Source organism: Serratia sp. BNK-17 (assembly GCF_048684935.1).
Lineage (GTDB): Bacteria > Pseudomonadota > Gammaproteobacteria > Enterobacterales > Enterobacteriaceae > Serratia > Serratia nematodiphila.
Map to the genome: position 1 here is coordinate 3630218 of NZ_JBLQTR010000001.1, position 115343 is coordinate 3745560.

Sequence of the window (115343 nt, forward strand, 5' to 3'; positions counted from 1 at the left end):
GAATACGGGGAGAGCCCCGCGTCGAAATGGATGATCAAGAGGACAGTGCGCTGTCCTTCCCGCTTATTCTGCGAACCAGCAGTACGACGGCGACGGACAATGCCGCGGCGATCGCCTTGGCGCTAAATTGGCCGGCGCTCTCCAAATGATAGGGGGCAAAAAAGCCGACGCCGGCGGTGCCCAGAATCAGCAGCGCGGCGAGCGCCGCAAAACAGGGTAGCTCTATCGCCAGCGCCAGCCTGCCGGGCGCCGCCGCCCCCAGGTAACCCGTCAAAAAACCGGGTAAAATCAGGAACCCGATCAGCTCCGCGGGCACGTTCACCGCAGACATCACCTGCTGGTTGTACTTCAGGATCGCCAGCATCAGTGCGACAAAGACCAGCAACCGGACGGACAATGCCGCCGTTCTGCCCGTCGGTAAGACTGTCTTGCAAATGGCGGCGATCAATACGCCGCCAACCAAGATGCCTAAGAAGGTAAACAGGATTTGTCCCCAGAGGCTGTCCTGCGTCGCAAAGGCAATAAATGCGCCCATCGTGGCACTTCCTTATGCAAGGTGATTTAGCGAATTGATGGACGATACGCCGTTTTCACAACGTTGAAATCGGATCACGTTGATTGAAAAGGTTCTTTTCGCTCAAAGTCGGGATAACTCTTCGATCACCGCTTTTTTGGGGTTCTTGGGGTCGTACTTTATCGCGGTGAAATGACCCGGCTGATAACGCGGCAGATCAACGACGCTGATCGGACCTTTCGCTACGGCCGTATGGTTTTTTCCGTCTTGGGCGATGTACTTGACTTCAACTTCGCAGACCGGCCGATTCCCGTCCCACAGGTTGGTCTGGCGAATGCTGACGATCTGCCCGGAGGCGGAAACTCCGTTCTCCATCACGCTGAGAGAAGAACCGATGTGTTTGAAATAGCCCCAGATATCGACCGTGATGAATTTGAAAAAGCCCACCAGGCTGAGAATAGGGGCCAATAAAATCAAACCGATTACGGTGAAGATATTTTTGGCTTTGGACATGGGCATCCCTACTTATAAAAAGATCGCCAGCGCCTTGCTGCTCAATCGCAAAGAACCGTTGGTTATTAAGGCCCCAAGCTGCGTGAACGTCATGGGATCGTTGCTTAGCTTGAAGTTGGTTTTGCTGATCGAAAGCGGGTTATGGGAAACATCGAACATCGTGTGCTTGACGCTTAGCCCCGTTAAGGCAAGGTTGGCGCCTATCGCGGTCCACTTATAGCCGTGGCAGTTGTCTTTCCAGGTGGGCGCCGAAATAGACACGCCGTCCTCGCTGGTAATGTTGATGGTTTTTGCCGTGATGGTCAGCGAACCGCTAATGGTTGTTTGCTGATCGTTTTTGTAGGTTTCTTTGACATTCCCTGTGATGTCGGTGGTCTGGCCGCCGGCCTCCACCGTCAGCGTTTGACCGCCTGCGGTGACGGTAGTGGTTTGCCCGCCGGCGGTGATGGTGGTGTGCTGCCCGCCGGAGGTGATATTGACCGTCTGCCCTTGCTTGATGGTGCTGGTTTGTTGCCCCTCGGTAATGTCGAGGGTCTGGTTGCCTTTCACCGTGACATGCTGGGTTTGCGTAATGTTTTGCGTCTGCGCGCCGTCGAGCTTGAAGGACTGATTGCCGGTGATGTCGATTTTATCGCCGCCGTCGATAATCGTCAGGTCGCGGCCGCCTTTGATGTTCACCGTCTGGTGAGCGTTCAGGTTGGCGGTTTCCAGCCCATTGACCGTTGTGGTGCGCTTCGCTTTGTACAGGAACGTGGCGTCGCCGGTGACGGTGTCGTCCTGCTGGCGACCGATGGTGGTGGTGCGACTGCCGTCAATATTGACGTTCTTGTCGTTCTCCACCGTCATGTTCATGTTGCGTTCGGCGTGCATGTCGAAAGATTCGTTGCCGGGCGAGTCTTCCAGGAACAGGAAGCTGGCGTTGTCGACGCCGCCGCCTTTGCTGCGGCTCATAAAGCCCATTTTGGTGGCGTCGCCGGGCAGATCCCACGGTGGCATGCTGTCTTCGTTGTAAACGCGGCCGGTGATGATGGGGCGATCCGGATCGCCGTTGATAAAGTCGACCACCACTTCCTCACCGACGCGCGGGATCTGGATCCCGCCGTATTTCCAGCCGGCCCAGGCGCTGGAGACGCGCACCCAACAGGAGCTGGTTTCGTTGCCGCTGCCGTGGCGATCCCAACGGAATTTGAGTTTCACCCGGCCATATTTATCGGTCCAGATGCTTTCGCCTTCCGGGCCCACCACTTCGGCAGTTTGCGGGCCATGGGTTTTCGGCCAGGGCGTGGTGCGCGCCGGGCGCCAATTGATATCCGCCGGAACGACCTGAAATTCGGTTCGCTGTTCGCCGACGTCGTTATCGTTGCTGGCGTAGCTATTTTCCTGCATGAAGTAATGTGCGCTGACCACCAGGTAGGTGCGGTTGTCTTCCATACGCGGCGCCTGGGTCAGTTGAAAACGATAGCCGGGCGCAATGCCCTGCGAATTGCCTTCGCCGCTCATCTGCTCATGCTGCGCTTCGAACTCCTGTTGGCGAACCTTGACGTAAAACTGGCCATGGGCGTGATCGGTATAACGGCCGGGCCAGTCGAACACCTCGGCTTTGTCCTGCGCGAATGAGGCGGGATTTTGCCGGGCCTCCAGCAACCGCGCGCGCGGCTTGCGAAAATCATAGTCATCCAGGCTATACAGGCTGGGCGTGATGGCGTCAGAAACGCTCCAGCTGTTGATGCTGTCTTTGTTTTCCACCAGGCCGCCTTCCGCGAGCTGATAGGGAATGCTGGCGTAGCCGGCGAGTTCCTGATGGGCCGCCGGCGCGTCAGCCAGCACCAGCGTATGGCCGTCTTGCTGGTGCGTGAAATAGTAATAGATGCCTTCGTGTTCCATCAGACGGCTGATGAAATCGAAATCGCTCTCCTGGTACTGCACGCAGTACCCCCAGATGCGGTAGTCGTAACTCAGGCGGTTATCGATTTTCACCTGATACTGCCCCAGCACCTGAGTCAGGATGTCGGGAACGGTTTGTTCCTGGTAGATGCGAAAATCGCGGTTTTGCGTCAGATACCACAGCGTGGGGCGCAGCACGGCGCGGTAGATATAGTAACGGTTGCCGCCGGCTTCTCGTCCGGAGAGGGTCATGCGCGTGATATTGCCGTTGAGATAACGCGGCGCCAACGGATTGCCCCGCAGTTCCAGCGTGATTTTTTGTCCCAACAGCGCTTTCAGATCGAGCCGATTGTCGGGGCTGAGCAGCTCGACGTCGAATTCGAACAGGCCGGCCAGTTTTTCCTCACCGGAAAGGCTTCTGAACAACAGCTGATGGGCGGGCAAAGGCGTGTGCGCAATGATAAGACGATCCATACTATTCCCCGGTTTAGACATAGCTACCGCACGAGAATTGACGCGCGATCCCGATGGCGTATCTGTCACGAATGGAGACAGGAACTGACGAAAGATTTAACAAAGTTTACACAAAGGCACGATTTGTGCAGTCTACAATAGAGCACTGCATTTGCAAAATAGCCTTGTGGATCAATGCTCAATTCGTTAACTCGCTCACGATCTTGTTTTTTATTATTTAAAACATATAGATGCGCATAGATCATTTTTTATCTCAAATTATTGGGGAATTGGTAATACCAAAAATTAAATGTGTAACACATAAGCCAACGTGCTTATAAAACAACTCTTTTTTTACGTAAAAAAAGTCACTGACTGTTTTTTATCCTTACCATTTGCCAGTTAAAGATGATCAAATATATAAATTTGGCGAATGTTAATTCGGATGATTCCTATTTGGTGGGCGTTCCAGGGCCCACCGACGGGCCTGGGAACATGCGTTTGAACGGTTGAAAATGCAGCGAATGTCGCCGTTAGCGTGGAGAGAAGGCGAAGGAGAGTTGACCGATAAGCTCGCAGAGCCAGATTAAAGCCGGGTCGCGTTGCACCTGCCGGCCGGCGATCAGCTCAATGGGGAAAGGCGCGATGGCCAACTCGTCAGGCAGCGGGAGAATGCGTACGCGTTGCGGATCGGAAAAATGCCGGGCCGCGCTGGCGGCCAGCGTGGCGATCAGATCGCTGTCGGCGACCACCGCCGGCAGAGCGGCAATGTGTGAAAAGGTCACGGCAACGCGCCGTTGACCGCCAATTTCCGCCAGACGCCGGTCGACCAACCCTCTGGCAGAACCGTCGTCTGCCGGTGCGTACAGCCCATGCGGCAGGCTGAGGTAGCGCGCCAGATCCCAGCGGCCATCCGCCAACTGTGGGTGTGAACGGCTGGCGATACACACCAGATGTTCTTCAAACAACGTGCGCACATAGTGGCTTTCCGCACCGGAAAGGTGCCCTCCCAGCGCGATATCCACCTCGCCGCGATCCAGTTGCCGGTAAATATTGTGGCGATCCAGGCGCGAAACGCGAATATCGATGCCGGGTGCGGTCTGACGTAATCGACTGATGATGGCGGGCAGCAGCAAGATATCGGCATAGTCGCCGGCCGCCAGCGTAAAACGCCGCTGCCCGGCGGTGGCCGGGTCGAAACGGGCAGGGGGCGCCAACGCCAGATGGATCTGTTCAAGCACCCGCTGTATTTGCGGCATCAACTGGTGGGCGCGCGGCGTGGGGGCCATGCCGCCGCCGCTGCGAACAAACAGCGGATCGTTCAGAAGAATGCGCAGCCGCGCCAATGCATTGCTGACGGAAGGTTGCGCGCGGTTAAGACGCCGGCCTGCGGCGGTGACGTTGCGCGTCTGATACAACGCCTCAAACACCACCAGCAAGTTGAGATCGACGCTGGATAAATTCATTTTATGAATACTCTATATAAAGATAATCCATTTCCAGAATCATACTGCGTTCTTTAGGCTGGAAGTACACGAATTAAGCCTTCAATCAGGGGAAATGATGAACAAAGTTTTGATCACCGGCATTGAGCCGTTCGAGGGTGATGCGGTGAATCCTTCCTGGCAGATTGCGCAGGCGTTGGCCGGTGAACATATTGCCGGCGCGGAGATTGTGGTGCTCGAGCTACCTTGCGTATTGGGCGTAGCCAATCAGCGGTTGATCGCGGCGATTGAGGCATTGCAGCCGCTGGCGGTGATTTGTCTGGGGCTGGCCGGCGGCCGGGCCGAGATATCCCTGGAACGGGTAGCCATCAATCTGATCGATGCCCGCATTCCCGACAATGCCGGTAAACAGCCGATTGACGTGCCGGTGGTTGCCGGCGGGCCAGTGGGCTATTTCAGTACGCTGCCCGTCAAGGCGGCGGTGCAGCAACTGCGCCGGCAGGGGATCCCCGCGGCGGTCTCTTATACGGCAGGCACCTACAACTGCAACCACATTTTTTATGGTCTGCGTCACTATCTGGAGACGCAGCATTCGCGGGCCAGGGGCGGGTTCGTGCATATTCCGTACAGCCATGAACTGGCGGCAGCGCACCCGGGCAAGCCGAGCATGGCACTGGCGACGATGGTGGAAGCGGTGCGCACTGTCGTTCAGGTGACGCTGACGGTAGAGGAAGATGTGCGATTCGGCGACGGCGCCGTACATTAAAAGCAGAGCGCGGCGTACCACGCCCTGCTACGGGTTATTCGTCGGCGACGCGGATCACCAGTTTGCCGAAGTTTTTGCCCTGCAGCAGGCCGATAAACGCCTGCGGCGCCTGCTCCAGCCCGTCGACGATGTCTTCACGGAACTTGATTTTCCCCTGTTCGACCCAACTGCTCATTTGTTGCAAGAACTCGTCAAAGCGTGAGCCGTAGTCGTCGAAGATGATAAAGCCCTGCATACGGATGCGTTTGCGCAGGATCAGCCCCTCCAGCAGCGGCAAACGGTCCGGCCCCGCAGGTAACCCGGTGGCATTGTAATGGGCGATGATGCCGCATACCGGAATACGCGCTTTGGTGTTCAACAGCGGCAGTACGGCGTCGAACACCGCCCCGCCGACATTCTCGTAATAGATGTCGATACCCTGTGGGCAAGCGGCGGCCAGCCGTTCGGCAAAGTCTGGGGCGCGGTGATCGATACAGGCGTCGAAACCCAACTCTTCCACCACATAGCGGCATTTTTCCGCACCGCCGGCGACGCCGACGACGCGGCAGCCTTTCAGTTTGCCGATTTGGCCGACCACCGAACCAACCGCACCGCTGGCGGCGGCCACCACCAGCGTTTCACCCGCCTGCGGTTGGCCGATGTCGAGCAGCCCCATGTATGCGGTAAATCCCGGCATGCCGAGCACGCCAAGCAGGCGAGAAGGGTGCGGCAAATGCGGGCCGAGGTTGCGCAGGCCGCTGCCGTCGGACAGCGCATATTCCTGCCAGCCGTCATACCCCAACACCCAATCGCCGACGCTGAAATCGGGATGCTGTGAGGCCGCCACGCGCGATACCGTACCGCCCACCATCACCTGACCGATCTCCACCGGCGGCGCATAGGAGGGGGCATCGCTCATGCGTCCGCGCATATAAGGATCCAACGACAGATATACGGTGCGCAGCAGCAGTTGGCCGGCGCCGGGTTGCGGTGCGGGGACGGTATCGAGACGGAAGTTCGCCGCTGTCGGTTCGCCGTTCGGACGCGAGGCCAGCAGGAAGCGGCGGTTCTGTTGAGAAGGGGACATCGAAAGCTCCTTTGTGGTGCGGCAAACAAGGTCCGTTAAGCCTAGTGCAGGAGCGCTGAGGCGACGTGACCGAATGTGCTTAGCTCAGAGCGGAACGATCAACACGTCGATATGACTGATATTGATAAAGCGGGCGGCGGAACAGGAGACTTTGTTCATCATGCTGTCTCGGTGATTGCCGCAGAGCAGCAGGTCAAACGGCTGACGGCGGCTGGCGAATGCCAGGCTGTCACCCAGCTCGCCATGCACGATCAGCGTATCGGCGATAGGGTAGCCGGCGCGTTGGCGCAGTTCCTCCATAAACAGCCGGGTTTCCTCTTCCATCAGCGAGCGCAAATCGCCCAGCATCGGTCCGGCGAAATTATTGTACATTTCCGGATTGGCGAGGGTGCTCAACAGGGTGATGCTGCCGCCGTAGGGGCGAACGATGGAGACGGCCTTTTCCACCAGGCGGTGGCTGTCAGGGGCAACGGCGACGGTAACCAGAACGTTTTGATACCCCATATCCGACTCCTTGTTGTATCCATCGTGTTTCAGGCTGCTGCATCGGCGGCCTTGGTGGAAGTACTGCGTCGGATAAAGGGTAGAACCTGGTGAGCCTAATAAATGTGTTTCATATCACGCGCGGCAATAAAAGCTGAATGTGCCCCGGTTATATAGCAATAAAAGATAAAACCGTTGCCGCACGTAATTTCACTGAATTAAAGCACCTGTGCCCACAGCGTTTTCGGCACCTTGCCCAGGTCGAACAATTTACCGGCAACCAGCTCGGCGCGACGGTGGTCGGCGGCACGGTACATATTGCTCATTTCCGTATCGTTTTCAATGGAGTAGTTCAGTTTGTCGTACACCTTCTCCAGGCTGTCCAAAGAGGAGCATTTACGAAATGTCAGCAGATATTCGAGCGTATCGATCATGATTAAAATATAGCCTGTTAATAGTTAAAGCCGGGTGAATAACACATAGCGACTCACGGCGACGCCGTCGAGGCAGCGATGTACGACCTGACAAAAATCATTTCAATTAGATAAATTGCACTGGGTAATGATGTCGCACCGCCCGTAGCGGCGCTTTGGTAAATCATAATATGCCAGTGCGCCGTCAGCAATCTCAGCCTGCTGATTAATGGAGAAATAGGGAAAGTCTCAGGGCGGTTGACGGCCGACGCGTCGTCGTTCGTGCTGTGGGCAAGCACGCGTTGTCGTGCCGCGCCTCATTCTGCGGTGATTTTTTCACTCGGCCGTGGCATCGGGCGGTGTTTGTCGCCACCGCTTGCGTTGAAACGCCGTTTTTCTCGATGGCGAAATATGAAGAGTAAAACAAAACTGCGTTTTATTTTATGACAACGCCGTGATGAAAACACAAGCCATGTAAATACTCTCTGGGGATGAGGAGGAATTATCACGACGACAGAAAAGAAATAAAAAGCATTAAAGTTTTATGAGGCGCTGCCGATATATCGTTTTGGGGATATTTAACGTAAAAAAAGCATTCTTGCATCGTGCTAATACGGAAACACATCGTTACGTCTGTTAGCTTGTTCACTACGCCCGTGAATCATTGATAAGCCATAATCACCTGATGTTGAAAATTAGAACAGCCTCAGGCTAGGGGTTTAAGTCAAATCCGATAGCTAATAACCTTATAGTTTACATTGGTTATTCTTCGACTTGGATATTTCTTAGTAACTCAAATGGTTATTTATACTGAGTTTATTGCCTATATGCAGATTTTTGTTCTGTTATTTTGGTTTGGTGATGCTTTTGTTCGAATTGATCTAAAAAAGATAATTTTTTGGCGGATAAACATTGTTTTTAAGACGTTTTTTTACCTATGGTTGTTTTATGAACAAAATGGTGGTCAATAAGTGAGCGTATTTGGGCGTATCTGGTTTAATTATTTTTTATTTTTGTGATTCATGTCACATTGTATTTAAAATTGCCTCTCACTTACATTGTGTGTGCTAATGGTTCGGGGGTAGAGTTGCGCTGCTTTAGGAATAATCTTATTAAATTTGTAAAAATAGTTTCATGGTGACTAAACACTATCGAAGCAAAATGCTGTACATCCATACACGTTGGTTTACGCTCGTAGCAAATACCGAACAGTGGTCGAATTTAGCGATTGTTGAACATTTCAGCAGCCGTTTTTGAGAGATTAATTTGCCAACTTTGGGAAACAACCCAAGTCACGGGCGATAAAATTTATCACCCAGCGTATGTTTTTAAACATAGTCTGTCGGGATGGGGAATATGGGTACGTCTGAATTACTTAAGCATATTTATGACATCAATCTGTCATATTTACTTTTAGCACAGCGTTTGATCAACGATGAAAAAGCGTCCGCGATGTTCCGCCTGGGTATTGATGAAACCATGGCCGATGCGCTGGCGCAGCTGACTTTGCCGCAAATGGTTAAACTGGCCGAGACCAACCAGCTGGTTTGCCACTTCCGCTTTAACGAAAGCCAGACCATCGAACGCCTGACCAAAGAGTCGCGCGTCGACGATCTGCAACAAATCCATACCGGCATTTTGCTATCAAGCCATTTACTGCAAGAGCTATCGAGTAAAGACGCTAGCCCGACGAAGAAAAGAGCCTGATGATGGTTGAGAAAAGTATCGTTCAAGAAGCCAAGGACATTCAGCTCGCCATGGAGCTGATTTCGCTGGGAGCCCGATTGCAGATGCTGGAGAGTGAAACCCAGCTTAGCCGCGGGCGCTTGATTAAACTTTACAAGGAGTTACGCGGCAGCCCGCCGCCAAAAGGAATGTTACCGTTCTCAACCGACTGGTTTATGACCTGGGAACAAAATATTCACTCGTCGATGTTTTACAACGCCTACCGGTTTCTGATGAAAAGCGGGCAGTGCAGCGGCGTGGAGGCGGTGATTAAAGCCTATCGCCTCTATCTCGAGCAGTGTCCGCAGCAGGCTGGCGAGGCGCCGTTGCTGGCGCTGACCCGTGCCTGGACGCTGGTGCGCTTCGTCGATAGCGGCATGTTGCAGCTTTCCGCCTGCAGCTGCTGCGGCGGCGCATTTATCACCCACGCGCACCAGCCGCTGAATGGTTTCATCTGCAGTTTATGCCAACCCCCATCCCGCGCCGTAAAAAGACGTAAACTTTCGCCGCAACTGGCCGATATTATTCCTCAACTGCTGGACGAGCAGGTCAAACGCGCCATCTGAGCCGCCACGTTGCCGGCTCTCGGCAATGAATACCGACGTGTGATACGCAGGGGCGGCATGCCGCCCCCAGACATGCAGCCTGGTCTGTCGCGCCAGGGCGCGTTTGCCCCACCTTCCATCCACATTGTTAATTTAAGGAATGCGTGTGCTAGTTATTTTGGGTTATCTCGTGGTATTGGGTGCGGTGTTTGGCGGCTACCTGATCGTGGGCGGTCATCTCGGGGCGTTGTATCAGCCGGCGGAATTTCTGATTATCGGCGGGGCGGGCGTCGGCGCCTTTATCGTCGGCAACAACGGCAAAGCGATCAAAGCCACGCTGCGCGCGCTGCCGCGGCTGATGCGCCGTTCCAAATACAACAAAGATCTGTATATGGATCTGATGGCGTTGCTGTTCCGTCTGCTGGCCAAATCGCGCCAGCAGGGCATGCTGTCGCTCGAGTTCGATATCGATAATCCACAAGAAAGTGACATTTTCTCTAATTATCCGCGCATCCTTGCCGATAACACTCTGGTGGAGTTCATTACCGACTATTTACGGCTGATGGTGAGCGGCAATATGAATGCGTTCGAGATCGAAGCGCTGATGGACGAAGAGATCGAAACCTACGAGCAGGAAAGCGAAGTGCCCGCCGGCAGTCTGGCGATGGTGGGCGACTCCTTGCCGGCGTTCGGCATCGTCGCGGCGGTGATGGGGGTGGTGCACGCCCTGGCTTCGGCTGACCGTCCGGCCGCTGAACTGGGCGCGCTGATCGCCAACGCCATGGTCGGTACTTTCCTCGGCATTTTGTTGGCCTACGGTTTCATCTCGCCGCTGGCGACGTTGCTGCGCCAGAAGAGCGCCGAAAACGTCAAGATGATGCAGTGCATCAAGGTCACGCTGTTGTCGAGCCTGAACGGTTACGCGCCGCAGATCGCAGTCGAGTTTGGCCGCAAAACGCTGTATACCACCGAACGTCCTTCTTTCGTTGAGCTGGAAGAACACGTGCGCCGCGTGAAAGCGCCGGCGCAGCAGGCGACGGAAGAAGAAGAAGCATGAAACAGAATCATCCGGTCGTTCTGGTCAGAAAGCGCAAGTCGCATCATGCCGCCCATCACGGCGGCTCCTGGAAGATCGCTTATGCCGACTTTATGACGGCGATGATGGCGTTCTTCCTGGTGATGTGGCTGCTGGCGATCGCCAGCCCGCAGGAACTGACGCAAATCGCCGAATATTTCCGTACGCCGCTCAAGGTTGCCCTGACCAGCGGCGACAAGAGCAGCGCCGAAAGCAGCCCCATTCCTGGCGGCGGCGACGATCCCACGCAGCAGCATGGCCTGGTGAAAAAACAGGTCGATTCGCCGGACGCGCGCGCCGAAGAGCTGCGCCTGAACAAGCTGCGCGAAAAGCTGGATGAGTTGATTGAGTCCGATCCGCGCCTGAAGGCGCTGCGTCCGCATCTGTTGATCAACATGATGGACGAAGGGCTGCGCATCCAGATTATCGATAGCCAAAACCGGCCGATGTTCAAAACCGGCAGCGCGCAGGTCGAGAGCTACATGCGCGATATTCTGCGGGCGATAGCGCCGATCCTTAACGACCTGCCGAACAAAATCAGCCTGTCCGGCCACACCGATGACATCCCTTACGCCACCGGCGAGCGCGGCTACAGCAACTGGGAACTGTCGGCCGATCGCGCCAACGCCTCCCGGCGCGAGCTGATCGCCGGCGGCCTGGCGGAAGGCAAGGTGCTGCGGGTGGTGGGGATGGCGGCCACCATGAGCCTGAAACAGCATGGCGCCGATGACGCGATTAACCGTCGCATCACCGTGTTGGTGCTGAACAAGCAAACGCAAGAGGGCATTGAGCACGAAAATGCCGAAAGCAACGCGATGGATATCGCCCAGCCGGACAGCCTGAAGCAGCTGGCGCCGTCGGCGACCGCACCGGCCAGCCAAACGCCGGAACCCTCGGCGACGGCCCCGGAACCGGTGGCGACAACGCCAGGCGCTCTACCGCAGGCATCCCCGGCGATAGCACCGGCCGATCAGGCGCCGGTACAACCGGCGTCCGCACCCGCACCGACTAACCGCGACTCACAGCCAGAGGTGACCCCGTGAGCATGGACATTAGCGATTTTTATCAGACCTTCTTTGATGAGGCAGACGAGTTGCTGGCCGACATGGAGCAACACCTGCTGGAGCTGGATCCGCTGGCCCCCGATATCGAGCCGTTGAACGCCATCTTCCGCGCGGCGCATTCGATCAAGGGCGGCGCGGCGACCTTTGGTTTTTCGGTGCTGCAGGAAACCACCCACCTGCTGGAGAACCTGCTGGACGGTGCAAGACGCCAGGAAATGAGCCTGAGCACCGAGATTATCAACCTGTTTCTGGAAACCAAAGACATTATGCAGGAGCAACTGGACGCCTATAAAACCTCGCAACAGCCTGACGCTGAAAGCTTTGAATACATTTGTCAGGCGCTGCGCCAGCTGGCGTTGGAAGCGCAACAGCAGCAAGAGGCGCCTGCGGCTCAACCGGCCGTTCAGCAGCCTGTCGTTAAGCCATCGGCCGCGCCGGCGGCGATCGAGGGCGGCATGCGCATCAGCCTGAACGGGCTGAAAGCCAGTGAAATCCCCTTGATGTTGGAAGAGCTGGGCAACCTCGGCGAGGTTAAAGATCCGCATCAGACGGAACACAGTCTGGACGTGACGTTGCTCACCTCCGCCAGTGAAGACGACATCAGCGCCGTGTTGTGCTTCGTGCTGGAACCGGAACAAATCAGCTTCTCGACGCCGACCCAGAGCGAACCGGTCATCGCAGAAGCGAGCTTACCGGAAGTGGCCGCCTTACCGGAGCCTGCGCCGGTCGCGAACGCCGCGCCGCCTGCCGCGAAACCGGCCGAAGCGCCAAAAGCGCGCGCCAAGGCGAGCGAATCCACCAGCATCCGCGTGGCGGTGGAAAAGGTGGATCAGCTGATTAACCTGGTGGGCGAGCTGGTGATCACCCAATCGATGCTGGCGCAACGCTCCGGCACGCTCGATCCGGTGAACCACGGCGATCTGCTGAACAGCATGAGCCAGCTGGAGCGTAACGCGCGCGATCTGCAGGAATCGGTGATGTCGATCCGCATGATGCCGATGGAATACGTCTTCAGCCGCTACCCGCGGCTGGTGCGCGATCTGGCCGGCAAGCTGAATAAACAGGTGGAGCTGACGCTGCAGGGCAGCTCGACCGAACTGGACAAGAGCCTGATCGAACGCATTATCGATCCGTTGACGCACCTGGTGCGCAACAGCCTCGATCACGGTATCGAAGAGCCGGCTACCCGTATCGCCGCCGGCAAGTCGGCGGTGGGCAATCTGGTGCTGTCGGCCGAACACCAGGGCGGCAACATTTGTATTGAAGTCATCGACGACGGCGCCGGGCTGAACCGCGAAAAAATTCTCGCCAAGGCGGTTTCGCAAGGGCTGGCGGTCAGCGACAGCATGAGCGACGAAGAGGTCGGCATGCTGATCTTTGCGCCGGGCTTCTCCACCGCCGAGCAGGTGACCGACGTTTCCGGCCGCGGCGTCGGCATGGACGTGGTGAAACGGAATATTCAGGAGATGGGCGGCCACGTCGAGATCCGTTCGCAGGCAGGTAAAGGCACCACCATCCGCATCCTGTTGCCGCTGACGCTGGCGATCCTCGACGGCATGTCGGTCAAGGTGAACGACGAAGTCTTTATCCTGCCGCTGAACGCGGTGATGGAATCGCTGCAGCCGCAGGCGGAAGATCTGCATCCGCTGGCCGGCGGCGAACGCGTGCTGCAGGTGCGCGGCGAATACCTGCCGCTGGTGGAGCTGTATCGGGTATTCGAAGTGGACGGCGCCAAAACCGACGCCACGCAGGGCATCGTCGTTATCCTGCAAAGCGCCGGCCGCCGCTATGCGTTGCTGGTAGATCAGCTGATTGGCCAGCATCAGGTGGTGGTGAAGAATCTGGAAAGCAACTACCGCAAAGTGCCGGGCATCTCCGCCGCGACCATTCTGGGCGACGGCAGCGTGGCCTTGATCGTCGATGTCTCGGCGTTGCAAACCTTGAACCGTGAAAAGCGTCTGACGGACGCCGCCGCATAATAATGAGTTTATTGATTTAAAAGGTGAATGATATGGCAGGATTGGCAGCCGTCAGCAAATTGGCTGGCGAAACGGTAGGGCAAGAGTTTCTGATTTTTACCCTGGGCAACGAGGAGTACGGCATCGACATCCTCAAGGTGCAGGAAATTCGCGGCTACGATCAGGTGACCCGCATCGCCAACACCCCGGCGTTCATCAAGGGCGTCACCAACCTGCGCGGCGTGATTGTTCCCATCATCGATCTGCGGGTGAAATTTTCGCAGCAGAGCGTTTCCTACGATGAAAACACCGTGGTGATCGTGTTGAACTTTGGTCAGCGCGTGGTGGGCATCGTGGTCGACGGCGTCTCCGACGTGCTGTCGCTCACCGCCGATCAGATCCGTCCGGCGCCGGAGTTCGCGGTGACGCTGGCGACCGAATATCTCACCGGCCTCGGTTCGCTGGGCGAGCGCATGCTGATCCTGGTGGATATCGAAAAGCTGCTGAGCAGCGAAGAGATGTCGCTGGTCGACAGCGTGGCGAAAAGCGTCTGATTTCAGACTCAAGGGGCGGGGCGCCGCCCCCTTTAACCTTCACTTTCCCTGATCTGTCACGATGGCTTCAGCCGCGCCCGGAACCCCCACTAAAAATAGTTACTTTCCCGCATAAAGTTTTGCCGCACGGCGCCGATAACTCTCACATTCAACGTCATCAGAGCCTGTCTGCGCGGGCTTCAACAAGGGAAATCATGTTAAATCGTATGAAGGTGGTCACCAGCCTGTTGCTGGTGTTGGTGCTGTTTGGCGCCTTGCAGTTGATTTCGGGCGGACTCTTTTTCTCCTCGCTGAAAAGCGATAAGGAAAACTTTACCGTCCTGCAAACGATCCGCCAGCAGCAGCTGCAGCTGAGTGAAAGCCGCGTTGACCTGCTGCAGGCGCGCAACTCCCTGAACCGCGCCGGTATTCGCTACATGATGGATACCAACAAGATCGGCAGCGGCGCCACCATTGATGAACTGCTGGCCAAGGCGAAGGAAGAGCTGGGTGAAGCGGAAAGACACTACGCCGCGTACGAGAAAATTCCTCAGGACCCGCGCCAGGATCCTCAGTCGGCGGAACGCCTCAAGCAGCAGTACGATGTGCTGTACGGCGCGCTCTCCGAGCTGATCCAACTGCTGGGCGAAGGCAAAATCAACGCCTTCTTCGATCAGCCTACGCAGAGTTACCAGGACAACTTTGAGCAGAGCTACAACGTTTATCTGGAGCAAAACGGCAAGCTTTACCAAATCGCGGTCGACGGCAGCAACAGCTCCTACAACTCGGCCATTTGGACGCTGGTAGTGGTGCTGGTAGTGGTGCTGGCGGTGATCGTACTGGTCTGGACCGGTATCCATCACATCCTGGTGCGCCCGCTGAACCGCATGATCGACCACATCAAACAGATCGCCGCCGGCGACCTGACTCAGCAGATCGTCGTCAACAGCCGCAACGAAATGGGCGTGCTGGCGGCCAGCCTGAAACACATGCAAAGCGAACTGATCGAAACCGTCAGCGGCGTGCGCCAGGGTGCGGACGCCATCTACAGCGGCGCGTCTGAAATCGCCGCGGGCAACAACGATCTCTCCTCCCGCACCGAGCAGCAGGCCGCTTCGCTGGAAGAGACCGCCGCCAGCATGGAGCAATTGACCGCGACGGTGAAACAGAACGCCGAAAACGCCCGTCAGGCTTCACAGCTGGCGCTGAGCGCCTCCGAAACCGCGCAGAAAGGCGGCAAGGTGGTGGCCAACGTGGTGCAGACCATGCACGACATCGCCGGCAGTTCGCAGAAGATCGCCGATATTACCGGCGTGATCGACGGTATCGCCTTCCAGACCAACATCCTGGCGTTGAACGCCGCAGTGGAAGCGGCGCGCGCCGGCGAACAGGGCCGCGGCTTCGCGGTGGTGGCCGGTGAAGTGCGCAACCTGGCGCAGCGCAGCGCGCAGGCGGCGAAAGAGATCAAAGGCCTGATCGAAGACTCGGTCAGCCGCGTCGATATGGGCTCCGTGCTGGTGGAAAGCGCCGGGGAAACCATGGGTGACATCGTCAACGCCGTCACCCGCGTGACCGACATCATGGGCGAAATCGCCTCGGCTTCCGACGAGCAGAGTCGCGGTATCGATCAGGTTGGCCAGGCGGTAGCGGAAATGGACCGCGTGACCCAGCAGAACGCCTCGTTGGTGGAAGAATCCGCCTCGGCGGCGGCGGCGCTGGAAGAACAGGCCAGCATGCTGACCCAGTCGGTAGCGGTATTCCGCCTGAGGTCGGAAGGCCAGGAAGAGTTTAAAGCGCCTGTCACCAGCAAGGCGACGGTAACACCGGTAATCAATCATAAGAAAATGAACGCCAGCGATCTGCAGGATAACTGGGAAACGTTCTGACCGGTATCGGGCCTCTCTCGCAGAGGCCCTTTTCCCTACGTAGGCCGGTCGCCGGCCGGCTGCAAGGAGGTTCACAGTGTTTAACCGAATCCGTATCTCTACCAGCTTGTTCCTGTTGTTGATGACCTTCTGCGTTCTGCAGTTGGCCAGCAGCGGCCTGTCGTATTCCGCGTTTCGCTCCGATAACCACAACCTCGACATCATCACCCTCGGCAGCCAGCAGCGCGATTCGCTCAGCCTGAGCTGGGTGTCGCTGTTGCAGGCGCGCAATACGCTGAACCGCGCCGGCACCCGCGCGGCGCTGAAACTGCCGCAGGAGCAGGTGAACGAATTGATGAGCAGCGCCCGCAGTTCGCTGCAGAAGGCCGATCTCTATTTCAATCAGTTTATGGCGGTTGAACGCAGCAGTGAACAGCAGAACCAGCAGACGGCCACCACCAAGGCCAGCTACGAGCGGCTGCGCGGCGCGCTGCGTGAACTGATCGGTTTCCTGGAAAAGGGCGAGCTGCAGGCGTTTATGGATCAGCCGACGCAGAAAACCCAGGACCTGTTTGAGGCTGACTTCGTGCAGTACCTGCAGTTGGTCAACGGTGACATTAGCGAGGCTCGAGACGCCAACCAATTCTCCTTCACGCTGGCGGGCCTGATGCTGGCGGGGGCGGTCTTGATGCTGATCGTGGTGACCGGCAGCGCCATGTGGTGGTTGCGCACCATGTTGGTACAGCCGCTGAACCAAATCCGCAGCCACTTTGAACGCATCGCCGCCGGCGATTTGGCGACGCCGATTCAGGTGTATGGCCGCAATGAAATCAGCATGTTGTTCGCCAGCCTGCAACGCACGCAGCAGTCACTGATTGGCACCGTCGGCGCGGTGCGCGACGGTGCGGAGTCGATTCTGATCGGCCTGCAGGAGATAGCCGAAGGCAATAACGATCTCTCTTCCCGTACCGAGCAGCAGGCCGCTTCGCTGGAAGAAACCGCCGCCAGCATGGAACAGCTGACCGCGACGGTGAAACAGAACGCCGACAATGCGCGGCAGGCCTCTCAGCTGGCGCGCGACGCTTCGGCCACTGCGGCCAAGGGCGGCGAACTGGCCGGGGACGTGGTCACCACCATGCACGATATCGCCAACAGCTCGCAGAAAATCGGCGCCATCACCAGCGTGATCGACGGCATCGCCTTCCAGACCAACATTCTGGCGCTCAATGCGGCGGTGGAAGCGGCGCGCGCCGGTGAACAGGGGCGCGGTTTCGCCGTGGTCGCCGGCGAAGTGCGCAACCTGGCGAGCCGCAGCGCGCAGGCGGCGAAAGAGATCAAGCTGCTGATCGACGAATCGGTCAGCCGCGTCAAACACGGCTCGGTGCTGGTGGAAAATTCCGGCGCCACCATGCAGGACATCGTGCGTTCGGTGACGCGCGTCACCGACATCATGGGTGAGATCGCGTCGGCTTCGGATGAACAGAGCCGCGGCATCGAGCAGGTGACGCAGGCGGTGACCCAGATGGACCAGGTTACCCAGCAGAACGCCGCGCTGGTGGAAGAGTCCGCTTCTGCCGCCACCGCGCTGGAAGAGCAGGCCATTACCCTGGCCGACGCGGTCGCGGTATTCCGTCTGGCGGACGATAACTTCGTCGCGCCAGGTAACAGCAACAACGCAGTTTCACCCGTGGTAAAGGAAGCCCAAGATTGTCAAACCGCATAAGCAGCACGTTTTACTCCGGTGAGGCGGCATGAAACAGGCGCCGTCAACTTCTAACCGGGATACTGCGTCGATGTTGACGCAAATGGTGCAGCGCCTGCCGCTGTCGGACGTGCATTTTCGCCGTATCAGCCAGTTGATTTATCAACGCGCCGGCATCGTGCTGGCGGAGCATAAGCGCGAGATGGTTTACAACCGCCTGGTGCGCCGGTTGCGGCTGCTGGGATTGCACGATTTCGGCGATTATCTGGCGCTGCTGGAAAGCGATCCGAACAGCGCGGAGTGGCAGGCGTTCATCAACGCGCTGACCACCAACCTGACGGCATTTTTCCGCGAGGCGCATCACTTCCCGATCCTGGCGGAGCATGCGCGCTCGCGGCCGAACGGCTACAGCGTCTGGAGCACCGCGGCCTCGACCGGCGAAGAGCCGTATTCGATCGCCATCACGCTGAGCGATGCCCTGGGGCAGCGTGCCGGCAGTTGCCAGGTCTGGGCCAGCGACATCGATACGCAGGTGCTGGAAAAAGCGGAGGCGGGCGTTTACCGCCAGGAAGATCTGCGCACCCTGACGCCGACCCAAATGCAGCGCTATTTTCTGCGCGGCACCGGTCCGCATCAGGGGCTGGTGCGCGTGCGGCCGGAGTTGGCGGCGCGAGTGAACTTTCAGCCGCTGAATCTGCTGGCGCCGGAGTGGGCGCTGCCGGGGCAATTCGACGCCATTTTTTGCCGCAACGTCATGATCTATTTCGATAAGGCGACGCAGGAGCGCATCCTGCGCCGCTTCGTTCCCTTGCTTAAGCCGGGGGGGCTGATGTTCGCCGGCCACTCCGAGAATTTCAGCCAGATCAGCCGGGATTTCTACTTGCGTGGGCAGACCGTGTATGGGCTGACCAAGGAGAGGTAATGAGTAAAATCAGAGTGTTATGCGTAGACGATTCGGCACTGATGCGCCAGCTGATGACGGAAATCGTGAACGGCCATCCCGACATGGAAATGGTGGCGACCGCGCCGGATCCGCTGGTGGCGCGCGATCTGATCAAAAAATTTAATCCTCAGGTGCTGACGCTGGACGTCGAGATGCCGCGCATGGACGGGCTGGATTTCCTCGAGAAGCTGATGCGCCTGCGGCCGATGCCGGTGGTGATGGTCTCTTCGCTGACCGGCAAAGGCTCGGAAATCACGCTGCGCGCGCTGGAACTGGGCGCGGTGGATTTCGTCACCAAACCGCAACTCGGCATTCGCGAGGGCATGTTGGCCTACAGCGAGCTGATTGCCGAGAAGATCCGCACCGCGGCCAGAGCGCGCCTGCCTCAGCGCTCCAGCAGCCCGGCGCCGGCGATCCTCAGCCATGCGCCGCTGCTGAGCAGTGAAAAACTGATTGCCATCGGCGCCTCCACCGGCGGCACGGAAGCGATCCGCCAGGTGCTGCAGCCGCTGCCGGCTACCAGCCCGGCGCTGCTGATCACCCAGCACATGCCGCCGGGTTTCACCCGTTCGTTCGCCGAGCGGCTGAACAAGCTGTGCCAGATCACGGTGAAAGAAGCGGAGGACGGCGAGCGCGTGCTGCCGGGCCACGCTTACATCGCCCCGGGGGACCGCCATCTGGAGCTGACGCGCAGCGGCGCCAACTATCAGGTGAAGCTGCATGACGGCCCGGCGGTCAACCGCCATCGCCCCTCGGTCGACGTGCTGTTCCGCTCGGTGGCGCAATACGCCGGCCGCAATGCGGTGGGGGTGATCCTCACCGGCATGGGCAACGACGGTGCGGCGGGGATGCTGGAGATGCACCGCGCCGGGGCCTATACCCTGGCGCAGAACGAGGCGAGCTGCGTGGTGTTCGGCATGCCGCGCGAGGCGATCGCCAGCGGCGGCGTCAGCGAAGTGGTCGAGCTGGACAGGATGAGCCAGCGCATGCTGGCGCAGATCGCCGGCGGCCAGGCATTGCGCATTTGATTTCAGTCCGCAGGGTCTTCCCGGCGGCGATATGACCCAGGTTCGCCGTGCGGCGGCCTGCGGTTTTGCATCATTAAACGGTTAACTATTTCAGGAGTAACAATGGCAGACAAGAACCTCAGATTTCTGGTTGTGGACGATTTTTCCACCATGCGCCGCATCGTCAGAAATTTGCTCAAAGAGCTGGGCTTCAACAACGTCGAAGAAGCTGAAGACGGCGCGGATGCGCTGAACAAGCTGCGCGCCGGCGGTTTCGACTTCGTGGTGTCCGACTGGAACATGCCGAACATGGACGGGCTTGAGCTGTTGCAAACCATCCGCGCCGACAGCGCGCTGGCCGCGATGCCGGTACTGATGGTGACCGCGGAAGCCAAGAAAGAAAATATCATCGCGGCGGCGCAGGCCGGCGCCAGCGGTTATGTAGTAAAACCATTTACGGCGGCGACGCTGGAAGAAAAGCTCAACAAGATTTTTGAAAAATTGGGCATGTAAGGAGAGGGCGATGAGAGACATTCCAATGCCTGCCAGCGATGCAGCGACCGCGGGAGAGATCATCTCCCGCATCGGCCAACTGACCCGAATGCTGCGCGACAGCATGCGCGAACTGGGGCTCGATCAGGCGATCGCCCAGGCGGCAGAGGCGATCCCGGATGCGCGCGACCGTCTTGACTATGTCGTAACCATGACGGCGCAGGCGGCGGAACGGGCGTTGAACTGCGTGGAGGCGGCGCAACCGCGCCAGGCGGAGCTGGAATCCGGCGCCAACGCGTTGAAAGGGCGCTGGGACGAGTGGTTCGCCAATCCCATCGAACTGGACGACGCGCGTTCTCTGGTCAACGACACGCGCCAGTATCTGGATCAGGTGCCGGGCCATACGGCCTTCACCAACGCCCAGCTGCTGGAGATCATGATGGCGCAGGACTTCCAGGATCTGACCGGTCAGGTGATCAAGCGCATGATGGACGTGGTGCAGGAGATCGAAAAGCAGCTGCTGATGGTGCTGATGGAAAACATGCCGGAGCAGCCGGTGAAGGAAAAACGGTCGAACGACAGCCTGCTGAACGGCCCGCAGCTCGACCAGAACGGCGTCGGCGTGATCGCCAATCAGGCGCAGGTCGACGATCTGCTCGACAGCCTCGGTTTCTGAGGCCTTTCGGGGCGCGCGACGGCGCGCCCCGAAAGTTGCGCAGCGTCGCGCAAAGATTGGTGTATATAGCGTTGCTATATACACTGTGGCGATTATAATTTGTACTCCAGTTAAAGGAGGTCGCCATGACGTTAGGTTCTGTCTTTACCAATAATCGGACGCAGGCCGTGCGCTTGCCTGCAGAGGTGCGTTTCCCCGATACCGTTTCTAAAGTGACCGTCCGCGTAGTGGGCAAAGAGCGCATTCTTGCGCCGGTGGAGAATACCTGGGACAGTTTCTTCTGTGCGGAAAATGAGGTGAGCGATGACTTCCTCGATGAACGTGCCGGGCAACACCAGCGCGAGCGGGAAGAACTTTGATGTTCAGCCATATGCTGGACACCAACATTGTTATCTATGTCATCAAGCGCCGGCCGCTGGAAATGCTGGAGGCGTTCAATCGCTATGCGGGCAAAATGGTCATTTCGTCGGTCACCTATGGCGAATTGGTTCACGGAGTGGAGAAAAGCGCGCGTCCGGCGGTTAACGCCAGAGTGGTTGAGGATTTTGTCTCCCGATTGGACATTCTCGATTACGGCGCCAAAGCGGCTTCGCACTACGGCAACATTCGGGCTGCGCTGGAACGTCAGGGAACGCCTATTGGCGTAAACGATCTGCATATCGCCGGGCATGCGCGCAGCGAAGGATTGATTCTGGTGACCAATAACCGACGCGAATTTGAGCGCGTTGATGGCTTACGGCTGGAAAATTGGCTGTAACGTCTCCCCCTTGATTGCCTCATCCCCTAAATAACCCGCCTTTTTCCCCGTTGTTCCCCCAATGACATCGCCAATTTTTTGGCATGCTGACCGCCATTCTTTACCCTCCCGACACAGGAACGGCGTTTCGTGGCTGAAGACAGCGATCTGGAAAAAAGCGAGGCCCCCACGCCCCACAGGCTGGAAAAGGCGCGTGAAGACGGCCAGATCCCGCGCTCGCGCGAGCTGACCTCGGTACTGATGCTGCTCTCGGGCCTGGCGATTATCCTGATGTCCGGCAGCAACATGGCGCAACAGCTGGCGGCGATGCTCACGCAAGGTCTGAACTTCGATCACGGCATGGTCAGCAACGATAAACAGATGCTGCGCCAATTGGGCATGTTGCTGCGCCAGGCGGTGCTGGCGCTGCTGCCGATCATGGCGGGGCTGGTGCTGGTGGCGCTCGCCGCGCCGATGTTGCTGGGGGGCATTTTGTTCAGCGGCAAGTCGATCAAGTTCGATTTGAAGCGGCTGAACCCGCTATCCGGGTTGAAGCGCATCTTTTCCAGCCAGGTGCTGGCCGAGCTGCTGAAAGGGATCCTGAAAGCGACGCTGGTCGGTTGGGTGACTGGCCTCTATCTGTGGCACAACTGGGCGGCGATGCTGCATCTGATGACCCAGCAGCCGCTCGATGCGCTGGGCAACGCGCTGCAGATGATTCTGTTCTGCGGTTTTCTGGTGGTGCTGGGGTTGACGCCGATGGTGGCGTTCGACGTGTTTTATCAGCTGTGGAGTCACTTCAAGAAGCTGAAGATGACCAAGCAGGATATTCGCGACGAGTTCAAAGACCAGGAAGGGGACCCGCACGTCAAGGGACGCATTCGTCAGCAGCAGCGGGCGATCGCCCGGCGCCGCATGATGGCCGACGTGCCCAAGGCGGACGTGATCGTCACCAACCCGACGCACTACGCCGTCGCATTGCAGTACAACGACAAAAAAATGAGTGCGCCGAAAGTGCTGGCCAAAGGGGCTGGCGAAATCGCCTTGCGCATTCGCGAACTTGGCGCGGAACACCGCATCCCGATGCTGGAGGCGCCGCCGCTGGCGCGCGCGCTGTATCGGCACAGCGAGATCGGCCAGCATATTCCGGCCACCCTGTATGCCGCGGTCGCCGAGGTGCTGGCCTGGGTGTACCAGCTGCGCCGCTGGCGGCGTGAGGGCGGCCTGATCCCGAAAAAACCTGAACGTTTACCGGTGCCGGAAGCACTGGATTTTGCAAAAGAGAGTGACTCTGATGGCTAATTTGGCCTCCCTGCTTCGTTTGCCGGGCAATTTTAAAGATACGCAGTGGCAGGTGCTGGCCGGCCCGGTGCTGATCCTGCTGATCCTGTCGATGATGGTGTTGCCGTTGCCGGCGTTTATCCTCGACCTGCTGTTTACCTTCAACATCGCGCTGTCGATCATGGTGCTGCTGGTGGCGATGTTCACCCAGCGCACGCTCGAATTCGCCGCCTTCCCGACCATCCTGCTGTTCTCCACATTGCTGCGTTTATCGCTCAACGTCGCGTCGACGCGCATCATCTTGCTGGAAGGGCACACCGGCTCCGCCGCCGCCGGCCGCGTGGTGGAAGCCTTCGGCCACTTCCTGGTGGGGGGCAACTTCGCCATCGGCATCGTGGTGTTCATCATCCTGGTGCTGATTAACTTCATGGTGATCACCAAGGGGGCGGGGCGTATCGCCGAAGTGGGCGCGCGCTTCGTGCTGGACGGCATGCCGGGTAAACAGATGGCGATCGACGCCGATCTGAACGCCGGCCTGATCGGTGAAGACGAAGCGAAGAAACGCCGCGCCGAAGTGACCCAGGAGGCCGACTTTTACGGCTCGATGGACGGCGCCAGTAAATTCGTGCGCGGCGACGCCATCGCCGGCCTGATGATCATGGTGCTGAACGTAGTCGGCGGCCTGTTGGTCGGCGTGGTGCAACATGGCATGGAGCTGGGGGCGGCGGCGGAAAGCTATACGCTGCTGACCATCGGTGACGGCCTGGTGGCGCAGATCCCGGCGTTGGTGATCTCCACCGCCGCCGGCGTCATCGTCACCCGCGTTGCGACCGATCAGGACGTCGGCGAGCAGATGGTGGGCCAGCTGTTCAACAATCCGCGCGTGATGCTGCTGAGCGCCGGGGTGCTGGGGCTGTTGGGCCTGGTGCCGGGCATGCCGAACCTGGTGTTCCTGCTGTTTACCGCCGCTTTGCTGGGCCTGGCCTGGTGGCTGCGCGGCCGTGAACAACAGGCGCCGAAAACGGTGGAAGATCCGGTGATGCCGGAGAATCCGCAGGCCGCCGAAGCCAGCTGGGCCGACGTGCAGTTGGAAGATCCGCTGGGGATGGAGGTGGGCTACCGGCTGATTCCGATGGTCGATTTTCAGCAGAACGGCGAACTGCTGGGCCGTATCCGCGGTATCCGCAAGAAATTCGCCCAGGACATGGGCTATCTGCCGCCGGTGGTGCACATTCGCGACAACCTGGAACTGCCGCCCGCCAGCTACCGCATCCTGATGAAAGGCGTCGAGATCGGCAGCGGTGAAGCGCAGCCGGGCCGCTGGCTGGCGATCAACCCCGGCAATGCCGTAGGCGATCTGGCGGGTGATAAAACCGTCGATCCGGCCTTTGGGCTGGAAGCGGTGTGGATCGACAGCGCCTTGCGCGAACAGGCGCAGATCCAGGGCTATACCGTGGTGGAAGCCAGCACCGTGGTGGCGACGCACCTCAATCACCTGATTGGCCAGTTCGCCAGCGAGCTGTTCGGCCGCCAGGAGACCCAACAGCTGTTGGATCGCGTGTCGCAGGAGATGCCGAAGCTGACCGAAGACTTCGTGCCGGGCGTGGTGTCGCTGACGACGCTGCACAAGGTGCTGCAAAATCTGCTGGCCGAGCGCGTGTCCATTCGCGATATGCGCACCATCGTCGAAACGCTGGCGGAACATGCCCCGGCGCAGAGCGATCCTTATGAATTGACCACCGTGGTGCGAGTGGCGCTGGGCAGGGCGATCACGCAGCAGTGGTTCCCGGGCAACGGCGAGATTCAGGTTATCGGCTTGGATACCCAGTTGGAGCGTCTGTTGCTGCAGGCGTTGCAGGGCGGCGGCGGTCTGGAGCCGGGGCTGGCCGATCGTCTGTTGGATCAGGCGCGCCAGGCGTTGCAGCGGCAAGAAATGCTCAGCGCGCCGCCGGTGCTGCTGGTCAACCATGCGCTGCGGGCCTTGCTGGCGCGCTTCCTGCGCCGCAGTCTGCCGCAGATCGTGGTGCTGTCCAACCTGGAGATCAACGACGATCGCCAGATTCGCATGACCTCGACCATCGGAGCGGCCTGATGAAACGCTGTCTGTTCGTATTTTGTTTGCTGGCTCCGCTCGCCGCCGGCGCGGTGTCCGGCTCCTGGGTGGCTGAAGGGGCGGGGGTCACGCTGGAACAGGGCGGGATGCGCGATGAATCCGCCGCTTTGCGGCCGCCGAACGCGCTGCCGGATGCCCATGCGCGCATCACCAGCGTCAGCTGGCGCTACCGTTTGCTGGGGCCGGAGCCAGTGGGGCTGCAGGCCCAGCTCTGCACGGTAAACCGCTGCATTCCACTGGGCGGCGGCAGCGGCAGCAGCAACGGTCTGCAGGGCGAACCGGCCAATGCGGAATTGCGCTTTGTCTATTACGTGCAGTCGCAAGGCGGGCTGAATCCGCCGCTGCGGGTGATTGGCAATCAGGTGATCGTCAATTATCAGTAACATCAGGCCAGAATTTGCAGGCCGTTGCGTTCCACCAGCGTCAGCAGTTTCATCGCGGCGGAGTTCGGTTGCGCTTCGCCGCGCTCCCATTTTTGCACCGCTTTTTTGCTGACGTTGAGATACAGCGCAAACACCGGCTGACTGACGTTTTCCCGTTCGCGCAGCGCGCGGATCTCGGCCGGCCCGAACTGTTTCACCGGCCGCAGGCACAGCATGTCGAAGGTGCGCATGGTCACGTCATCGACGAAACCGGCGCGATGCAGGCCCTGAACTTCCTGGTGGATCTCGGCAAGAATTTTACTCATCGCTTAGCCTCCGTAATTCCTTGTTGTTGACCAGCTGGTAGAGTCTGAATGGCGAATAATCCAGATACAGCGCAGCCAGATGTTTCAATCCCTGTAACTCATCCGCACTGATGTTTTCTCTCTCACTTTTGGCAAAGCCGCGCATAAAAAACAGGCGGTCTTCATCGCGAAAAACGATCAGTACCCGATAGCCGCCACGTTTGCCCGCACCAGCCCGAGCGATGCGCTTTTTGTATACGCAACCGCCAAGATTGGCATCGTACAGCTGATGTTGCATCTCTCGCGCCGCTTTCACTATCGTGGCGTCGCTAATGCGCTCGCGTGCGGCAAAACCCTGAAAGGTTTTGGTGAGATAAATGTCGGCCATTCGCTCTCCCTGCGAATCTATACCCGTTAAGGGTATATTTCAAGTGGTTTAAAAATAACCACAGGGTGACAAGCGGCCAAAGGGAAAGAAACAGCCAAATTCACGCCATGCGCAGCCTGACGCAAAGCCTTAAGTGAATTCAAAGAGTGATAGGGAGAAAATGCGACGGGATGCGCAGAAGCCGGTTAACGCATGCCCGGTGATAGGCTCACCGGGCAAATGAGTCAGGTCAGACGCCGATTTTTCTGCCGAGCAGGCTGCCGGCGTGCGACTGGCCGTCCGGGCCATACAGCGATTTGTTGTTTTTGCTGAGGATGGCCAGCGCCTGAGCGTTATGGTCGATCTGCTGATTGAGCAGCAGACCGTTATGCTGATTCTTTTCGCGCAGCGTTTGGCTCAGCAATTGAACGCGCTGCCAACGATCGGCCAGGGGCGCTTGGCTGGCATAGGGGGCGCGTTGCCCGCAGGTTTTTTCCTGCCCCAGGCGCTGTTGCTCGAGATAAGCGACCGTCGCCAGCAGTTGGCTTTTGGCATCGGTGACGCGCTGCAAGGCCACGCCCGGCAACTGGCCGGAGCACAGCAAGTCGTGCTCTTCCTCCAGCACGCCATTGAGCGCCTGCAGCGTCTCCAACAGTTTATCCAGCAGTTGTGCCAGCTTTTCCATAGTAATGACTTATCCTTTACCGCTACTCGCCGCGCGCTGTCAGTCGCGTCCGGCGATCCATTGAACATCGCTCTGCGCGTCTTGCAGCAGCGCATCGGCGATTTTGCCGGCGTCCATCTTCAGTTCACCGTTGCGGATCGCCTGTTTGATGGCCTCGACCCGACCCATATCGATATCCTGGGTGCCCGGCTGCATAAGGCGCGCCTGCGCCTCGCTCAGTTTGACCTGCGTGCCGCTGACGGCGGTTTCTGCCACGGCGGCCTTACGCGGTTGGAGCGGGTTGTCGGCCGGGGTTTCACGCGGTTGCACAGTGGAAACCGGCTGTAACCGCTGGGTGCGATCGATACTCATGGTCCATCTCCGTTTACGCCGTCGCCGCTTGCGGGCGACGACGCTGCAATGAAAGTGTTGCGGCCCTGGTGGCCAATAAAATGCTGCTTGCTTTGTCTTATCGGCAAGGTTGGCGGAACCTTTACTTTTTTATAACGTAATGCGGATCGCGCCGTCGTCCCCGACCACGCCGCTGACGATCTGCCCGGAGGCCATGCGTACCCGCACGCTGTCTTCGGCGGCGGCGTTGTTCATCGCCTTACCCGCACCGCTGATGCTGAATCCTTCGCCCTGTGCGTTGACCTGCACCGGTTGCCCAGCCTTGATAATCCAGGCGCGGCGCAGCATGGCGAGGGTCAGCGGCTGACCGGGGCTGATGTTGCGCAGGCTGACGGCGCCTAACGCTTTGCCCGCTTCGGTCAGCGCGCGCGGCGGCAGGGTATCGAGCCGGCCCTGTTTCAACGTCAGATCCGCCGCCGTCAACCGGCTGCCGGCGCTGATGCCGCGCGCCGAAACGAGATAGCGGCCGAACACCTGCACCTGCGTCTGGATAAAACGCCGCTCCTGGCCACAGCGCGCCGAAATGCTGACGTTGCCGCCGATCCGCGCGTTGGGCGACAGCGACAGCTGCGGCAGTTCGCAAGCGGGCCATTGGTTCGGCGGCGTGCGCACCCGCACTTTTACCTGTACCGGTTCGCCGCTGAACTTGCCTTGGATGAAGCTTTCGATTTGCGTCGCCAGATCGTCGGCGCGCGCGTTCAGACTGCACAGCAGGCCGATAAGCAGCAGCATTTTACCTTTCATCGTCATCTTCTCAAGCTTCATCGGGATACGCGTAAGTGTACCCGCAGCGCGCGCAGGCTAAGCAGATAAATAGCGCCCCATTTTGCGTTTATTCCCGCGATAGGGTGGCGCAGGGGGCGTTTATGCTGTCGACTCCAAATTCTAACCTCGCGGAGGGAGCATGCTCGACAAACTGGACGCGGCTCTGCGCTTTGGCCAAGAAGCGCTGAACTTGCGCGCCCAGCGGCAGGAAATTCTGGCCGCCAACATCGCCAACGCAGACACGCCGGGTTATCAGGCGCGGGATATCGATTTCGCCAGCCAATTGAACAAGGTGCTGGAACAAGGGCGCGTCAACGGCAACGGCATGGCGCTGAACCTGACGGCGGCGCGCCACATCCCGGCGCAGACCCTGCAGCCGCCACAGCTTGATCTGCTGTTCCGGGTGCCGGACCAGCCGTCGATGGACGGCAACACGGTGGACATGGATCGCGAACGCACCAACTTTGCCGATAACAGCCTGAAATATCAGACCGACCTGACGCTGCTCAACGGGCAGATCAAAGGGATGATGTCCGTGCTGCAACAAGGATAAGGCGCATGTCTTTACTGAATATTTTTGATATCTCCGGCTCGGCGTTATCGGCGCAATCCCAGCGCATGAACGTCAGCGCCAGCAACATGGCCAACGCCGACAGCGTGACCGGCCCGGACGGTGAACCTTACCGCGCCAAGCAGGTGGTGTTCCAGGTCGCGGCGGCGCCAGGGCAGCCGACCGGCGGCGTGCGCGTCGCCCAGGTGGTGGACGATCCGGCGCCCGAGCGCCTGGTGTATCAGCCGGGCAACCCGCTGGCGGACGCCAAGGGGTATGTGCGCATGCCGAACGTCGACGTGGTGGGGGAAATGGTCAACACCATCTCCGCTTCCCGCAGCTACCAGGCCAACGTCGAGGTGCTCAACACCACCAAGTCGATGATGATGAAAACCCTGACGCTGGGTCAGTAACCGGAGATTTCCATGGCTATCGCCGCAACCACCAACGAGTCGTTGGACAACACCGTCATCGGTAACAACAGCAAGACCACCAACAGCCAGGATCTGCACAACAGCTTCCTGACGCTGCTGGTCGCGCAGTTGAAAAACCAGGATCCGACCAACCCGATGCAGAACAACGAGCTGACGTCGCAGCTGGCGCAGATCAACACCGTTCAGGGCATCGAAAAACTCAACACCACGCTGGGGTCGATCTCCGGCCAGATCAACAGCAACCAGTCGCTGCAGGCCACTGCGCTGATCGGTCACGGCGTGATGGTGCCGGGCAACAATATTCTGGTCGGCAGCAAGGACGGCAAGGTCAGCACCACGCCGTTCGGCGTGGAACTGGAGCGCGCAGCCGATCAGGTGACCGCCACCATTACCAACGCCAGCGGGCAGGTGGTGCGCACCATTGAAATTGGCGGCCTGACCGCCGGCGTGCACGCCTTCACCTGGGATGGATCGCTGGATGATGGCACCACCGCGCCCGACGGCGCCTACAAAGTGGCCGTCAACGCCAAAGGCAACGGCGAGCAACTGGTGGCGCGCAGCCTGCATTTCGGCCTGGTGAACGGCGTGATCCGCGACGGCAACGGCGCCAAGCTGGATCTCGGCCTGGCGGGCAACGCCACCCTGGAAGACGTGCGACAGATCTTATAACCCTAAGCATCAGGCTCAATCGGACGATAGCCTGACCACTATTCGGAGAATAATATGGCCTTTTCTCAGGCAGTCAGCGGCTTGAACGCGGCAGCAACCAACCTGGACGTGATCGGTAACAACATCGCCAACTCCGCGACCGCGGGCTTCAAATCCGGCAGCGTCTCCTTTGCCGACATGTTCGCCGGTTCGCAGGTCGGGCTGGGCGTCAAAGTGTCCGGCATCACCCAGAACTTCAAGGGCGGCACCACCACCGGCACCAGCCGCGCGCTGGATGTGGCCATCAACGGCAACGGTTTTTTCCGCATGCAGGATAAAGACGGCGGCATCTTCTATACCCGCAACGGCCAGTTCAAGCTTGACGAGAACCGCAACCTGACCAACATGCAGGGCCTGCAGCTGACCGGCTATCCGGCGGCCGGTTCCCCGCCGACCATCCAGCAGGGCGCCAACCCGGTGCCGCTGAGCATTCCTGAAGGCATGATGAACGCCAAGGCGTCCACCTCCGGCGAGATGGTGACTAACCTGAAGTCCACCCATAAAGTGCCGGAGAACAAGACGTTCGATCCGACCAAGCAGGACAGCTACAACTACGTCAACACCATCACCGCCTACGACTCGCTGGGTAACGCGCACAACATCAATGCTTACTTTGTGAAGACCGAAGACAACAAGTGGCAGGTCTACACCCAGGACGGCAGCGCCGCGCCGGTTGACGCCGGCACCATGGAGTTCAGCACCAGCGGCAACCTGGTGAAAACCACCAGCACCAACGGCGCGCCGGGCGAGTTCAGCATGGTGATCCCGATGACCGCCAAAGACGGCGCGCCGGCGCAAAACTTCACCCTGAGCTTCGCCGGCAGCATGCAGCAGAACGTGGGCAGCGACTCGGTGAGCAAAGTGGCGCAGGACGGCTATGCCGCCGGTGAATACACCAACTTCCAAATCAACAACGACGGCACCGTCGTTGGGATCTACTCCAACCAGCAGACCCAGGTGCTGGGCCAGATCGTCATGGCCAACTTCTCCAACCCGGAAGGGCTGGCGTCGCAGGGTGATAACGTTTGGCAGGAAACCGGCGCGTCCGGCCAGCCGCGCGTCGGTCTGTCGGGCGGCGGCGGCTTCGGCAAGCTGACCAGCGGCGCGCTGGAATCTTCCAACGTCGATCTGAGCCAGGAGCTGGTGAACATGATCGTCGCACAGCGTAACTACCAGTCCAACGCCCAGACCATCAAGACGCAGGACTCCATCCTGCAGACGCTGGTTAGCCTGCGCTAATAGGATCGAGTTATGGATCACGCGATTTATACCGCGATGGGCGCGGCGCGCCAAACGCTGGAGCAGCAGTCCATTACCGCCAACAACCTGGCCAACGCGTCGACGCCGGGCTTTCGCGCCCAGCTCGCCGCGTTGCGCGCGGTGCCGGTCGACGGTCCGAGCCTGGCGACCCGCACCTTGGTGACTGCCTCGACGCCGGGCGCCGACATGAGCCAGGGCGCGCTGAACTACACGGCGCGCCCGCTGGACGTGGCGCTGCAGCAGGATGGTTTTTTGGCGGTGAGCCTGCCGGGCGGCGGTGAAGCTTACACCCGCAACGGCAACATTCAGATCTCCTCCACCGGGCAGTTGACGGTGCAGGGGATGCCGCTGATGGGCGACGGCGGGCCGATCGAGGTGCCGCCGTCGGCGGAGATCACCATCGCGGCCGACGGCACCATTTCGGCGCTGAACGCCGGCGATCCGCCGAACACCATCGCGCAGATTGGCCGCCTGAAGCTGGTGAAAGCCGACGCGCGCGAAGTGATGCGCGGTGACGACGGGCTGTTCCGCCTGACGCCGGAAACCCAACAGCTGCGCGGCAATCAGTTGCAAAACGATCCGCAGGTGCGGGTGATGCCCGGGGTGCTGGAAGGCAGCAACGTCAAGCCGATGGAGACCATGGTCGACATGATCGCCAACGCCCGCCGTTTTGAAATGCAAATGAAGGTCATCCACAGCGTGGATGAAAACGAACAGCGTGCCAACTCACTGCTCTCAGTGAGCTAAGCAGCAAGGAAATAACCGATGATTCCATCCTTATGGATTGCCAAAACCGGTCTGGACGCGCAGCAGACCAACATGGACGTGATCGCCAACAACCTGGCGAACGTCAGCACCAACGGCTTCAAGCGCCAGCGTGCGGTATTTGAAGATCTGCTGTACCAGACCATGCGTCAGCCGGGCGCGCAGTCCTCCGAGCAGACTACGCTGCCTTCCGGTCTGCAGATCGGCACCGGCGTGCGTCCGGTGGCGACCGAGCGCCTGCACAGCCAGGGCAACCTGTCGCAGACCAACAACAGCAAAGACGTCGCCATCAAGGGGCAGGGTTTCTTCCAGGTGATGCTGCCGGACGGCACCCAGGCCTACACCCGCGACGGGTCGTTCCAGATCGATCAGAACGGCCAGCTGGTCACCTCCAGCGGTTTCCAGGTGCAGCCGGCGATCACCATTCCGGCGAACGCGCTGTCCATCACCGTCGGCCGCGACGGTATCGTCAGCGTTACCCAGCAAGGGCAGACCGCCGCTCAGCAGGTGGGCCAACTGACGCTGACGACCTTTGTCAACGACAGCGGTCTGGAGAGAGTGGGCGAGAATCTGTATCAGGAAACCGAAAGCTCGGGCGCGCCGAACGAGAGCACGCCGGGGCTGAACGGCGCCGGTCTGCTGTATCAGGGCTACGTGGAGACCTCCAACGTCAACGTGGCGGAGGAGCTGGTCAACATGATCCAGACTCAGCGCGCTTATGAGATCAACAGCAAAGCGGTATCGACCTCCGATCAGATGCTGCAAAAGCTGACGCAACTGTAATCTGTCCTTGACGGGCCCGGCATGTCGCGCCCGTCATTCTCTTTCGTGAAACAAAGGCGATACCCGTGGTAACCACATATTCGATGGCAATCCTGCCGCGGCAGGGACAACGCTGGCTGGCGGGAATGGTGATGCTGACGCTGAGCGGCTGCGCTTATATTCCGCATAAACCGCTGGTGGACGGCGCGACCACGGCGCAGCCCGCGCCGGCCAGCGCGCCGATGCCGAACGGCTCGATCTTCCAGACGGTGCAGCCGATGAACTACGGCTATCAGCCGCTGTTCGAAGACCGCCGTCCGCGCAACGTCGGCGACACCCTGACCATCGTGCTGCAGGAAAACGTCAGCGCCAGCAAGAGCTCCTCCGCCAACGCCAGCCGCAACGGCGCCAGCAAGTTCGGCGTCGCCACCTCGCCGCGTTACCTCGACGGCCTGTTGGGCAATGCGCGCGCCGATATGGACATTTCCGGCGACAGCACCTTCGGCGGCAAGGGCGGCGCCAACGCCAACAACACCTTCAACGGCACCATTACGGTGACGGTCAACCAGGTACTGGCCAACGGCAACCTGCACGTGGTGGGGGAAAAGCAGATCGCCATCAACCAGGGCACCGAATTCATCCGCTTCTCCGGCGTCGTCAACCCGCGCACCATCAGCGGCAACAACTCGGTGACCTCGACGCAGGTGGCGGACGCGCGTATCGAATACGTCGGCAATGGCTATATCAACGAAGCGCAGACCATGGGCTGGCTGCAGCGCTTCTTCTTAAATGTTTCACCGTTCTAAGGATTGACTGATGCTGAAAAAATGGTTTATCGCGCTGTTCGTCGGGCTGGTGTGCTTGCCGGCGGCGGCGGAGCGCATCCGCGATCTGGTGACGGTGCAGGGCGTGCGAGACAACGCCCTGATCGGCTACGGCCTGGTGGTGGGGTTGGACGGCTCCGGCGACCAGACCATGCAGACGCCGTTCACCACCCAAAGCCTGAGCAATATGCTGTCGCAGCTGGGCATCACCGTGCCGCCGGGCACCAACATGCAGCTGAAAAACGTGGCGGCGGTGATGGTGACCGCCAAACTGCCGCCGTTCTCGCGCGCCGGGCAGAATATCGACGTGGTGGTTTCTTCGATGGGCAACGCCAAGAGCCTGCGTGGCGGCACCCTGCTGATGACGCCGCTCAAAGGCGTGGATAACCAGGTTTATGCGCTGGCGCAGGGCAACGTGCTGGTGGGCGGCGCGGGCGCGGCGGCCGGCGGCAGCAGCGTGCAGGTCAACCAGTTGGCGGGCGGGCGCATCAGCAACGGCGCCACCATCGAACGCGAGTTGCCGACCACCTTCGGCAGCGGCGGGGTGCTCAACCTGCAGCTGAACGACGAGGATTTCACGCTGGCGCAGCAGATCAGCGACGCCATCAACCGCCAACGCGGCGGCGGCACCGCGACGCCGCTCGACGCCCGCACCATTCAGGTGCTGGTGCCGCAGGGCAACAGCTCTCAGGTGCGCTTCCTGGCGGAGATTCAAAACATCACCGTCAACGTCGGCGCGATGGACGCCAAGGTGATCATCAACTCGCGCACCGGGTCGGTGGTGATGAACCGCGATGTGATCCTCGACTCTTGCGCCGTCGCCCAGGGCAACCTGTCGGTGGTGGTCGATCGGCAGAACACCGTCAGCCAGCCAACGACCCCGTTCGGCGGCGGCCAGACGGTGGTGACGCCAAACACCCAGATCTCGGTGCAACAGCAGGGCGGATCGCTGCAGAAGGTGAACGCCAGCGCCAACCTGAACAATGTGATCCGCGCGCTGAATGCGCTGGGTGCCACGCCGATCGATCTGATGTCGATCCTGCAGGCGATGCAGAGCGCCGGCTGCCTGCGCGCCAAGCTGGAAATCATCTGATGGCCGGCGATCTGATGGCGATGTCGGGCGCGGCCTATGACGCCCAGGCGCTGAACGGCCTGAAGCGCGACGCGGCGGCCGACCCGCAGGGCAACCTCAAGCAGGTGGCCCAGCAGGTAGAAGGCATGTTCGTGCAGATGATGCTGAAAAGCATGCGTTCCGCCTTGCCGCAGGACGGGGTATTGAGCAGCGATCAAACGCGGCTCTATACCTCGATGTATGACCAGCAAATCGCCCAGCAGATGTCGCAAAAAGGGCTGGGGCTGGCCGACATGATGGTCAAGCAGATGAGCAACGCCAACGCGGTGCCGAGCGAAACGGCGGGCCTGTCGCCGATGGCGCTGGACAACGAGGTGCTGCAAACGCTGCCGAACCAGGCGCTGGAGCAGATGGTGCGCCGGGCGATGCCGAAAGCCCCGCCGGCCGCCGCGCCGCTGTCGCTCAACAACGGCAACTTCGTCGCGCGCCTGTCGATACCGGCGAAGGTCGCCAGCCAGCAGAGCGGCATTCCGCATCAGCTGATCGTCGCGCAGGCGGCGCTGGAGTCCGGCTGGGGGCTGCGCGAGATCCCGACCTCAGACGGCACGCCGAGCTACAACCTGTTCGGCATCAAGGCCGGCGGCAGCTGGAACGGGCCGGTGACGGAGATCACCACCACCGAGTTCGAACAGGGCGCGGCGAAGAAGGTGAAGGCGAAGTTCCGCGTCTACGGCTCGTACGTCGAAGCGATCGCCGATTACGTCAAACTGCTGACCAACAACCCGCGCTACGCCGACGTGGCCGCCGCGCGCAGCCCGGAACAGGCGGCGCATGCGCTGCAGCGCGCCGGCTATGCCACCGATCCCCAGTACGCCAGCAAGTTGGTCAGCGTGATTCAGCAGATGAAGAACGCCGGGGAGCAGGCGGTGAAAGCTTACACCCACGATCTGAAAGATTTGTTCTAAATCCCCGTCATTCTTGACGCCGCAGCGGCGCCAATGAGTTAGGGGATCGGCGGCAATGGAGGCTGGCTGGATGCTGACCGCATTGCCGCTTTTTTTCCTCAAGTTCTTCTCATTTTTGCCGATAACCGAAACAGGCTGAGCGAACAGGCTCAGCAGCTCAATTAAGAACCCTGTGGGCCACCGGCGCCGCAGCATAAGGAATTCCGATGTCCAATAGCTTAATCAATACCGCGATGAGCGGGCTGAATGCGGCTCAGGTGGCGCTCAGTACCGTCAGCAACAACATCTCCAACTACAACGTGGCGGGCTACAACCGCCAGACCGCGATCCTGGCGCAGAACGGCGGCATGGCCACCATGAGCGGCTTTATCGGCAACGGCGTGACCGTCACCAGCGTCAACCGCGAGTACAACCAGTTCATCACCAACCAGCTGCGCGGCGCACAAAGCGCGTTCGGGGCGCAAAACGCCTATTACGAGAAGATTTCGCAGATCGACAACCTGTTGGCGAGCAAGACCAACCCGCTGTCGACCAACATGCAGGACTTCTTCACCAACCTGCAGAACCTGGTGAGCAACGCCGGTGACGACGCCGCGCGCCAGACGGTGCTGGGCAAGGCCAACGGCCTGGTGAACCAGTTCAACAACACCGATAAATTCCTGCGCGACATGGATAACGGCGTTAATCAACAGATCAGCGATACGGCGCAGCAGATCAACAGCTACGGCCAACAGATCGCCAAACTGAACGACGAGATCACCCGCCTGCGCGGCAGCGCCGGCGGCGAGCCGAATGCGTTGCTGGATCAGCGCGATCAGCTGGTCACCGAATTGAACCAGCTGGTGGGCGTACAGGTCACGCAACAGGACGGCGACGCCTATACCGTCTCCTTCGCCAACGGCTTGACCCTGGTGCAGGGCAGCAACACCTATCAGGTGGAAGCCGTGCCTTCCAGCAGCGATCCTTCCCGTCTGACCATCGGCTATAACCGCGGCAACGGCGCCAGCGAAGTGCCGGAAGGCCAGATCACCAGCGGCACGCTGAGCGGCGTGCTGAAATTCCGCAGCGAAACGCTGGACGGCGTGCGCAATCAGCTGGGCCAGTTGGCGCTGGCGATGGCGGACAGCTTTAACCAACAGCATCGCGCCGGCTTCGATCTGAACGGCGACGCGGGCGGCGACTTCTTCAGCTTCAGCGGCGGCCGGGTGGTGGATAACACCCGCAACACCGGCGACGCGTCGCTGTCAGTCTCTTACACCGATACCGGCAAGGTGAAGGCCAACGATTATCGCGTCGAGTTCGACGGCAGCAACTGGCAGGTCAGCCGCCTGCCGGACAACGTAAAAGTCAACGCGACGCCGGGCACCAGCGCCGACGGCAAGCCGACGCTGAACTTCGACGGGTTGGAAGTGAGCATCGACGGCAATGCGCAGGCCAAAGACAGCTTCACCGTGAAGCCGGTCAGCGACGTGGCGGGCAATCTGAAAGTGGCCATCACCGATTCGTCCAAGATCGCCGCCGCCGGTAAAGACGACAGCGGCCGCGGCGATAACGAAAACGCCAAGAAGCTGCTGGATCTGCAAACCAAAAACCTGGTGGACGGCAAGGCGACCCTGAGCGGCGCTTACGCCGGCATCGTCAGCGGCGTCGGCAACCAGACCGCTGCCGCCAAGGCCATCGCCACCTCGCAGGCCAAGATCGTCACGCAGCTGGGCGCGCAACAGCAGTCGATGTCCGGCGTCAACCTTGACGAAGAGTATGGCGAGCTGCTGCGTTTCCAGCAGTACTACATGGCCAACGCGCAGGTGATTCAGACCGCCAGCTCGCTGTTCGACGCGCTGCTGAATATTCGTTGATTTCATTGTTAATCGGCGCCGATAACGGCGCCGGTCGCTCAGAGTAAGGAACCCACAGCATGCGCATGAGCACCAGCATGATGTACCAACAGAACATGAACGGCATCACGGGCAACCAGTCGCTGTTCATGAAGGCGGCCGAGCAGCTTTCCTCGGGCAAGCGGGTGATCAACCCGTCCGACGATCCGCTGGCGGCGTCGCGCGCGGTGATGTTGTCGCAATCGCAGGCGGAAAACAGCCAGTACACGCTGGCGCGCACCTTCGCTCGTCAGAACGTGTCGATGGAAGAAACGGTCTTGGCCGGAGCGACCTCCACCATCGCGGACATGAAGGCGCTGATCGTCAACGCCGGCGGCACCGAAAGCGATAACGACCGCCAGTCGCTGGCCACCCAGCTGCAGGGGCTGAAAGATCAGCTGCTGAACCAGGCCAACAGCACCGACGGCAACGGCCGCTATATGTTCGGCGGATACGTGAACGACAAGGCGCCGTTTGTCGACAACGGCGGCACCGTCAGCTATCAGGGGGGCGACAAGACGGTAGAGCAGAAAGTGGACGCCAACCGCACCATGACCATCGGCCATACCGGCAACGCGGTGTTCATGTCGTTGACCAGCAACCCGAAGCCAGAGCCGGACGGCAGCGCGCCGGTCAGCAACATTTTCGAGAGCATCGACATCGCGTTGAATGCGCTGAAAATCCCGCTGCAGGGCGCCGACGAGGCCACCAAGCAGCAGGTGAACGATGCGCTGGCGAAAGCCAACCGCGGCCTGGACAACTCCTACAACAACGTGCTGAGCGTGCGCGCCGAGCTGGGCAGCCAGCTGCAGGAGATGGATCAACTGGACAGCATCGGCAAAGAGCGTGACATGACCAACCAGATCCAGATGAGCGCGCTGACGGATGCCGACCTGGCCGAGTCTATCTCGTCTTATTTCATGCAGCAGGCGGCGCTGCAGGCGTCGTATAAAACCTTTAGCGATATGCAGGGCATGTCGTTGTTCCAGATGAATCGTTAAGAGCAATACCCCGTTGCCTGACCGCGACGGGTTTCCCTTTAGTGCGCTTAGAAAATGCCCTCTCCGCCCCGCGGGGAGGGAGGCTTCTTGAAACCGGGCGCACTCGTTTGGCGCGTCGTTCGTTCTCCCACTACTGACTGAGCGACGCGCCTTTTTTTGTCTGCGTGTTCCCATTCACCTTAAGCCTTAGCGGAAAGGCACGCCGCGATCCCTATCGCCGCCGTTATTGCCGTCGCCGGCACCGCCCATCCGTTGCATTTCTTCTCTGGTCAGTTCTCTCAGCATAGGTCGATCTCCTGTTAACGCGACTTGGCGTTATTTTTAGGGACGTTGTTTTCGATTTGAGGCTTGCGGCTCTCATTGAACAGCCACCGTATTGGCGTATAGAGGCACTCGGCCAACTTCAATGAGCCAAATAAAGTAAACGGGATGATGACGAAACTATCGACGCCAGGCGGAAGAACAAATAATCCCCAGGAAAAACCCAGCGTATTTAAAATAGTGCTCATGATCAAAAGGGCGATGCTGCTGATGAATAAATCACTCAGCTGGAATTTTATCTTCATGTTTACACCGATTATATTTGGGTGAGGATTGCAGCGTGCTGTCTGTAAGGTTGCTTCCAATATAACGCTGGGGGGATAAGGTGGGAAATCTATTTTTCTTGTCAGTGAATAAATAAGAGATGTGAGTAAAGCAAATTATTAATGCATTACCTTTAAATTTAGCGTGGCAGCGAGGGCGACGTGCTGCATTATTTCATTCCTGACAATGAAATGCACAGGATGTCGACATGGCTTGCCGACGGGTGATCAATGCCGGTTACGGCAGGAGCCGGGTTGCCGTTCCGGTGCAGCGTCGAATGGCGCAGCAGAGGCCGGATACGGGCGCAACCCGGAATGTTTTGCTAAAAACCGTACGGGATTATTTCTTTTTCTTCACCACTTTCCATTTTTCACCGGCGGCCGTTTCGCTGATGGCAACTTTAAATTTGTTGCTTTTCCAGTGGGCCATGCCGAATAACCGGCGTGCTTTGCGGTTGCTTTTCGCTTTAATCATGATCTCGCTCCTGTAGTTAGCAAAGGTCGATGCTGCGCCCTGCAGCCGGCAGGCTGCCAGACGCATTTATTCAGGGTGTAAGTTATCTACCACGCATTTAACCCTGCGTGGCTGCGTTATTTTGTTTTTCTCTAACCAATAAGTTTGTATTATCGCCGCGGGTGACTGACGGGGTGCGGGCGATATTTTTTCTACCGGGTCTATTTTAAGTCGGGGTTTTATTTATTCAAGCCGCCGGAGACATTTGAACCGTAATCCGGATAAAAGCCGTTTCTCAGGCTTTTGTCCCAAGAAAGCGTTTTTATTGCCATTTTGTCTCAGGCGGAAGAGGGGGAAAGGAAGGGGCCGCACAGGGGCTCAGAAGGTCATGCCGCCGATCACCGCCGCCAGTCGATCGAACACTTCGCCGAACAGATGTTCGCAGAACGGCGCCAGCATCGGCATCATCATGCCCAGCGTCATGATGCCGAAGGTCATGGTGACCGGGAAGCCGATCACGAACACCGACAGCTGCGGCGTCATGCGGTTGAGCAGGCCGAGCGCCATGTTGAGCGTCAACAGCAGGCAGATCAGCGGCAGCGCCAACATCATGCCGTTGATGAAGATCAGCGAGCCGACCTGGGTTAACACCAGGAAACCGTTGCCGTTCAGCGGCTGCGTTTGGACAGGCAGGGTATGGAAGCTGTCAGCCAGCAGCGAAATCAGCCACAGATGGCCGTCGAAGCTGAGGAACAGCAACATCGCCAGCAGGTTAAGCAGGCGCGCCAGCACCGGCATGTTCGGGCCGCCGCTGGGATCGAAGAAGGTGGCGAACGACAGGCCCATCTGCATGCCGATCACTTCGCCCGCCAGGCGCACCGCCGCGAAGGCGAACTGCATGGTCAACCCCAGCGCCACGCCGATCAGTATTTGCTGAATCGCCAGCCACAGGCCGGCGGCGGAGAAGATGGGAATATTGCTGGCGGGCAGCGTCGGCGCGATCAGGATGACGATCAGCCCGCCAAGGCCGATTTTGACCTTTTTGCTGATTTGCTTTTCGCTGAATATCGGCGCGGTGCTGATCAGCGCCAGAATGCGCAGCAGCGGCCAAAAATAGTGGCTGAGCCAGACGGTGAGCTGGGCGCTGTCGAAAGTGAGCACGGTCAGCCGATCAGGGTAGGCAGGTTGCTGAACAGGGTGCGCATGTAGTCCAGCAACAGGTTCAGCATCCAGGGGCCGGCGATGATGATGGTGGCCACTACCGCCAGAATTTTGGGGATGAACGACAGCGTCATTTCGTTGATCTGGGTGGCGGCCTGCAGCAGGCTGACCACCAGGCCGCTGATGAGCGCCGCCAGCAGCAGCGGGGCGGCCAGCGCCAGCGCCACTTTCATCGCCTCGGTGCCGAGCGCCATAACCGATTCAGGTGTCATCTCGCTTTCTCCGGTCAGGGGTTACGAATAGAAGCTCTGCGCCAGCGAGCCAAGCAGCAGCTGCCAGCCATCGACCAGCACGAACAGCATCAGCTTGAACGGCAGCGAGATGGTGGCGGGCGGCACCATCATCATCCCCAGCGCCATCAGCACGCTGGCGACCACCAGGTCGATGATCAGGAACGGAATGAACACCGTAAAGCCGATCTGGAAGGCGGTTTTCAGTTCGCTGGTGACGTAGGCGGGCAGCAGGATGCGCATCGGCACCGCTTCCGGGCCGGCCAGCGGCGGCTGATTGGCCAGTCTGGCGTACAGCGCGAGATCGGTTTCGCGCGTTTGGCGCAGCATGAACTCGCGCAGCGGCTGCGCGCCTTTATCCAGCGCGACCTCCAGCCCGATTTTGTCCTGGCTGAACGGCAGGTAGGCGTCCTGATAGACCTTGTCGAACACCGGCGACATGATGAAGAAGGTCAGGAACAGCGCCAGCCCCAGCATCACCTGGTTCGGCGGCGCCGACGGCGTGCCCAGCGCATTGCGCAGCAGCCCGAGCACGATGATGATGCGGGTGAAGCTGGTCATCATCAGCAGCATGGCCGGCAGGAAGGTCAGCGAGGTCAACAGCACCAGCGTCTGCACCGGCAGCGACCAGCTTTGGCCGCCGTTGGCCAGCGGCTGGCTGATCAGCCCCGGCAGTTGTGCAAAAGCCGCCGGGCTGATCAGCAGCAGGGCGGCAGGGAGCCAAACCGCCGGGCGGCGGACGAGGGTATGAAGAGTCGAGGTCATGCCGATTTTTCCGGGCGTTTCAGTACTTTTTGCATCAGTTGGCGGAAGTCCGCCGGTGTCGCCGCGTTGGTCTCGCCCTCGTCTTTCGGCGGGGCGGGCAGGGTGTGCAGCGGGGTGATCTGCTGGGCGGTGACGCCCAAGACCAGCAAGGTGTCGTCGATTTCCACCACCACCACGCGTTCGCGCTGCCCGACCTGGCAGCTGGCGCGCAGGTTGAGCAGTTTGTTGTTGCGCGCCTGCGGGGCGAACCCCAGCCGACGGAACAGCCAACCGGCCAGCAGGATCAGCAGCAGAATGCCGCCGAGCGCGCTGCTGACCTGCATCAACACCGAACCGGCCGGCAGGGCCGGCGCGGCGGGTTGTTGGGTGCTTTGCACGGTAACGGGCGCGGCGGCGGTCATCAGCGGCTCAGTCGACGCATGCGTTCGGACGGGGTGATGATGTCGGTGATGCGCACGCCGAACTTGTCGGCCACCACCACCACTTCACCTTGTGCGATCAGGTAACCGTTGATCAGGATATCCAGCGGTTCGCCGGCCAGGCCGTCCAGCGCCACCACCGAGCCTTGCGACAGGCGCAGCAGCTCTTTGATGGTCATCTTGGTGCGCCCCAGTTCCACGGTCAGCTTGACCGGAATATCCAGGATCAGGTCGATATCCTGCAGGCTGCCGAGCGCATCCTGAGCTTCCAGCGACTTGAACACCCCTTCGGTGCTCGCGCCGGATTTCTCTGAAGACTGCTGCTCGTTAAACGCATCAGCCCACAGATCGTCCACGGATTCCTTTCCTTCGCCAGACGGTTGCTTAGGATCACTCATTGGGCTGTTCCTCACTCAGAGCATTCAAAATAGGGTTAATCAAATGTTCAACACGCAGGGCGTATTGCCCGTTTAACGTGCCGTATTGGCTGGTCAGAACCGGTACGCCGTCCACATGGGCGATCAGGCGTTCCGGCTTGTCTATCGGTAATACATCGCCCGGTTGCAGCTTCAGGACTTTTGACAGCCGCATCGGGATATCGACGAAGTTGGCGGTAAGCGTAAGTTCGGAGTGCTGCACCTGCTTCACCAGCGTTTCGCGCCAGTGGCTGTCTTCCTGCCGCGAATTTTCCAGCGGCGGGTTGGTCAACAGCTCGCGCAGCGGTTCGATCATCGCGAACGGAATGCAGATGTTGAACTCGCCGGTCAGCGCGCCGATCTCCACCTGGAACGGCGTGGTGACCACGATGTCGTTCGGCGAGGTGGTGATGTTGGTGAACTTCACCTGCATTTCGGCGCGCACGTACTCTACGTCGATCTTGTAGATGGCGCTCCAGGCGTCGCCGTAGGCGTCCAGCGCCAGGCGCAGCATGCGCTTGATCACCCGCTGTTCGGTCGGGGTGAACTCGCGGCCTTCGACCTTGGTCGGGAAGCGTCCGTCGCCGCCGAACAGGTTATCGACGGCGATGAACACCAGGCTCGGCGCGAACACGAACAGGGCGGTGCCGCGCAGCGGATTCAGATGCACCAGGTTCAGGTTGGTCGGCACCGGCAGGTTGCGGGCGAACTCGTGATACGGCTGGATTTTGATAGGGCCGACGGTAATGTCCGGGCTGCGGCGCAGCAGGCTGAACAACCCCATGCGGAACTGCCGGGCAAAACGTTCGTTGATGATTTCCAGCGCGTGCAGGCGCTCGCGCACCACGCGGCGCTGGGTGTTCGGATCGTAAGGCTTGACCTCGCTCTCTTTGCCGACCACCGCCTCGGGTTCATCACCCGCGCTGTCGCCGTTGAGCAAGGCGTCGATCTCTGCCTGTGAAAGAATGCTATCGCCCATAGTGATTACCGCAGTATGAAGGCGGTGAACAGCACGTCGCTGACCACCTGCTTCGGTTGTCCCTTAACCAGCGGCGGGCTGAGCACGTCCTTAATCTGCGCCACCAACTGTTGCTTCCCTTGTTCATTGGCCAGCTGGCTCGCTTCCTGACGGGAGAGCAGCATCAGCAGACGGCTGCGCACTTCCGGCAGAAAATCGTTCAGCTGGCGGCGGGTACTTTCGTCCGGCAGACGCAGCGTGAGGCCGATGTACAGCACGCGATCCGGGTTGTTGTCCGGCGTCACCAGGTTGACGGTAAAGGTGTCGAGCGGCATGAACACCGGCGCGGCCGGCGGTTGCTGTTTGGCTGCGGCCGGTTCGGCGCCGTTTTTATGCTGTTGCAGCAGCCACCAGCTGTAGCCCGCGGCGCCACAGGCGACGACGCTGATCAACACCAGCAGGATGACCAGAAGGGGGCGTTTCGGTGCTGCCGGAAGGGAGTTCTGAGACATAGCGAAATCTAATTCCTGTTGTTCCACCCGCGGCCGGCGAGGCGGCGGGCATAGCGCGCGGCAAAGCCGCACGCATGACATGTAAAGGTATTATCGCGTCTATTGTGGCGTGCAATAGCCTGAATAGACGCGCAAATGGGTGCCAGCTTGGGCGTTTGCGGCGACTTAGGCGAAAATATCGACGCCGTTGACCGCGCTGGCCATACGCTGCAGCGTCGCCGGTGCGCTGACGCCCTCGGCGGCTGCGCCGTCAGCGCCATGATGTTCAGCATAGCTGGAACGGCCCTGGCCGTTGGAAGCCTGCTGTTGCGCCTGCTGCCAGTGCGGGGTGGACTCGCCGCCCACGCTGCTCTGCCCCAGGTTGATACCGCTCTCCGCCAGCGCGTGCCGCAGCTGCGGCATCGCCGCTTCCACCGCCGCACGCACCTGACCGTGCGCGGAGGCGATGTGCAGCTGCGCCTGCTGGTCGTCCAGTTTCAGCGTGATCTGCAAGGCGCCCAGTTCCTGCGGGTGCAGGCGCAGCTCGGCGCTCTGCTGGCCGTTGCGGTGGAACATCAGCACCTGTTGGTTCAACGCCTGCTGCCATTCCGGGCTGCCCAGCTGCGCGTTGAGCTGCGGAGCCGGCGGTGCAGTCACCAGCGCGCTGGCCGGAGCGGCCGTTTGCGTCGGGCTGGCGGCGGCCAGGGCGACAGCGTGATTGAGCGTCGGTTGCTGCTGCGCATCGTTCGCCGGCAGCGGCTGTGCGGCGTTTGCGCGTTCACCGCTGGTCGGCTGCGGGAGCGCCGCGGCAGCGTTGTCGCCATCGGTAGCCGGCGCTTTCGCGCCCGTCACCGCCGGGGCGGAGGCCGCCGACGAGCGCGCGGCGGTGTTATCACCGGCCGCCGCGATGTTCAGCAGGCCGTTGCCGGGCTGCAGCGCAGTGGCCTCGTCAGCGTTTTCCATCGGCAGCGACCGTTGGCCTTCGGCCGGTTGCGCCTGAGCGACGATCGCGGCCGGCAGCATGGCGTACAGCGCCTGCAGCGTCGCGGCATCCAGCTCTTTGGCGGCGACGATCGGCGGCTGCGCCGGTTTATCGCCGGCGGCGGGCGCATCGCCTTCAACGGCTTCAGAAGAAGGCGCGTCGACTGAGGCTGACAGGTTCGGCAACAGGCCGCCGCGCTCGCCGAAGGTGGCCAGCAGCTGATTGAGCTGGTTGCGGCTCAGGGCCGGGGCGCGCTCCTCGTCCGCGCTCAGCGTGGCCGGCTGAGGTTTGCCATCGGCGGCGGGCGCGAAACGCGCGCCGAGCAGCTGGGCAAAAGCGGACGACAGCTGGCTTTCGTCCAGCGCCGAGGTCAGTTCGGTCAGACCGCCGGCGTCGCCGGGTAAGGCCAGGCCGGGCAGGGCGTTCAGATTCATGGGTTGATATTCCTTTGTGCGCTGCGTTGAGCGAATTCATCCATCAATTTTTGATCCCGTTTGTTCTCCTGCTGCTGCTCCGCGTTCATTGCGCGGGTATGCAGGGTTTCGAAAGCGTTCAGCCGCTGTTGTTTGTCTTGCCATTGCTTCACCGCGTGATCCACTTTCTGCCCCCACTGCAGCAGCTGCTGGCGGTGCTGGTCGATGGCCTGCTCCAGCGTGCCGATAAACTGCTGGTAGTTTTGCCAGCGTGAGCTGTCCATGCCGTCGCAGAGCGTATGATTCAGCTTCTGGCGGTATTCGTCCTGATAGTTGAGCAGCATCGACAGCTGTTGCTCCGCCGCTTGCTGCGCCTGCCGCACCTGACCCAGCTGTTGCGCGGCTTGCTCCACCGCATCCTGCGCCAGATCGCGCAGGGTAATCAGGGGGGATTGTGATTTCATCGCTGTGCGCCTCTGGTGACGTTAAACAATCAACTGCTGCAGCTGTTGACAGGCTTCATCATAGCCGCTGCGTTCGAAGATACCCTGCTGCAGGTAGGCTTCCATCTGCGGGTACAGCGTCATCGCTTTGTCCAGCAATGGATCGCTGCCCGCCGCGTAGGCGCCGACGCTGATCAGATCGCGGTTGCGCTGATAGCTGGCCAGCATCTGTTTGAAGGTGCGAACCCGGCGGTAATGCTCTTCGTCGATCAGCGACGTCATGGCGCGGCTGATTGACGCTTCGATGTCGATCGCCGGGTAGTGGCCGGCCTCCGCCAGCCGCCGCGACAGCACCACGTGGCCATCGAGGATGGCGCGCGCCGAGTCGGCGATCGGATCTTGCTGATCGTCCCCCTCGGTCAACACGGTGTAGAAAGCGGTGATGGAGCCGCCGCCGCTGATGCCGTTGCCCGCGCGTTCCACCAGCGCAGGCAGCTTGGCGAAGACCGAAGGCGGATAGCCTTTGGTCGCCGGCGGCTCGCCGATGGCCAGGGCGATCTCACGCTGCGCCATGGCGTAGCGGGTAAGGGAGTCCATGATCAGCAACACATGCTGCCCGCGGTCGCGGAAATCTTCGGCGATGCGGGTGGCGTAAGCCGCCCCCTGCATGCGCAGCAGCGGCGACACGTCCGCCGGTGCTGCGATCACTACCGAGCGCGCGCGGCCTTCGGCACCGAGAATGTTCTCGATAAAGTCTTTGACCTCGCGGCCTCGTTCGCCGATCAGGCCAACGACGATCACATCCGCCTGGGTATAACGGGCCATCATGCCGAGCAACACGCTCTTACCGACGCCGGAGCCGGCGAACAGGCCCATGCGTTGGCCGCGACCGACGGTCAGCAGGCCGTTGATGGTGCGCACCCCCACGTCCAGCACCTGCTCGATCGGCGTGCGCTGCAAGGGATTGAACGGCGCGGTGATCAGCGGCGCGCGGTAACCGGTTTCCGGCGAAGGCAGGCCGTCGAGCGGTTTGGCGCTGCCGTCCAGCACGCGCCCCAGCAGGGCCGGGCCGAGCGGCAGCTGTTTGCCGGCGCTTTGGCCTTCCGGCGCGATACGGGCGTAAACCCGCGCGCCCGGCACGATGCCTTCCACTTCTTCCAGCGGCATCAGGAATAGCCGCTGGCCGTTGAAGCCGACCACTTCGCTTTCCACTTCCTGCACTTCACCGGCGTCGTGCCGTTCGATGAGACAGGTCGCGCCGAGCGGCAGCTGCAGGCCGGTGGCCTCCAGCACCAGCCCGGTGGCGCGGGTCAGGCGACCGTAGCGGCGCACCGTCGGCGCGCGGGCGATGCGCTTTTCCAGCGTATCCAGAGAGCTCAGCCAGCGGCCGAGACGCGCAGTCATCAGACTTCTCCCGGTGCCGCCAGGCGGCACAGTTCATGCCAGCGCGTCGCCAGGCTGGCGTCGAGATCGCCTTCCTCGGCGCTGACCTTGCAGCCGCCCGGGTGCAGCTCGCCGTCCGCCAGCAGGCGCCAGCCGTGCAGGCTGAGGGTGACCCCCAGCTGCTGCTCGACGCGCGGGTAGTCGTCCGGGTGGACCCGCAGCTGCGGCTTGCCGTTGAACATCGGTTCCTGCTGGATCAGCTGTTGGATCTGCGCGAGCAGGGCGGTGCCGTCGCACACCGGCGGCTGGCCCAGCACCTGTTTGGCGGCGGTCAACGCCAACTGCATCAACCGTGACGCGATCACGCTGTCGAGCGCGTCCAGCGTGTGCTGGAATTCGGTAACCAACTGCTGCCAGTGGGCGGTCAGCGGCTGTTGCTGCTGCTGCGCTTCCAGCAGCCCTTGCTGACGGCCTTCTTCCAGACCGGACTGAAAACCGGCCTCATAGCCTTTCTGCTGGCCGTCGGCATAGCCCAGTTGCTGGCCCTGTTGCTCCGCCTGCAGGCGCAGCGTCGCCAGCTGCTGCTGTAATTCGGCCTGCGCGTCCGGCGACGGATCGTCAAGTTCGAGATCCGGCAATGGCGGCAGGTCGAGAACCGGTTTCTGTTCGCCCAAATCGTTGAGCGACCAGGGCTGCCAGGGCAGGGTGTTAATGCGATCAGACATAGGTGTCCTCGCCGCCGCCGATGATCATTTCGCCGGTTTCCGCCAGGCGTCTTACCACCAGCAGGATGGCTTTCTGCTCGTTCTCCACCTGCGACATGCGCACCGGCCCACGGTTGGCCAGGTCGTCGCGCAGGATGTCGGCGGCGCGTTGTGACATGTTCTTGAGGAACTTCTCGCGCAGCGGCTGTTCGGCGCCTTTCAACGCGATCAGCAGCGACTCGCCTTCCACTTCCTGCAGCAGGCGTTGGATGCTGCGATCGTCGACTTCCACCAGGTTTTCGAACAGGAACATCTCGTCGATGATCTTCTGCGCCAGCTCGCCGTCGTATTCGCGCATCGCGTCGATGACCGCTTCTTCCTGCTGGGTTTTCATCAGGTTGATGATCTCGGCGGCGGTGCGCACCCCGCCCATTTTGCTGCGCTTGAGGTTCTGGCCGTCGAGCAGGTTGTTCAGCACTTCGGTCAGTTCCGCCAACGCCGCCGGCTGCACGCCGCCGAAGGTGGCGATACGCAGCATCACGTCGTTGCGCAGGCGTTCGTCGAACAGGGCCAGGATGTCCGCCGCCTGGCCGCGTTTGAGGTGCACCAGAATGGTGGCGATGATCTGCGGGTGTTCGTCGCGGATCAGATCGGCGGCGCTCTGCGGCTCCATAAAGTTGAGCGTTTCCATGCCGGTGGTGGTCTCGCGCGATTCGAGAATGTCTTCCAACAGGCTGGCGGCGCGCTCTTCGCCCAGCGCCTTGACCAGCACCGAGCGCAGGTAGTCGCTGGCGTTGACGCTCAGCGCCGCATATTGCTCGGCGTCGTCTTCAAACTCGGTCAGTATCTCGCCGAGCTGTTTGTGTGAAACCTGGCTCATGCCGGCCATGGTGCCGCTCAGCAGCTGTACTTCGCGCGAGGAGAGGTGTTTGAACACCTCCGCCGCGCGATCTTCACCCAGCGTCATCAGCAAGATGGCGCTTTTGTCGGTTCCGGTCAGGCTCATATCTCGTTACTCATCCATTGGCGGATTACCAGAGCGACCACGCGCGGGTCTTTGTCAGCCAGATCGCGGATCCGCTGGCTCTGGACTTCTGCGCTGACGCGCTGCTGCGATTTGCGACGCTGCGCCAGCTCCTCGTTGCTCGGTTTATTGCTGTCGGCCGCTTTGGCGGCAGGGGCGTTGGCGGCGGCGAGGGCGGCCTGTTGCGCCGCCTGGCGCTGTTGCAGCTGCGGCCGCACCAGTTTGCGCCACAGCAGCCAGGCCACCAGCAGCACCAGCAGATAGCGGCCCGCGTCGATCAGGCGATCGATGAACGACTGGCTTTGCCAGAACGGCAATTCACCGCCGGTCACCTGGCTGTCGGTAAACGGCGTGTTGACCACGTTCAGGGTATCGCCGCGGCTGCTGGAGTAGCCCATCGCTTCACGCACCAGCGCTTCGATCTGCGCCAGCTGTTCTTTGCTCATCGGCTGCGGTTTGCCGTCTTTATCCGCGCCGAGGTAGTTGACCACCACGGCGACCGACAGACGCTGCACGGTGCCGGCTTTTTGCTGGGTATGACGGATGGTGCGATCGAGCTCGTAGTTGGTGGTCGCGTCGCGACGGGTATTTTGCGGCACGCCGCTGGCCGCCGCGCTGCGGGGGGTCGCGGCGTTTTGCGTGGTGGCGTTGGCGTTATTGCCCGCCGCCGGCTTGGCGGTTTCAATCGGCGCGGTGGCCGGCGCGCTCGGTTGGTTGGACAGCGCGCCCGGCACGCCACCCACCTGCGGCCCGCCGATCTGCTCGCTCAGGCTGGTTTGCTGGGAGCGGATAGCGGCTTTGTCCGGCTGCTGGTTCGGCTGGTACTGTTCATCGGTTTGCTCGCGCGTGGCGAAGTCGATCTGCGCCGTGACCTGCGCACGCACGTTGGCGCTGCCGACCACCGGGGCGAGGATCGCTTCGATGCGGCGCTGGAAGCCGTTTTCCACTTCGTTGGCGTATTTCAGCTGCGAGGCGTTGAGATCGCGCCCGGTGCCGTCGGACTGAGTCAGCAGGCGGCCGGCCTGATCGACCACGGTCACGTTGCCCGGCGGCAGACCGGCAACGCTGCTCGACACCATATAAACGATGGCGTTTATCTGGCCGTCGTCCAGCGCACGGCCGGGTTGCAGGGTGAGCGTTACCGAGGCGGAAGGGGATTTCTGTTCGCGCACGAACAGCGAAGGTTTAGGCAGCGCCAGGTGAACGCGGGCGTTTTGCACCGGCCCCAGCGATTCGATGGTGCGCGACAGCTCGCCCTCGAGGGCGCGCTGATAGTTAATCTGCTCGCTGAACTGGCTGATGCCGAATTTTTCCTGATCCAGCAGTTCGAAGCCGACGGCGCCGCCTTTCGGCAGCCCTTGCTGCGCCAGGCGCAGACGGGTTTCATGCACCTTTTCCGCCGGGATCAGCAGCGCCGCGCCATTCTCGGCAAAGCGGTAAGGGATATTCATCTGCGTCAGTTGGGTGACGATGGCGCCGCCGTCGCGGTCGTTCAGATTGCTGTACAGCACGCGGTAGTCGGGGCTTTTCACCCACAACAGCAGCGCGACGACGATCGCGATCGCGGCGGAAGCGGCGACCAGCAACGGAATTTTCGGGTTGGCGCGCAGACGGTTCCAGATGGCCTGCAGGCCGTTGTCGCGGCTTTCGCCGGCGGTTATCGAAGCACTCATTTTAGGTCTCGTCCTTCAATGGCGCTCACGATCCCGTACGGGCCGCTGAGCAGCTCCCTGCCAGGCTGATGAACGGTATGGTTAGCGTTGTGTGACAAAACAGACTCCCTGATACACATATCTTCTAAATAGCGGCGCTCCCATTTCTGGGCAGGCCATTATTCGCCTTATCAGACAATTCCGATTGCCCGATAAGCCGGGTTTTTTGCAGTTAATTAACCGCTTTAGGTCCGAAAACGCTGTGCTAGGGTGTGCATCATTGGAGAAGTGCAGGGTGAAAACGTCACCCGGCGAGACGAGAGGATTGAGGACCAGATGGCGATTCAGGGCATTGAAGGGGTACTGCAGCAGATGCAGACCATGGCGGTTCAGGCCGGCAAGATGGGGCAGAATGCGGCGCCGCAGGGCGTCAGCTTCGCCAGCGAACTGACCGCGGCGCTCGGCAAGATCAGCGAGACCCAGCAAACGGCGCGCAAACAGGCGCAGGACTTCGAGCTGGGCGCGCCAGGCATCAGCCTGAACGATGTGATGGTCGATCTGCAGAAATCGTCGGTCTCTTTGCAACTGGGCGTGCAGGTGCGCAACAAGCTGGTGGCGGCCTACCAGGACATCATGAATATGCCGGTGTGATGAACGTGCCGACTATTTTTCGGTGAAATTTGGCTCGGCGCTGTTACCTTAGAGTGACGGCCAGTCCGACAATGCTGAAGCCGCAGCGCCAACCGAGGAAAAAAAACCAGCTATCGAAATAGCTGGCTGAAGGTGCGATAAAACATTTATGTCATGTAGGAGCGTCGACAGCCGCTCGAGGTGGCGTCAACGCGATTATCATATTTGTTATATTATAACAAATCAATGCTGTCGTGCGTTTGCTTCAGCCCGCCAATTCTGCGATCCGCCGGTGGGCGTTCGCCAGCCCCTGATCGCGGCCGTGCGGTTTCATATCCAGCCCTTCGGCATAGATAAATTGCACGTCGCCGATCCCCATCAGCCCCAGCACCGAACGCAGGTAGGGCGTTACGGCATCGGTCGGATGCCCGGCGTGCATGCCGCCGCGTGAACTGAATACCAGCGCATTGACGCCTTCCACCAACCCCACCGGGTAGGTGGCGGTATAGTTGAAGGTCATCCGGGCGCGGGCTACCAGATCGAACCAGTTTTTCAGCTGGGTCGGGACGTTGAGGTTGTACATCGGCGCGCCGAGCAGCAGAAGATCGCTCTCTTTCAGTTCGGCAATCAGCCGGTCGGAGAGCGCCACCGCCGCTTTGGCGCGTGGGCTGATGTTTTCCGCGCCGCGCAGCGCACCGAACAGCTCGCCGTCCAATACCGGCAGATCCAACGCCGTCAGATCGTGTTCGACGATCCGATCTTCGTGTCCTTTCGCCTTACGCGCCGCCAGATAGCGGTCAATCAGGTTATTGGTCTGCGAGTCATTTCCCATAATGCTGGATTTGAGTACCAGTATTTTTTTCATGCTGTTGTCCTCTGACGGTCATCTGTGGTTTTCACCGGGGATTCGGAATGACAGCAGGTTATCATTGCTTGAGGTTCACCAGTGGTGATAGGTTTTCACTAAATTGATTCCAATTTGGAAGCGTTAAGATGAAAAGCGATCTGAGTGCGCTGCCGGCCTTTGTTGCCGTAGCGGAAGGCGGCAGTTTCGCCGCCGCCGCAGAGAAACTGCATCTGACGCGCTCTGCGGTCAGCAAAATCGTGTCGCGTCTCGAGGCTCGGCTTGGCGTGATGTTGTTTATGCGCACCACGCGCAGCCTGAGCCTGACGGATGAAGGGGCGCTGTACTATGAGCACTGCCGACAGGCGTTGGCAAACATTCAGGCGGCGGAAAACCAGCTCGACAGCGGCAAGATGCAGGTCAGCGGCCGGCTTAGAGTCTCGGTGCCGGTGCTGTTCGGCCATTTGTGCATTGCGCCCGTGTTGACGGCGCTGGCGAATGAGCATCCCTTACTGACGCTGGAGATTTCATTCAGCGACCGCAGGATCGATCTCGTCGACGAGGGGTTCGATCTGGCGGTTCGCATTGGCGAGCTGGCGGACAGCGGCAGCCTGGTAGCCCGGCGCTTGGGCGAACACGGCATGCTGCTGTGCGCCTCGCCCGATTATCTGCAGCGCTGCGGTGAACCGAGAACGGTAGAGGCGTTAAGCCGACATCAGGCGGTGGGGTATCTGCATGCCGGGGTCGTGCTGCCCTGGCAGCTTCGCGGTGAAAACGGCGAGCTGCGGCCGTTCAGGCCACCGGCCAAGATGATGATGGATGACATGCAGGGGATCGTCGATGCGGTATCCGCCGGCGCCGGTATTGCCTGGTTGCCGGAGTGGCTGGTGCGCGAGCGCTTGATGGCGGGGACGTTGGTGGAGATCATGCGCGGTGAGCCCAGCCTCAGTTTCCCGGTGAACGTCGTGTGGCCCTATATGCCTTACCAGCCGCTCAAGGTGCGGCTGGCGGTAGACAAACTGGTGGCGGAGCTGCCGGGAAAATTGGCGCTTGCGGCACCGTGGGTATCGCATCGCTCATGGCCGGTGCCATAACCGACTAATGTACCGAATAGAGGGCAGAAAATGGTGCTGTCAGGTTTATTGAATGCGCAGGTGACCGTTTATTATTACGTGATTAGTAGGGTTATTATTCGAGGCCGGTCAATGAGCACGAAAAGCGAATCCAGATGGCGTCTGATCAGTATTTTAATGTTGACGCTGCTGGCGGTATTAATTGGCGTTCTGGTTAAACTGGACTGAAGTCTGACCAGACGATAAAAAGCCTGGCCGTTTTATTGTGCGGCCAGTAAACGCATCATCTCTTCTTCATTCAGTAAGGCTAACAGCCACAGCCCCAACAAAATTATTACCAGAGAAAATAATCGCTTTTCATTACGCATCATTTAATTCGCTGTTCGGCGGATGGGCGTTGCTTAGCGTATCTCAGCGTTGTTACAACCGTTAGGGACTTGTGTTAAATAAAGCCATTTTGTTGCGCGTCTATTTATGTTTCTCCGGCGGCCATCGCCTCAACGCCCTGAGAGCCGGGTTCCATAATCCTTTGATGGCCGCGAATGGCGGTAGGCGCGAAACCGAAGCGTTTGCGAAAACGTTCGGCGAAACGCGATGCGCTTTCATAACCCACATGTTGCGCGATGGCGGAGATCGGCCAGTCGGTCGACTGCAGCAGGGCCAGCGCGCTACTCATGCGCACGTCGATCATCAGATTGCGCAATGCGGTATTTTCCATCGACAGTTTGCGGCGCAACATCACTTCACTCATCGACAGGCTTTCCGCGACTTTGGCCGCCGTCCAAATGCTGTGCGGGTCGGTCGCCAGGCAGCGGCGCACGCGTTGCGTCAGATCCTTGGCTTCGTTGTGAATAAAGCGAATGCCGAATTGGGCCAGCCACAGCAGAATTTCCAGCATTTTATGCCGCACGATGATGGTGGGAAAGCGTTGCCGCAGCGTCAGCGCCAGACCGGTGGTTTCAAAACTGTGCTTGAGGGCGCAGGGCAGGTTGCGCAGCGCCAGGACGGCCTCGAACGGCATCGGCGCCGGCGTTTCCTCCGCCGGAGGTTGGACGGTGAGCAACAGGGGATCGCAGGTCAGCAACTGACAGCTGAATACGCCGTCTTCGGACGGGCCGTTAATAATGTCCACCGTTTGCCCGCCGTCGATAATCAACAGCTCGCCGGGATGAGCGACCACTTCGTGTTGTTGCCAGCGTACGCGCTTATGGCCTTGTTGTATCAGATACAGATGTGGTTGCTCAAAATAGACTGAAGGGAATAATAATTCAGTATGCTGAATGATGTGCGCTGAGGCGCCAATTCCAGGACAGAGATTAATTGTACGTTCCATCGATATTCATTTCGCAGCCATTATCTGAGAATATCTTTACGCTTTGATCAGCGTTGGAGCAACATTTTTCCATGGGCCGTGAAACACAGCGGCGTGTTTTATCTATCAAAAATCAATTTCCTGCTGAACAGAAAACGTCCGTGTCGGGATGATGTTTATCCATTAAAGTGAGAGCCAGGCTCGAAGCGCGCATTTTACCAATTACCCATAAACTGAATAATTCAAATGCCATAGATTAATATCCTAACGTAACCCGAGAGTAATAGCGCATAGTGCTATTTAATCCATTTTCGTCAGTATTGTCGATCTTATCGGACCTGTGGTTCCCCCAGCAACAGCGCACGATCATGAAACTGGCCGTAGGTATTGTTGACCACGTTCTGGCGCGTGGACTGTTCGATCAGCATCTTCAGCTCATCCATTCGCTGCTGTAACAGACGCTTGAGCTCGGTTTCGTTGTCGAGGATCTGTTGCAACTTATTGCGCAACATCTCCTGCAGCGCCATGGACGGGCCGGCTTGCCCGGTATAGGCGGCGGTTTTTTCCACCGCCGTCACGTAAGCGAATTCGAGCTCGACGAGCTCCTCCCAGCGCCCGGTTTGCGCCAGCGCGATCATCTGGCTGCTCAGGCTATAAATTTGTTGATAAGCGGCTAACAGCTGCTGTTGACGTTCCATTACACGGCGTCCTGCGAAGGTTGGTAGTTAGGGCCGATTTGGCGCCAGGCGTCGGCGATGTTTTCCAGCAGTTTAACCACTTCGGCGATCGCCGCTTCGTCGTTGTGCAGGTTGGCCTGCATCAGTCGACGCTTCATGTAGTCGTACAATGCCGCCAGATTTTCGGCGATCTCGCCGCCCTGCTGAGGGTCGAGGCCACTTTTCAGGCCGTTGTCGATGATATTGATGGCTTTGGACAGCGCCATGCCTTTGCCGGCGATATCGCCCTGGTTCATCAGGATGCGTGCGCGAAGCAGGGCGCTGAGCGCCCCGTCGAACAACATCACGATTAACTGGTGCGGGCTGGCGCTCATGGCGCCGCTTTCCAGACTGACCTGTGCATAGGCCTGAGTGCCGCTACGGTTATACATGCTGTTTTCTTTACCTTGTTAAAGGGTTACTTGAACTGTTGAGCCAAATAGTTACTGGTGCCGTTCATTTTCGACATCATGGTATCCAGCTGAACGAACTGTTGCTTATAACGATCGATGGTGTTCTGAATGCTGGCGGTGACCGTTGTGATCTGGCTGTTCAGGCGATCGAGGTTGGTGTTGATGCTTTTGGTCGAGTTCTCGATGATGCCGCCGGATTTGATGTAGCTCTGGATCTCGTTGTGGATCTCGGTGGCCATGCCGGTGTCTTTGCCGTTACCGACGAAGAAGTTGCTGACTTGATCCGGCTTCTCATCCATCGCTTTCTTCAGCTTGGCGCTGTCGATTTCCAGCTTGCCGGTTTTGGTGTTGGTGGAAATGCCGAGGTTGCCCAGGCCTTTTAACTCCGGGTTGTCCTGGGCTGCGCTCAGCGCGCTTTTGATCGACGACTGAATGCCGCGCAGGGTGTTGTCGCCCAGCAGCGGGCCGTTGGTTGGGTTTGGCGCTTCGCCGGTTTTCACCGGGGTGAACTTGGACAACGCGTTGAAGGTGTCCAGCAGCGAGTTATAGCTGTCGACCCACTCTTTGATCTTGTCGGTGGTGCCGGCGGTGTTGGTGCTGATCACCAAATGTTGCGGTTCATCGGTTTTGGTTTTGGTTTTCAGATCGATGGTGACGCCTTGCAGGGCATCGCTGATCGAGTTGGTGCTGCGCTTGATAGCGGTGCCGTTCACCGTCAGCTCAGCATCCTGCGGCGCGACCGTCTGCTTCATGGCGGTGCCGGTGCCGCGGGTAGCGTTGTAGTTCAGGATATCGCCCAGTTGGTCGTCGTTATCGACCTGCAGAGAAATCTTGTTGTTTTCGCCGGTGGTGGAGGAGCTGATCGCCAACTGATAGTCGTTGTCGCCGACGCGCATGATGCTGGCGGTGACGCCGGCTTTGGCGCCGTTGATGGCGTCGCGCAGCTCAACCAGCGAGGTTTGATCGTCGCTGAGCGGGATTTTGGTTTCTTTCGGCGGGTTGCCGGCGGTGATGGTCAGGGAGCGGTCTGTCACGCCTTCAGCGCCTAACTTAGCGCCCTGGTCGCTGACTTTCGCCTGGGTGGTCAGGGTTTGCGCCTGCGCCAGTTTGTTCACTTCCACCACATAGTTGCCCGGCACCGCCTTGGCGTTGGTGGTGATCTTGAAGGCGTCGTGTTCGGTGGCGGTGGTGGCCTTGAAGAAATCTTCTTTCGCCATCTCTTTGCTGAGATTGTCGAATTTTTCCAGTGCGCCTTTCAACGTGCCGTAACCGGTCAGCTGGGCGTTGTAGCTGGATTGCTTGGTGGTGTAAGGGGTCAGGCGCTGTTGTTCCGCTTTGGTCAGCTTATCCAGCAAGCCATTGAGGTCGAGTCCTGAGCCGAGACCTAATGAACTGATCGTTGCCATGAGTAATTCTCCTTGATTATGACTTTATTCGCTTTACGCGTTATCGGCCCAGTGGTGAAAAAGTTTACCGAAAAAAACAAAAAACCGATGGCGCAATAGAGGAGGGAAAAAGCGCGTTATTTCCGCCATTGCAACGGGCGCAAAAAATTTTAAAAAATTGCTAAAGGTTGTTAGGGGAGGGCCGATACCTGAGGGGACGGTGGTTGACGCCGTGGGCAAACAAGCCCGAACCTTTTAACCGTGTTGCGAAGAACGCAACTGACTCGTAAGGAAAGCAAACAATGGCACAAGTAATCAACACTAACAGCCTGTCTCTGATGGCGCAGAACAACCTGAACAAATCTCAGTCTTCTCTGGGCACTGCGATTGAGCGCCTGTCTTCCGGTCTGCGTATCAACAGCGCGAAAGACGATGCTGCGGGTCAGGCGATCTCCAACCGTTTCACCGCTAACATCAAAGGCCTGACTCAGGCTTCCCGCAACGCCAACGACGGTATCTCTCTGGCGCAGACCACTGAAGGCGCACTGAACGAAGTTAACGACAACCTGCAGAACATCCGTCGTCTGACCGTACAGGCGCAGAACGGTTCCAACTCTTCCAGCGACCTGAAATCCATCCAGGACGAAATCACTCAGCGCATGTCGGAAATCAACCGTATCTCCGAGCAGACTGACTTCAACGGCGTGAAAGTGCTGAGCAGCGATCAGAAGCTGACCATCCAGGTTGGCGCTAACGACGGTGAAACCATCGATATCGACCTGCAGAAAATCGACTCCACTAAACTGGGTCTGGATGGCTTCGACGTGACCAAAAAAGGTCCTAAACTGGGTGCAGAAGTTACCGGTACCGTGAACGTTGGTGGTAAAGATCTGACTGTTGACCCAATGGGTGCAGGTAAAAAGCTGTTCTCGGGTAAAGACGTTGATGGCAAAGATACTTTCTTTGTTGAGACTACTGATGCCAAAGGCGCCAAAACTTACAAATCAGCAACCATCGCTGAAGACGGTGCAACCGCAGGCAAGGCTAAAATCACCGAAGGTGGCGATGTTAAGATGTCCAACCCTCTGGAAACGCTGGACAAAGCACTGTCTCAGGTTGACGGCCTGCGTTCTTCCCTGGGTGCGGTACAGAACCGTTTCGATTCTGTGATCAACAACCTGAACAGCACCGTTAACAACCTGTCCGCTTCTCAGTCCCGTATCCAGGATGCTGACTACGCGACCGAAGTGTCCAACATGAGCCGTGCCAATATCCTGCAACAGGCTGGCACCTCTGTTCTGGCACAGGCTAACCAGTCTACTCAGAACGTTCTGTCCCTGCTGCGTTAATCGTCTCTCCCGATTAACTGTCGCAAAGAAACCCCGCTTCGGCGGGGTTTTTTTATGCTCGCGCACCGCGCGGTTATTACATGGCGCAAATAAAGCCCGTTTTGTGCGACTGTTCAGCCGATTGGCATTCTGCCCCCTACGCATAATAGCGCTGACTCTCTTATCCGCAGGTTTAAGACATAGTGAGCGATCTGTATACCGCCGAAGGCGTGATGGACAAAAATTCTCTCTGGTTGCGCTACGTGCCGTTAGTGCGCCACGAGGCGTTGCGCCTGCAGGTCAGGCTGCCCGCCAGCGTGGAGCTTGACGACCTGCTGCAGGCCGGGGGAATCGGGCTATTAAACGCCGTTGAGCGTTATGACGCCCTACAGGGAACCGCCTTTACCACCTATGCGGTGCAGCGCATTCGCGGCGCGATGCTCGACGAGTTGCGCAGCCGCGACTGGGTGCCGCGCAGCGTGCGGCGCCACGCGCGCGAGGTCGCGCAGGTGATGCGGCAACTGGAACAGCGTTACGGCCGCCCGGCGAGCGAAACGGAAGTGGCGCAGACGCTGAACATCTCGCTGGATGAGTACCGTCAAATTCTGTTGGACACCAATAACAGCCAGCTTTTCTCCTACGACGAATGGCGCGAGGAGCATGGCGAGAGCGCGGAACCGATGCTGGAAGGGCATGAGGAGGCCAACCCGCTGCATCACCTGTTGGAAGGCAGCCTGCGCCAGCGGGTGATCGACGCCATCGAGGCGTTGCCGGAGCGCGAAAAAATGGTGCTGACGCTGTATTACCAGGAAGAGTTGAATCTCAAAGAGATCGGCGCCGTGCTGGACGTGGGGGAATCCCGCGTCAGCCAACTGCACAGTCAGGCGATCAAACGGCTGCGCGCGCGGCTGGCGAACGATACCTGACGGCGGAGCGCCGCCCCCAACTCGATGACTCATGCGACAATCGGACTGCCCCTTATGCCAGGAATACTGTTGAAGAAACGGCCGCTTAGCCGTTACCTGAAAGATTACAAGCACAGCCAGACCCATTGCTCCCAGTGCGGCAAACTGTTGGACCGCATGGCGCTGGTGTTTCGCGGCAAGATAATCAATAAAGAAGCCATCGCGCGCATGGATCAGCCGATCGACGATGCGGTCTGGCAAAACGTGCAGCACGAGCTGACCGCGCTGTGCCGCTTTTGCAGCGAGATTTCCTGCAACAGCCACCCGAGTTATTTCGACATTATGGCGTTCAAGCAGTATCTGTTCGAACAGACCGAGATGAGCCACAGCACCATTCGCGAGTACGTGGTGCGGCTGCGCCGGCTGGATGAAATGCTGGTGGCGCGGAATTATCCGGCGGACAAATTCGCCAACAGCGCCAGTCATCAGCGCATCATCGACGATCTGCCTACCGCGGCGCATAACAACTACCGCATTGCGCTACGCAAGTACGATCAGTATCTCGCCTGGCAGCGCAGCTACTGAGACTTTCCCCGGCCGCTGGGCCGGGGTCTGCTGTTTCCCCCGTGATAAAGGATGATTATTCAGTTCACATCTGCTAAATCTATCGGTTATCAGATGTTGATATTCGATTCCCTGGGGGGAAGTAGTGAACCTGCAACAACAACTGGCGCAATTTCCGCGTCTGGATCTGGTTGGCGTCGCCACACCGCTGGAAAAACTGTCCCGTCTCTCCGATTACCTCGGCCGTGAAATTTACCTTAAACGTGACGATGTCACGCCTATGGCGATGGGCGGCAACAAGCTGAGAAAGCTTGAGTTTTTGGCCGCCGATGCGTTGCGGCAAGGTGCCGATACGCTGGTCACCGCCGGCGCCATTCAATCCAACCACGTGCGCCAGACGGCGGCGGTGGCGGCGAAACTGGGCCTGCACTGCGTCGCGTTGCTGGAAAACCCGATCGATACCCGCGCGGAAAACTACCTGACCAACGGCAACCGTCTGTTGCTCGGCCTGTTCAACGCCGAAGTGGTAATGTGCGAAGCGCTGCACGATCCGCAGCAGCAACTGGCGGAACTGGCGACGCGCCTCGAGGCGCAGGGCTTCCGGCCTTACGTGGTGCCGGTGGGCGGCTCCAATGCGCTGGGCGCGCTGGGATACGTGCAGTGCGCATTGGAAATCGCCGAACAGAGCCAACGCAGCAACGTGGCGTTCAGTTCGGTGGTGGTGGCGTCCGGCAGCGCCGGCACCCACGCCGGGCTGGCGGTGGGGCTGCAGCAGCTGCTGCCCGAAACCGAACTGATCGGCGTGACCGTCTCGCGCACCGTGATTGATCAACTGCCGAAGGTGGAACAAATCCAGAAAGCCCTGGCCTGTTCGCTGAATATCGACAAACTGGCGCCGATCGCGTTGTGGGATGATTACTTCGCGCCGCAGTACGGCATGCCGAACGAAGAGGGCATGGCGGCGGTGCAGTTGCTGGCGCAGCAAGAGGGGGTATTGCTGGATCCGGTGTACACCGGCAAAGCGATGGCCGGTTTGATCGACGGCATCGCCCAGCGGCGCTTCCGCGACGAAGGTCCCATCCTGTTTGTTCACACCGGCGGTGCACCGGCGCTGTTCGCCTACCATCCGCAGGTGTAAACACCGCGTGTTATTCCATTTTGAACTATATTTATAAGGTTATATTCCTTTATGCGGGCGGTTGCACTGTTAAAGTGCTGATATCAAAAAAGATAAACAACATACAGGGGTGTTTATGATGTTTGCGAAAGTTCGTCGTCAATGGTTGTTGGGCGTGGTGGGTATTGCGTTGGCCGCCGGTGTGACGACGCAAACCTACGCCGCCGATAACCTGCTGCAGCAGGTGAAACAGCGCGGCACGCTGATCGTCGGGCTGGAAGGTACTTATCCGCCGTTCAGCTTCCAGGGTGAAGACGGCAAGCTGACCGGTTTCGAAGTGGATTTCGCCAACGCGCTGGCGCAACATCTGGGCGTGAAAGCCAAGCTGAACCCGACCAAATGGGACGGCATGCTGGCTTCGCTGGACTCGAAACGCATCGACGTGGTCATCAACCAGGTGACGCTCTCCGATGAGCGCAAGAAGAAATATGACTTCTCCACCCCTTACACCGTTTCCGGCATTCAGGCGCTGGTGAAAAAGGGCAACGAAGGCACCATTACCAAGCCGGATGACCTGAAGGGCAAAAAGGTCGGCGTTGGCCTGGGCACCAACTATGAGCAATGGCTGCGCGAGAATGTGCAGGGCGTGGACGTGCGCACTTACGACGATGATCCGACCAAGTATCAGGATCTGCGCGTCGGCCGCATCAACGCCATTCTGGTGGACCGCCTGGCGGCGCTGGATCTGGTGAAGAAAACCGGCGATACGCTGGCGGTGGCCGGCCCGGCCTTCTCCCGCCAGGAGTCCGGCGTGGCGCTGCGCAAGAATAACCCAGAGCTGCTGGCCGCGATTGACCAGGCGATCGCCGAGATGCAAAAAGACGGCACGCTGGCGAAGATCTCCGAGAAATGGTTTGGCGCGGACGTAACTAAATAATGCACGAAAGTATTCAACTGGCGCTGGATTCAGCGCCATTTTTATTGAAGGGCGCCATACTGACGCTGCAGCTTAGCCTGGGCGGTATGGCGTTCGGCCTGTTGCTGGGTTTTCTGCTGGCGTTGATGCGCCTTTCGCCGCTTTGGCCGCTATCATGGCTGTCGCGCATTTACGTATCGCTGTTCCGCGGCACGCCGCTGATCGCCCAGCTGTTTATGATCTATTACGGTTTGCCGCAGTTCGGCATCGAATTCGATCCTTTCCCGGCGGCGCTGATTGGCCTGTCGCTCAATACCGCCGCCTACACCTCAGAAACGCTGCGCGCGGCGATTTCGTCGATCGACAAAGGGCAGTGGGAAGCCGCCGCCAGTATCGGCATGACCCGTTGGCAAACCCTGCGCCGGGTGATCCTGCCGCAGGCGGCGCGCACCGCCTTGCCGCCGCTGGGCAACAGTTTTATCGGCCTGGTGAAGGACACCTCGCTGGCCGCTACCATTCAGGTGCCGGAACTGTTCCGCCAGGCGCAGCTCATCACCTCGCGCACGCTGGAAGTGTTCACCATGTACCTGGCGGCATCGCTGATTTACTGGGTGATGGCGACCCTGCTTTCCGCACTGCAAAACCGTCTGGAAGCCCACGTTAATCGCCAGGATCAGGAGTAACGCATGAGTGCCATTGAAGTTAAGCAATTGACCAAGCAGTTCAAAGGTCAGACGGTGCTGCATGGGATCGATCTGGCGGTGGATGCCGGTGAAGTGGTGGCGATCATCGGCCCGAGCGGCTCAGGGAAAACCACCTTGTTGCGCTGCATCAACCTGCTGGAGGAGCCGGATTCCGGCACCATTCGCGTCGGCGATATCCTGATCGACGGCAGCAAGCCATTGAGCAAACAGAAAAATCAGGTGCGCGCGCTGCGCCAGCAGGTCGGTTTCGTGTTCCAGAACTTCAACCTGTTTCCGCACCGTTCGGTGCTCGAAAACATCATTGAAGGGCCGGTTATCGTTAAAGGCGAGGCGAAAGCCAGCGCCGAACAGCGCGCTCGCGCGTTGCTGGCCAAGGTGGGCCTGAGCGGCAAAGAGGCGGCTTATCCGCGTCGGCTGTCCGGCGGGCAGCAGCAGCGGGTGGCGATCGCGCGCGCGCTGGCGATGCAGCCGGAGGTGATTTTGTTCGATGAGCCGACGTCGGCGCTCGATCCCGAGCTGGTGGGAGAAGTGCTCAATACCATGCGTTCACTGGCGGAAGAGAAACGCACCATGGTGATCGTCACCCATGAAATGAGCTTCGCTCGCGACGTGGCCGATCGGGTTATCTTTATGGATCACGGCCGCATCGTCGAACAGGGCCCGGCCAAAGCGCTGTTCGCCAATCCGCAGCATCAGCGCACCCAGCAATTCCTCGACAAGTTCCGGAATCAATAAGGCGTCGGGGGCGTTTCCCCCGACTGCATTCACTCCGCTTTCAACCATTCGTTTCGCGCGGCGGCGGCGAGAAATCCGCTGCGGCTGCCGTATTTCGGATATTACCGAACCCGATAGTCAATGCGTCTCGTAGCGCTTTGATGCGGCCTTCAAGCAGAGTAATCCGTCTATGTTGTTATCGTCCATGAGCAACGCCCCACCCTGTAAGGATAACAAGGCGCTAACGGCCGATCGGCCTGCGGACAATAAAAAACCCTGCACAAGTGCAGGGTTTGCGTAGCTCTGAGCAAATCAGGCTGCAACGCGTGCAGCCTTGAGGATGCGTTAACCGATGGTCATCAGGCTGGCGTTACCGCCGGCGGCGGCGGTGTTGACGCTCAGGGAACGTTCGATCAGCAGGCGTTCCAACAGGATGTTGGTTTCACCGTGGGCGAAGCCCTGCACCGAGACGATGGCGCCGCCGCGCTGGGCGATCTGCTCGCACAGGGTGCGCAGCTGGTCGGCATCGCCGTGGTAGATGGCGGCGTCGAACTCGACCTTATCCTGCTGCCAGTCTTTGCTGAAGGCGATGCGCGCCTGCACATCGTTCGGCAAGCGGCGGAACAGATTGCGCTGCAGTTCCGCTTCCGGCCACAGCGCACAGCTGCCAACCGCCAGCACGGCGGCCAGCTGGATCAGCGCGTCGGCTTCGTTATCCGCCAGGCACAGCACGCGTTCACGCGGCAGCAGGGCATAGGTATTGCGCTCGCCGGTCGGGCCCGGCAGCGGACGTACGGTGCCGCCCTGGCCCAGTTCCGCATAGCGCTGCGCCAATGCCGCCAGTTCGCCGTGCTGGCTGGTGACCGCCCATTTCTCCAGCGATTGCAGCGCCCCCAACAGCTGCGGCCGCGCGGTGGCTTCCATCGGGCGCTCTTCGTCCTGGCGGTGCAGCGTACGTTGCAGCGCGTCGTCCGGACGGTTGGCCAGCAGACGGTACAGGTACAGCGGGCCGCCGGCTTTCGGGCCGGTGCCCGACAGGCCTTCGCCGCCGAACGGCTGCACGCCGACCACTGCGCCGACCATGTTGCGGTTGACGTACAGGTTGCCGACCTTGGCGCGTTCGGTCACCCGGGCGATGGTTTCATCGATGCGGGTGTGAATGCCCAGCGTCAGGCCATAACCGGCGGCGTTGATCTGATCGACCAGCGCGTCCAGATTGTTGCGCTGGAAGCGCACCACGTGCAGCACCGGGCCAAAGATCTCTTTCTGCAGCTCGTCGAAGCTGTCGAGTTCGATCAGCGTCGGCTTGATGAAGGTGCCGCGCGCCCACTCTTTCTCATCCTGCGCGCTGCCTTTGGCGGCCTGGTACACCTTGCGGCCTTTGGCGCGCATCGCCTGGATGTGGCGTTCGATGCCGGTTTTGGCTTCGGCGTCGATCACCGGGCCCACGTCGGTAGACAGGCGCTCCGGGTTACCCATGCGGCATTCGGCCATCGCGCCGCGCAGCATTTGCAGCGTGTGCTCGGCCACGTCTTCCTGAATGCACAGGATACGCAGCGCGGAGCAACGCTGCCCGGCGCTGTCGAAGGCGGAGGCCACCACGTCGGTCACCACCTGCTCGGTCAGGGCGGAGGAGTCGACGATCATGGCGTTCAGGCCGCCGGTTTCGGCGATCAGCGGCGTCGGGCGGCCTTGCGGATCCAGACGACCGGCGATGCTGCGCTGCAGAATGCCGGCGACGTCAGTGGAGCCGGTGAACATCACGCCGCGGACGCGGGCGTCGTTGACCAGCGTCGAGCCGACGGTTTCACCCTGGCCCGGCAGCAGCTGCAGCACGCCTTGCGGAATGCCGGCTTCCAGCAGGATACGCACTGCCTGCGCGGCCACCAGCGGCGTTTGCTCGGCCGGTTTGGCCAGCACGCTGTTGCCCGCCGCCAGCGCGGCGGCGATTTGGCCGGTGAAGATCGCCAGCGGGAAGTTCCACGGGCTGATGCAGACCACCGGGCCCAGCGGGCGGTGGCTGTCGTTGGCGAAGTCGTCGCGCACCTGGCCGGCGTAGTAGTGCAGGAAGTCGACCGCTTCACGCACTTCGGCGATGGCGTTGTTGAAGGTTTTACCCGCTTCGCGCACCAGAATGCCCAGCAGGCTTTGCAGCTGGCTTTCCATCAGTTCGGCGGCGCGTTCGAGGATCGCGGCGCGTTCCGTCGGCGGCGTAGCGAACCAAATTGGGCCGGCGGCCGCGGCGGCGTCGAGCGCGCGGCTGACTTCGCCTTCGGTGGCTTCACGCACGTAGCCGACCACATCGCCCGGCTCGGCCGGGTTGATCACCGGCTGCTCCACGCCCTGATCCAATTCGGCGTCGATGATAGGTTCCGCGCGCCACGGATGGCTGGCGCTGGTGAGCAGGGCGCTGGAGAGTGAGGCCAGGCGCTGTTCGTTGGACAGATCCAGACCGCTGGAGTTAACGCGTTTCTCGCCGTACAGCTCGCGCGGCAGCGGGATGCGCGGATGCGGCAGGCCAATTTGACCTTCGCTGGCCGCCAGCGCTTCCACGGCGCTGACCGGATCGGCCACCAGCTCGTCGAGCGGCAGGGTGGCGTCGGCGATGCGGTTGACGAACGAGGTGTTGGCGCCGTTTTCCAGCAGGCGACGCACCAGGTAAGCCAGCAGGGTTTCATGGGTGCCGACCGGCGCGTAGATGCGGCAAGGGCGGTTCAGTTTGCCGTCGGCCACTTTACCCACCACCTGCTCGTACAGCGGCTCACCCATGCCGTGCAGGCACTGGAATTCATACTGGCCAGGGTAGTAGTTGTTGCCGGCCAGGTGATAGATGGCGCTCAGCGTATGGGCGTTGTGGGTCGCGAACTGCGGATAGATCAGGTTCGGCACCGACAGCAGCTTGCGGGCGCAGGCCAGGTAGGAAACGTCGGTGTACACCTTGCGGGTGTAGACTGGGTAGCCTTCCAGGCCGTCCATCTGGGCGCGTTTGATTTCGCTGTCCCAGTAGGCGCCTTTCACCAGACGGATCATCAGGCGGCGGCGGCTGCGTTGCGCCATGTCGATCACTGCGTCAATGGCGAACGGACAGCGTTTCTGATAGGCCTGGATCACGAAGCCGATGCCGTTCCAGCCGGCCAACTGCGGCTCGAAGCACAGTTTCTCCAGCAGATCGAGCGAGATCTCCAGGCGATCGGCCTCTTCGGCGTCGATATTGATGCCGATATCGTACTGGCGCGCCTGCAGGGTCAGCGACAGCAGGCGCGGGTAAAGCTCTTCCATGACGCGTTCGTACTGCGCGCGGCTGTAGCGCGGGTGCAGGGCGGACAGCTTGATGGAGATGCCGGGGCCTTCATAGATGCCGCGGCCGTTGGAGGCTTTGCCGATGGCGTGGATCGCCTGCTGGTAGGAAACCAGGTAGGCCTGGGCGTCGGCTTCGGTCAGGGCGGCTTCGCCCAGCATGTCGTAGGAGTAGCGGAAGCCTTTTTCTTCCAGCTTGCGCGCGTTGGCCAGCGCTTCGGCGATGGTTTCGCCGGTCACGAACTGTTCGCCCATCAGGCGCATCGCCATGTCCACGCCTTTGCGGATCAGCGGTTCGCCGCTCTTGCTGATGATGCGGTTCAGCGATCGGGACAGATTGGCTTCGTTATGCGTGGACACCAGCTTGCCGGTAAACAGCAGGCCCCAGGTCGCGGCGTTGACGAACAGCGACGGGCTGCGCCCCAGGTGCGAATGCCAGTTGCCGTTGCTGATCTTGTCGCGGATCAGGGCGTCGCGGGTCGGTTTGTCCGGAATGCGCAGCAGCGCTTCCGCCAGGCACATCAGCGCCACGCCCTCCTGCGAGGAGAGGGAGAACTCTTGCAGCAGGCCTTGCACCATGCCGGCGCGGCCGTTTGCACTTTTTTGGTTACGCAATTTCTCGGCGATGCCATAGGCCATTTTATGAGTAGCCTGTGCAAGATCGGCGGGTAATCGCGCCTGTTCGAGCAACATCGGCACCGCTTCGGTCTCCGGGCGGCGATAGGCGGCGGTGATGGCGGCGCGGGTGACTGACTGCGGCAGAATTTGTTCGGCGAAATCGAGGAATGGCTGGTGTGACTCTTCCTGCGCTTGCGGCATAATGTCGTCCGCTTCAGGCTGGCCCGCTGCGGCCAGCGCTGGAATTTCAGGGATATCGGTACCGCTCTCGAGACGCTCGAGGTAATTAAAGATGGCCTGCTTGATGAGCCAGTGCGGCGTGCGATCGATGCGCTGCGCGGCGCTCTTGATCCGGTCGCGTGTTGCCTCGTCGAGTTTCACGCCCATTGTGGTAGTGCCCATGCCTGTCCAACTCCTGTGTTTAGAACCTATCCCATCAGGCTAGACAAACAGCAGGCCGGAAAGCCTGTTGGGATAGGTTCGTGAGATGTGTGGGTTAAGAATGCAGACAATATCCTGCATGTTGCAACTTTGTGCAACCTTGTTAAATCAGGCTGATGAGCGAAGTGTGAGTTTCATCGATTTTTTAACACGGGCAGTTGGCATGAATGTTGCGTTATTGAGCGAATGCGGCGGGGTTTATTACGTCGCAGGCGCTTTACCCTGCGGTATATAAGGGTAATGGCAAGGTGCAACTCATTTTGCTTGTCGTGAGTGCAACCTTTGAGCCCGGTAAATGTGACGCAGGGTAAACTTTGTGTAACTTTGTTGTTAAATATCTTGTTGGTTGATGAAAGGCTCATCTAGGATAACCGACGGTCAACAATTACGGGCAGAAACTATTTTACCTGCACTCGCTCGCAGGCTGCGCCACGTTCCGGCGCGGCGGCCGGTGAAATGCATTGCGCGTGGGTTTACCGGCGCCGGCTTGGCCGGAGCGAAACGCGAATAATAATGAAAGTGGAGAATTAAATGACAATGAGCACACCTATGCTGGTGACCTTCCTGGTGTACATTTTCGGGATGGTGCTGATCGGCCTGCTTGCCTACCGGGCAACCAACAACTTTGATGACTATATTCTCGGCGGCCGCAGTTTGGGCAGCGTGGTGACCGCGCTGTCCGCCGGGGCTTCCGACATGAGCGGCTGGCTGCTGATGGGCCTGCCGGGCGCCATCTTCCTCTCCGGCATCTCCGAAAGCTGGATCGCCATCGGCCTGACCATCGGCGCTTACCTGAACTGGAAGCTGGTGGCAGGAAGGCTGCGCGTGCATACCGAAGCCAACAATAACGCCCTGACGCTGCCGGACTATTTCACCAGCCGTTTTGAAGACAACAGCAAGCTGCTGCGGGTGATCTCGGCCATCGTCATTCTGGTGTTCTTCACCATTTACTGCGCCTCCGGCATCGTGGCCGGCGCGCGCCTGTTCGAAAGCACCTTCGGCATGAGCTACGAAACCGCCCTGTGGGCCGGCGCCGCGGCGACCATCCTGTATACCTTTATCGGCGGGTTCCTGGCGGTGAGCTGGACCGACACCGTACAGGCCAGCCTGATGATTTTCGCGCTGATCCTGACGCCGGTGATAGTGATCTTCGCCGTCGGCGGCATCGATACCTCGATGCTGGTGATCCAGGCGAAGAACCCGGCCAACCTCGACATGCTGAAGGGACTGAACTTCGTCGCCATCCTGTCGCTGCTGGGTTGGGGCCTGGGCTACTTCGGCCAGCCGCACATCCTGGCGCGTTTCATGGCAGCGGATTCTCACCGCACCATCCGCAGCGCGCGCCGCATCAGCATGACCTGGATGATCCTGTGCCTGGCCGGGACCATCGCCGTCGGTTTCTTCGGTATCGCTTACTTCGCCAATAACCCGGATCAGGCCGGTAACGTGTCGCAGAACGGCGAACGCGTGTTCATCGAACTGGCGATGTTGCTGTTCAACCCATGGGTGGCGGGCGTGCTGCTGTCGGCGATTCTGGCGGCGGTCATGAGCACCCTGAGCTGCCAGCTGCTGGTATGCTCCAGCGCGATCACCGAAGACCTGTACAAGGCGTTCCTGCGCAAGGGCGCCAGCCAGCGTGAGCTGGTGTGGGTCGGCCGCGTGATGGTGCTGGTAGTGGCGTTGATCGCCATCGCCTTGGCGGCCAACCCGGAGAACCGCGTGCTGGGCCTGGTGAGTTATGCCTGGGCCGGTTTCGGTGCCGCCTTCGGCCCGGTTGTGCTGATCTCGGTAATGTGGTCGCGCATGACCCGCAACGGCGCGCTGGCCGGCATGCTGGTCGGTGCGGTGACGGTGATCGTCTGGAAACAGTACGAATGGCTGGGCCTGTACGAAATCATCCCTGGCTTCATCCTGGGCTGTCTGGCCATTGTGGTGGTGAGTCTGATGGGCCGCCAGCCATCCTCAACCATGACCGAACGTTTCGATCAGGCGGAAGCCGAATACAAAACGGTATAACGCCGTTTGATGTCAGTCGGCAAGGGGCGCGCAGAGCGCCCCTTCTTTTTGCCTGTTTGCCCGTCATTCGGCTGTAACACCTGGCGACATTTGATTAGAAAAAATCACGCTTGTGCCTCTTGTATTTCTTTTTGCCAGAATGATAATCACTCTCGTTGTATTTTACGTTTCTTTACATACTCGCCGCGGCTCATTTCGAGCCGGTTTTCTCTGCCGCCGCGGTCTTTTCAGGGGTGATTAGTTATGTTCGTTCCCTTTCTTATCATGTTCCGTGAGGGGCTGGAGGCCGCGCTGATCGTCAGCCTGATCGCCAGCTACCTGAAGCGCACGCAGCGCAGCCAATGGCTGGGCGCGGTGTGGATCGGCGTGATTGTCGCCGCGGCGCTGTGTCTGGCGCTCGGCATCTTCATCAATGAGACCACCGGCGAGTTCCCGCAGAAACAGCAAGAGCTGTTCGAAGGCATCGTGGCGGCGGTGGCGGTGCTGATCCTCACCTATATGGTGTTCTGGATGCGTAAGGTGTCCAAATCGGTCAAGGTGCATCTGGAAGGGGCTATCGATCAGGCGCTCAGCGCCGGTAAAGGGCAGGGGTGGGCGCTGGTGGCGATGGTGTTCTTCGCCGTGGCGCGCGAAGGGCTGGAGTCGGTGTTCTTCCTGCTGGCGGCGTTCCAGCAAGACGTGGGCGCCGCGGCGCCGATCGGCGCGGTGCTCGGCCTGGTGGCCGCCATCGTGCTGGGCATGATGATTTACTGGGGCGGGGTGAAGCTGCACCTGGCCAAATTCTTCAAATGGACCAGCCTGTTCATTCTGTTCGTCGCCGCCGGCCTGGCCGCCGGGGCGATCCGCGCCTTCCACGAAGCCGGCCTGTGGAACCACTTCCAGGACATCGCCTTCGATTTCAGCAACACCCTGTCGACCCATTCGCTGTTCGGCACCCTGCTGGAAGGCATTCTCGGTTACCAGGAAGCGCCGACGGTCAGCGAAGTGGCGGTCTACTTCCTGTATCTGATCCCGGCGCTGATTTTCTTTTTCCTGCCGCAGCGCGCGGAGCCGGCAGCGGCCCCGGCGCAACGTAAAATCAATCATTAATGTTTAATAGGGAATCTCGTATGTCTACTCCGTTATTTCGCCGCAAGGCGTTGCACGCAGCATTACTGGCTATCCCGGCGTTTGCGCTGAGCATCGACGCCTTGGCGGCGGACGTGCCGCAGGTCAAGGTTACGGTTAACGACAAGCAGTGCGAACCGATGCAACTGACGGTCCCGGCCGGCAAGACACAGTTTGTGGTGCACAACACCAGCCAGAAAAACGTCGAATGGGAAATCCTGAAAGGGGTGATGGTGGTGGAAGAGCGCGAGAACATCGCGCCGGGCTTTACCCAGAAAATGACCGCCACGCTGGAAGCGGGCGAATATGACATGACCTGCGGGCTGCTGAGCAATCCGAAAGGCAAACTGATTGTCACCGCCGCGGCCAACGGCGCCACCGACGGCAAGCCGAACGCGCTGGACCTGGTCGGCCCGATCGCTGAATACAAGGTTTACGTCACCAAAGAAGTCGATGGGTTGGTGAAACAGACCAAGCTGTTTACCGACGCGGTGAAGGCCGGCAACGTGGAGCAGGCGCGCAAGCTGTATGCGCCGACCCGCCAGCACTATGAGCGCATTGAGCCGATCGCCGAGCTGTTCTCCGATCTGGACGGCAGCATCGACGCCCGTGAAGACGACTACGAGAAGAAAGCGGCGGACCCGAACTTCACCGGCTTCCACCGTCTGGAGAAGGCGCTGTTTGCCGACAATTCGACCAAAGACATGAGCCAATATGCCGATCGTCTGTATCACGACACCGTTGAGCTGCAAAAACGCGTGAGTGAACTGACCTTCCCGCCGAGCAAAGTGGTGGGCGGCGCAGCCGGGCTGATCGAAGAGGTGGCGGCCAGCAAGATCAGCGGTGAAGAAGACCGTTACAGCCGCACCGATTTGTGGGACTTCCAGGCCAACGTCGACGGCGCGCAAAAGATAGTCAATCTGCTGCGCCCGCTGCTGGTTAAGGCCAATAAGCCGCTGCTGGACAAAATCGACGCCAACTTCAAAACCGTGGACACCATTTTGGCGAAGTACCAAACCAAAGAGGGTTATGAGTCCTATGAGAAGCTGACCGATGCCGATCGCAATGCGTTGAAAGGGCCGATCACCACGCTGGCGGAAGATCTTTCCCAGCTGCGCGGCGTATTGGGTCTGGACTGAGGCATAGGGTTATGAGCAACAAGGCAGGCCCGAATAACGGGCCGCATCCGCAATCGCAGGGGGCGGCATCGCCTTCGCGCCGCCGTTTGCTGCAAGGGCTGGGGCTGGGCGCGTTGGCGCTGGGCGGCAGCCGCCTGGCGCAGGCGGCGGGTAACGCGGCGGAGCCGTTGGCGACGCCGCAGGATGAGCGCTGGCAGAAACAGCCGTTTTATGGCCGCCATCAGGCTGGGGTGCTGACGCCGCAACAGGCGGCGATGATGCTGGTGGCGTTCGATGTGCTGGCGACCGACAAAGCGGGGCTGGAGCGCCTGTTCCGGCTGCTGACCGAGCGCATCGCCTTCCTGACTCACGGCGGCAAGGCGCCGGAGGTGGACGCCAAACTGCCGCCGCTCGATTCCGGCATCATGGGGCCGGAGATTTACCCGGACAACCTGACCATCACCGTCTCGGTCGGCGCATCGCTGTTTGATGAACGCTTTGGTCTGCAGGCGCAAAAGCCGCTGCGGTTGCAGAAAATGACCCGCTTCCCCAACGATGCGTTGGACGCCGCGCTTTGTCACGGCGACCTGCTGTTGCAGATCTGCGCCAACACCAACGAAACGGTGATTCACGCGCTGCGCGACATCATTAAGCATTCGCCGGATCTGCTCAGCGTACGCTGGAAGCGGGAGGGGTTCATCTCCGCGCACGCGGCGCGCAGCAAAGGCAAAGAGACGCCGATCAACCTGTTGGGTTTCAAAGACGGCACTGCGAACCCGAAAACCGACGACAAACCGCTGATGGATAAGGTGGTGTGGGTCGGCGACAACGTCGGTGAGCCGGCGTGGACGGCGGGCGGCAGCTATCAGGCGGCGCGCATTATTCGTTTTCGCGTCGAGTTTTGGGATCGCACGCCGCTGCAGGAGCAGGAAACCATCTTCGGCCGCGAGAAGCACAGCGGGGCGCCGCTGGGCATGAAGCGTGAACATGACGAGCCGGACTACGCGAACGATCCCGACGGCAAGGTGATCCCGATGGATGCGCACATCCGGCTGGCTAATCCTCGCACGCCGGAAAGCCAAAGCAACCTGATGCTGCGGCGCGGCTACAGCTATTCCCTTGGCGTCTCCAATGCCGGCCAGCTGGAAATGGGGCTGCTGTTCGTCTGCTATCAGGCCGATCTGGAGAAAGGCTTCCTGACGGTGCAAAAAAGGCTGAACGGCGAAGCGCTGGAGGAATACATCAAGCCGATTGGCGGCGGGTATTTCTTCGTATTGCCGGGCGTGAAAGAGGGCAGCGATTATCTGGCCAGCGGCCTGCTCAAGGCCTGAAGCCGGAATAACGAGGCGGGATCTTCCGCCTCGTTTTACGTTTGTCTTACCCGCTGCAGGGGGGTAGTTAACGATGAAACGCAATTCAATGCTTTGCCAGCAGATAAAAAAACACCCATCTCCGCTGCTTTTGGTTGCGCAAAATTTAATCGGGAAACCAAAGTGTCATTCGCGAATTTTAATTGTAATTCATTGATATTTATTGATTATAATTTTATATGGAATAATGTCTTGGGCGTGATATAGTGTTTTTGCGTTAACTGAAAACAAAAGACATTAAATTTTTTTACATTTTAGTAACGCTGTGGGGTTGAATGTCATTATACTGTAATCATCTGGCGGTAGTTTTCACACGGTGCACAGCTTGAAGCTGTAAATATCACTGCGGGGATCGCTAATGGTAAAGTCCTTGGTTGGGCTGGAAAGAAAAAATAACACATCTCCCCTGATTTCTCGTTGTAACGAGGGTTCTCTCTCCGACTCTCTTTTACCGGCAACTCCGCACCCTTATCGCTACCGAATCTCATCACTTTTTACTCCACGTTTATTGATGCAGTCCGCGTTGTCCCGTGAAGACACGGCGCTTAAGCGTTGCCGTCGATTCACCTTGTCCCTTGGCTCTTATTGGCTCGGAGGAGGCCAAAACCTAATACGTGTGTGAAACATAATCGCGCGGCCTGGCCGTTGCGGTAGGTGAAACAAACTGTAAGGTGCCACTATGGGTAGACAGAAAGCAGTGATCAAAGCACGTCGTGAAGCGAAACGCGTTATTCGTCGTGACGCTCGTAGTCATCGCCAGCTGGAAGAAGAGTCTGTGACCTCGCTGGTGCAAATGGGGGGAGTCGAGTCTATCGGCATGGCGCGAGACAAGCGCGATAGCTCACCCATCGAGGCTAGAACCGAAGCTCAGGGTCATTACTTATCAGCCATAGAGAATAAGCAGCTGATCTTCGCCACCGGCGAAGCCGGCTGCGGCAAAACATTTATCAGCGCCGCCAAGGCGGCGGAGGCGCTGATCCATAAAGAGGTGGATCGGATTATCGTTACCCGTCCTGTTTTGCAGGCGGATGAAGACCTCGGTTTCTTGCCGGGGGATATCTCCGAGAAGTTCGCCCCTTATTTCCGCCCGGTGTATGACATTCTGGTGCGCCGTTTGGGCTCTTCCTTTATGCAGTACTGCCTGCGCCCGGAAATCGGCAAGGTAGAGATTGCGCCGTTCGCTTATATGCGCGGACGCACCTTCGAGAATGCGGTCGTTATCCTGGATGAAGCCCAGAACGTGACCGCCAGCCAGATGAAAATGTTCCTGACCCGCCTGGGGGAAAACGTGACGGTTATCGTTAACGGCGACGTGACCCAGTGCGACCTGCCGCGCGGCGTAAAATCCGGCCTTAGCGATGCCCTGGAGCGCTTCGAAGAGGACGAGATGATCGGCGTCATCCGCTTTGAAAAACAGGACTGCGTACGCTCCGCTTTGTGCCAGCGCACGCTCAACGCTTACAGTTAACCTACCCGCTACTGAAAAGGCCGCTTCGGCGGCCTTTTTTATCGCCGCCTATTTACCATTGCGTTTAACCTTTGTGTAAATTATTGTGGTTTTTTGTATAGATTTTCCTTGAATTAGCGTCAATGATTAATGAGTTCCAGATTGGCGCGCAATTTGCGTGCGGCGCCAAAAGGACACTATCTGGGGTGTGCGCCGCGCGGCGCATAACGTGTGGGTTCTTTGATGCGATTCAAACATGAAATACATCATTCTGCTTTTGCTTATTTTATGCGTCGTCTATGTGCATTACCGCGGGCGGGTGCGCTACAACGTGTGGCGGCAGCTGTCTGACCATTCCACCTTTACCGCACCGTTGAACGTCTTCATGTATCTGTTTTCCCGTGTGCCGACCACGCCGTACCTGAAGCCGGAGCAGTTCCCAGAGTTGGCGGTACTGCGGGAGAACTGGGAAACCATCCGCGACGAAGGACAGAAGCTGATGGAGATCCAGCAGATCAAAGCGTCCGATCAATTCAACGACGCCGGTTTCAACTCGTTCTTCAAGACCGGTTGGAAACGCTTTTATCTGAAATGGTATGAGGACAGCCATCCCTCCGCCATGACCCTGTGCCCGCAGACCACGGAACTGCTGCGCAGCCTGCCTTCGGTCAAGGCGGCGATGTTCGCCGAACTGCCGGACGGCAGCCGGTTGCCGCGCCACCGTGACCCTTACGCCGGTTCGCTGCGTTATCACCTGGGGCTGATTACCCCCAATGATGACCGCTGCTTCATTGAGGTGGACGGTGAGCGCTACAGCTGGCGTGACGGTGAAGGGGTGATGTTCGATGAAACCTATCTGCACTATGCGGAAAACCAGAGCGGGCAGAATCGCCTGATCCTGTTCTGCGATATCGAACGGCCGATGCGCTACCGCTGGGCACAGGCGGTGAATCACTGGCTGGGGCGCAACCTGATGAGCGCCGCCACCGCGCCGAATGAAGAGGGCGATCGCACCGGCGGCGTCAACAAGATGTTCAAATACATCTATGCGATACGCCGGGTGGGGAAACGGCTGAAGGCCTGGAACCGCACCGGCTATTACATCATCAAGTGGATTTTGTTCGGGGGGATCGCCGCGGCGATATTCTTCTCGGTATAACGCAGGCAGGGGCGCACAGAGTGCGCCCCTTTTTGATCAGGCGAAGATAGTCATCATGTAGGCGGCGAACAGCGCCAGGTGGGCGGTGCCGTTCAGCACGTTGGTGCGGCCGGTCGAGAACGACAGCTGGCACAGCAGCAACACCGTCAACATCACCACGATATGCGGCGTTTGCAGGCCGAAGATCAGCGTCTGCCCGGTCAGGGTAGCGATGATGGTCACCGCCGGCACCGTCAGGGAGATGGTCGCCAGCACCGAACCGAAGAACAGGTTCATGGCGCGTTGCACCTGATTGTTCAACACGGCGCGCAGCGCGCCCAGGCCTTCAGGCGACAGGATAAGCAGCGCCACCAGGAAACCGGTGAACTGCGCCGGTGCATTCATCTTGGTCAGCAGGCCTTCGAGCGGATTGGCGTTGAACTTGGTGACGGCGATAACCGCGATCAGGTGCACGATGAGCCAGGCGGCGTGCCAGGCGCTGCTGTGCGAAGAGGGCTTGCCGTGGTGCGGATCGCCATCGTCGTCTTCATGCTCGTACACGAACAGGCTCTGGTGGGTTTTGGTCTGGATCACCAGGAATACGCCATACATGGCGGCGGAAATCAGCGCCACCAGCAGCGCTTGCCCGGTGCTGAAGTTGCCGCCCGGCAGCGCACTCGGGAACACCAGCACGATCACCGCCAGCGGGAAAATCGCCATCAGGTACTGTTTGATGCCACCGAGGTTGACGTACTGGGTGGCGAACTTGCGCCCGCCGAGCAGCAGCGCGAAGCCGACCAGGCCGGCGGAAACGATCATGATGATGGAGTACAGCGTGTCGCGCATCAGCGCCGGCGCGGCGTCGCCGGTGGCCATCAGCGCCGAGATCAGGCTGACTTCGAGGATCACCACCGACAGGCTGAGGATCAGCGAGCCATAGGGCTCGCCCAGTCGGTGGGCGAGCACGTCGGCGTGGCGCACCACGCTGAAGGCGCTGCTGAGGATCCCCACCAGCGCGAGAATATTGATGCCGACGATCAGCGGAAAGTTAGCGGTGCTGCCCCATAAATTCAACACCACCAGTGCGGCGATGGGGAAGATCAGCGAGTATTCGGTGTGGCGAGATTTGGTGGATCGGCCAGGATCGTGTTGCGACTTCATGAGGGTGGCACTCCTTCTCAAACAGCGTAGCCCGTCAGCGCCGGTCGCCGTGATGCGGCAACTCTGCGTTTCCAGTAGGTATTTTATATTAGGATACACCCGCGGCGCCGGTGTGATGTTGTTTTTATCTGAGAAAGCAATTGCTTGCTTTATGTGATCAGAGTAACAAAAAAACCGCACGGGGTGCGGTTTTATTTACTTACTTTTACGCAATAACGTCAATTTACAACGTTAGATTTGAGAAAAGTCGTGTTTACTTATTTAGTTCGTGGTTATTCAAGGAAAATATGACCGCTAGTCGTCAATATTGTCCATGATTTCATGCCGTTTATTGTGGTATCCCTCTTCATTTAGCCCTTCACGCCAGTAAGGCACGGCATAAAGACGATTACGATCGCATTGACGTTCGCGGCGCAGGTAACGGCGCAGCTCCACCACCAGGCGATCTTCACCGGCGAGCCAGAAGTGCGCTTCCCCCTGCGGCAGGGACTGCGCGCGGAACCGAGCGATCAATTCGTCGGTTTTCTCCGTGCCGCCGACGATCCAATTCACCTCAACGCCGGCAGGTTTTTCCAGGTCAATCACGTCGGCAGTGCTGTCGACGCGGATGAAAGCGCGCCCGGCGCCGTGCGGCGGCAGGTTTTCCAGCAGCGCGGCCAACGCAGGCAGCGAGGAAGGATCGCCTGCCAGGCAGTAGAAGTCGGCGGCCGGCAGCATCGGTTTGGGGCCGCCTGGATTGCTGATGCCGATTTTATCGCCGATTTTCGCCTGGCGCGCAAAGTCGACCGCCGGTCCCTGGTGATCGTGAATGGCGAATTCGATGTCCACTTCCGCCTGTTCCGGGCGCACGGCGCGAATGGAATAGGTGCGCACGATCGGGCGCACGGCATCCGCAGCCCAGCGCGGGCCGTTTTCAGTCAGCGTCGGCAGATCCGGCTGCGTTTGGCCGGCGAGCGGCAAAAAGACCTTGATGTGCGCGGCGGCGGCGTTGGCCGGGTAGTAGCGCAGATCGGGCGCGGTAAAGGTGATGCGGCGCAGGTGCGGCGTAATGTCCTGTACGGCGCTGACGGCGATCAGGTAGGGGGCGCGTGAGCGAGGGGCTTCGGTAGTCACGAGGATCTCCTTATAGTTCGTTTGGCGGTGAGTATACCATGCCGTTTGATAATGAGAATTGTTTGCTCATTGAGGCGCAACCGCGTGTGAGCTAGGCTTAAGGTTCACGCAATACGCACGGGAGGACGTGATGCCATACCAAGACGCGAGCGACTTGCCGGACAATGTAAAGCATGTGCTACCGGAACATGCGCAGGCGATCTATAAAGAAGCGTTCAACAGCGCCTGGCAACAATACCGGGATCCCGACGATCGGCGCGGTGACGACAGCCGGGAGGAGACGGCATAAGGTGGCCTGGGCGGCGGTCAAGCAAAGCTATCGCAAGGGCGACGACGAACGCTGGCATAAAAAGTAACGCCTTTATGCCCCGGTAAAAACGCGCAGACGTTATGCTGACCTCGGCAATTAATATTATTGCTGCTCAGTACAAATACTTTTCCACGTTAACGCCGCTTTGCAACTTGATTGCGTGGCGGGAAAAGAATATGGTCATTATTAATCGGCGCGGTTATTGAATTAATAAAATTCCGCACCAAAAAATAAAATTGCAAAGGTTCAGTAGTGGCGAGGGAGGACGAGAAATCGTATTCCCGGGAGGTTGTAACAGTGTTAACGCGAGATTTTCTGCAAAAAGCGGATTGCAAAACCGCCTTTGGCGCTATTGAGGAGTCGCTGCTGCTGACGCCTGAACAGCGCGCAGCCTCGTTGGAATGCACGTTATCGCGCCGGCCGGATCACAGCCCGGTATGGGTATTCGGTTACGGTTCGCTGATGTGGAATCCGGTTTTCGAATCTGAAGAAGTGCGGCCCGCCATGCTGCAGGGCTGGCATCGGGCGTTCTGCATGCGTTTGACCGCCGGGCGCGGCACGCTGCATCAGCCGGGGCGCATGCTGGCGCTGAAAGAGGGCGGTCAGACCACCGGATTGGCGTTTCGTCTGCCGGAAGGTAAGCTGCGTGAAGAGCTGGAGCTGCTTTGGAAGCGCGAAATGGTGACCGACTGCTACGTGCCGACCTGGTGTGAACTGCAGTTGGATGGCGGAGAGACCGTCACGGCGCTGGTGTTCGTGATGAACGCGCAGCACCCGTTGTTTGAAGCAGACACCAGCCACCAGGTGATCGCGCCATTGATCGCCAGCGCCAGCGGCCCGCTGGGTACCAACGCGCAATACCTGTTTGCGCTGGATAACGAGCTGAAACACCATGGCATGCAGGATGATTGCATCGGCGATCTGGTGCGCTATGTACAGCAGTGGTTGCAACAGAACCGCCCTGGCGCTTTCGGGGCCGAGGCTACCGCCTGAGGCGTTAGCAGGGCAGCAGACACTGAAGGGCTCAGCATGCTGAGCCTTTTTTCATATATCTAATACCTCTATTTAATAACTTTATTCTGCATGATGACTTAAGGCTCTTTATTTGTGTGGTTATTTATCTCATTATTTTTAAAGCCATTCATCATTTTCCCCCGTCCTCACCCCCCGAGAGCCACGATAAATAATTCACTTAGTATTAAATTGCATAAGTAAAGGTTATTTCTTATTTGTTCAGCCCCGCAGGACTCCGTATCAATATGGCAGACGCTACTGCAAGTAACAGGGAGACGGGGATGAACTTTCAACAATTAAAAATTATTCGCGAATCGGCGCGCTGCAACTACAACCTGACCGAGGTCGCCAATACCTTATTTACTTCGCAGTCCGGCGTTAGCCGGCATATTCGCGAGCTGGAAGAAGAGCTGGGCATCGAAATATTCATTCGCCGCGGCAAGCGGCTGTTGGGCATGACCGAACCCGGCAAAGAGCTGCTGGTGGTGGCGGAGCGCATTCTTAACGACGCGAACAACATCCGTCGCCTGGCGGATGTCTTCAGCAGCAACGATTCGGGGCAGCTGCATATCGCGACGACGCATACCCAGGCGCGCTATAGCCTGCCGGGGGTGATCAAAGAGTTTCGCGCGCTTTATCCACGGGTGCGGGTGGTGCTCAATCAGGGCAGCCCGGAGGAGATCGTTTCGATGCTGGCCGCCGGTGAAGCCGATATCGGCATTGCCAGCGAACGGCTGATGAGCGACGAGTCGCTGGCGGCGTTCCCCTACTACCGGTGGCATCACACCATTCTGGTGCCGGAAGGGCACGAGTTGACGCGGCAGCCGCAGGTGACGCTGGAGATGCTCAGCACCTTGCCGTTGATCACTTACCGCCAGGGCATTACCGGCCGCGCGAAGCTGGATGCGGCGTTCAAATCAGCGGGCCTGACGCCGGACATCGCGCTCAGCGCGCAAGATTCCGACGTGATTAAAACCTATGTCGAGCTGGGGTTGGGCGTGGGCGTGCTGGCGGACATGTCGTATGAAAAAGAGCGCGATCGCGGGTTGGTCAGCCTCAACGCCGAGCATTTGTTTGAACCCAATACGGTCTGGCTGGGCCTGAAACGCAGCCAGCTGCAGCGCAACTATGCCTGGCGCTTTATTCAGCTGTGCAACCCGACGTTGTCGCTGACCGAAATCAAAGACAAGGTGTTCTCGTCGCAGCTGGATGCGGTGATTGACTACCAGATTTAACAACACGGGATTGCCCTGCAGGATCGCTCGCGGGCTAATGCATGGTCAGTCATCGGTACGTTCGATAAGGTGACGCTTGCTTTTTCTGAACGGGCCGATGGCTTCCCATTCCGGGAGTTCTTCGGCTGGACGTGGGTTAGCCATCTCCCAGCGATGGTATTGACGTAAAATCTCGATGGCGATGCGTTTTTGCTCTTGAATGGAGAGCGTGGGGTCGGTCAGATCCTTATTTTCCATTTTGGCTTCCTTGCTGCTCGTTATTTATACGCACCTTATCACATCTGGCACCGTATTTTTCCAGCGATTGTATGTACTTTTTCAGTGCGTTGAAGCTGGTTTTACATGTCATGGTGCCGGGTATTACTTCAAAGGCGGCCTGACGTGTATACAGTGCTAACACGCGATGATTAATGGCGTGGCTGATAAGTATGTCCGGCGGATACGCCGGCGTCAGCCCCTGCTCTTGCAGGTTCAGCCCATACAGATATAGCGCCTGCAAGCAGTTGCGCAGCATATTGCCTTTCAGGGGATGTTGCGTTTCGCGCAGGGAGAAATTCTCCAGCGCGACAAGTTCGATAACGTTCTCCGCCTGGAGATAACGGCACAGGCAAAAGCCGGCGCGGCTCAGCGGGCTGGCTATTTGCCGGTAGACAAAAGCGAAACTCATCGGCATTTGGACATGATATTTAAACAGAGAGCGCCAATTTAACGTATGGCCGTTTTTTCTGCCTTTTTGCCAGCGCCGGTCTTGTACCGTCAGACGAGTCATAAACAGATTCGACTCAAGCAGCACGCTGTTCATGTCTGCCAGCGTTTGCTCTATCGCTCTCTCATGCAGGAGTGAGCAGCCATTTTCTGATGGATGGTTTGCCATTTGCCCGTCATTTGGGTGACTGAGCTCACGTTAGTCACCCGATGAAACAGACTCAAACCCCGACTTTCATCGCTGCGAATCGTGCTGCAAAGACAGTAGGCAATTGCCGCGACGTGTCGCGAGAGTGCGACCTGCCGCGCAATCCTTGCCCTAATAATCAAAATCCCATCTATATACATAAAAAGAATATCTATAGTGATTTAAGTACCTTCAGCTGCCGATCGTGCTCGCATACACTCGCAAAATTATTATAAATTCCATCCGCTTGGAGAGTTTCAGATGAAAGCGCTCGTTCCTTCTTTGCTGTTTTTGGCCGTGGCGGCCAGCGTTAACGTACAGGCGGCGACGCCGGCCAACACGCTGGTGATCGCGCAATCTATCGATGACGTGGTCAGCTTTGACCCGGCCCAGGGATTTGAGTTAACCACGGTGCAGTCGTTCAACAGCCTGTATCAACGTCTGATCCAGTCAGATCCGCACAATCCCATCGATCTTAAACCAACCCTGGCCAGCAGCTGGCAGGCCGGCGCCGACGACCGCAGCCTGACTTTCAGCCTGCGCCCGGACGCCAGGTTCGCCAGCGGCAATCCGCTGCGGCCGGAAGACGTGATCTTCTCGCTTTCACGGGTGGTTAAACTCAATCTCGAACCGTCGTTTATCCTGACGCAGCTGGGCTGGAACGCGAAGAACGTGGAGCAACACCTGAGCAAGGTGGACGAGCACACGGTAAAAATCAGCTGGAGTGAGAACGTCAGCCCGGCCTTCGTGCTCAGCCTGCTGTCGGCGCCGGTATCCTCGATCGTCGACGCCAAAGAGGCGCTGGCGCACCAGCAGGGCGACGATCTGGGGCATCAATGGTTGAACAGCCACTCCGCCGGCAGTGGCCCTTACAAAATCCGCACCTATGTGCCGCACGAAGTGGTGGTGCTGGACGCCAACCCGGGCTCGCCGGAAGGGGCGCCGACGCTGAAAACCATCCTGATCAAAAACGTGCCCGATCCGGCGGCGCGCCGTTTGCTGATCGAGCAGGGCGATGCCGATATCGCACGCAACCTGGGGGCAGACCAGATGGCGGCTCTGAAGGGCAAGCCGGGCGTCAAACCGCTGGCTATTCCTTATGCTTCGCTTTATTTCCTGCAGTTCAACGCCAAGGCGTCGCCGGCGCTCGGCAATCCGGCGTTCTGGGAGGCGGCGCGCTGGCTGTTCGATTATCAAGGCATCGCCGACGATCTGCTGAAAGGGCAGTTCCAGAGCCATCAGGCATTCCTGCCGGACGGTTATCTGGGCGCGCTCAAAGATAGGCCGTACAGCTTCAATCCGCAGAAAGCCAAAGAAATACTGGCCAAGGCGGGGCTGAGCAACGTCAGTTTCCGTCTGGACGTCAACAACCAGCCGCCGTACCTGGACATCGCTCAGGCGTTGCAGGCCAGTTTTGCTCAGGGCGGCGTGAAGGTCGAACTGGTGCCGGGCATCAGTTCGCAGGTCTCCACCAAGGTGAAAGCGCTTAACTACGATGCGACGCTGACCTCCTGGGGGCCGGATTACTTCGACCCTAACACCAACGCCGCCGCCTTCGCCTACAACCCGGAAGACGGCAGCAAGACGCTGGCCTGGCGCGCCAACTGGCAGATCCCGGTGCTGAGCAAGCTGACGCTGGCCGCCACTGCGGAAAACGACACCGCCAAACGGGTGGCAGACTACCAGCAACTGCAAAAACAGGTGCAGCAAAGCTCGCCGTTTGTCATCGGCCTGCAGGCACGCAGCCTGATTGCGGTGCGTGACAACCTCAAGGGCTATGTGCAGGGCATCAACCCTGACATGGTGTTCTACAGCAAGGTCAGCAAGTAATGGCCGCTGACCTGTCCGCCGGCGCCGGGGCGGCCCGGCGGTATTGGCGCTGGGGCGGGCGGCTGCTCGGCGGCGCGCTGTCTCTGGCGCTGACGTTGCTCGGCCTGCTGCTGTTCACCTTCATGCTGTCGCACCTGGCGCCGATCGATCCGGCGCTGCAGGTGGCGGGCGATCACGCCAGCGAAGCCACCTATACGCAGGTGCGGCACGAGCTGGGGTTGGATCAGCCGCTGCCGGTGCAATTTTGGCGTTACCTGGTGCACCTGGCGCACGGTGATTTGGGCATTTCGCGTATTACCGCGCAGCCGGTGTTGAGCGATCTGTTGCGTACCTTCCCGGCGACGGTGGAGCTGGCCACCTGCGCCATTATCCTCGGCGCCCTCGGCGGCATTACGCTGGCGTTTCTGGCGGTGCTCAAACCGGGCAGCTGGCTGGATAACGCGGCGCGTCTGCTGTCGCTGATCGGTTATTCGGTGCCGATTTTCTGGCTGAGCCTGCTTGGGCTGTTGCTGTTCTACGCCACGCTGCATTGGTCGGCGGGGCCGGGGCGGCTGGACGACATTTACTTGTACAGCATGGAGCCGCGCAGCGGTTTCGTGTTGATCGACAGCTGGCTGTCCGGCGATCGTGAAATGTTCTACAACGCCATCGGCCACCTGTGGCTGCCGGTGGTGGCGTTGGCGCTGCTGTCGATGGCGGGCATTACCCGGCTGCTGCGGGCGGCGATGCTGGAAGAGTGCAACAAGGAATACGTGACGCTGGCGCGTTCCAAGGGCGCCGGCCGCCTGCGCATTCTGCTGCGCCATGTGTTTCCCAATGTGCTTGGCACGCTGATCACCGTACTGTCTCTCTCCTACGCCAGCCTGCTGGAGGGCGCGGTATTGACCGAAACGGTGTTCGCCTGGCCCGGCGTCGGGCGTTACCTGACCTCGGCGCTGTTTGCTGCCGACACGCCGGCGATCCTCGGTGCCACGCTGCTGATCGGCACCTGTTTCGTGCTGTTGAATGCGCTGGCCGACGCCTTGACCTATTTAGTGGATCCGCGAACTCGATGAGCCAATATCTCTCTGAACACGAACCGCAAAGCGAGCCAGCCGTCGGTGACCGCCGCGGTCGGCGTCTGACTACGCTGACGCTGGGCGCGGCGCTGGTGGCGATCCTGATTGTCACCGCGCTGCTGGCTCCGTGGCTGGCGCCTTTCGACCCCAATCTGCAGCATATCGAATTGCGGTTACTGCCGCCTTCGGCTGCACATTGGCTGGGCACCGACGGCTTTGGCCGCGATTTGCTCTCCCGCGTGATTTACGGCGCGCGGCCGACGCTGATCCTGGTGTCGCTGATTCTGGTGTTGACCATTCCCATCGGCCTGCTGGTCGGCATTTGCGCCGGTTACCTCGGCGGCTGGGTTGAGCGCATTTTGATGCGTCTGACCGACATTTTCCTGTCGCTGCCGAGTCTGGTGATCGCGCTGGCGTTCGTGGCGGTCATGGGACCGGGGCTGATGAACGGCGCGCTGGCGCTGGCATTGACCAGCTGGCCGGCCTTTGCCCGCCAGGCGCGGGCCGAAACCCTGGCGCTGCGCCGCAGTGACTACCTGGCGGCGGCGCGCATGCAGGGTATCAACGGGTTGCGGCTGATGGTCGGCCACATTTTGCCTTTATGCCTGCCGAGCGCGGTGGTGCGTGCGGCGCTGAGCCTGGGCGGCATCATCCTGTCCGCCGCCGGTCTGGGGTTCCTCGGCATGGGCGTCGCGCCGCCGACCGCCGAATGGGGTTCGATGGTGGCCGAAGGCAGTAAAGTGATTTTCGACCAATGGTGGGTCGCCGCCGCACCAGGCGGGGCGATCCTGTTCGCCAGCCTGGCGTTTAACCTGCTGGGCGATGGCCTGCGCGACAAAATGGATCCTCGTCATGGGCACTGATAACACTTTATTGACCGTCGAACGGCTGGCGATCGGCGTGCCGGGGCCGCAGCCGGCGGCGCTGGTGAAGAATATCTCGTTCAGCATGGGGCGGGAGCGGCTGGCGCTGGTCGGCGAGTCCGGTTCCGGCAAGTCGTTGACCGCGCGTGCGCTGATGGGGCTATTGCCGCCGCCGTTGCAGCTGCAGGCGCAGCGCCTGACGCTGGGCGATGAAGACTTGACGCGCCTGAGCGAACGCCAGTGGAGCCGTCTGCGCGGCGACCGGGTGGCGATGGTGATGCAAGATCCCAAACATGCGCTGAATCCCAATCAGCCGATCGGCCGTCAGGTGGAGGAGCCGCTGGTGCTGCATGCCAAGTTGAGCCGCGCCGAGCGGCGTGAAAAGGTATTGGAGATGCTGGCGGCGGTGGGGTTGCCCGATCCGGCGGCGCTGTGGGGCCGTTATCCGCATCAGCTCTCCGGCGGCATGGGGCAGCGGGTGATGCTGGCCATTGCGTTGATCAACGATCCGCAGCTGTTGATTGCCGATGAACCGACTTCGGCGCTGGATCACCAGATGCGCGATCAGGTGCTGCAACTGATAGACAATCTGGTGGCGCAACGCAACATGGGGCTGATCCTGATCAGCCACGATTTACAGCAGGTGGCGCACCACTGCGAGCGGGTGCTGGTGATGTACAAAGGCGAGCTGTTGGATCAACTGCCGGCAGCAGAGCTGGCGCAGGCCACGCATCCTTACACTCGCACGCTGTGGGCGTGCCGGCCGAGCCGCGAGACGCGCGGCAAACCGCTGCCGGTGCTGGACCGCGCGCTGTTGGAGACGTTGAAATGAGCGTAATCGCACTGGAGAACCTGAGCGTCAGTCACCGCCAGGGCTACGAGCTGCGCACCGTGGTGCATGAGGTTAACCTGCACATCGAACCGGGTGAGTGTTTCGGGCTGGTGGGGCCTTCCGGCTGCGGCAAGTCCTCGTTGCTGTGGGTGCTGGCCGGGCTGAATGGCAGCTGGCAGGGCGGTTTTGAGCTGCTGGGGCGGCGGCTGCAACCGGGGCAGGCATTTACCGGCGAGCTGCGGCGTGAGGTACAGATGGTGTTTCAGGATCCCTATGCTTCGCTACACCCCAAGCACCGGCTGTTGCGTACGCTGTCGGAGCCGCTCAAGCTGCTGCAGGAAAGCGATATCGAACGCAAGATCAGCGCGGGCTTTCGCCAGGTGGGGTTGGATCCGCGCCTGCTGGATCGCTACCCGCATCAGCTGTCGGGCGGCCAGCGGCAGCGCGTGGCGATCGTGCGCGCATTGTTGCTGCGGCCTAAGTTGTTGCTGCTGGATGAACCGACTTCGGCGTTGGACATGTCGGTGCAGGCGGAGATCCTCAATCTGCTCAACGAGCTGAAGCAGGCGGGCGAGCTGACCATGGTGCTGGTCAGCCACGATGCGGACGTGATTGACCATATGTGCGATCGTTCGGTGGCAATGGCGCACGGCCGCATCAGCATTTAAACCTGTGCCCGCCAACGCGGCGGGCATATCCATCTTGGTAATAAATAAAGCAATTTATCGTCGTTCTTCTGTTAATTCTTACCCCCTACACTCGAAAAACAGCGCAACCGCGTGATTGTGGAGAGTGTATCGATGAAACGGTTAATTCCAACCTTATTGTATGGCGCGCTGGCGGCCGCTTTCGGTGCGCAGGCTGCCACCCCGCAGGATACCTTGGTAGTGGTCAGTTCGTTGGAGGGCATTATCAGCCTCGATCCGGCGGAGAGCTTTGAAACCGTCAGTTCGGCCAATCTGGTCAATCTCTATCAGCGCCTGGTGGCGCCGGATCGCGCCGCGCCGCAAAAGCTGGCGCCGGACGCCGCAGGCAGTTGGCAAGCGGGCGCCGATGGCCGCAGCCTGACCTTTACCCTGAAACCGCAGCAGCGTTTCGCTTCCGGCAACCCGCTGCGGCCAGAAGATGTGATTTTTTCGCTGGTTCGCGCGGTGAAGCTGAACAAGGCGCCGTCGTTTATTCTCGGCGAGTTTGGCTGGACGCCGGATAACGTTGAGCAACAGCTGAAGAAGGTGGGAGATAACCAGGTGCAACTCAGTTGGCCCGCCAACATCGGCAGCGAGTTGGCGCTGCGGCTGCTGACGGCGAATGTGGCTTCGATCGTGGATGAAAAGCTGTTGAACGAGCACGCGCAGCAGGGGGACTACGGTAACGGCTGGCTGCGCAGCCATTCCGCCGGCGGCGGCCCGTATCGGGTGAACAACTATGTGCCGCATGAAGCGCTGCTGTTTGGCCGTAATGACTACGCTCCGTCGCCGGCAAGGTTGAAAACGGTGTTGTTCAAGAACGTCAGCGACGCCGGTACCCGCCGTTTGCTGTTGCTGAAAGGGGATGCCGACGTGGCCTACGATCTGGGGGCCGACCAGTTCGACTCACTGCGTAACGCGTCTGGCGTGCGCATTGAGCAGGCCGATGCGCCCCGGATCTATTACCTCGGTTTCAACACCGGCAGCAAAGACAATCCGGCGCTGGGCAATCCGGCGTTATGGCAGGCGGCGCGCTGGCTGGTCGATTATCAGAGCATCGCCGAGCAACTGCTGAAAGGGCAATATCGCGTGCATCAGGCCTTCTTGCCGCAGGGATTGGACGGGGCACTCGACGATCGGCCGTTTAAGCTCGACGTGGACAAAGCCAAACAGATCCTGCGCGATGCCGGCATCGCCGAAGGCACGCGCATCGATCTTATCGTCATCAACCAACCGCCGTATACCGACATCGCGCAGGCGCTGCAGGCCAGTTTTGCGCAGGCCGGGCTGCGGTTGGATATCCATCCGGTGGTAGAAAGCGATCTGTGGGGCAAGATGCGCGGCCGCGATTTTCAGGCGATCTTCACCTACTGGGGCGCCGACTACCTGGATCCGAACACCAACGCCAGCGCCTTTGCCTATAACGTGCCCGGTGGGCCGAAAACCCTGGCCTGGCGCACCCAGTGGAACATTCCCGCCATCAGCGCGGAAACGCGCGCCGCGGCTGCGGAAGGGAACAGCGCCGCGCGCAGCGCACGTTACGTCACGTTGCAACGGGAACTGCAGGCCAGCTCGCCGTATGTGGTGGCGCTGCAGGGGCAAACGCTGGTGGCATTGCGGGACAACGTCGAAGGTGCCCGGTTGGATATCGCCAACAGCATGCTGTATCTGGATCGGGTCAGCAAGTAGCGGGCCTGTCCGAGCTTTCTGTCGCACCAAAGGCCAACGGCGAGTGAAATCGCTGGCTATTGCTACCTCGGATCGCGAGATGTTGTGTCAGGGTGAAATAAAATGAAATTTCATAACGCGCTCATATGACGGTGATAGATTGGCACTGAAAGGCGGCGTTGTTTACGCCTTTCACCGCGGCCGTCCGCAATGATGCGGACACATCACGTCAGGAGATATTATGGACAATAACGAAAACGCTTCAGGAGCGCGCGCAGCAACCTTGATCGCCACCGGTGAGGTTGTTACGCCGGAACAGTTTTATCAAGACAGCGACGGAAGCAACTGGGGGCCGGCGATCAACAAAGCGGCGGCGGCGGCGCTGCAAGCCGGCGGTACGCTGTCCCTTGGGCAGCGGGTGTATACGGTCGCCGGACACGTACTCATTCAGACGACAACGGACATCTACGGCGGCATCGGTTTGCGGGTGGTCGGATTGGGACGGGCGACCAAAATTGTCAAGACGGCGGACAGCAGTTACACCAACGAACAGGGCGAAACGAAGAAAGCGGTGATCGTGGTGAAAGGCTTCGCCAATCTGACGCTGCACGGCTTGACGTTGCGGGATGATACCGGCGTAGACGACACTCACGGCGTGTGGTTCAGCGATCGCAATATGACGAAGTTTGATATTCGCGACATCTACACCAAGGTCGGCGGTTATTCGCTGTTTGTCTCGGGCGACATGTTCATTAACTGGCTGGTGAACGTGCAGATGGAGGCAAACGCCAATCGCCCGGGCGATGGGGTGCTGTGGATGGACAAGTCCGGCACCACCAATTTTATAGACGGCCTCTACGCCGCTCGCGCCAAGGGGACTGCGTTCAGAATTTCAGGGTTTTACTCTACTATCGGCTCGTTGGCTGCGGATGACTGCATCGGCGATATCTACTCGTTCAAAGATTTTAACGGCACGATCAATTCGTTGGGCTGCGAGAACCGCAACACGCAGCGCGCCGCCAATGTCAGCGTGTTGTCCACCAACTTTGCCCAGGGCACGATAGGCAATATCAATATCCAGGACGCGCAGAATGTGGAGAGCGGGAGCGTGTTGTGCCGATTCATCAACGAATCTCGTTGGGACATCAGTCAGTTGACTCTTTACAGCGGTTCGAAGACGCCGTTCCCGGCGGCGATCGCCGCCTGCAGCAACAATACCGAGGTAACCTTCAGTAACGTATACAACGGCGGCGTTCCGGTGGCCGGCAAAAGCACCGTCGACGTTACGTCGTTTTTAAACGGGGTCGAAGCGATGTACAGTCTGGGCGAGCGGGGAATTGCCCCTTCCGCCACCAGCAACCATTTGCCGCGCAATATCTCGAAACAGCAATCGTGGACTTTTTTAGGCACCCTGACCGCGCCGGATCGGCAACCTACAACGCGCATTACTCTTCAACAGGGCGTAAGCACCAAGGTGCTGGCGTGCGATTTATATATCACGTTCGATCTGTCTTCGCAGGCGACCGCCTTTGTCGTCAATAAAGGCAGCTATAGCGCGAAAGGCGCCTTTATGTTGCGGCGCACCGGGCCGTTAAGCTGCGAAATATATTACCGCGTCGAGAAAGATTTCGGCTTTGGCAGTTATCAGGTGCAGACTACGCGCGGCAGTTACTGGCGGCCGGACGGCGTTTCATTGAGCACGCCACCCGCCGATGCGTTGGAAATCCGCAGCGATGAGGTGTTATCCACCACCAGGCTCGCAGTGATCCAGCCACTGGCCAATCCGACAACGGCCAGCACTGCGGAAGTGGCCGGATTGCTCAATCGGCTGATCGAGACACTGAAGAACTAACCGAATAACGCCGGCGCGTTCTGGCCGGCGTCCATCAAGAGCAACAGCCAGCCGGCGGCCGCCAAGGCGATGCCGAAAGGTTGCCGCGTTCGCCAGGCGCGGCGGTCGCGACGGCCGCGCGTCAATGCCATGCCTAATCCGAACATGGCCGCCAGACAGACCAGCAGCGGCAGCATCGTCCAACCGAGCCAGGCGCCCAGCGCCGCCAGCAGTTTGAAATCACCCTGGCCGATGCCGTTACGCCGCCGCACCTGCCGATAAAGCGCGTTGAGCAGCCACAACCCCCCGTAGCCGGCGGCGGCGCCGATAACCGCGTCGCCCAGCGTCGCCCAGCGAGCGTCAAGATTGCACAGCATCCCGCCCCACAGCAGCGGCTGGGTTAACCGGTCCGGCAGCCACCGGTGGCGCCAGTCTAGCCAGGCCAGGGCGATCAGCAGCGCCGCGACCGGCGGTAACCACAGCCGGTGTGCTGCCGGCAGGTCGAAGGGCAGCGCCGTCAACGCCAAACCGAAGGCCGTCAGCAGCAGGCTACGGCGGCGCAATTGCGGTGGGTTGGCGCGCCCGGCCGCCGTTCGCTCCAACCGGGTGATGAGCGCGAAGGCGACCACACCTGCCGACAGCAGCGCGGTGAAAAACAGCGCGGGCCACAGTAAGGAAAGAAACATCGGGGCTCCATAAGTCGTGAAATGGATGTTTAAAATAACGGCAAAATGCGTATTTCATCGGGGTGAAATGCGGTGGGCTGTGAGGAATGCGCAGTTGTACGCATCGCCACTTCACGTATTGCAGAGTGAGGCAATGTCATGCGCGGAGGCGCGCAACAGCGGGGTGTTGCGCTTTTTATCGGCAAAATCGGTGCTGAAATGGTGTGAATTCACCTGGCGGCCGGAATGGATCGGTAAAGGGCGTAAGTGACGGCGTCACTGGAGAGTGATTGGGGTTTATCCTATTGTTTCTGTTCGTCAAGCCGTTAGGCTTTAAGGGAGAGGCGCCCCGGCCTGGACGGGGCGTAGGGTTTCCAGATCTGCCGCGGGAAAGGCGACAGCAAAGCAGTGGGTTGGCCTGCTCCAGGAGGGAGGGGGGCCAACGGTGCCATGAAAGACGAAATTCAGGCGGGACTCATCAAAACCAAAAAACGACGCTGGCACAGCCGCCAGGCGGTGTGGCTGGCCGGGGCGCTGGTGTGGCTGGCCGGCGCGGCGCCCGCCTGCGCCGAATCCCCGCCGGCGCCGGAGAGCGTTGTCTCTTCCGCACCGGCCGCCGCAGATCCGGCCGCGAATTTGCCCGAACTGGGCGGCGCGCCCGATGACGCCGCGCGCGAGAAGCAGTGGGCCGAGATGGCCAAGCAGTTCGGCGAAAAAGATCTGAATAACGTTTCCCGTCAGCAGATGCGCAGCCGCGCCGAGGATTATCTGCTGGGCCAGGCGACCGGCGCGCTGCAACAGCAGGCGCAGGAACTGTTGTCGCCGCTGGGCACCGCACGATTATCGCTGAAGATGACCGGTGAGGGGGACTTTACCGGCAGCAACGGGCAGTTATTCAGCCCGCTGTACGACGTCGACGGATTGCTGACCTACAGCCAGATCGGCTGGCTACAGCAAAGCGCCGGGGCGCTCGGTAATTTCGCGCTGGGGCAGCGCTGGATCGCCGGTGACTGGCTGCTGGGGTACAACACGGCGCTCGACAGCGATTTCGCCCGGCAGCGCAATCGCGGCAGCGTCGGCGCGGAGGCCTGGGGAGACTACCTGCGTTTCTCCACCAACTATTACTACCCGCTGTCGGCGCTGGCGCAAAAGTCTGGCGATGGCGTGTTTTTCAGCCGTCCGGCGCGCGGTTACGACATCACGACGCAAGGCTATCTGCCGTTTTATCGCCAGATCGGCGGTTCGCTCAGCTATGAGCAGTATCTCGGCGATAATGTCGATCTGTTCGGCAGCGGCAAAAAACAAAACGATCCGCGCGCGATGCAGCTGGGGCTCAATTACACCCCGGTGCCGCTGGTGACGATGAAGGCGCTGCATAAGATTGGCGCGGGCGGGCAGAGCCAGGATCAGATCGAGCTGGCGCTGAGCTATCGGCTCGGGGTGCCGTTGGTGAAGCAGATTTCGCCGGAGTATGTGGCTCAGGCCAAGTCGCTGCGCGGCAGCCGCTACGATCCTATCGAACGCAAGAACGTGCCGGTGCTGGAGTTCCGCCAGCGCAAGACGCTGCAGGTATTCCTGGCCACGCCGCCGTGGAGCCTGCAGGCGGGGGAAACCGTGCCGCTGGTGCTGGAAATCAAGGCGCTCAACGGCATCGCTCACGTCAGTTGGCAGGGGGATACCCAGGCGCTGAGCCTGACGCCGCCGCACAACGCCAACGATCCGCAGGGCTGGACGGCGATCGTGCCGCCGTGGGACGATGCGCCGGGCGCCGCCAACAGCTACCGGCTATCGGTCACGCTGGAGGACGATAAACAGCAGCGCGTGACGTCCAACTGGATAGAGCTGAAAGTGGCGCCGCCGCTGACGGCGACCGCCGGTGATGACGCGGGCCTGCCGCCGATCAAAACCCTGACGCCGCCGCCGATCCCGGCGCAAACCGGGCCGCTGTACGGCGGCGACTAACCGTTTTTGCCCTGCAGCACCCACACGGCGGCCTCGACGCGGGATTTTAGCTTCATCTTTTTCAGCAGGTGTTTGACGTGTACCTTGACGGTGCTTTCGGTGATGGTCAGGCGGCGGGCGATCAGCTTGTTCGGCAGCCCCTGGGCGATCAGCTTCAGAATATCCCGTTCGCGCGGCGTCAATTGCTGAATATCGCGATCGGCGCTGGGGCGGTTTTCCCGCAGGCTGGCGGCGAGGATCGGCGTCAGCGTTTCGCTGAGCACCATCTGCCCGGCCGCCGCCTGATGCAGCGCCTTCAGCAGATCCTCCGGCTCCATGTCTTTCAACAAATAACCGTCGGCGCCGCGTTTGAGCGCGCTGACGACGTCGTCTTCATGGTTGGACACGCTGAACACCACAACGCGCCCCGACAGGTCTGTCTGGCGCAGGCGATCCAGCGTTTCCAGCCCGTTGATGCCGGGCATGTTGAGGTCGAGCAGGATCAGATCCGGATCGTGCTGCTCCGCCAGCGCGACCCCTTGCTCACCGTTGCTGGCTTCGGCGATGACCTGCAGGCGAGCGTCCATGCCAATCAGCTGTTTTACGCCGTTGCGCAGCATCGGGTGGTCGTCGATCAGTAAGATGGTGGCGGCGGTTTCTGTCGTCATGGTGTCTCCGTTAGTCGATGGCGTGGTTATCCGGCGTGAAGCTGACTCGCACCTCGGTGCCGCCGCCGCTGCGCGGTAAAATGTCGCAACGGCCATGCAGGCTCTTGGCGCGATCGCGCATGATGATCAAGCCGTAATGGTCGGGGCGGGATGTTTCGGCCGGCAGGCCGCGTCCGTTGTCGCATACGCTCAGGGTCACTTCGCCCCGTTTGTTGATGACCTGAATGCTCACCTCGCTGGCGGCGGCATGCTTAAGGATGTTGCTGAGCGCCTCGCGGGCGATCTGCAGCAGATGAATGGCCTGGTAGGCGGGCACCGTGCGCGGCCCCAGTTGGTAATCGAGGCTGATGTTCAGGCCCAGTTTGGGATTGAACTCCGCTACCGTCGATTGCAGCGCCGCCAGCAGGCCCGGTTCGGTCAGCTGCAGGCGGAAGGTGGTCAGCAGCTCGCGCAGCTGGCGATAGGCGCCGTTCAGCTCTTCGCGCATCTGCTGCACCAGCGCCTGGCTGGCGGACGAGAGCGTTTCGCCTTGCATCTGCAGGCAGGCGATCTGCATTTTCAGGCAGGAGAGCGATTGGGCGATGGAGTCGTGCAGCTCGCGGGCGATCGCCGCCCGTTCTTCCATCAGCATCAGCTGCTGCTGGTGGTCTACCTGACGTTCGATGGCCAGCACGCTGGTCAGTTGCTCCACCAGAGTGTTGACCAGCTGGCGGTGCTCATCGTTCAGCGGCTGTTGCGGCGCATGTTGCGCCACGATCACGCCATAGTCGCCAAGTTTGTCACTCAGGCTCCAGCTCAGCGACGGGTTGTCGGGATGCTGGCGGTCGCTGTCGTGCAGGCAGGCGCTGCACACCGGATTATGGCAATGCTCCGGCCGCAACGGCTGGTTGCCGCTCAGCTGCAGCAGCGGCTCCCGGCTGTCGTTTTCATACAGCCGCACTTGAATGGCGCGCAGCGGCGTCAGGATTTGCAGTTGGTTGAGCAGCGGCGTCAGGCGGCTGCACAATGGCTCGCTGGCGTGCAGCAGGCGGCTGGCGCGATAGAGGAAGCTCAGCATCTGATTTTTTTGCTGCAGGTCCGCGGTCTTCTCGGCTACGCGCTGCTCCAGCCCGCTGTAGGTGGCCGACAGTTCGTCGGACATGGTGTTCAACGCGCCGCCGAGCGACGCCATTTCATCCTGATGGCCGCGCTGCGCGAAGCGGCGGCTAAAGTCGCCGCGGCCCACCGCCAACGCCATTTCCACCAGCTGCCGCCACGGATGCAGCAACCGGCGGCGCAGGTAGCAGGTGGTGCCGATCAGCAGCAGCAGGGTCAGCGCGATAAAGCCGGCCTGCACCAGCGTCACCATCAGCAGGCGGCGCTCGGTTTGCCTGTCGATATCCGAGACCAGCTTATCCAACAGCTGCACGAAGTGCGCCACCTGCGGCGCGGCGTCGGCCGGGCGCTGCGCGCTGCGCAGGCGAGGTTGCAGGGTCTGTTGCCAGTAGTCGCGCAAGGTGTCGAAAGGTTGCGTCAACCCTTCCTGTTCCACTGAACGCTGCAGGTCGGGGCTGTTTTCGTCGCGCTCCAGTTCGCGGATCAACGCTTCATGCCGTTCATCCAGCGGCACCTGCGCCAGCAGACGGTAGCTTTGCATACGCAGCGAGCCGGCCTTGTTGATGGCATGCGCGTTGCCCTGAATGCTTTGCGACATCCAGGCGGAAATCCCCATGCCGGCCACGCCCAGAATGCCCGACAGCAACATCAGCAGGGCGACCTGATTCACGATCGAAAGCGGGGCCAACAGGCGTTTCATAAGCGCGGGTTCCTGGCATTTGGCGCCGCTGAAGCTCAGGGGCGAAGGCGGCGACGGGGTAAACAAGTAACGATTCAGCCGTATTTTTGATTATCCCTGAGCATAACCCCATACCTCGAATGAAGTACCCATTAGTTTCCGGCGGGGTGGCGAAGCGGTGAGGATGACGAAGTGGTTCTTTATAATTTATTGATTATAAATGATTTAATTTTTATCCGGAATGTACCCCTAAGGGGATGAAGGCGCTATTTGTGCCGCCAACTACTTGCATTCGGGTTGATATACATCAACTTTGCCGCCGGGGCCGCCCCCTAGGGTGTCGGAATAATCCCCCGTGTCTGAGGTTTTTATGTCGCAACTTGCAACGCCTTCATCAAAGAAAATCGGTGCGCTGATTCAGGATTGGCATCCTGAAGACAGCGCCTTTTGGCAGCAGCGTGGCCATCGCATCGCCACCCGCAACCTGTGGATTTCCATTCCCTGTCTGCTGCTGGCCTTCTGCGTCTGGATGCTGTTCAGCGCCGTCGCGGTCAACCTGAACAAGGTTGGCTTCAACTTTTCCACCGATCAACTGTTCCTGTTGACAGCGCTGCCGTCGGTCTCGGGCGCTATTTTACGCGTGCCGTATTCCTTCGTGATCCCGCTGTTTGGCGGCCGTCGCTGGACCGCTATCAGCACCTGCTTCCTGCTGGTGCCGTGCTTGTGGCTGGGATTCGCGGTGCAGGACAGCAGCACGCCGTACAGCGTGTTCGTCATCATTTCCCTGCTGTGCGGTTTTGCGGGCGCCAACTTTGCCTCCAGCATGGCCAATATCAGCTTCTTCTTCCCGAAAGCGCGTCAGGGCGGCGCATTGGGTCTCAACGGCGGGTTGGGGAATCTGGGCGTCAGCGTCATGCAACTGGTCGCGCCGCTGGCGATCTCTTTCAGCCTGTTTGGTCTGTTTGGCGGCACGGCGCAAGATCAGGCAGAAGGGGGGCAGCTGTGGCTGGAAAACGCCGCCTGGATCTGGGTACCGTTCCTGCTGGCTGCCACCTTGGCGGCCTGGTTCGGCATGAACGATCTGGCGGCGGCCAAGGCATCGCTGCGCCAGCAACTGCCAGTGCTCAAACGTGGGCATTTGTGGATGCTGAGTTTGCTGTACCTCGCGACCTTCGGTTCTTTCATCGGTTTCTCCGCCGGTTTCGCCATGCTGTCGAAGACGCAATTTCCGGAGGTCGTGATCCTGCATTACGCTTTCTTTGGGCCGTTCCTCGGGGCGCTGGCGCGGCCGGTCGGCGGTGCGCTGTCTGACCGTTTCGGCGGCGTGCGGGTGACGTTGATCAACTTTGTGGTGATGGCCGTGTTCGCCGCGCTGTTGTTCCTGACCTTGCCGACGGCGGGCGAGGGCGGTTCGTTCATCGCCTTCTACGGCATCTTTATGGTGCTGTTCCTCACGGCGGGGCTGGGCAGCGGATCGACTTTCCAAATGATCGCCGTCATTTTCCGTAAAATCACTGTCGATCGCGTGAAAGCGGCTGGCGGCAGTGACGAGAGCGCACAGCGTGAAGCGGTGACGGACTCCGCCGCCGCATTGGGCTTTATCTCGGCGATCGGCGCCGCAGGCGGCTTCTTTATTCCCCAGGCATTCGGTACCTCGCTGGCGCTGACCGGCTCACCGGCGGGGGCAATGAAAGTATTCCTGGTGTTCTATATCTTGTGTGTGGTCATCACCTGGGCGGTGTATGGCCGCAAGAAAGCGAGCTGATCGTGTGCCTCGAGGGCTGCCCGTTAAACTGGTGACGGGCGGCCTGGCGGGGCACCTAGTTTTATGCCGAATTTCATGTTGCTCTATATGTCTTCTTCAGTTGATGCTGCGTAGTTTTTTCCTTTTAATATCGTACTTTTCGTTTTTACTACACCATTCTCAAAAATAATCTGTTTTTGAAACCTTGTTCTGTTTTTTAGAGAGAAAAGTAAAACATCATTTTAAAATGATGGCGAGTGGGAGGATATTGAAAGTACTCTCCGATCTTGTTTGCCAATGTGGAAATATTTCTCTTTTTTGGCTTTGCGGTTATTAAATGACCGCCAGTTATGTTGATTGAGATAAATCTCATTTCTTATTGATGGCGAGTCTTTCGCTATTCTAACAATAGGATTAGGCTTAAAAATCGCATGCTGCACGCAAATTTCACTATTTCATCGATTTGAAAACTGATTATTAAGTTTTTCTTTTTAATAACAATTGGTTATATTGGGTTTATTTGGTTTCACTCTGGCGGCAAGGTTATTTCATTTGGTAGAAAAATCATTCACCCAGTGTTCATCGAAGCTGCCATCAAGGGAATGAAAATGAAACCAGAAATAGACGCTGGTATGAAGTGATTAAATTTTTTCATCTTTGACTTTACATTTAATTTCTTGAACATTTTTTCATGTTTCTATACAAAGTGAGCAGGGCAGGTATAGAAAGGAAACTAAATTGAACTTTGAGAAAAAAATAAGGATTAGGAATCTTGACGTATTAAATCTCTCCGGGCAGAAATTTCGCATGCGCTGGAAAGAGTCTCAGATTCTGTCACTGCTTATCGCGAGATCGCCAGAATTGGTTACACGAACGGAAATTATAGAAAATATATGGAAAGGAACTTACTGCTCAGATTCAACTATAAATCAAACAATTAAGTCTATCAGGCAAAAAATTGGCGATGTCGATCACACCATTATCAGAACTATTCCCAGGCTCGGTTATAAAGTTGAAAATAAAAGTATTTTCCAGTTTACAGAAGACACCGAAGAACTAAATAACGATGAAACCTGGAATAATACATCGATAGAGAATGAATCTCTTCAAGCGGAATATTCTGAAAATACGGAGGAGATCGAGGAATCGGATAATGATAAAATGGCTAAAAGCGATGAGGAAATTAACGCAGAAGCAGAGCATGTCGCTTCGTATCTGATGGCGAAGAATAAAACAAGGAAAAGACATTTTTCTCCACGTCGCCGCGCTTTTGCGCTCAGCATGCCGTCGCGCACGCTTAAGGTTGCGATCTGTCTGTTGATTTCTTTATCGATACTGGCTATTTCGTTGTTCTCTTATATGTTAGGCAACCAGGCAAGACTCATAGCGACTAATGATATCAGGAATGATACCCGCGTGGTTCTAACGCTGGTGTTGAATGAGCCTGGTGTAAACAACGGAAAAGTAATGATTTGCGTGTATCAGGGCAGCAACCACGATACGGCGAAAATGGAGTGCGCCGACGTTAATAATCCGCAATTTAAGAAATCAGTGAGCGGCGTTCCGCTTTCTTTATCCGTAGGCCGGGCGGACGTGCTTGATGCGAAATATAGGAACCTTAAATATCAAGTTTATTATGATGTTGGGGATTGATCGTTGTTTGGATTTCATTTTTTTCATTGGGCCACAGCCGCCGTTACGTTGATTTTACTATTTGTTATTTGAAATGCAGAGCATGTTTATTCAGTCTGAATTTCGGAATCATGGCGCATAACAGGCATAAGACGCATGGCACCGCCGCGCAGATGGGGCGGTATGGCAATCGCTGATGTGTGCCCGAAAGATGTTGCCTCATGGATAAAGAGAACGGTGGTAACACATTAATGAGCAATCCCTGGGGAAGTGTGATTAATGATTTTTCGCTTATGTTGTTCTCAATTTTTCCGCAGATGAATGTTTAAGTGTGATTTGAAAAAAGCCGGTGCGTATTTATGTTTGGCGGATTTCTCGCACGGAAAAGCGTGGGGAATGCCGATCGATCACGACGAGCAAAAGGCATATTGGGGGCAGATTCCCAAGGGCGGTAGCATGCATTTTTTTATAAGAAAAATAACGTGGCCAAAGAAAAGCGTCTTTGGGTTTTCTGGGTGAGAAAGAACGGTGGAAGAAAGATTATCGGCGTTATCGGGCAGGCGTTTACGGCGAAGAATGCGCTTTCCTTATCCGGCAAGGCGCACAGAAGGCGCTGCCGGGGTCTTCACCGGCGCATCATGTCTTGCATATCATTGATATGCGGTCTGTACTTGGCATAAGCGAAGCGTTATTGTTGGCGCTTAAAGCGGTTGTGGATTGTTGTGGAATGTGGATATGACCAAAAGAACGAAAATAAGCCTGGGTCGCATTGCACCCTGCCGCGTTGGCATTAATTCTCAGTTTTTTAATGAGACCATCGCCATTTTCCCCCCTCCCGTTGCGGGTGCGATTAGAGATGAAACGGACGCTCACCAATGCACTCTGGTTGATGCTTGAACGCCTTTCTCTCAGCGTTTCGGGCATTTTCGTGTCTATCTATGTGGCGCGTTATCTGGGGCCTGGCCAGTTCGGCGTCCTGAATTATCTGTTGGCGACCATTGCAGTGTTGGTGCCGCTGGCTCAGCTCGGCGCCGACAGCGTCATTTTCAATCGCATTGCGCGCCGGCCAGCCAGCGGGATGCACCTGATGATGGCCTCCATACGGCTCAGGCGGCGCGTGTTTTTGTTGGGTGCGTTGCCTGTGTTGGCATGGCACGTGTTCTCTCACAATAATACCGACGTTTTGATCCTGTTGCTGATGCTGGCAAGCGCCTATTTTTCAGTACAGGACGTCTACAAAATTTATTACGACGCCACCTTAAAATCGAAACGCAATACGCTGATAAACAACTCGGTTTTGCTTTTGTCCATCGCATTGCGCCTGATGTTGGTTCATGCCGAGCTCAGTCTGGCGTGGTTCGCGATTCCTTACGTTGTCAGCAGTGCGATACCTTATTTCCTGCGCCGTTGGATGTTCCACCGTGAGGTGCGCGGGCGATTGGCGCCGGTCAAGGGGCGGAAGCGACAACGTTATGAGCGTCATTTGTTCAGCGTTGGTTTGCCGCTGGCGGTGTCGAGTTTGTCGATTGTCATTTATACGCGCATCGATCAGATCATGTTAGGTGGCATGCTTGGCGAGCAGGCGGTCGGTTGGTATAGCGCGGCGCTGACTCTGGCGCAGGGGTGGTCTTTTGTGCCGATGGCGATGATCACCTCGCTTATGTCGGGCATTGCTGGCTCGCGTCAAGCGGCGGAACAGGAATATCGGATCCGACTGCTTTATGTCATCGTGATGGCGCTCTCTCTACCGGCTCTGTTGGTGTTTATCTATTTTCCGTCGCAGATTATAAACGTACTGTACGGCGATGAATATTTGCCCGCTGCCGGCGTGTTGGCCGTGTGCTCATTCACCTCTTTGGTGTCCGTATTGGGCACCGTTTCGTACAGAAGCATCGTCTTGTTTTCAGGATACCGCTTCATCGCCATGAAAATGCCGATGGTGGCGGTGATAAATATCCTGCTGAACCTCCTGTTGATTCCCCGCTATGGGTTGATGGGCGCGGCTGTTTCAACGCTATCGGCGGAGTTCATGTCGGTCTTTGTTCTGAATTATTTTTTCCAAAAAGGCAAGATTACGCGCCTGCAGTTAACGGCGTTTAGCTGCGTGCCTGTTTTCATCCGCAGACTCAAGACAAAATAAAGTGAGTTCGCTTTCATCACGCCGCCATGCAAATTGGCGGCCTGTACGCACACTCTTTAATTCTGATTAAGGAGGTTATTTACTCATGGCACCCAATGCCGCTTAAATTCTTTTTGCCATAAATAGCGCAATTTCCGTTATTTGTTTCATCATATCTTTATAAAGAACAAGGAGTCATCATGTTGCAACAACTTGTAAGGCATCTTTATAAGCATGTCCCGGATACGCTATATCATAAGATGAAATACGTTATTAACTTTAAACGGCTCCCCCATCTTTCCAATCCGGTTTTTTATAATGAAAAAATAATGAGACGAAAGATTTATCCAAGAAGGATATACACGACTTTATCGGATAAATATAAAGTAAGGGAATTTATCGCCGGACTTTGGGGTGAGCATTATCTGATTGACCTGTATGCGCAGGGTACTGAACTGACCTACGAAATGTACCAGCGCTTGCCGGACGCTTTCGTGCTTAAAGCGAATCACGGCTGCGGATTTAATAAGCTGGTTTTCGACAAACGCCAGGCCAGTTACGGTGAGCTTTACGATCTTTCTTCGGGTTGGTTGAACACGAATTTTTATGATCAGGAACGAGAAAAACATTATCAGGATATTGAACCGAGAATATTGGCTGAGCGGCTTTTGCTGGATAATGGCGATGTGCCTAAAGATTTCAAGTTCCACTGCTTCAACCGTGAGGGCGAGGTATGCATTTTCATTCAGGTGGACTATCAGCGTTTTGGTGCCCACCGGCGTGACGTATTTGACGCTGATTGGAATAGAACGAATATTCGCATTGATATCGAAAACAGCGAGATACCGGCGCCGCGGCCAGAATGTTTTGACGAAATGATTCATTTGGCGAAGCTCACCGCGAAGCAATTTTCCTACATCAGGGTAGATTTTTATCAAGTGGAAGGGCGGGTGTATTTCGGCGAGCTGACTTTTACCCCGGGCGCCGGCCTTTGCCATCTCATGCCACTCAGTGCCGAAAAGGAATGGGGAAGTTACTTTAAAGATTGATGAAGCACTGGATTTTATCGCCTGCCGCCACGATGTTCGGTGAATGAATAAGATGAAGGCGCGGAACGTCTCGGCCGCGCCTTCATTTGCCGCCGTTCGCCCGCCGGAGGCGACGCTGATATTTCGTTCAATGAAAACACCATACGCTTTATTCGTCCATTTATACCTCCAAATACCCCCGTCTGCCGCCATCCATTCCCGCAGCCTGATTAAATGTATCATTTGTTCTTTTTTATCAGCTGATTACCTATGCTTTCGCGCTTATACTTTAGTGGTATTCGTCGCATTCGCCGCGCCTCTCTCACCGCTTTCTCTTGATCGCAATCAATTTGCCGCCGCTTGGCCGTCAGTAGGCTGGCGGCAGATTGAGCATGTCTTCTTATAACGACAAGAGCCTTCAGGAGCATTCCGGATGAGCAAATTTTTAGACCGTTTCCGCTATTTCAAGCAGTTGGCGGAGCCTTTTTCTGGCGATCACGGCCAGACCTTGAACACCAACCGCGACTGGGAAGACGGCTACCGCAGCCGTTGGCAGCACGACAAAGTGGTGCGTTCCACCCACGGCGTGAACTGCACCGGTTCCTGCAGTTGGAAGATCTACGTGAAGAATGGTCTGGTGACCTGGGAAACCCAGCAAACCGACTATCCGCGCACCCGCCCCGATCTGCCCAACCATGAACCGCGCGGCTGCCCGCGCGGCGCCAGCTACTCCTGGTACCTGTACAGCGCCAACCGGCTGAAATACCCGCTGATGCGCAAGCGGCTGCTCAAACTGTGGCGCGAAGCGAAAGCGCAACACAGCGATCCGGTCGAAGCCTGGGGCTCTATCGTCGGCGATGCGGAAAAAGCCAAAAGCTACAAGGTGGCGCGCGGCCGCGGCGGTTTCGTCCGCTCCAGCTGGCAAGAGGTCAATGAACTGATCGCCGCCGCCAACGTCTACACCGCCAAAACCTTCGGCCCTGACCGCATTATCGGCTTCTCGCCGATCCCGGCGATGTCGATGGTGTCCTACGCCGCCGGCGCCCGCTACCTGTCGCTGATCGGCGGCGCCTGCCTGAGTTTCTACGACTGGTATTGCGATCTGCCGCCGGCTTCGCCGATGACCTGGGGCGAGCAGACCGACGTGCCGGAGTCCGCCGACTGGTACAACGCCTCCTACATCATCGCCTGGGGCTCCAACGTGCCGCAGACGCGCACCCCGGACGCCCACTTCTTTACCGAAGTGCGCTACAAGGGCACCAAAACCGTGGCGGTGACGCCGGACTACGCCGAAGTCGCCAAGCTGTGCGACCACTGGCTGAATCCGAAGCAGGGCACCGACAGCGCGATGGCGCTGGCGATGGGCCATGTGATGCTGAAAGAGTTCCATCTCGATCGCGAAGTCGGCTACTTCCGCGACTACGTGCGCCGCTATACCGACATGCCGATGCTGGTGCTGCTGGAGCCGCGTGAAGGCGGCCACTACGCCGCCGGCCGCCTGCTGCGCGCCGCCGATCTGGTGGACGGACTGGGCCAGAAAAACAATCCCGAGTGGAAAACCGTCGCTATCGACAGCCGCAGCGGCGAGCTGGTGGCGCCGCAGGGCTCCATCGGCTTCCGCTGGGGCGAGAAGGGCAAGTGGAACCTGGAACAGCGCGAAGGCCAGGCGCAACAGGAAGTCGAGCTGCAACTCAGCCTGCTGGGCATGCATGACGACGTTGCCGAGGTGGGTTTCCCGTACTTCGGCGGCGCCGACAGCGAGCATTTCAACAGCGTGGCGTTGGACGAGATCCTGCTGCACAAACTGCCGGTGAAACGCCTGCAGTTGGCGGACGGCAGCGAAGCGCTGGTGACCAGCGTGTACGATCTGACGTTGGCTAACTACGGCCTGGAGCGTGGGCTGGGCGACGCCAACTGCGCCGCCGACTATGACGAGGTCAAGGCTTACAGCCCGGCCTGGGCCGAGCAGATCACCGGCGTGTCGCGCCACAACATCATCCGCATTGCCCGCGAATTCGCGCAAAACGCCGAGAAGACCCACGGCCGTTCGATGATCATCGTCGGCGCCGGCGTCAACCACTGGTATCACATGGACATGACCTACCGCGGCCTGATCAATATGCTGATCTTCTGCGGTTGCGTCGGCCAGAGCGGCGGCGGCTGGGCGCACTACGTCGGCCAGGAAAAACTGCGGCCGCAAACCGGCTGGCTGCCGCTGGCGTTCGGCCTCGACTGGCAACGCCCACCGCGCCATATGAACAGCACCTCGTTCTTCTACAACCATTCCAGCCAATGGCGCTATGAAACCGTCGGCGCCGATGAGCTGCTGTCGCCGCTGGCGGACAAGTCGCGCTTCGGCGGCAGCCTGATCGACTTCAACGTGCGCGCCGAGCGCATGGGTTGGCTGCCGTCGGCGCCGCAGCTGGGCGCTAACCCGCTGCGCCTGGCGGAGCAGGCCCGCGCCGCCGGCCAATCGCCGGTCGAATTTACCGTCGACAGCCTGAAAAACGGCGCGCTGGGCTTTGCCGCCGAGCAGCCGGACAATCCGCAGAACTTCCCGCGCAACCTGTTCGTCTGGCGCTCCAACCTGCTGGGCTCTTCCGGCAAGGGCCATGAGTACATGCTCAAATACCTGTTGGGCACCGAAAACGGCATTCAGGGCAAAGATCTCGGCCAGCAGGGCGGCGTGAAGCCGCAGGAAGTGGAATGGCGCGAGCAGGGCGGCGAAGGCAAGCTGGATCTGGTGGTGACGCTCGATTTCCGCATGTCGAGCACCTGCCTGTATTCCGACGTGGTGCTGCCGACCGCCACCTGGTACGAAAAAGACGACATGAACACCTCCGACATGCACCCGTTCATTCATCCGCTGTCGGCGGCGGTCGATCCGGCCTGGGACTCGAAGAGCGATTGGGAGATCTACAAAGGCATCGCCAAGGCCTTCTCCGAGGTGTGCGTCGGCCATCTGGGCCAGGAAACCGACGTGGTGACGCTGCCTATCCAGCACGATTCCGCTGCCGAACTGGCGCAGCCCTACGGCGTGCAGGACTGGAAGAAAGGAGAATGCGAACTGATCCCCGGCAAAACCGCGCCGCACATCATCGCGGTGGAGCGCGATTACCCGGCCACCTACGAGCGTTTTACCTCCCTGGGGCCGCTGCTGGACAAACTGGGCAACGGCGGCAAGGGCATCAGCTGGAACACCCAGACCGAGGTCGATTTCCTCAAGCAGCTTAACTACGTCAAGGCCGACGGCCCGGCGGCGGGGCGGCCGAAGATCGAGAGCGCGATAGACGCGGCGGAAGTGATCCTGTCGCTGGCGCCGGAAACCAACGGCCAGGTGGCGGTGAAAGCCTGGGAAGCGCTGAGCAACGTCACCGGCCGCGATCACCGGCATCTGGCGCTGAACAAGGAAGACGAGAAAATTCGCTTCCGCGACATTCAGGCGCAGCCGCGCAAAATCATCTCCAGCCCGACCTGGTCTGGCCTGGAGGATGAACACGTTTCCTATAACGCCTGCTACACCAACGTGCACGAGCTGATCCCGTGGCGCACGCTCAGCGGCCGCCAGCAGCTGTATCAGGATCACGAGTGGATGCGCGCCTTCGGCGAAAGCCTGCTGGTGTACCGGCCGCCGATCGATACCCGCGCCGCCCAGCCGCTGCTCAACAGCAAGCCGAACGGCAACAAGGAGAAGGCGCTGAACTTCCTGACGCCGCACCAGAAGTGGGGTATCCACTCCACCTACAGCGACAACCTGCTGATGCTGACGCTGTCGCGCGGCGGGCCGATCGTCTGGCTGAGCGAAGACGACGCCAAAGATCTGGGCATCGCGGACAACGACTGGATCGAGGCCTTCAACGCCAACGGCGCGCTGACGGCGCGCGCGGTGGTCAGCCAGCGTATCCCGGCCGGCATGACCATGATGTACCACGCACAGGAGCGCATCGTGAATCTGCCGGGCTCGGAGATCACCAGCCAACGCGGCGGCATCCACAACTCGGTGACCCGCGCCTGTCCGAAGCCGACCCACATGATCGGCGGCTATGCGCAGTTGGCCTACGGCTTTAACTACTACGGCACCGTCGGCTCCAACCGCGACGAGTTCGTGGTGGTGCGCAAGATGAACCGTATTGATTGGTTGGACGATGAAGGCAACGACTACGCGCAGGGCAGTCAGCAGGAGAACCACAAATGAAAATTCGTTCGCAAGTCGGCATGGTGCTGAATCTGGACAAGTGCATCGGTTGCCACACCTGTTCGGTCACCTGCAAGAACGTCTGGACCAGCCGCGAAGGCATGGAATACGCCTGGTTCAACAACGTGGAAAGCAAACCCGGCGTCGGCTATCCGCACGCTTGGGAAGATCAGGAAAAATGGAAGGGCGGTTGGATCCGTAAAATCAACGGCAAGCTGGAGCCGCGCATGGGCAACCGCGTCGGCGTGCTGGCGAAAATCTTCGCCAACCCGGATGTGCCGGCGCTGGACGACTACTACGAGCCGTTCGATTACGACTACCAGCATCTGCACACCGCCAAACAGGGCAAACACCAGCCGGTGGCGCGCCCGCGCTCGCTGATCACCGGCCAGCGCATGAACAAGATCGAAAGCGGCCCGAACTGGGAAGAGATCCTTGGCGGGGAATTTGAAAAGCGCTCGCAGGACAAGAACTTCGACAACCTGCAGAAGGCGATGTACGGCCAGTTCGAAAACACCTTCATGATGTATTTGCCGCGTCTGTGCGAGCACTGCCTTAATCCGGCCTGCGTCGCCACCTGCCCGAGCGGGGCGATTTACAAACGCGGCGAAGACGGCATCGTGCTGATCGACCAGGACAAGTGCCGCGGCTGGCGCATGTGCCTGACCGGCTGCCCGTACAAGAAAATCTACTTCAACTGGAAGAGCGGCAAGTCCGAGAAGTGCATCTTCTGCTACCCGCGCATCGAAGCCGGGCAGCCGACGGTGTGTTCGGAGACCTGCGTCGGCCGCATTCGTTACCTCGGCGTGCTGCTGTACGACGCCGATCGCATCGAGCAGGCGGCGGCGGTGGAGAACGACAAGGACTTGTATCAGAGCCAGCTCGATATCTTCCTCGATCCGCATGACCCGGCGGTGATCGCTCAGGCGTTAGCGGACGGCGTGCCGCAGGGCGTCATTGAAGCCGCCCAGCAGTCGCCGGTGTACAAAATGGCGATGGACTGGAAACTGGCGCTGCCGCTGCACCCGGAATACCGCACGCTGCCGATGGTGTGGTACGTGCCGCCATTGTCGCCGATTCAGTCTGCCGCCGACGCCGGCGAGCTGGCGCACAGCGGCGTATTGCCGGACGTCGAGAGCCTGCGCATTCCGGTGCAGTATCTGGCGAACCTGCTGACCGCCGGCGATACCGAACCGGTACTGTTGGCGCTGAAGCGCATGCTGGCGATGCGCCACTACAAACGGGCGGAAACCGTCGACGGCGTAGTGGACACCAGCGCGCTGGAGCAGGTCGGTCTGAGTGAAGCGCAGGCGCAGGAGATGTACCGCTACCTGGCGATCGCCAACTATGAAGATCGCTTTGTGGTGCCGTCGAGCCACCGCGAACTGGCGCGTGAAGCCTTCCCGGAAAGCAAAGGCTGCGGCTTCAGCTTCGGCGACGGTTGCCACGGCAGCGACGGTAAGTTCAACCTGTTCAACAGCCGCCGTATCGATGCCATCGACGTGACCGCGAAAACCGCGCGGCCGGAGGACGCCTCATGATCAGCCTGAAAGTGATCGCCCGCCTGCTGGATTACCCGGAGCAGGCGCTGTTTGACCATCAGCAGGCGCTGATCGAAGCATTGGAGCCGGCCAGCGAGCTGGATCTGCACCACAGCGCGCAGCTGATTCTGTTTATCCGCCGCCTGTGCGCGCGCCCGTTGCTGGACGCGCAGGCCGATTATTGCGAACTGTTCGATCGCGGCCGCGCCACCTCGCTGCTGCTGTTTGAACACGTGCACGGCGAATCGCGCGATCGCGGCCAGGCGATGGTTGACCTGATGGCGCAGTACCGCGCCGCCGGGCTGGAGATCGACAGCCGCGAGCTGCCGGATTTCCTGCCGCTGTACCTGGAGTATTTGGCCAGCCGCAACGCGGCGCAGGCGCGCGAAGGGCTGCAGGACATCGCGCCGATCCTGGCGCTGCTGGGCGCGCGTCTGCAGCAGCGTGAAAGCCCGTATGCGGTGCTGTTCGATTTGCTGCTGGCGTTGTCCGGCAGCGAGGTGCAGGCGCAGTCTCTGGAGACGCAGGTGGCGCAAGAGGCGCGCGACGATACGCCGCAGGCGCTGGATGCGGTGTGGGAAGAGGAGCAGGTCAAGTTTCTCGGTGAACAGGGCTGCGCCTCCGCCCAGCAGACGGCGCACCAGCGGCGCTTCGCCGGCGCGGTGGCGCCACAGTATCTGGATCTGACGGATGCGTTAACCGGAACCAAAGGACGCTAATCATGCAATTTTTGAATCAGTTCTTCTTCGACATCTACCCTTATCTGGCCGGCGCGGTGTTCCTGATCGGCAGCTGGCTGCGCTACGACTACGGGCAGTACAGCTGGCGCGCCGGCTCCAGCCAGATGCTGGATAAAAAAGGCATGCGGCTGGCGTCCAACCTGTTCCACATCGGCATTATCGGCATCTTCGCGGGCCATTTCCTCGGCATGCTGACGCCGCACTGGATGTATGAAGCCTTTCTGCCGATCGACGTGAAGCAGAAGCTGGCGATGATCGCCGGCGGCGCCTGCGGCCTGATGACGCTGATCGGCGGCGCGCTGTTGCTCAAACGCCGGTTAACCAACCCGCGGGTGCGCGCCACCAGCAGCTTCGCCGACATCCTGATCCTGACGTTGCTGGTGGTGCAGGTGTGCCTCGGCCTGCTGACCATTCCGTTCTCCGCCCAGCATATGGACGGCAGCGAAATGATGAAGCTGGTGGCCTGGGCCCAGGCGGTGGTGACCTTCCACGCCGGCGCCTCTGCGCACCTGGAAGGGGTAGCGCTGATCTTCAAGCTGCACATGGTGTTGGGCATGACGCTGTTCGTGCTGTTCCCGTTCTGCCGCCTGGTGCATATCTGGAGCGCGCCGGTGGAATACCTGACCCGCCGTTACCAGCTGGTGCGCAACCGCCGTTGAGCCTGACCTCGCCGCCGCTGATCCCCAGCGGCGGCGCTATTCCGATAATTCGCCCGCCGTCTGCCCATTCTCCCCGCCATGTCGTAAACTGAATATCTCAGTCATGTTACGCTTATGCTTGCGCCGACGGACGTCGGCCCGTGGTAGCCGATAACAAGAGATACCGCCTTGATGAAAGGCATTTTGGGATATAAAAACCGGGGATGATCCGCGTGGCCTTCGCGCCGTGCGGGATAATCGCTTTATGGATAGTCAGGTTAATCAATAACAATAATGACCACTCAATTTCGCTCACCCGAGCCGCTGCCTCTGAAAATCATCGCCACCGGGGCTGCCTTGCCGCCCAACCGCGTGGCTTCTTCTTCGCTCGATGCCCGCCTGGGGAAACCGGCCGGTTACGTTGAAAAACGCTCGGGCATCGTTTACCGCTATCATGCCGCCGACGACGCCAGCCAGGCCGAACTCGCCGCCGCCGCGCTGCAAGACGCGCTGGCTCGCAGCGCCCTCCCGGCAGCCTCCATTGACCTGCTGATCTCCGCCTCGGCGATTTCGGTGCAGGCGCTGCCGTGCACCGCCGCGCATATTCTCAAGGTGGCGGGGCTGGCGCCGGGCACGCCGGGCTTCGACATCAACAGCAGCTGTGTCAGCTTTATCTCTGCGCTGCAGGTGGCGGCGGGGCTGCTGAACGCCGGAACGTATCGACGCATCGCCATCGTCTCGGCGGATCTCGCTTCACGCGGCATCGACTGGCAGCACGAAGAGTCGTCGCTGATCTTCGGCGACGGCGCCGCCTGCGCCATCGTGGAACGCGGCGACGGCGCCAGCGGCATCCTCGCCAGCCTGGTGGAAACCTATCCCGCCGGCAGCGAACTGTGCGAAATCCGCGCCGGCGGTACGCGTCGCAACCCGCGCGCCGGCATGTGCGAGCAAGACTTCCTGTTTCATATGCAGGGCAAGCCGCTGTTCCGCCAGGCGTCGGCGCTGATTGAGGATTACCTCGACCGGCTGCTGAGCGCCAGCGGCCTGACCCTGGCGCAGATCGCCACCGTGGTGCCGCATCAGGCCAGCCATTTGTCGCTCGAACATATGCGCAAGCGGCTGCATGTCTCCAGCGAGGCGCTGGTGGATATCTACCGCCACCACGGCAACCAGGTGGCGGCCTCTATCCCGACCGCGCTGCATGCCGCCGTGACCACCGGGCGCTTTAACCCCGGCCAGCCGGTGATGCTGATCGGCACCGCCGCCGGGCTGGCGCTGGCCGGCATGGTGTTGCTGCCATGAGGGTGCTGGTGACCGGGGCGACCAGCGGGCTGGGGCGCAACGCGGCGGAGTGGTTGCTGGAGGCCGGGCATCAGGTGCGCGCCACCGGCCGCGATGAGCGGGCCGGCGAAGCGTTGCGCCAGCTGGGCGCCGAATTTTACTCGCTCGATCTGGCGCAGGCCACGCCGCAGCAGTGCCGGGAGCTGGTAACCGACTGCGAGTGGGTGTGGCACTGTGCGGCCAAGTCTTCGCCCTGGGGCAGCAAAGCGGAATTTCACCGCATCAACGCCGCGGCGACGGACAAGCTGGCGGAGGCGGCCGGGCGCTGCGGCGTGCGGCGCTTCGTGCATATCTCCACGCCGGCAATCTACTTCGATTTTCAGCCGCATTACGATCTTGACGAAGGTTACCGCGCCCGGCGCTTCGCCAATCACTATGCCGCCAGCAAGTATGCGGCCGAACAACGCCTGTTGGCGCAGGCGAAGATCTATCCGCAAACCACCTACATTATGCTGCGGCCGCGCGGCCTGTTTGGCCCGCACGATCGGGTGATCGTGCCGCGGCTGTTGCAGCAGCTCGAACGCGATCGCGGCGTGCTGCGGCTGCCCGGCGGCGGGCAAGCGCTGCTGGACCTGACCTTTGCCCCCAACGTGGTGCACGCGATGGACCTGGCCAGCCGGCAGCGCGGGTTGCCGTCCGGCGCCGTTTACAACATTACCAACCACCAGCCGCAGCGGTTGGCGGAGATGCTGGATGCGCTGCTGCGTCAGGAACTGGGGCTGCGCTACCGGCTGCAGGCCGTGCCCTATCCGTTGCTGCATACGCTGGCCGGCGGCATGGAGCTGTGGGCGACGCTGAGCGGCAAGGAACCGCTGCTGACGCGCTACAGCGTGGCGGCGGTGCATTTTGACATGACGCTGAGCCAGACCCGTGCGATCGAAGAGCTGGGCTATCAGCCGCGTTATTCGATGGAAGAGGGCATTCGTCTGACCGGTGAGTGGTTGCGGCGGCAAGGAGGCGGACAGCATGGCTAAGGTCACCGTTTTTGAAGTGGGTTACTGCACGCATATCGGCTGCATGGCGCTGCGCGGCGCCGGGTTCCGGGTGTGCAAATTCCCGGCGCGCGCCTATCTGCTGGAGGTGGGGGAGCGCCGCTGGCTGTGGGATACCGGCTACGCGCATTATTTTCAGCAGCACACGCAGTCGGGGGTGTTCAGCCTTTATCGCCGCATGACGCCGGTCTATTTCGATCCCGCCGAGTCGTTGGCGCATCAGCTGCGCGAAGCCGGTTACGCCGAGGGGGATATTCAGGCGCTGATCGTCTCGCATTTTCACGCCGATCACATCGCCGGGCTGCAGGATTTCAGCCAACTCGACTTTATTTGCTCCGGCGAAGGCTGGCGGCAAACCCGCGGGCTGCGCGGTTTCGCGGCGCTGAAGCGCGCCTTTATTCCCGGCCTGATCCCGGCGGATTTCGAGAGCAACCTGCAGTTTATGGAAGCTTTCCCCTCTGTGGCGTTACCCGCGCTGCTGGCGCCGTTCGAGCGTGGCTATGCGCTGCCGGGCAGCGAAGGGCAGATCGTGCTGGTGCCGCTGCCGGGGCATGCGGCCGGCCATATCGGCGCCTTTATTCTCACCGACGCCGGCTGGACGCTGCTGGCCAGCGACGCCGCCTGGTCGCCGCAGAGTTACCAGACGCTGCGCGGGCCTTCGCGCCTGGCCAATCTGGTGATGGACGATGCGGTGGCTTACACCCGCACGCTGGAGCGGCTCAACCAGCTGTGGGCGGGCGGCCAGGTCAACATTTTGCTGTGCCACGAGGGGGACCTGTGATCCCGTTCATGACCCTTTGGCACTATTTCCGCGCCCGGCGCCTGCGCTTTGGCGATCGTGCGGCGCTGGAGGCGCATCAGGCCCGGCAGCTCGCGGGCTTTGCCCGTCGGGTGCTGAGCAAGAGCCCCTATTTTCAACGCTTCAGTCGCCGGCCGTTCGCCGAATGGCCGCAGATGGACAAGGCGCTGATGATGGCGCAGTTCGACCGGATGAACACCGCCGGGCTGCAGCGCGATGCGGTGCTGGCCTGCGCGCAGCGCAGCGAGGCGGATCGCGATTTCACGCCGAAGATCGGGCGCTACAGCGTCGGATTGTCGTCCGGCACCTCCGGGCAGCGCGGCGTGTTTGTCGTCAGCCCGCGCGAACAGCAGGTGTGGGCCGGCGGCATGCTGGCGAAGATGCTGCCGGACGGTCTGTTGGCCGGCGAGCGCGTTGCGCTGTTTCTGCGGGCGGACAATAATCTCTATCACAGCGTGAACAACCGTTGGCTGAGCCTGGCGTTTTACGATCTGCTTGCACCGTTCAGCGAGCATTTGCCCGCATTGGAACGGCAGGCGCCCAGCATCATCGTGGCCCCGGCGCAGGTGCTGCGCGCCTTGGCGCTGGCGGTGCTGGCCGGGCAGGTGAAGTTGCCGGTCAAAAAAGCGATCTCGGTGGCCGAGGTGCTTGAAGAGCAGGACCGCCGCCTGCTGCTGCAGGTATTTCCGGCGGTCGGCGAAGTGTATCAGGCCACCGAAGGATTTCTTGCCGCGACCTGCGCGCACGGTACGCTGCATCTGAACGAAGAGTTTTTGCATATCGAACCGCAGTGGATCGACGAACGGCGTTTTACGCCGTTGATCACCGACTTTACCCGCAGCACGCAGCCGATCGTGCGTTATCGGCTGGATGATGTGTTGGTGCTGCGCAAGGAGCCTTGTCCGTGCGGGCAACCGACGCGGGCGATCGCCCGCATCGAGGGGCGGCGTGACGATCAGCTGATGCTGCCCGATGCGCAGTGGCAACCGCAGGCGGTGTTCGCCGATGCCTGCAGCCGGACGATCGCCAATGCATTGCCGTTAACCAGCGATTACCGGCTGATCCAGCATGGCGAACGGCGGTTGGAATTGATTGCCGATTGCAGCCAGTCTGAATTGGCGCACTGCCAGGCGCAGCTGATCGCGCTGTTCGCTCGCCAGGGCATCGCCACCGAGCGCCTCGAATGGCGGTTGACGGCGCAGGCGGTGCTGCCGCAGTTCGATCGCAAGCGGCGGCGCATCGTGCGCCAGGCGGAGGAAGCATGAAAAATACGCTGTTCAGACTAGGGCACATGTTGCTCGGCTGGGGGACGGTCGGGGTGGTGTATAGTCTGACCGATCGCCTGCAGGGGGCGGGAACCCTGTTGCCGCCGTCGGCGCTTGACCGGGCGATCCCGTTCAACCCGGCGGCCATATGGCTCTACCTGTCGTTCTTCCTCATCGTCCCGGCGGGCTATCTGCTGGCGCCGCTGCAGCGGATCACATGGCTGACGCGGGCGATGCAGCTCACCGCGCTGGGCGCCGGGGCGGTTTACCTGCTGTGGCCGACCACCATAGCCTATCCACAGAACGATGGCGTCGGGATCAGCGCGCAGCTGCTGGCGGCGTTAACCCAGGTGGATTCGCCGCAGAACTGCCTGCCTTCGTTGCATATGGCGCTGACGGTGCTGGCGGTGTGGGCGCTGAGCGACGGCGAGCGCAAAGTGCGCACGGCGTTGTGGATGCTGTGGGGCGCGGCGATCGCGTTCTCGATTCTGCAACTGCGCCGCCATTTGTTTGTCGATTTGGCCAGCGGCGCGCTGCTGGCGCTGTTTGCCGGCTGGCTGGCCCTGCGCATGAAAACTCTGCGCAGGCGCGTGGTTAAAGGAGAAATGGGATGAGCGATCTGGCGTTGCCGATAGTGTTCATGCTGTTCATCGTGGTGGCCGAGGCGGTGGCGCTGCAGTGGGGGCGTCGCGAGCCGGTCAACTGGCACGATCTGGTGTTCAACCTGAATTCCGGCCATATCATGCTGTGGCTGTTCCGCGGGTTGGAGATCACCTGTTACGGCTACGTGGCCGCGCATTTCAGCCTGGGGCTGCTGGACGCCTGGCCGCCGCTGTTGATGTGGCTGTTCGCTTTGCTGGCGTGGGACTTCGGTTTCTACTGGCTGCACCGTCTGCATCATCGTTTCCGCCTGCTGTGGGCGGTGCACGTGGTGCACCATCAGGGCGAGCATTTCAATCTGTCGCTGGGGGTGCGCAACTCCTGGTATTCGTCGTTGACGTCGATCCCGTTCTTTTTGCTGCTGGCGCTGGCGGGCGTGCCGCTGTCGGTGTTCGTTGCGGTCTCTATTTTTCACTACAGCATCCAGCTGTTTAACCACAATGCGCTGACGCCGAAGCTTGGCGTGCTGGAAAAAATCCTGGTCACGCCGGCGCATCACCGAGTGCATCACGTCAAGGACATGGCCTATTCCAATAAGAACTTCGGCGGCAGCTTTATCTTCTGGGACAAGCTGTTCGGCACCTTCTGCCCGGCATTGCCGACCACGCCGTTCAGCTACGGCGTCGGCGGCGACAGGCCGTCCGCCAACCCGTTCTGGGCGAGCAATCTGCCGTTCCTGCGCTATTTCCGTCTGGCCTGGCGCCCGGCGCCGGGCCGGCCACGCGACCGCCGTTCGGCGCTCAGCGTCTTCAGCGGCGCCATGCTGTTGTTCTCGCTGGTGGTCGGTTACGTCTACCAATACGGTTACGGCTATAGCGGCATCAGCTGGCCGCAAATGGCGCTGTTGGCGCTGCTGGCGTTGGGATCGGTGGCGCTGGGCGGCATGACGGAAGGGCGGCGGTGGGCGAGTGCCGTCTGGCTGCTGATCGCGCTGGGCATGCCGCTGCTGTTTATCGGCTATCTCGGTTGGCCGCAGCGCTATTGGCATATCGCCATGGCCGCCGTGGCGTTGCATGCCCTGTGCGTCGCGTTGGGCTGGGGAAGAGTAGCCGCACCGGCCGCCGTGGAGGAACCGCATGGCTGAATCATTGCCGCCGCTGCGTTTTCCCGCCGATGGCGAACAGGCCTTCCACCGCGATCTTAAGCGCGCGGCCCACGCCTGTCTGGCGGGCGATCATCGCTATGCCGATGCCGCGCGATTGGCCAAGGCCGCGCTGTTGCTGGCGTTGTGCGTCGGATTTTACGCGCTGAGCCTGCTGCAGCATCAGCCCTGGGCGTTTTTCCTCTGCTATTTCCTGTTCGTGACCATGGGCATGCTGCTCAATGTCAACGTCAACCACGATGCTTCGCATAACGCTTTCCTGCGTGCGCCCTGGGCCAATCGGCTGGTGGGGCGGTTGGTGACGCTGCCGCTGGGCGTCGATCCGGACTACTGGCGCACGCGGCATGTGGATT

110 protein-coding genes and 1 pseudogene (1 of these 111 cut by a window edge) are annotated in these 115343 nt (G+C 59.6%); 71 read left to right on the plus strand and 40 right to left on the minus strand.

Annotated elements, in window-relative coordinates; translation table 11 throughout:
* Positions 1-34 precede the first annotated feature (34 nt).
* The 4 genes from ACMGF7_RS17230 to ACMGF7_RS17245 form a co-directional block, all read right to left on the minus strand.
* Entirely contained in the window at positions 35-535 is a 501-nt protein-coding gene (locus tag ACMGF7_RS17230) for a hypothetical protein (protein WP_049240645.1), read from the minus strand.
* 102 nt (positions 536-637) lie between these two features.
* Positions 638-1027, minus strand: a complete 390-nt coding sequence (locus tag ACMGF7_RS17235) for a DUF3592 domain-containing protein (RefSeq protein WP_033643543.1) — start codon at positions 1025-1027, stop codon at positions 638-640.
* A gap of 12 nt (positions 1028-1039) precedes the next feature.
* Positions 1040-3385 carry a type VI secretion system Vgr family protein gene (locus ACMGF7_RS17240; protein ID WP_049240643.1) on the minus strand — a complete coding sequence of 782 codons (2346 nt, stop codon included), beginning with the start codon at positions 3383-3385 and terminating at the stop codon, positions 1040-1042.
* Between the two features lie 512 nt (positions 3386-3897).
* Positions 3898-4830 (minus strand): LysR family transcriptional regulator, encoded by a 933-nt coding sequence (locus ACMGF7_RS17245; protein WP_049240641.1) that lies wholly within the window; start codon positions 4828-4830, stop codon positions 3898-3900.
* A gap of 97 nt (positions 4831-4927) precedes the next feature.
* Here ACMGF7_RS17245 and pcp point away from each other — a divergent pair, with 97 nt between their 5' ends.
* On the plus strand, positions 4928-5575 hold the full coding sequence (gene pcp, locus ACMGF7_RS17250; RefSeq protein WP_004934904.1) for a pyroglutamyl-peptidase I: 648 nt from the start codon (positions 4928-4930) through the stop codon (positions 5573-5575).
* A gap of 34 nt (positions 5576-5609) precedes the next feature.
* Here the strand turns inward: pcp and ACMGF7_RS17255 are convergent, their stop codons facing one another.
* The 3 genes from ACMGF7_RS17255 to ydgT all read right to left on the minus strand — a co-directional run bounded on the left by ACMGF7_RS17255 (position 5610) and on the right by ydgT (position 7558).
* Entirely contained in the window at positions 5610-6641 is a 1032-nt protein-coding gene (locus tag ACMGF7_RS17255) for an NADP-dependent oxidoreductase (protein WP_049240639.1), read from the minus strand.
* Positions 6642-6725: 84 nt separating this feature from the next.
* Complete coding sequence (uspC, locus tag ACMGF7_RS17260; RefSeq protein WP_016927278.1) at positions 6726-7145, minus strand: universal stress protein UspC; 420 nt, start codon at positions 7143-7145, stop codon at positions 6726-6728.
* A gap of 197 nt (positions 7146-7342) precedes the next feature.
* On the minus strand, positions 7343-7558 hold the full coding sequence (ydgT, locus tag ACMGF7_RS17265; RefSeq protein ID WP_049240637.1) for a transcription modulator YdgT: 216 nt from the start codon (positions 7556-7558) through the stop codon (positions 7343-7345).
* 1335 nt (positions 7559-8893) lie between these two features.
* Here ydgT and flhD point away from each other — a divergent pair.
* The 17 genes from flhD to ACMGF7_RS17350 all read left to right on the plus strand — a co-directional run bounded on the left by flhD (position 8894) and on the right by ACMGF7_RS17350 (position 25635).
* Positions 8894-9244, plus strand: coding sequence for a flagellar transcriptional regulator FlhD (flhD, locus tag ACMGF7_RS17270; protein WP_004934891.1), 351 nt, complete (start codon positions 8894-8896; stop codon positions 9242-9244).
* Positions 9244-9828 (plus strand): flagellar transcriptional regulator FlhC, encoded by a 585-nt coding sequence (gene flhC, locus ACMGF7_RS17275; RefSeq protein ID WP_170310329.1) that lies wholly within the window; start codon positions 9244-9246, stop codon positions 9826-9828. Before flhD ends, flhC begins: the two co-directional genes overlap by 1 nt.
* 145 nt (positions 9829-9973) lie before the next feature.
* Entirely contained in the window at positions 9974-10864 is an 891-nt protein-coding gene (gene motA, locus ACMGF7_RS17280; protein WP_060444630.1) for a flagellar motor stator protein MotA, read from the plus strand.
* Complete coding sequence (motB, locus tag ACMGF7_RS17285) at positions 10861-11925, plus strand: flagellar motor protein MotB (RefSeq protein ID WP_164094833.1); 1065 nt, start codon at positions 10861-10863, stop codon at positions 11923-11925. The genes motA and motB overlap by 4 nt, the downstream gene beginning before the upstream one ends.
* A complete protein-coding gene (cheA, locus tag ACMGF7_RS17290; RefSeq protein ID WP_164094834.1) occupies positions 11922-13925 on the plus strand; it encodes a chemotaxis protein CheA in 2004 nt (667 codons plus the stop codon). Before motB ends, cheA begins: the two co-directional genes overlap by 4 nt.
* Before the next feature lie 32 nt (positions 13926-13957).
* Positions 13958-14458 carry a chemotaxis protein CheW gene (gene cheW / locus ACMGF7_RS17295; RefSeq protein ID WP_004934876.1) on the plus strand — a complete coding sequence of 167 codons (501 nt, stop codon included), beginning with the start codon at positions 13958-13960 and terminating at the stop codon, positions 14456-14458.
* A gap of 194 nt (positions 14459-14652) precedes the next feature.
* Complete coding sequence (tsr, locus tag ACMGF7_RS17300; RefSeq protein WP_049240633.1) at positions 14653-16323, plus strand: methyl-accepting chemotaxis protein; 1671 nt, start codon at positions 14653-14655, stop codon at positions 16321-16323.
* Between the two features lie 76 nt (positions 16324-16399).
* On the plus strand, positions 16400-18025 hold the full coding sequence (locus tag ACMGF7_RS17305) for a methyl-accepting chemotaxis protein (RefSeq protein ID WP_049240632.1): 1626 nt from the start codon (positions 16400-16402) through the stop codon (positions 18023-18025).
* A 28-nt stretch (positions 18026-18053) separates the two neighbouring features.
* Positions 18054-18926, plus strand: a complete 873-nt coding sequence (gene cheR / locus ACMGF7_RS17310) for a protein-glutamate O-methyltransferase CheR (RefSeq protein WP_025159837.1) — start codon at positions 18054-18056, stop codon at positions 18924-18926.
* Positions 18926-19975 carry a protein-glutamate methylesterase/protein-glutamine glutaminase gene (locus tag ACMGF7_RS17315; RefSeq protein WP_004934865.1) on the plus strand — a complete coding sequence of 350 codons (1050 nt, stop codon included), beginning with the start codon at positions 18926-18928 and terminating at the stop codon, positions 19973-19975. Before cheR ends, ACMGF7_RS17315 begins: the two co-directional genes overlap by 1 nt.
* 102 nt (positions 19976-20077) lie before the next feature.
* A complete protein-coding gene (cheY, locus tag ACMGF7_RS17320; protein ID WP_004934862.1) occupies positions 20078-20467 on the plus strand; it encodes a chemotaxis response regulator CheY in 390 nt (129 codons plus the stop codon).
* A 10-nt stretch (positions 20468-20477) separates the two neighbouring features.
* Entirely contained in the window at positions 20478-21122 is a 645-nt protein-coding gene (cheZ, locus tag ACMGF7_RS17325) for a protein phosphatase CheZ (RefSeq protein ID WP_164094835.1), read from the plus strand.
* A gap of 125 nt (positions 21123-21247) precedes the next feature.
* Positions 21248-21481 carry a type II toxin-antitoxin system VapB family antitoxin gene (vapB, locus tag ACMGF7_RS17330; RefSeq protein WP_049240631.1) on the plus strand — a complete coding sequence of 78 codons (234 nt, stop codon included), beginning with the start codon at positions 21248-21250 and terminating at the stop codon, positions 21479-21481.
* A complete protein-coding gene (vapC, locus tag ACMGF7_RS17335) occupies positions 21481-21879 on the plus strand; it encodes a type II toxin-antitoxin system tRNA(fMet)-specific endonuclease VapC (RefSeq protein ID WP_049240629.1) in 399 nt (132 codons plus the stop codon). The genes vapB and vapC overlap by 1 nt, the downstream gene beginning before the upstream one ends.
* 129 nt (positions 21880-22008) lie before the next feature.
* Positions 22009-23160: a flagellar biosynthesis protein FlhB gene (gene flhB / locus ACMGF7_RS17340; protein WP_015378261.1), complete on the plus strand. Its 1152-nt coding sequence runs from the start codon at positions 22009-22011 to the stop codon at positions 23158-23160.
* Complete coding sequence (gene flhA / locus ACMGF7_RS17345; RefSeq protein ID WP_049240627.1) at positions 23153-25231, plus strand: flagellar biosynthesis protein FlhA; 2079 nt, start codon at positions 23153-23155, stop codon at positions 25229-25231. The genes flhB and flhA overlap by 8 nt, the downstream gene beginning before the upstream one ends.
* Entirely contained in the window at positions 25231-25635 is a 405-nt protein-coding gene (locus ACMGF7_RS17350) for a flagellar protein FlhE (protein WP_015378259.1), read from the plus strand. Before flhA ends, ACMGF7_RS17350 begins: the two co-directional genes overlap by 1 nt.
* Positions 25636-25637: 2 nt before the next feature.
* Here the strand turns inward: ACMGF7_RS17350 and ACMGF7_RS17355 are convergent, their stop codons facing one another.
* From ACMGF7_RS17355 to flgA, 5 genes are all read right to left on the minus strand, one after another.
* Positions 25638-25940: a helix-turn-helix domain-containing protein gene (locus tag ACMGF7_RS17355; RefSeq protein ID WP_015378258.1), complete on the minus strand. Its 303-nt coding sequence runs from the start codon at positions 25938-25940 to the stop codon at positions 25638-25640.
* Positions 25933-26307, minus strand: a complete 375-nt coding sequence (locus tag ACMGF7_RS17360; RefSeq protein WP_004934837.1) for a type II toxin-antitoxin system RelE/ParE family toxin — start codon at positions 26305-26307, stop codon at positions 25933-25935. The genes ACMGF7_RS17355 and ACMGF7_RS17360 overlap by 8 nt, the downstream gene beginning before the upstream one ends.
* A 229-nt stretch (positions 26308-26536) precedes the next feature.
* Positions 26537-26971, minus strand: coding sequence for a flagella synthesis protein FlgN (locus ACMGF7_RS17365; RefSeq protein ID WP_004934835.1), 435 nt, complete (start codon positions 26969-26971; stop codon positions 26537-26539).
* A gap of 39 nt (positions 26972-27010) precedes the next feature.
* A complete protein-coding gene (gene flgM / locus ACMGF7_RS17370) occupies positions 27011-27322 on the minus strand; it encodes a flagellar biosynthesis anti-sigma factor FlgM (protein ID WP_004934832.1) in 312 nt (103 codons plus the stop codon).
* A gap of 129 nt (positions 27323-27451) precedes the next feature.
* On the minus strand, positions 27452-28105 hold the full coding sequence (gene flgA / locus ACMGF7_RS17375; RefSeq protein WP_004934829.1) for a flagellar basal body P-ring formation chaperone FlgA: 654 nt from the start codon (positions 28103-28105) through the stop codon (positions 27452-27454).
* A 160-nt stretch (positions 28106-28265) separates the two neighbouring features.
* Here flgA and flgB point away from each other — a divergent pair, with 160 nt between their 5' ends.
* From flgB to flgL, 11 genes are all read left to right on the plus strand, one after another.
* Entirely contained in the window at positions 28266-28679 is a 414-nt protein-coding gene (gene flgB, locus ACMGF7_RS17380; protein ID WP_004934827.1) for a flagellar basal body rod protein FlgB, read from the plus strand.
* 5 nt (positions 28680-28684) lie between these two features.
* The gene (flgC, locus tag ACMGF7_RS17385; protein WP_004934826.1) at positions 28685-29089 is read left to right on the plus strand and encodes a flagellar basal body rod protein FlgC; all 405 of its coding nucleotides are present in this window, start codon (positions 28685-28687) and stop codon (positions 29087-29089) included.
* Positions 29090-29101: 12 nt separating this feature from the next.
* Positions 29102-29779 carry a flagellar hook assembly protein FlgD gene (flgD, locus tag ACMGF7_RS17390; RefSeq protein WP_019452954.1) on the plus strand — a complete coding sequence of 226 codons (678 nt, stop codon included), beginning with the start codon at positions 29102-29104 and terminating at the stop codon, positions 29777-29779.
* 54 nt (positions 29780-29833) lie between these two features.
* Entirely contained in the window at positions 29834-31057 is a 1224-nt protein-coding gene (gene flgE, locus ACMGF7_RS17395; protein ID WP_164094836.1) for a flagellar hook protein FlgE, read from the plus strand.
* A gap of 12 nt (positions 31058-31069) precedes the next feature.
* Positions 31070-31825 (plus strand): flagellar basal body rod protein FlgF, encoded by a 756-nt coding sequence (locus ACMGF7_RS17400; protein ID WP_015378254.1) that lies wholly within the window; start codon positions 31070-31072, stop codon positions 31823-31825.
* 18 nt (positions 31826-31843) lie between these two features.
* Positions 31844-32626, plus strand: coding sequence for a flagellar basal-body rod protein FlgG (gene flgG / locus ACMGF7_RS17405; protein WP_420286552.1), 783 nt, complete (start codon positions 31844-31846; stop codon positions 32624-32626).
* 83 nt (positions 32627-32709) lie between these two features.
* Positions 32710-33411: a flagellar basal body L-ring protein FlgH gene (flgH, locus tag ACMGF7_RS17410; RefSeq protein ID WP_004934817.1), complete on the plus strand. Its 702-nt coding sequence runs from the start codon at positions 32710-32712 to the stop codon at positions 33409-33411.
* 10 nt (positions 33412-33421) lie between these two features.
* Complete coding sequence (locus ACMGF7_RS17415) at positions 33422-34522, plus strand: flagellar basal body P-ring protein FlgI (protein WP_049240620.1); 1101 nt, start codon at positions 33422-33424, stop codon at positions 34520-34522.
* Positions 34522-35466, plus strand: coding sequence for a flagellar assembly peptidoglycan hydrolase FlgJ (flgJ, locus tag ACMGF7_RS17420; protein ID WP_420286554.1), 945 nt, complete (start codon positions 34522-34524; stop codon positions 35464-35466). The genes ACMGF7_RS17415 and flgJ overlap by 1 nt, the downstream gene beginning before the upstream one ends.
* Positions 35467-35672: 206 nt before the next feature.
* Entirely contained in the window at positions 35673-37322 is a 1650-nt protein-coding gene (gene flgK / locus ACMGF7_RS17425; protein ID WP_033643519.1) for a flagellar hook-associated protein FlgK, read from the plus strand.
* A gap of 59 nt (positions 37323-37381) precedes the next feature.
* A complete protein-coding gene (gene flgL / locus ACMGF7_RS17430; RefSeq protein ID WP_060559816.1) occupies positions 37382-38341 on the plus strand; it encodes a flagellar hook-associated protein FlgL in 960 nt (319 codons plus the stop codon).
* A gap of 299 nt (positions 38342-38640) precedes the next feature.
* Here flgL and ACMGF7_RS17435 read toward each other — a convergent pair whose 3' ends face one another.
* The 15 genes from ACMGF7_RS17435 to fliF all read right to left on the minus strand — a co-directional run bounded on the left by ACMGF7_RS17435 (position 38641) and on the right by fliF (position 50501).
* Positions 38641-38907: a hypothetical protein gene (locus ACMGF7_RS17435; protein ID WP_049240616.1), complete on the minus strand. Its 267-nt coding sequence runs from the start codon at positions 38905-38907 to the stop codon at positions 38641-38643.
* 358 nt (positions 38908-39265) lie between these two features.
* Positions 39266-39400, minus strand: a complete 135-nt coding sequence (gene sra, locus ACMGF7_RS17440) for a stationary-phase-induced ribosome-associated protein (protein WP_004934807.1) — start codon at positions 39398-39400, stop codon at positions 39266-39268.
* Positions 39401-39757: 357 nt separating this feature from the next.
* Positions 39758-40540: a flagellar biosynthetic protein FliR gene (fliR, locus tag ACMGF7_RS17445; protein WP_021504085.1), complete on the minus strand. Its 783-nt coding sequence runs from the start codon at positions 40538-40540 to the stop codon at positions 39758-39760.
* 2 nt (positions 40541-40542) lie between these two features.
* Positions 40543-40812, minus strand: coding sequence for a flagellar biosynthesis protein FliQ (gene fliQ, locus ACMGF7_RS17450; protein WP_004934803.1), 270 nt, complete (start codon positions 40810-40812; stop codon positions 40543-40545).
* A gap of 21 nt (positions 40813-40833) precedes the next feature.
* Positions 40834-41595, minus strand: coding sequence for a flagellar type III secretion system pore protein FliP (gene fliP / locus ACMGF7_RS17455; RefSeq protein WP_004934802.1), 762 nt, complete (start codon positions 41593-41595; stop codon positions 40834-40836).
* Entirely contained in the window at positions 41592-41996 is a 405-nt protein-coding gene (fliO, locus tag ACMGF7_RS17460; RefSeq protein WP_049240613.1) for a flagellar biosynthetic protein FliO, read from the minus strand. Before fliO ends, fliP begins: the two co-directional genes overlap by 4 nt.
* Positions 41996-42412 carry a flagellar motor switch protein FliN gene (gene fliN / locus ACMGF7_RS17465; protein WP_004934799.1) on the minus strand — a complete coding sequence of 139 codons (417 nt, stop codon included), beginning with the start codon at positions 42410-42412 and terminating at the stop codon, positions 41996-41998. Before fliN ends, fliO begins: the two co-directional genes overlap by 1 nt.
* Positions 42405-43409, minus strand: coding sequence for a flagellar motor switch protein FliM (fliM, locus tag ACMGF7_RS17470; RefSeq protein WP_420286555.1), 1005 nt, complete (start codon positions 43407-43409; stop codon positions 42405-42407). The genes fliN and fliM overlap by 8 nt, the downstream gene beginning before the upstream one ends.
* A 5-nt stretch (positions 43410-43414) precedes the next feature.
* Positions 43415-43900, minus strand: a complete 486-nt coding sequence (fliL, locus tag ACMGF7_RS17475; protein ID WP_004934797.1) for a flagellar basal body-associated protein FliL — start codon at positions 43898-43900, stop codon at positions 43415-43417.
* Between the two features lie 165 nt (positions 43901-44065).
* A complete protein-coding gene (locus ACMGF7_RS17480; RefSeq protein WP_049240610.1) occupies positions 44066-45295 on the minus strand; it encodes a flagellar hook-length control protein FliK in 1230 nt (409 codons plus the stop codon).
* On the minus strand, positions 45292-45738 hold the full coding sequence (gene fliJ / locus ACMGF7_RS17485) for a flagellar export protein FliJ (protein WP_004934783.1): 447 nt from the start codon (positions 45736-45738) through the stop codon (positions 45292-45294). The genes ACMGF7_RS17480 and fliJ overlap by 4 nt, the downstream gene beginning before the upstream one ends.
* A gap of 21 nt (positions 45739-45759) precedes the next feature.
* Entirely contained in the window at positions 45760-47121 is a 1362-nt protein-coding gene (fliI, locus tag ACMGF7_RS17490) for a flagellar protein export ATPase FliI (RefSeq protein ID WP_004934781.1), read from the minus strand.
* Positions 47121-47825, minus strand: coding sequence for a flagellar assembly protein FliH (gene fliH / locus ACMGF7_RS17495; protein ID WP_044031017.1), 705 nt, complete (start codon positions 47823-47825; stop codon positions 47121-47123). Before fliH ends, fliI begins: the two co-directional genes overlap by 1 nt.
* Positions 47818-48810, minus strand: a complete 993-nt coding sequence (fliG, locus tag ACMGF7_RS17500) for a flagellar motor switch protein FliG (protein WP_004934775.1) — start codon at positions 48808-48810, stop codon at positions 47818-47820. Before fliG ends, fliH begins: the two co-directional genes overlap by 8 nt.
* Entirely contained in the window at positions 48807-50501 is a 1695-nt protein-coding gene (fliF, locus tag ACMGF7_RS17505; RefSeq protein WP_197842683.1) for a flagellar basal-body MS-ring/collar protein FliF, read from the minus strand. Before fliF ends, fliG begins: the two co-directional genes overlap by 4 nt.
* 315 nt (positions 50502-50816) lie before the next feature.
* Between fliF and fliE the strand changes: the two genes are divergently transcribed.
* A complete protein-coding gene (fliE, locus tag ACMGF7_RS17510; protein WP_004934773.1) occupies positions 50817-51131 on the plus strand; it encodes a flagellar hook-basal body complex protein FliE in 315 nt (104 codons plus the stop codon).
* Positions 51132-51375: 244 nt separating this feature from the next.
* Here fliE and ACMGF7_RS17515 read toward each other — a convergent pair whose 3' ends face one another.
* Complete coding sequence (locus ACMGF7_RS17515; RefSeq protein WP_049240607.1) at positions 51376-51975, minus strand: FMN-dependent NADH-azoreductase; 600 nt, start codon at positions 51973-51975, stop codon at positions 51376-51378.
* A gap of 128 nt (positions 51976-52103) precedes the next feature.
* Between ACMGF7_RS17515 and ACMGF7_RS17520 the strand changes: the two genes are divergently transcribed.
* The gene (locus ACMGF7_RS17520) at positions 52104-53048 is read left to right on the plus strand and encodes a LysR family transcriptional regulator (RefSeq protein ID WP_164094840.1); all 945 of its coding nucleotides are present in this window, start codon (positions 52104-52106) and stop codon (positions 53046-53048) included.
* Positions 53049-53499: 451 nt separating this feature from the next.
* Here the strand turns inward: ACMGF7_RS17520 and ACMGF7_RS17525 are convergent, their stop codons facing one another.
* The 4 genes from ACMGF7_RS17525 to fliD form a co-directional block, all read right to left on the minus strand.
* A complete protein-coding gene (locus ACMGF7_RS17525; RefSeq protein ID WP_049240604.1) occupies positions 53500-54360 on the minus strand; it encodes a helix-turn-helix transcriptional regulator in 861 nt (286 codons plus the stop codon).
* A gap of 308 nt (positions 54361-54668) precedes the next feature.
* Positions 54669-55037, minus strand: coding sequence for a flagella biosynthesis regulatory protein FliT (gene fliT / locus ACMGF7_RS17530; RefSeq protein ID WP_033632765.1), 369 nt, complete (start codon positions 55035-55037; stop codon positions 54669-54671).
* On the minus strand, positions 55037-55447 hold the full coding sequence (gene fliS / locus ACMGF7_RS17535) for a flagellar export chaperone FliS (protein ID WP_004934758.1): 411 nt from the start codon (positions 55445-55447) through the stop codon (positions 55037-55039). Before fliS ends, fliT begins: the two co-directional genes overlap by 1 nt.
* Positions 55448-55473: 26 nt before the next feature.
* On the minus strand, positions 55474-56874 hold the full coding sequence (gene fliD / locus ACMGF7_RS17540; protein WP_049240601.1) for a flagellar filament capping protein FliD: 1401 nt from the start codon (positions 56872-56874) through the stop codon (positions 55474-55476).
* 281 nt (positions 56875-57155) lie between these two features.
* On the opposite strand from fliD, the gene ACMGF7_RS17545 reads away from it, so the two are divergent.
* The 7 genes from ACMGF7_RS17545 (at position 57156) to tcyN (ending at position 63122) form a co-directional block, all read left to right on the plus strand.
* Complete coding sequence (locus ACMGF7_RS17545) at positions 57156-58202, plus strand: flagellin FliC (RefSeq protein ID WP_049240600.1); 1047 nt, start codon at positions 57156-57158, stop codon at positions 58200-58202.
* A 182-nt stretch (positions 58203-58384) separates the two neighbouring features.
* Positions 58385-59107 (plus strand): RNA polymerase sigma factor FliA, encoded by a 723-nt coding sequence (locus ACMGF7_RS17550; protein ID WP_016927322.1) that lies wholly within the window; start codon positions 58385-58387, stop codon positions 59105-59107.
* Positions 59108-59161: 54 nt separating this feature from the next.
* The gene (fliZ, locus tag ACMGF7_RS17555; protein ID WP_004934751.1) at positions 59162-59671 is read left to right on the plus strand and encodes a flagella biosynthesis regulatory protein FliZ; all 510 of its coding nucleotides are present in this window, start codon (positions 59162-59164) and stop codon (positions 59669-59671) included.
* Between the two features lie 124 nt (positions 59672-59795).
* Positions 59796-60788: a D-cysteine desulfhydrase gene (locus tag ACMGF7_RS17560; protein WP_015378235.1), complete on the plus strand. Its 993-nt coding sequence runs from the start codon at positions 59796-59798 to the stop codon at positions 60786-60788.
* 115 nt (positions 60789-60903) lie between these two features.
* Entirely contained in the window at positions 60904-61704 is an 801-nt protein-coding gene (tcyJ, locus tag ACMGF7_RS17565; RefSeq protein WP_015378234.1) for a cystine ABC transporter substrate-binding protein, read from the plus strand.
* Positions 61704-62366: a cystine ABC transporter permease gene (gene tcyL, locus ACMGF7_RS17570; RefSeq protein WP_015378233.1), complete on the plus strand. Its 663-nt coding sequence runs from the start codon at positions 61704-61706 to the stop codon at positions 62364-62366. The genes tcyJ and tcyL overlap by 1 nt, the downstream gene beginning before the upstream one ends.
* 3 nt (positions 62367-62369) lie before the next feature.
* Complete coding sequence (tcyN, locus tag ACMGF7_RS17575) at positions 62370-63122, plus strand: L-cystine ABC transporter ATP-binding protein TcyN (RefSeq protein WP_015378232.1); 753 nt, start codon at positions 62370-62372, stop codon at positions 63120-63122.
* Between the two features lie 324 nt (positions 63123-63446).
* Here the strand turns inward: tcyN and putA are convergent, their stop codons facing one another.
* Positions 63447-67418: a trifunctional transcriptional regulator/proline dehydrogenase/L-glutamate gamma-semialdehyde dehydrogenase gene (gene putA / locus ACMGF7_RS17580; protein WP_033632771.1), complete on the minus strand. Its 3972-nt coding sequence runs from the start codon at positions 67416-67418 to the stop codon at positions 63447-63449.
* 570 nt (positions 67419-67988) lie between these two features.
* Between putA and putP the strand changes: the two genes are divergently transcribed.
* The 6 genes from putP to lpxO all read left to right on the plus strand — a co-directional run bounded on the left by putP (position 67989) and on the right by lpxO (position 75674).
* Positions 67989-69473: a sodium/proline symporter PutP gene (gene putP / locus ACMGF7_RS17585; protein ID WP_015378228.1), complete on the plus strand. Its 1485-nt coding sequence runs from the start codon at positions 67989-67991 to the stop codon at positions 69471-69473.
* 243 nt (positions 69474-69716) lie between these two features.
* Positions 69717-70562 carry an iron uptake transporter permease EfeU gene (gene efeU, locus ACMGF7_RS17590; RefSeq protein ID WP_004934730.1) on the plus strand — a complete coding sequence of 282 codons (846 nt, stop codon included), beginning with the start codon at positions 69717-69719 and terminating at the stop codon, positions 70560-70562.
* 20 nt (positions 70563-70582) lie between these two features.
* Entirely contained in the window at positions 70583-71719 is a 1137-nt protein-coding gene (gene efeO, locus ACMGF7_RS17595) for an iron uptake system protein EfeO (RefSeq protein ID WP_049240595.1), read from the plus strand.
* Between the two features lie 11 nt (positions 71720-71730).
* Positions 71731-73029, plus strand: a complete 1299-nt coding sequence (gene efeB, locus ACMGF7_RS17600) for an iron uptake transporter deferrochelatase/peroxidase subunit (protein ID WP_197763475.1) — start codon at positions 71731-71733, stop codon at positions 73027-73029.
* Between the two features lie 718 nt (positions 73030-73747).
* Complete coding sequence (gene phoH / locus ACMGF7_RS17605; RefSeq protein WP_015378226.1) at positions 73748-74536, plus strand: phosphate starvation-inducible protein PhoH; 789 nt, start codon at positions 73748-73750, stop codon at positions 74534-74536.
* Between the two features lie 235 nt (positions 74537-74771).
* Positions 74772-75674, plus strand: a complete 903-nt coding sequence (gene lpxO, locus ACMGF7_RS17610) for a lipid A hydroxylase LpxO (RefSeq protein ID WP_015378219.1) — start codon at positions 74772-74774, stop codon at positions 75672-75674.
* A gap of 36 nt (positions 75675-75710) precedes the next feature.
* On the opposite strand, the gene chaA is transcribed toward lpxO, so the two are convergent.
* Positions 75711-76814 carry a sodium-potassium/proton antiporter ChaA gene (chaA, locus tag ACMGF7_RS17615; protein ID WP_004934723.1) on the minus strand — a complete coding sequence of 368 codons (1104 nt, stop codon included), beginning with the start codon at positions 76812-76814 and terminating at the stop codon, positions 75711-75713.
* Positions 76815-77108: 294 nt separating this feature from the next.
* Positions 77109-77927 (minus strand): siderophore-interacting protein, encoded by an 819-nt coding sequence (locus tag ACMGF7_RS17620; protein ID WP_049240591.1) that lies wholly within the window; start codon positions 77925-77927, stop codon positions 77109-77111.
* Positions 77928-78057: 130 nt separating this feature from the next.
* On the opposite strand from ACMGF7_RS17620, the pseudogene chaB reads away from it, so the two are divergent.
* The 3 genes and pseudogenes from chaB (at position 78058) to cbl (ending at position 80486) form a co-directional block, all read left to right on the plus strand.
* Positions 78058-78283: pseudogene (gene chaB / locus ACMGF7_RS17625) on the plus strand (putative cation transport regulator ChaB).
* A gap of 251 nt (positions 78284-78534) precedes the next feature.
* Entirely contained in the window at positions 78535-79230 is a 696-nt protein-coding gene (locus tag ACMGF7_RS17630; RefSeq protein WP_021504033.1) for a gamma-glutamylcyclotransferase, read from the plus strand.
* A gap of 302 nt (positions 79231-79532) precedes the next feature.
* Positions 79533-80486, plus strand: a complete 954-nt coding sequence (gene cbl, locus ACMGF7_RS17635; protein WP_004934716.1) for an HTH-type transcriptional regulator Cbl — start codon at positions 79533-79535, stop codon at positions 80484-80486.
* A gap of 45 nt (positions 80487-80531) precedes the next feature.
* Here the strand turns inward: cbl and ACMGF7_RS17640 are convergent, their stop codons facing one another.
* Together ACMGF7_RS17640 and ACMGF7_RS17645 are read right to left on the minus strand one after the other, a co-directional pair.
* The gene (locus ACMGF7_RS17640; protein WP_015378216.1) at positions 80532-80723 is read right to left on the minus strand and encodes a hypothetical protein; all 192 of its coding nucleotides are present in this window, start codon (positions 80721-80723) and stop codon (positions 80532-80534) included.
* Complete coding sequence (locus ACMGF7_RS17645) at positions 80713-81360, minus strand: hypothetical protein (protein WP_049240589.1); 648 nt, start codon at positions 81358-81360, stop codon at positions 80713-80715. Before ACMGF7_RS17645 ends, ACMGF7_RS17640 begins: the two co-directional genes overlap by 11 nt.
* 279 nt (positions 81361-81639) lie before the next feature.
* Between ACMGF7_RS17645 and ACMGF7_RS17650 the strand changes: the two genes are divergently transcribed.
* From ACMGF7_RS17650 to ACMGF7_RS17680, 7 genes are all read left to right on the plus strand, one after another.
* A complete protein-coding gene (locus tag ACMGF7_RS17650) occupies positions 81640-83208 on the plus strand; it encodes an ABC transporter substrate-binding protein (protein ID WP_164094846.1) in 1569 nt (522 codons plus the stop codon).
* Positions 83208-84263 carry an ABC transporter permease gene (locus tag ACMGF7_RS17655; RefSeq protein ID WP_049240585.1) on the plus strand — a complete coding sequence of 352 codons (1056 nt, stop codon included), beginning with the start codon at positions 83208-83210 and terminating at the stop codon, positions 84261-84263. Before ACMGF7_RS17650 ends, ACMGF7_RS17655 begins: the two co-directional genes overlap by 1 nt.
* A complete protein-coding gene (locus ACMGF7_RS17660; RefSeq protein WP_033632776.1) occupies positions 84260-85129 on the plus strand; it encodes an ABC transporter permease in 870 nt (289 codons plus the stop codon). Before ACMGF7_RS17655 ends, ACMGF7_RS17660 begins: the two co-directional genes overlap by 4 nt.
* Positions 85119-85961, plus strand: coding sequence for an ABC transporter ATP-binding protein (locus ACMGF7_RS17665; RefSeq protein WP_004934707.1), 843 nt, complete (start codon positions 85119-85121; stop codon positions 85959-85961). Before ACMGF7_RS17660 ends, ACMGF7_RS17665 begins: the two co-directional genes overlap by 11 nt.
* The gene (locus ACMGF7_RS17670; RefSeq protein WP_004934700.1) at positions 85958-86629 is read left to right on the plus strand and encodes an ABC transporter ATP-binding protein; all 672 of its coding nucleotides are present in this window, start codon (positions 85958-85960) and stop codon (positions 86627-86629) included. The genes ACMGF7_RS17665 and ACMGF7_RS17670 overlap by 4 nt, the downstream gene beginning before the upstream one ends.
* A gap of 132 nt (positions 86630-86761) precedes the next feature.
* Complete coding sequence (locus ACMGF7_RS17675; RefSeq protein ID WP_004934699.1) at positions 86762-88336, plus strand: ABC transporter substrate-binding protein; 1575 nt, start codon at positions 86762-86764, stop codon at positions 88334-88336.
* A 220-nt stretch (positions 88337-88556) separates the two neighbouring features.
* Positions 88557-90167: a hypothetical protein gene (locus ACMGF7_RS17680; RefSeq protein ID WP_164094848.1), complete on the plus strand. Its 1611-nt coding sequence runs from the start codon at positions 88557-88559 to the stop codon at positions 90165-90167.
* Here ACMGF7_RS17680 and ACMGF7_RS17685 read toward each other — a convergent pair.
* Positions 90164-90832 (minus strand): A24 family peptidase, encoded by a 669-nt coding sequence (locus ACMGF7_RS17685; RefSeq protein WP_325994458.1) that lies wholly within the window; start codon positions 90830-90832, stop codon positions 90164-90166. The genes ACMGF7_RS17680 and ACMGF7_RS17685 overlap by 4 nt on opposite strands.
* A gap of 429 nt (positions 90833-91261) precedes the next feature.
* Between ACMGF7_RS17685 and ACMGF7_RS17690 the strand changes: the two genes are divergently transcribed.
* Positions 91262-92773, plus strand: coding sequence for a YchO/YchP family invasin (locus ACMGF7_RS17690; protein ID WP_420286556.1), 1512 nt, complete (start codon positions 91262-91264; stop codon positions 92771-92773).
* On the opposite strand, the gene narL is transcribed toward ACMGF7_RS17690, so the two are convergent.
* Both narL and narX read right to left on the minus strand, forming a co-directional pair.
* A complete protein-coding gene (gene narL / locus ACMGF7_RS17695; protein ID WP_004934684.1) occupies positions 92770-93420 on the minus strand; it encodes a two-component system response regulator NarL in 651 nt (216 codons plus the stop codon). The two genes, ACMGF7_RS17690 and narL, sit on opposite strands and share 4 nt — an antisense overlap.
* A 10-nt stretch (positions 93421-93430) precedes the next feature.
* Positions 93431-95215, minus strand: coding sequence for a nitrate/nitrite two-component system sensor histidine kinase NarX (narX, locus tag ACMGF7_RS17700; protein ID WP_015378206.1), 1785 nt, complete (start codon positions 95213-95215; stop codon positions 93431-93433).
* 349 nt (positions 95216-95564) lie between these two features.
* Between narX and ACMGF7_RS17705 the strand changes: the two genes are divergently transcribed.
* The 16 genes from ACMGF7_RS17705 to ACMGF7_RS17780 form a co-directional block, all read left to right on the plus strand.
* Complete coding sequence (locus ACMGF7_RS17705; RefSeq protein WP_049240579.1) at positions 95565-96959, plus strand: NarK family nitrate/nitrite MFS transporter; 1395 nt, start codon at positions 95565-95567, stop codon at positions 96957-96959.
* 717 nt (positions 96960-97676) lie between these two features.
* Positions 97677-98591 carry a transcriptional regulator gene (locus ACMGF7_RS17710; protein WP_049240578.1) on the plus strand — a complete coding sequence of 305 codons (915 nt, stop codon included), beginning with the start codon at positions 97677-97679 and terminating at the stop codon, positions 98589-98591.
* Positions 98592-99426: 835 nt separating this feature from the next.
* Entirely contained in the window at positions 99427-100710 is a 1284-nt protein-coding gene (locus tag ACMGF7_RS17715) for a flippase (RefSeq protein WP_197763481.1), read from the plus strand.
* A 179-nt stretch (positions 100711-100889) separates the two neighbouring features.
* Complete coding sequence (locus tag ACMGF7_RS17720; protein WP_164094852.1) at positions 100890-101738, plus strand: ATP-grasp fold amidoligase family protein; 849 nt, start codon at positions 100890-100892, stop codon at positions 101736-101738.
* 43 nt (positions 101739-101781) lie between these two features.
* On the plus strand, positions 101782-102123 hold the full coding sequence (locus ACMGF7_RS17725) for a hypothetical protein (protein ID WP_420286557.1): 342 nt from the start codon (positions 101782-101784) through the stop codon (positions 102121-102123).
* Positions 102124-102150: 27 nt separating this feature from the next.
* Positions 102151-105912 (plus strand): nitrate reductase subunit alpha, encoded by a 3762-nt coding sequence (locus tag ACMGF7_RS17730; RefSeq protein WP_197763482.1) that lies wholly within the window; start codon positions 102151-102153, stop codon positions 105910-105912.
* Positions 105909-107453, plus strand: a complete 1545-nt coding sequence (gene narH / locus ACMGF7_RS17735) for a nitrate reductase subunit beta (RefSeq protein WP_049240570.1) — start codon at positions 105909-105911, stop codon at positions 107451-107453. Before ACMGF7_RS17730 ends, narH begins: the two co-directional genes overlap by 4 nt.
* The gene (gene narJ / locus ACMGF7_RS17740; RefSeq protein WP_049240569.1) at positions 107450-108172 is read left to right on the plus strand and encodes a nitrate reductase molybdenum cofactor assembly chaperone; all 723 of its coding nucleotides are present in this window, start codon (positions 107450-107452) and stop codon (positions 108170-108172) included. The genes narH and narJ overlap by 4 nt, the downstream gene beginning before the upstream one ends.
* Positions 108173-108174: 2 nt before the next feature.
* Positions 108175-108852 (plus strand): respiratory nitrate reductase subunit gamma, encoded by a 678-nt coding sequence (gene narI / locus ACMGF7_RS17745; protein WP_004934642.1) that lies wholly within the window; start codon positions 108175-108177, stop codon positions 108850-108852.
* Between the two features lie 273 nt (positions 108853-109125).
* Positions 109126-110133 (plus strand): 3-oxoacyl-[acyl-carrier-protein] synthase III C-terminal domain-containing protein, encoded by a 1008-nt coding sequence (locus ACMGF7_RS17750; RefSeq protein WP_164094855.1) that lies wholly within the window; start codon positions 109126-109128, stop codon positions 110131-110133.
* The gene (locus ACMGF7_RS17755) at positions 110130-111146 is read left to right on the plus strand and encodes an NAD-dependent epimerase/dehydratase family protein (protein WP_273874442.1); all 1017 of its coding nucleotides are present in this window, start codon (positions 110130-110132) and stop codon (positions 111144-111146) included. Before ACMGF7_RS17750 ends, ACMGF7_RS17755 begins: the two co-directional genes overlap by 4 nt.
* Positions 111139-111945: an MBL fold metallo-hydrolase gene (locus ACMGF7_RS17760; protein ID WP_049240565.1), complete on the plus strand. Its 807-nt coding sequence runs from the start codon at positions 111139-111141 to the stop codon at positions 111943-111945. Before ACMGF7_RS17755 ends, ACMGF7_RS17760 begins: the two co-directional genes overlap by 8 nt.
* Positions 111942-113228, plus strand: a complete 1287-nt coding sequence (locus tag ACMGF7_RS17765) for a F390 synthetase-related protein (RefSeq protein WP_197799668.1) — start codon at positions 111942-111944, stop codon at positions 113226-113228. Before ACMGF7_RS17760 ends, ACMGF7_RS17765 begins: the two co-directional genes overlap by 4 nt.
* On the plus strand, positions 113225-113842 hold the full coding sequence (locus ACMGF7_RS17770; protein WP_164094859.1) for a phosphatase PAP2 family protein: 618 nt from the start codon (positions 113225-113227) through the stop codon (positions 113840-113842). The genes ACMGF7_RS17765 and ACMGF7_RS17770 overlap by 4 nt, the downstream gene beginning before the upstream one ends.
* On the plus strand, positions 113839-114972 hold the full coding sequence (locus ACMGF7_RS17775) for a sterol desaturase family protein (RefSeq protein ID WP_197763485.1): 1134 nt from the start codon (positions 113839-113841) through the stop codon (positions 114970-114972). Before ACMGF7_RS17770 ends, ACMGF7_RS17775 begins: the two co-directional genes overlap by 4 nt.
* Positions 114965-115343: the 5' end (the start) of a fatty acid desaturase family protein gene (locus ACMGF7_RS17780; RefSeq protein ID WP_049240557.1), read on the plus strand. 704 nt of this gene lie beyond the right edge of the window; the window shows 379 of its 1083 coding nt (coding positions 1-379); it begins with the start codon at positions 114965-114967; its stop codon lies off the right edge, out of view. Before ACMGF7_RS17775 ends, ACMGF7_RS17780 begins: the two co-directional genes overlap by 8 nt.

Coding starts and splice junctions, on each gene's coding strand:
- ACMGF7_RS17230 (WP_049240645.1), bottom strand. CDS start 535: ATGGGCGCATTTATTGCCTTTGCGACGCAGGACAGCCTCTGGGGACAA.
- ACMGF7_RS17235 (WP_033643543.1), bottom strand. CDS start 1,027: ATGTCCAAAGCCAAAAATATCTTCACCGTAATCGGTTTGATTTTATTG.
- ACMGF7_RS17240 (WP_049240643.1), bottom strand. CDS start 3,385: ATGGATCGTCTTATCATTGCGCACACGCCTTTGCCCGCCCATCAGCTG.
- ACMGF7_RS17245 (WP_049240641.1), bottom strand. CDS start 4,830: ATGAATTTATCCAGCGTCGATCTCAACTTGCTGGTGGTGTTTGAGGCG.
- pcp (WP_004934904.1), top strand. CDS start 4,928: ATGAACAAAGTTTTGATCACCGGCATTGAGCCGTTCGAGGGTGATGCG.
- ACMGF7_RS17255 (WP_049240639.1), bottom strand. CDS start 6,641: ATGTCCCCTTCTCAACAGAACCGCCGCTTCCTGCTGGCCTCGCGTCCG.
- uspC (WP_016927278.1), bottom strand. CDS start 7,145: ATGGGGTATCAAAACGTTCTGGTTACCGTCGCCGTTGCCCCTGACAGC.
- ydgT (WP_049240637.1), bottom strand. CDS start 7,558: ATGATCGATACGCTCGAATATCTGCTGACATTTCGTAAATGCTCCTCT.
- flhD (WP_004934891.1), top strand. CDS start 8,894: ATGGGTACGTCTGAATTACTTAAGCATATTTATGACATCAATCTGTCA.
- flhC (WP_170310329.1), top strand. CDS start 9,244: ATGATGGTTGAGAAAAGTATCGTTCAAGAAGCCAAGGACATTCAGCTC.
- motB (WP_164094833.1), top strand. CDS start 10,861: ATGAAACAGAATCATCCGGTCGTTCTGGTCAGAAAGCGCAAGTCGCAT.
- cheW (WP_004934876.1), top strand. CDS start 13,958: ATGGCAGGATTGGCAGCCGTCAGCAAATTGGCTGGCGAAACGGTAGGG.
- tsr (WP_049240633.1), top strand. CDS start 14,653: ATGTTAAATCGTATGAAGGTGGTCACCAGCCTGTTGCTGGTGTTGGTG.
- cheR (WP_025159837.1), top strand. CDS start 18,054: ATGAAACAGGCGCCGTCAACTTCTAACCGGGATACTGCGTCGATGTTG.
- ACMGF7_RS17315 (WP_004934865.1), top strand. CDS start 18,926: ATGAGTAAAATCAGAGTGTTATGCGTAGACGATTCGGCACTGATGCGC.
- cheY (WP_004934862.1), top strand. CDS start 20,078: ATGGCAGACAAGAACCTCAGATTTCTGGTTGTGGACGATTTTTCCACC.
- cheZ (WP_164094835.1), top strand. CDS start 20,478: ATGAGAGACATTCCAATGCCTGCCAGCGATGCAGCGACCGCGGGAGAG.
- vapB (WP_049240631.1), top strand. CDS start 21,248: ATGACGTTAGGTTCTGTCTTTACCAATAATCGGACGCAGGCCGTGCGC.
- vapC (WP_049240629.1), top strand. CDS start 21,481: ATGTTCAGCCATATGCTGGACACCAACATTGTTATCTATGTCATCAAG.
- flhA (WP_049240627.1), top strand. CDS start 23,153: ATGGCTAATTTGGCCTCCCTGCTTCGTTTGCCGGGCAATTTTAAAGAT.
- ACMGF7_RS17350 (WP_015378259.1), top strand. CDS start 25,231: ATGAAACGCTGTCTGTTCGTATTTTGTTTGCTGGCTCCGCTCGCCGCC.
- ACMGF7_RS17355 (WP_015378258.1), bottom strand. CDS start 25,940: ATGAGTAAAATTCTTGCCGAGATCCACCAGGAAGTTCAGGGCCTGCAT.
- ACMGF7_RS17360 (WP_004934837.1), bottom strand. CDS start 26,307: ATGGCCGACATTTATCTCACCAAAACCTTTCAGGGTTTTGCCGCACGC.
- ACMGF7_RS17365 (WP_004934835.1), bottom strand. CDS start 26,971: ATGGAAAAGCTGGCACAACTGCTGGATAAACTGTTGGAGACGCTGCAG.
- flgM (WP_004934832.1), bottom strand. CDS start 27,322: ATGAGTATCGATCGCACCCAGCGGTTACAGCCGGTTTCCACTGTGCAA.
- flgA (WP_004934829.1), bottom strand. CDS start 28,105: ATGAAAGGTAAAATGCTGCTGCTTATCGGCCTGCTGTGCAGTCTGAAC.
- flgB (WP_004934827.1), top strand. CDS start 28,266: ATGCTCGACAAACTGGACGCGGCTCTGCGCTTTGGCCAAGAAGCGCTG.
- flgC (WP_004934826.1), top strand. CDS start 28,685: ATGTCTTTACTGAATATTTTTGATATCTCCGGCTCGGCGTTATCGGCG.
- flgD (WP_019452954.1), top strand. CDS start 29,102: ATGGCTATCGCCGCAACCACCAACGAGTCGTTGGACAACACCGTCATC.
- flgE (WP_164094836.1), top strand. CDS start 29,834: ATGGCCTTTTCTCAGGCAGTCAGCGGCTTGAACGCGGCAGCAACCAAC.
- ACMGF7_RS17400 (WP_015378254.1), top strand. CDS start 31,070: ATGGATCACGCGATTTATACCGCGATGGGCGCGGCGCGCCAAACGCTG.
- flgG (WP_420286552.1), top strand. CDS start 31,844: ATGATTCCATCCTTATGGATTGCCAAAACCGGTCTGGACGCGCAGCAG.
- flgH (WP_004934817.1), top strand. CDS start 32,710: ATGGCAATCCTGCCGCGGCAGGGACAACGCTGGCTGGCGGGAATGGTG.
- ACMGF7_RS17415 (WP_049240620.1), top strand. CDS start 33,422: ATGCTGAAAAAATGGTTTATCGCGCTGTTCGTCGGGCTGGTGTGCTTG.
- flgJ (WP_420286554.1), top strand. CDS start 34,522: ATGGCCGGCGATCTGATGGCGATGTCGGGCGCGGCCTATGACGCCCAG.
- flgK (WP_033643519.1), top strand. CDS start 35,673: ATGTCCAATAGCTTAATCAATACCGCGATGAGCGGGCTGAATGCGGCT.
- flgL (WP_060559816.1), top strand. CDS start 37,382: ATGCGCATGAGCACCAGCATGATGTACCAACAGAACATGAACGGCATC.
- ACMGF7_RS17435 (WP_049240616.1), bottom strand. CDS start 38,907: ATGAAGATAAAATTCCAGCTGAGTGATTTATTCATCAGCAGCATCGCC.
- sra (WP_004934807.1), bottom strand. CDS start 39,400: ATGATTAAAGCGAAAAGCAACCGCAAAGCACGCCGGTTATTCGGCATG.
- fliQ (WP_004934803.1), bottom strand. CDS start 40,812: ATGACACCTGAATCGGTTATGGCGCTCGGCACCGAGGCGATGAAAGTG.
- fliP (WP_004934802.1), bottom strand. CDS start 41,595: ATGACCTCGACTCTTCATACCCTCGTCCGCCGCCCGGCGGTTTGGCTC.
- fliO (WP_049240613.1), bottom strand. CDS start 41,996: ATGACCGCCGCCGCGCCCGTTACCGTGCAAAGCACCCAACAACCCGCC.
- fliN (WP_004934799.1), bottom strand. CDS start 42,412: ATGAGTGATCCTAAGCAACCGTCTGGCGAAGGAAAGGAATCCGTGGAC.
- fliM (WP_420286555.1), bottom strand. CDS start 43,409: ATGGGCGATAGCATTCTTTCACAGGCAGAGATCGACGCCTTGCTCAAC.
- fliL (WP_004934797.1), bottom strand. CDS start 43,900: ATGTCTCAGAACTCCCTTCCGGCAGCACCGAAACGCCCCCTTCTGGTC.
- ACMGF7_RS17480 (WP_049240610.1), bottom strand. CDS start 45,295: ATGAATCTGAACGCCCTGCCCGGCCTGGCCTTACCCGGCGACGCCGGC.
- fliJ (WP_004934783.1), bottom strand. CDS start 45,738: ATGAAATCACAATCCCCCCTGATTACCCTGCGCGATCTGGCGCAGGAT.
- fliI (WP_004934781.1), bottom strand. CDS start 47,121: ATGACTGCGCGTCTCGGCCGCTGGCTGAGCTCTCTGGATACGCTGGAA.
- fliH (WP_044031017.1), bottom strand. CDS start 47,825: ATGTCTGATCGCATTAACACCCTGCCCTGGCAGCCCTGGTCGCTCAAC.
- fliG (WP_004934775.1), bottom strand. CDS start 48,810: ATGAGCCTGACCGGAACCGACAAAAGCGCCATCTTGCTGATGACGCTG.
- fliF (WP_197842683.1), bottom strand. CDS start 50,501: ATGAGTGCTTCGATAACCGCCGGCGAAAGCCGCGACAACGGCCTGCAG.
- fliE (WP_004934773.1), top strand. CDS start 50,817: ATGGCGATTCAGGGCATTGAAGGGGTACTGCAGCAGATGCAGACCATG.
- ACMGF7_RS17515 (WP_049240607.1), bottom strand. CDS start 51,975: ATGAAAAAAATACTGGTACTCAAATCCAGCATTATGGGAAATGACTCG.
- ACMGF7_RS17520 (WP_164094840.1), top strand. CDS start 52,104: ATGAAAAGCGATCTGAGTGCGCTGCCGGCCTTTGTTGCCGTAGCGGAA.
- ACMGF7_RS17525 (WP_049240604.1), bottom strand. CDS start 54,360: ATGGAACGTACAATTAATCTCTGTCCTGGAATTGGCGCCTCAGCGCAC.
- fliT (WP_033632765.1), bottom strand. CDS start 55,037: ATGGAACGTCAACAGCAGCTGTTAGCCGCTTATCAACAAATTTATAGC.
- fliS (WP_004934758.1), bottom strand. CDS start 55,447: ATGTATAACCGTAGCGGCACTCAGGCCTATGCACAGGTCAGTCTGGAA.
- fliD (WP_049240601.1), bottom strand. CDS start 56,874: ATGGCAACGATCAGTTCATTAGGTCTCGGCTCAGGACTCGACCTCAAT.
- ACMGF7_RS17545 (WP_049240600.1), top strand. CDS start 57,156: ATGGCACAAGTAATCAACACTAACAGCCTGTCTCTGATGGCGCAGAAC.
- fliZ (WP_004934751.1), top strand. CDS start 59,162: ATGCCAGGAATACTGTTGAAGAAACGGCCGCTTAGCCGTTACCTGAAA.
- tcyJ (WP_015378234.1), top strand. CDS start 60,904: ATGATGTTTGCGAAAGTTCGTCGTCAATGGTTGTTGGGCGTGGTGGGT.
- tcyL (WP_015378233.1), top strand. CDS start 61,704: ATGCACGAAAGTATTCAACTGGCGCTGGATTCAGCGCCATTTTTATTG.
- tcyN (WP_015378232.1), top strand. CDS start 62,370: ATGAGTGCCATTGAAGTTAAGCAATTGACCAAGCAGTTCAAAGGTCAG.
- putA (WP_033632771.1), bottom strand. CDS start 67,418: ATGGGCACTACCACAATGGGCGTGAAACTCGACGAGGCAACACGCGAC.
- putP (WP_015378228.1), top strand. CDS start 67,989: ATGACAATGAGCACACCTATGCTGGTGACCTTCCTGGTGTACATTTTC.
- efeU (WP_004934730.1), top strand. CDS start 69,717: ATGTTCGTTCCCTTTCTTATCATGTTCCGTGAGGGGCTGGAGGCCGCG.
- efeO (WP_049240595.1), top strand. CDS start 70,583: ATGTCTACTCCGTTATTTCGCCGCAAGGCGTTGCACGCAGCATTACTG.
- efeB (WP_197763475.1), top strand. CDS start 71,731: ATGAGCAACAAGGCAGGCCCGAATAACGGGCCGCATCCGCAATCGCAG.
- phoH (WP_015378226.1), top strand. CDS start 73,748: ATGGGTAGACAGAAAGCAGTGATCAAAGCACGTCGTGAAGCGAAACGC.
- lpxO (WP_015378219.1), top strand. CDS start 74,772: ATGAAATACATCATTCTGCTTTTGCTTATTTTATGCGTCGTCTATGTG.
- chaA (WP_004934723.1), bottom strand. CDS start 76,814: ATGAAGTCGCAACACGATCCTGGCCGATCCACCAAATCTCGCCACACC.
- cbl (WP_004934716.1), top strand. CDS start 79,533: ATGAACTTTCAACAATTAAAAATTATTCGCGAATCGGCGCGCTGCAAC.
- ACMGF7_RS17640 (WP_015378216.1), bottom strand. CDS start 80,723: ATGGAAAATAAGGATCTGACCGACCCCACGCTCTCCATTCAAGAGCAA.
- ACMGF7_RS17645 (WP_049240589.1), bottom strand. CDS start 81,360: ATGGCAAACCATCCATCAGAAAATGGCTGCTCACTCCTGCATGAGAGA.
- ACMGF7_RS17650 (WP_164094846.1), top strand. CDS start 81,640: ATGAAAGCGCTCGTTCCTTCTTTGCTGTTTTTGGCCGTGGCGGCCAGC.
- ACMGF7_RS17655 (WP_049240585.1), top strand. CDS start 83,208: ATGGCCGCTGACCTGTCCGCCGGCGCCGGGGCGGCCCGGCGGTATTGG.
- ACMGF7_RS17660 (WP_033632776.1), top strand. CDS start 84,260: ATGAGCCAATATCTCTCTGAACACGAACCGCAAAGCGAGCCAGCCGTC.
- ACMGF7_RS17665 (WP_004934707.1), top strand. CDS start 85,119: ATGGGCACTGATAACACTTTATTGACCGTCGAACGGCTGGCGATCGGC.
- ACMGF7_RS17670 (WP_004934700.1), top strand. CDS start 85,958: ATGAGCGTAATCGCACTGGAGAACCTGAGCGTCAGTCACCGCCAGGGC.
- ACMGF7_RS17675 (WP_004934699.1), top strand. CDS start 86,762: ATGAAACGGTTAATTCCAACCTTATTGTATGGCGCGCTGGCGGCCGCT.
- ACMGF7_RS17680 (WP_164094848.1), top strand. CDS start 88,557: ATGGACAATAACGAAAACGCTTCAGGAGCGCGCGCAGCAACCTTGATC.
- ACMGF7_RS17685 (WP_325994458.1), bottom strand. CDS start 90,832: ATGTTTCTTTCCTTACTGTGGCCCGCGCTGTTTTTCACCGCGCTGCTG.
- ACMGF7_RS17690 (WP_420286556.1), top strand. CDS start 91,262: ATGAAAGACGAAATTCAGGCGGGACTCATCAAAACCAAAAAACGACGC.
- narL (WP_004934684.1), bottom strand. CDS start 93,420: ATGACGACAGAAACCGCCGCCACCATCTTACTGATCGACGACCACCCG.
- narX (WP_015378206.1), bottom strand. CDS start 95,215: ATGAAACGCCTGTTGGCCCCGCTTTCGATCGTGAATCAGGTCGCCCTG.
- ACMGF7_RS17705 (WP_049240579.1), top strand. CDS start 95,565: ATGTCGCAACTTGCAACGCCTTCATCAAAGAAAATCGGTGCGCTGATT.
- ACMGF7_RS17715 (WP_197763481.1), top strand. CDS start 99,427: ATGAAACGGACGCTCACCAATGCACTCTGGTTGATGCTTGAACGCCTT.
- ACMGF7_RS17720 (WP_164094852.1), top strand. CDS start 100,890: ATGTTGCAACAACTTGTAAGGCATCTTTATAAGCATGTCCCGGATACG.
- ACMGF7_RS17725 (WP_420286557.1), top strand. CDS start 101,782: ATGAATAAGATGAAGGCGCGGAACGTCTCGGCCGCGCCTTCATTTGCC.
- ACMGF7_RS17730 (WP_197763482.1), top strand. CDS start 102,151: ATGAGCAAATTTTTAGACCGTTTCCGCTATTTCAAGCAGTTGGCGGAG.
- narH (WP_049240570.1), top strand. CDS start 105,909: ATGAAAATTCGTTCGCAAGTCGGCATGGTGCTGAATCTGGACAAGTGC.
- narJ (WP_049240569.1), top strand. CDS start 107,450: ATGATCAGCCTGAAAGTGATCGCCCGCCTGCTGGATTACCCGGAGCAG.
- narI (WP_004934642.1), top strand. CDS start 108,175: ATGCAATTTTTGAATCAGTTCTTCTTCGACATCTACCCTTATCTGGCC.
- ACMGF7_RS17750 (WP_164094855.1), top strand. CDS start 109,126: ATGACCACTCAATTTCGCTCACCCGAGCCGCTGCCTCTGAAAATCATC.
- ACMGF7_RS17755 (WP_273874442.1), top strand. CDS start 110,130: ATGAGGGTGCTGGTGACCGGGGCGACCAGCGGGCTGGGGCGCAACGCG.
- ACMGF7_RS17760 (WP_049240565.1), top strand. CDS start 111,139: ATGGCTAAGGTCACCGTTTTTGAAGTGGGTTACTGCACGCATATCGGC.
- ACMGF7_RS17770 (WP_164094859.1), top strand. CDS start 113,225: ATGAAAAATACGCTGTTCAGACTAGGGCACATGTTGCTCGGCTGGGGG.
- ACMGF7_RS17775 (WP_197763485.1), top strand. CDS start 113,839: ATGAGCGATCTGGCGTTGCCGATAGTGTTCATGCTGTTCATCGTGGTG.